A 111,985-nucleotide genomic window follows, 5' to 3' on the forward strand; every position below is an offset into this window, starting at 1 on the left:
TCAGTGCGACAGCCAGAAATTTCGGTGCAAACTTCATTGGCGCTTCTCCCTGGGTCAAAGAAATCGACGCTAACAAATAAATGTGACAGTCCCCGTCTGTCAGCGACCGTCCACGTCCGTTTCGCGCCAGTTGCATCCCCGAGAACGACACCCGCTTATTCCAAAAACGACGGACGACCTTTGATTTCGGTATTAAATCATTGGAAATCAAACTGTTAGGCTTGCCGGTTCGCAACAGCCCCGGAAGGTTGTTGGCACAGTCTTTTCTGGAGTCCTCATGAATCTGCCCCTGATTCTCAACTTGCTGGTGTTCCTCGCCCTGCTCTTCGGCCTGGCGCAAACCCGTCACACCTCGTGGAGCCTGGCGAAAAAAGTCCTGCTCGCACTGGTGCTGGGCGTGGCATTCGGCGTCGCGCTGCACACGATTTACGGTGCCGGCAACCCGGTGTTGAAAGCCTCGATCGGCTGGTTCGATCTGGTCGGCAACGGTTACGTGCAACTGCTGCAAATGATCGTTATCCCGCTTGTGTTCGCCTCGATCCTCAGCGCCGTGGCCCGTCTGCACAACGCTTCGTCGCTGGGCAAGATCAGCTTCCTGACCATCGGCACGCTGCTGTTCACCACCGCGATTGCCGCGCTGATCGGCATCGGCCTGACCAACCTGTTCGGCCTGACCGCCGAAGGCCTGGTTGCCGGCACGCAGGAAATGGCCCGTCTGCAAACCATTCAGACCGACTACGCGGGCAAGGTCGCCGACCTGAATGTGCCGCAACTGCTGCTGTCGTTCATCCCGCAGAACCCGTTCGCCGACCTGGCGCGGGCCAAGCCGACCTCGATCATCAGCGTGGTGATTTTCGCTGCGTTCCTGGGGGTTGCCGCGCTGCAACTGCTCAAGGATGACGTCGAGAAAGGTCAGAAAGTGATCAACGCCATCGACACCCTGCAAGCCTGGGTGATGCGTCTGGTGCGTCTGGTGATGAAGCTGACCCCGTACGGCGTGCTGGCGCTGATGACCAAAGTGGTGGCCGGTTCCAACCTGCAGGACATCATCAAGCTCGGCAGTTTCGTGGTGGTGTCGTACCTCGGCCTGGGCCTGATGTTTGTGGTGCACGGTTTGCTGGTGTCGGCGGCCGGAATAAACCCGCTGCGTTTCTTTCGCAAGATCTGGCCGGTGCTGACATTCGCGTTCACCAGCCGCTCCAGCGCAGCGAGCATCCCGCTGAGCATCGAAGCGCAGACCCGTCGTCTGGGCATTCCGCAATCGGTGGCAGGCTTCGCTGCTTCGTTCGGCGCGACCATCGGCCAGAACGGCTGCGCCGGTCTGTACCCGGCGATGTTGGCGGTGATGGTTGCGCCAACCGTCGGCATCAACCCGCTGGATCCGCTGTGGATCGCGACGCTGGTGGCGATCGTGACCCTGAGTTCGGCTGGTGTGGCGGGCGTGGGTGGCGGTGCGACCTTCGCCGCGCTGATCGTGCTGCCGGCCATGGGCTTGCCGGTTTCGCTGGTGGCGTTGCTGATTTCGGTCGAGCCGCTGATCGACATGGGCCGTACGGCCCTGAACGTGAGCGGTTCGATCACCGCTGGCGCGATTACCAGCCAGGTGATGCAGCAGACCGACAAGGCACTGCTGGATGCCGATGAGCATGCGCAGCTAGCGAGCTAGCCAGCTGCAAGCTGCAAGCTGCAAGAAGAGCATTCCAGCTTTTACTTGCGGCTTGCAGCTCGAAGCTTGTAGCTATCTTCTTTCCCAGACTTCGAAGTTGTAAGCCGGTTTGTCGCCTTCAGCCGGATTCGGCACGTTCGACACCAGTGTCCACTGGTTCAGATCGAACTCCGGAAACCACGCATCGCCTTCCGGGCTCAGTGCCACACGGGTCAGATACAGACGATCCGCCTGCGCCAGCCCCTGCGCATACAACTGCGCCCCGCCAATCAGCATCAACTCGTCGACGCCCTGCTCTTTCGCCCACGCTTCGGCGCGAACCACGGCGGCTTCCAGCGACGGATAGACTTCCGCGCCCTCCAGCACCAGACCGGCCTGACGGCTGACCACGATATTCAGACGGCCCGGCAACGGACGCCCCAGCGAATCCCAGGTCTTGCGGCCCATGATGATCGGCTTGCCGAGCGTCGTGGCCTTGAAGTATTTGAAGTCTCCGGGCAGGTGCCAGGGCATGCTGTTGTCGACGCCGATCACGCGGTTTTCACCGAGGGCTGCGATCAGGCTGAGGGGGAGTGATTTAGTCATGCCGGCGAGGATACCAGAGCCGCCCTTACCCCGATAAGCGCCACAGCGGTTATGCTCACGGCTCAATCAAGCAACGGGATGCCGCGTGACTGAACTGACTTCACTGCAAAACCTCTGGCTCACCGAAACCGTGCGTCTGCGCGAAGAACACGCAGGCCCGCTGGATGATCTGGAAGCCAATCGCCTGGCCCGCGCGGCCGGCGGCGATCTGCCGGGACGCATTCAACGCCGGGCCTTGTGGCTGGCCGAGCGCGACGGCCTGACCTCGGCGCTCAAGCACTGGCTGCAAGGCGCGCGCCTGGCGCTGGTGCTGCTGGCGATCTTCGCCGTATTGAGCGGCGCAGGGCTGGCCTTCGCCGCACTGGGCCAGACGCCGGTCAATGTATTCTGGGCGCTGGGCAGTCTGCTCGGGCTGAATCTGATTCTGCTGTTGAGCTGGGCGCTGGGACTGATCTTCGCCGGCGAACACGGCACCACCCTTGGCCGCTTGTGGCTGTGGCTCAGTGAAAAACTCGCCCGCGATGCCAAGGCGGCGCAACTGGCGCCGGCCCTGCTGTTGATGCTGCAACGCAAGAGGCTCAATCGCTGGGCGCTCGGCACGCTGGTCAACGGCCTGTGGTTGCTGGCGATGTTCAGCGCGCTGGTTTTGCTGCTGACGCTGATGGCGACCCGGCGCTACGGCTTCGTCTGGGAAACCACGATTCTCAGCGCCGACACATTCATCAACATGACCCAGGCCCTCGGCGCATTGCCGGCGCTGCTGGGCTTCAACGTGCCGACCGTGGACATGATCCGCGCCAGCGGCGACACCGCGCTGAACATCGAAAGCGCCCGTCAGGCCTGGGCAACCTGGCTGGTCGGCGTGCTGGTGGTGTACGGCGTGCTGCCGCGTCTGCTGTTGGCGCTGTTTTGCTTCTGGCGCTGGAACAGCGGCAAAGCCGCATTGCGTCTGGACCTGAACCTGCCCGGTTACGCCCAACTGCGCGAGCGCCTGATGCCGACCAGCGAACGCCTCGGCATCACCGACCCAGAACCTGCGCAAATGCACCGCGTCGAAAGCACCGTCGGCGAACACGCCAGCGATGGCGCGTTGCTGGTGGCGATCGAACTCGACGATCAACACTCATGGCCGCCGACGCTGCCGAAAAACGTCAGCAACGCCGGCATCCTCGACAGCCGTGAATCGCGCAACAAACTGCTCGAACAGCTCAGCCGCTTCCCGCCGGCGCGCCTCGCGATTGCCTGCGACCCACGGCGCTCGCCGGATCGCGGCAGCCTGGCGCTGATCGCCGAGCTGGCGCGCAATGCCGCCGCGACCCGCGTCTGGCTATTGCAGGCGCCGCAAGGTCAGGCGCTGGACGCCGAACGCCTCGGTGACTGGCACGTGGCGCTGCAACAGCTGGAGCTGCCGTTCGCCGATTGCGCCCCGTTGAACTGGCTGGAGCACGGACATGACTGATGCCTGGAAAGCGCCGCTGAAACTGGCGGTGGTCGGCCACACCAACGTCGGCAAGACTTCGCTGTTGCGCACCCTGACCCGCGACGTCGGCTTCGGCGAAGTCTCCCATCGACCGAGTACCACGCGGCATGTCGAAGGCGCGCGGTTGTCGGTGGATGGCGAGCCGTTGCTCGACCTCTACGACACGCCCGGTCTGGAAGACGCCATCGCCCTGCTGGATTTTCTGGAACGTCTGGAGCGCCCCGGCGAACGCCTCGACGGCCCGGCACGGCTGGCGCGGTTTCTCGACGGCAGCGAAGCGCGCCAGCGTTTCGAACAGGAAGCCAAAGTCCTGCGGCAACTGCTCGATTCCGATGCCGGCCTGTACGTGATCGACGCCCGCGAACCGGTGCTGGCCAAGTACCGCGATGAACTGGAAGTGTTGGCCAGTTGCGGCAAGCCGCTGCTGCCGGTGCTGAATTTCGTCAGCAGCGCCAACCACCGCGAGCCGGACTGGCGCGAAGCACTGGCGCGTCTCGGCCTGCATGCATTGGTGCGTTTCGACAGCGTCGCCCCGCCCGAGGACGGTGAGCGGCGGCTGTATGAAAGCCTCGCACTGTTGCTGGAAAACGCCCGCCCACAACTTGAACGCCTGATCGCCGATCAACAGGCCCAGCGCCTCGCCCGCGAGCAAAGCGCCGCACGCCTGATTGCCGAATTGCTGATCGACTGCGCCGCCTGCCGGCGCAGTGTGGCGAGCAACGCTGAACAGGAACAACAAGCCATCAGCGAACTGCGCAAAGCCGTGCGTCAACGCGAACAGAAGTGCGTCGAGGCGCTGCTGAAGCTCTACGCCTTCCGCCCGCAGGACGCCGCCGCCAGCGATCTACCGTTGCTCGACGGACGTTGGGGCGATGACCTGTTCAACCCGGAAACCCTCAAGCAACTCGGCGTGCGAGTCGGCGGCGGGATTGCCGCCGGTGCCGCAGCCGGTGCGGGTGTGGATCTGCTGGTGGGCGGCATCACCCTCGGCGCCGCCGCTCTGGCCGGGGCCATTGCCGGCGGCGCGCTGCAAACCGCCCGCAGCTATGGCAACCGCTTGATCGGCAAGATCAAGGGGCAGCGGGAGCTGACGGTCGACGACAACGTGTTGCGCCTGCTGGCATTGCGTCAGCGGCAACTGCTGCAAGCGCTGAATGCCCGAGGCCATGCGGCGCTGGACAGCATTCAGGTGGCTACGCCGCAGGACAAGACCTGGCGCGAAGGCAAGTTGCCGGAAGCACTGAACAAGGCGCGCGCGCATCCGCAATGGTCTTCTCTGAATCCGCATCCGAAGCTGAATCAGGCGGAGCGGCAGGAGCAGATTGAGTCGTTGGTGGAAAAGGTGCTTGAGCTTTAAATCCCAGACCCTCACCCCAACCCTCTCCCTTCGGGAGAGGGCTGGGCGGGCGGCACTCCGATGAGGGCAGCATTCACTAGGCAGACAACAAAGCTTCAGCCTTGCGCTTCAGAACGGACAAATCCATCACCGGCACCGCCATTTCCTTCGCCAGTTCATCCCACTGGCGCATTCGCAGGCTGACGGCGCACAACGGATCCTGCTCGAACGCATCCGCTTCAGCCTCGGTCATCACCCCGCCCTGATATTCCAGGGTGCGGCGGCTGGCTTCGCTCAAGCGGTCGTAATAGCCCGATTCCCTGAGCGTCAGATAGCGCTTGGCCTGGACGTGATATTCCACCAGTCGCGCCAGGCGTTCGCTGAAGCCGGCCTCACGCAAGTAATCCGCGCCGAGGCGTTCGTGGCTGACCACGCCGTAACCGCCCATGTTCTCTGCGCCTTCGGCACACAAGTGGCCGATGTCGTGGAAGAACGCGGCAAGCACCACTTCGTCGTCGAAGCCTTCGGCGATGGCCAGTTGCGCCGCCTGGGACATGTGCTCGATCTGCGACACCGGTTCGCCGATGTAGTCGCTGGCGCCGAAGCGCTCATAGAGGCCGAACACCCGGTCGATGACTTGCTCGTGACTCAACATCAGTGCTCTCCAAAAAGCTGTGCAACATTGCGCTCGGCCATGGCCGGGCCGACGCTCATGCCGACGCCGCTGTGCATCAGCGCCACACTCAGCCCCGGCGCCGGACGCAGGAACGAAAACGGCCCCGGACCCCGGGAACCATAGACACCCTGCCAGCGCTCGACCACTTGCACCTTGCAGCCGAGGGTCTGTTCGGCCAGTTCGAGCATCCAGTTGTCGACCTGCTCGGCGTTGAACGGTGATGGATCGCTGCCGTAATGGTGCGAATCGCCGATGATCAGCTCGCCATAAGGTGTCGGGCTGATCAGCAGGTGAATGCCGTTTGCCTGCAGGTGCGGTTGTTCGCGCAGGATTTGCGCCTGCACTTCCGCTGCTTCCGGCAGGTCAGCGAAGGCGCCGTAATGCACGCAGCTGAGGCCGGTGAGCAAGGCGTGTTGCAAGTTCAGGTCGATCTGCGGCCGGACGCGGAGCATTTGCAGGCGGCAGATTTGCGGGTCGAGGGCGGCAATCGGCTCGGCCAGCAAGGTCTGATAATCGTGGCCGGAGCAGACGATGATCTGCTTGGCGGAGAATGTGCCGGCAGTACTTTGCAGGCGCCCAGGCTCGACGTCGCGAACCAGCGTCGAGAAGTGAAACTCGACGTCGAGCTCGCGGCGCAGGTATTCGATCAGCGCCGGAATCGCTTCCCGGGAATACAGCTGTTGGTCGTCCATACCGTGCAGCGCGGCGCGGTGATGGCTGAACTGGCCGCCGTACAGATCGCGCAGCGCGGCACCGCGCAGCAGTTCGACGCGGTAGTCGTGCTCGACGGCGCGTCCGGCGCAGAAGGCTTCGAGCAAGTGCTCTTCGGCTTCGGTGCGGGCGAACAGGTACGAGCCGTTGCGCTTGAGTTGCAGGCCGGCGAGCTGCGCCCACTGGCCCCAGATTTCGCGGCTGGCCTTGGCCAGTTCGAGCATCGGACCCGGTGGCTGGCCGGTGACCAGGGCCTGGCCGAAGTTGCGTACCGAGGCGCCAAGTGGCGTGGTGGTGCGCTCGAAAACCGTGACCTTGAGACCGCGCCGGGCGGCGGCCCAGGCGTGGGACAGACCCAGGATGCCGGCGCCGACGATCAGCAAGTCTTTGTGTTGTGTCATGCAGCTACCTCAATGATCGTTCCCACGCTCTGCGTGGGAATGAATACCGTGACGCTCTGCGTCACAGAGGACGCGGAGCGTCCTTGGCTGCATTCCCACGCGGAGCGTGGGAACGATCAATGCTCCGTCAGGGAACGATCGGGTAAGAAGATTTACTTGGCAGCGACTTTCTCGGACTTGCCGTCATAACGCTTGCGCCATTCGGTCAGGATCTCGTCGCGGTTCTTCGAGGCCCAGGCGAAGTCGTTCTTGATCAGGCGCTGCTCGTAGTCGGCCGGCAGTTCGGTCTGCGGCTTGGCGATACCCGGCTGGGCGAGGACGGCGAAGTTTTCCTTGTACAGATCCATCGCCGGGGCGCTGGCGGAGAAGTCGGCCAGTTTCTTCGCAGCTTCTTCGTGCGGCGTGCCTTTGATCACGGCGGTGGCTTCGATCTCCCAGCCGAGGCCTTCCTTCGGCAGGATGATGTCCAGCGGCGCGCCCTGACGCTTCAGCTGAACGGCCGGGTATTCGAAGGAAATCCCGATCGGGAATTCGCCCGCTGCCGCCAGTTTGCAAGGCTTGGAACCGGAGTGAACGTACTGGCCGATGTTCTGGTGCAGACCGTCCATGTAGGCCCAGCCCTGCTTCTCGCCGAAGGTTTGCAGCCAGGCGCTGACGTCGAGGAAACCGGTGCCGGACGAGGCCGGGTTCGGCATCACGATCTTGCCCTTGTACTCAGGCTTGGTCAGGTCCTGCCAGCTCACCGGTTTGCTCAGGCCCTGCTTTTCGGCTTCGACGGTGTTGAAGCAAATCGTCGCGGCCCAGACGTCCATGCCGACCCAGGCTGGCGGGTTGGCGGCGTCGCGGTAGTTCGCGCCGATCTTGCCCAGATCCTTCGGCGCATAGCTTTGCAGCATGCCTTGCTGATCGAGGATCGCCAGGCTCGACGCCGCCAGGCCCCAGACCGCGTCAGCCTGCGGGCGATCCTTTTCGGCCAGCAGTTTGGCGGTGATGATCCCGGTGGAGTCGCGCACCCACTTGATCTCGACGTCCGGGTTGGCCTTTTCGAAGGCCTCTTTGTAGGACTTCAACTGCTCGGCTTCGAGGGCGGTGTACACCGTCAACTCGGTTTTTGCCGCGAAGGCATTCAGGCTGAAAGTAGCGAGCACAGCAGCGGCCAGGGCCATAGGCTTGAACATGATCGTTTTCCTGTCGGTGAGTTGAGGCTGAAGGGATAAGTCGTGGATCAGTGACCGGGCGCGGTTTGCCGCCAGGCCTGGGAACGGCGCAGCAAGCCGCGCGAAGCCCACGCCAGCAGCAAGGACACGCCCGCCGAGGTGAACAGAATCAGGGTCGACATCGCCGCCGCGCCGCCGACGTTGCCGGCGTCATCCATGTTCAGCACCGCCACCGCCGCGAGGAGGGTGTCGGGGCTGTAGAGGAAGATCGCGGCGGACACGGTGGTCATGGCCGAGACAAACAGGTAGCGCACGATGTCCAGCAGCGCCGGCAGGCAGATCGGCACGGTGACCCGCAGGTAATGCCGGTACAGCGGCGCCTTGAGCGACAGCGCGGCGGCTTCGAACTCGGCGTCGAGCTGGCGCAGCGCGGTGGTGGCGGTCATCTGCGCGGTGGTCAAATAGTGAGCAATGGTGCAGACAATCAGCAGAGTCATGGTTCCGTACAGCACGTGCAGCGGGTTGCCGGTCAGGTTGAAGAAGAAGACGTAACCCAGACCCAGCACCAGCCCCGGCACCGCCATCGGTACGAAACTGAGCATGCGCAGTGTCAGATTCAGGCCGCGCTGGCTGCGGGTCTTTTCCATCAGGTACGCGCCGGTAAAGATCAGCACGCTGCCGATCAACGCCGTGCCCAGCGCCATCTTCAAACTGTTGCCGTAGGCCAGCCAGCCACCGCCGGCGGTCTCGTTGAACTGGTAGTGGTTGAGCGACAGCGACAGGTTGTACGGCCAGAACTTCACCAGCGACGAGAACACCGCCATGCCGAACACCAGCAGCAACGCAGCGCTGATCAGCAGCACAACGCTGAGATAAAAGGCATCGCGCTTCTTCGACAGCGCCGGTTTGAACACCTGGGCGCGACCGCTCATGGAGTCGCCGTGACGGCGACGCAGCCAGGCATCGACGCCAAAACTGAACAGCGCCGGCAGCAGCAGAACCATGCCGATCAACGCGCCGCGACCGAATTGCTGCTGGCCGACCACCGCTTTGTAGGCTTCCAGCGCCAGCACTTGATAGTCGCCACCGACCACCACCGGCACACCGAAATCGGTGATGGTCAGGGTGAACACCAGACAGAACGCGGCGAACACGGCCTGGCGAGTCGCCGGCCAGGTGATGCTGCGGAAGGCTTTCGCAGGACTGGCGCCCATGCTCGATGCAGCGTCGAACAATCGCGCATCCGCCAGCGACAGGGCTGACAGCAAAATCATCAAGGCGTGTGGGAAGGTGTAGATCACCTCACCCAGAACAATGCCCCAGAAACCGTAGATGTTGTCCGACAGCAGCCCGCGCAACATGCCCTGATTGCCGAACAGATAGACCAGCGCAATCCCCGGCAGCATCGACGGCGCCATCAGCGGCAGCAGGGAAATCCCACGCCAGATGCCTTTGCCGGAAATCAACGTGCGCTGCAAGGCGTAGGCAAACAGGTAGGCCAGCGGTACGACGATCGCCGCGACGCTGAGGGAAACTTTCAGGCTGTTACCGAGCAGCCAGTGGAAATTGTCGCTGGTCACCAGTTCCTTCGCAGCGAGCCAGCCACCGCCCTGCCCGGCTTCGCTGCTGAAGCCGCGCCAGAAGATCGCCAGCAATGGCAACAGCACCGCCACACCGAGCAGCACCAGCAGCAGGAGTTTGCCGCCGAGGACGAAGATCCGGTCGCCGACCTCGGCCCCGGACACCTGCCGCGCTTGCTTTTGCGGCAGCGGCAGTGCGAGGTTGCTGTTCATCAGGCAAACACCTGCAGGCTGCGTGGCGGCAAGGCGACCATGATCTGCTGGGCGCCGAGGCGCGGCATGGCTTCCGGTGCCAGTTCGGCGAGCAAAGCGTGGCCAGGCAATTGATCGAGCTCGAAGCTCATGCGGCAGCGGTTGCCGAGGAAAGTGATCTCGCGGACTTTGGCCGGGAACAGGTTTTCTTCGTGCACCAGCGGATTGACGTTGATCGCCTCCGGGCGGCAGAACAGCCGGCCCGACGGGCTGTGGACGCTGCCGTCGGCCAGGCGCAGGTTCATCCCGCCGACCTTGGCGTGGCTGTCGCTGCTGCGCTGGAACGGCAGCCAGTTGCCCTGGCCGACAAACTCGGCCACGAACGGCGTGGCCGGGCGGTTGTAGATGTCCTGCGGAGTGGCGTACTGCTCGACCTTGCCGTTGTTCATCACGGCGATGCGGTCGGCCATCAGCATGGCCTCGTCCTGATTGTGGGTGACCATCAGGGTGGTGATGCCGAGGTTGCGTTGCAGCTGGCGCAGCTCGGTGCACAGATGCTCGCGGACCCGGGCATCGAGGGCCGACATCGGTTCGTCGAGCAACAGCAGCGACGGCGCCGGTGCCAGAGCCCGGGCCAGTGCCACCCGTTGCTGCTGGCCACCGGACAACTGGCCCGGGTACTTTTTCTCACTGCCGGTGAGGCCGACCAGTTCCAGCATCTGACCGACGCGACGGCGCACTTCATCGCGACCGCTGCCGGCGAGGCCGTAGGCAATGTTCGCTTCGACGGTCAGATTGGGAAACAGCGCGTAGGACTGGAACAGGATGCCGTAGTCGCGGGCCTGCGGCGCGAGGTGGGAAACATCGCGCTCGCCGAGGTACAACTCGCCGCTGTCCTGCTTCTCCAGACCGGCGATGCAACGCAGCAACGTGGTCTTGCCGCAGCCCGACGGGCCGAGCAGGCACACCAGTTCACCGGCCGCGACATAGAGGGAGACGTTATCCAGCGCAGTGAATGCGCCGAAGCGCTTCTGCACGCCGCGCACTTTCATCGGTGCGCCGGGGTTGGTCAGGGCAGTTGCAATTGCAGGGTTCATGGACAGGCCTCATCAAGCAGATGAGACGAATCCTAGAGTTGTAATGCGTCGGTCATATGGCAGTGAGGCAAAAACCGCCGATAGTGGTATTCAGGATTTTTGGTTCACCACAGATCGTTCCCACGCTCTGCGTGGGAATGCCTCAACGGACGCTCCGCGTTCGGCTCTGGAAGGGACGCGGAGCGTCCCGGGCTGCATTCCCACGCAGAGCGTGGGAACGATCACTAAGCCGGGGACATTTCCTGCGCCAGTCCGAGAAACGCTGCCGGCAAGCGGGCGTTCTTGCGTTCCTTGAGGCAGTAGAGGTATTCGGGAATCTGCGGCGCATTTTCGAGGGTCAGCACCCGCAACTGCGGATCGTGCGGCACTTCCTGACGTGCAATGATGCTGATGCCGATGTTGCGCAGCACCGCCTCGCGAATCGATTCGCGGCTGCCGATCTCCAGCAACGGGCCGAAACTGACGCCGGCGCTGGCCAGCAATTCTTCGGTGAGGCGACGGGTAGTTGAGCCGGATTCACGCATCAACAAGGTATGCCCGGCCAGCGCACTCAGCGTCACATGCTCGTGCGCCGCCAGCGGATGATTGCGATGCACCGCCAGCACCAGCGGATCGCTGCCTAGCACTCTACGGATCAGCCGCGCATCGTCGAGCAATTGCGACGAGGCCGCGACATCCACCCGATAATCCTCCAGCGCTTCGAGCACCTGCTGCGAGTTGCCGATTTCCACCGACACTTCTACCTGTGGCAAACGCTCGCGGAAGGTCTTAACCAGATCAAGGATGTAATACGGCGCGGTGGCGGCGATGCGCAGGGTGCCCTGCACCTGGCCGCTGTTACGCAGGAAGAACTCGATATCGGCTTCCTGCTGCAACAAGGCTTTGACCATCGGCAACAGTCGCGCACCTTCGTCGCTGACACTCAAGCGCCGGCCGCCACGGTAGAACAACTCCACCGAATACTGGCTTTCCAGATTGCGGATCTGGGTGGTCACGGTCGGTTGGCTGAGGCCGAGCTTTTTCGCCGCCAGCGTGATGCTGCCCAGACGGGCCACCATGTAAAACGCTTTCAGCTCGGCACTCAGCACAACCGCCCCTCTTCCTCTATTTGCGCAGCAGGCGCAAACCGTTGAACACCACCAGCAGGCTCACGCCCATGTCGGCAAACACCGCCATCCACATGGTGGCGAGCCCGGCGAAGGTTACCCCAAGAAAGATCGCTTTGATCACCAGCGCCAGCGCGATGTTCTGTTTGAGGATAGTGGCGGTATGGCGCGACAGGCTGATGAAGGCCGGAATCTTGCGCAGATCGTCGTCCATCAGGGCGACATCGGCGGTTTCGATCGCGGTGTCGGTGCCGGCCGCCGCCATCGCAAAGCCGATCTCGGCCCGAGCCAGTGCCGGTGCGTCGTTGATGCCGTCGCCGACCATGCCGACTCGACGGCCCTGCGCGTACAGTTCTTCGATGGCTTGCAGTTTGTCGGTCGGCAGCAAGTCGCCCTTGGCCTGATCGATCCCGACCTGCGCCGCAATCGCCTGCGCGGTGTGGACGTTGTCGCCGGTGAGCATCAGGGTTTTCACGCCCAGTTCGTGCAGTTGGCGGATCGCTTCGCGGCTGGTTTCCTTGACCGTGTCGGCCACGGCGAACAATGCCAGCGGGCCGGAACGGTCGAGCAGCAACACCACGGACTTGCCCTGTTTCTCCAGCGCGAACAGTTTTTCTTCCAGTTGCGGCGAGCACAGGCCCAGTTCTTCCACCAGACGGTGGTTGCCCAAGTGGTAGACCTGACCGTTGACCTCGCCCTTTACCCCACGGCCGGCCAGCGCTTCGAAGTTATCCACAACCAGAGCCGCGAAACCTTTATCCACAGCCGCGTTGGCGATGGCCAGCGACACCGGGTGATCGGAACGCCCGGCCAGCGCGGCGGCAATCGCCGGGGCCGTGGCGTCGGCGGTCGGGTCGAGGGAAAGGTAATCGGTCTGTACCGGTTTGCCGTGGGTGAGGGTGCCGGTCTTGTCGAGGGCCAGATAGTCGAGCTTGAAACCGCCCTCCAGGTACACGCCGCCCTTGACCAGAATGCCTTTGCGCGCCGCTGCGGCGAGGCCGCTGACGATGGTTACCGGAGTGGAAATCACCAATGCACACGGGCAAGCGACCACCAGCAACACCAGCGCGCGGTAGATCCAGTCGAACCACGCGGCACCCATGAACAGCGGCGGGATGATCGCCACGGCCAGCGCCAGGACGAAGACCACCGGGGTGTAGATTTTCGAGAATTGATCGACGAAGCGCTGAGTCGGCGCCCGCGCGCCTTGCGCCTGCTCCACGGCGTGGATGATTCGCGCCAGAGTGGAATTGTTCGCCGCTGCGGTCACCGCATATTCCAGCGATCCGGCCTGGTTGATGGTGCCGGCGAACACCTTGTCGCCAACGGTTTTCTCCACCGGCAGGCTTTCACCGGTGATCGGCGCCTGATCGATGGTCGAACTGCCGCTGACGACTTCACCGTCCAGCGCGATGCGCTCGCCGGGTTTCACCCGCACGCGGGCGCCGAGATCGATGCTTTTCACATTCAGTTCGACCCAGTTGCCGTCCGCCTGCAACACAGTGGCCTGCTCCGGCGTCATCTGCATCAGGCCGCTGATGGCGTTGCGTGCGCGATCCAGCGAGCGCGCTTCGATCAGCTCGGCCACGGTGAACAGGAACATCACCATCGCCGCTTCCGGCCACTGGCCGATCAACACGGCGCCGGTCACGGCGATGCTCATCAAGGCGTTGATGTTGAGGTTGCGGTTCTTCAGGGCGATCCAGCCCTTCTTGTAGGTGGTGAGGCCGCCGCTGAGGATGGAAATCAGCGCAATGATCGCCACCACCCAGGTCGGGGCGGCGCTGGTGAAGTGGATCACTTCGGCAGCGAGCGCACCGACGCCGGACAGCGCCAGCGGCCACCAGTGTTTTTTCACCGGCGCCGTCGTTGGCGCTTCGACGCCCGCCTCCAGCGGCTCGGCCTGCATGCCCAGGGATTTGATCGCGTCGATGATCGGCGCGGTGTCCGGCAGATTGTGTGTCACACCGAGCACGCGGTTGATCAGGTTGAATTCCAGTTGCTGGATCCCGGCCAGTTTGCCGAGCTTGTTCTGGATCAGCGTCTGCTCCGTCGGGCAGTCCATCGCCTCGATGCGGAAGCTGCTCAGCCGGGCGTCAGCGCTTTTTGCCTCGCTCAGTTTCACCAGTGACGGCGCGGTGGCTTTCGACGAGCAGCACGAGTCTTCACTCGAATGAACCGGCGCAGGCGCAACGGTTTTCGACCCGCAGCAGGAGTCGCCGGCGTGGGCATGTTTATGCACAGGCTGCAGTTTGTGACTGTGATCGTGCCCGTCGCCGGGCTTGTGGGTGTGCAGGGAATCGCTCATTGGTCGCGTCCATGAAGGTGCCTGTTGCCAAGTAAAGACCCTGTAGCCACTATAGGGTCAAGCACCCTTTTGGAGATTGCCGTCATGAAGATCGGAGAACTGGCGAAACAGACCGATTGCGCCGTGGAAACCATCCGCTACTACGAGCGTGAAAACCTGCTGCCGGAACCGGCCCGCAGTGACGGCAACTACCGCGTCTACACCCAGGCCCACGCCGAGCGCCTGACCTTCATCCGCAACTGCCGCACCCTCGACATGACCCTCGAAGAAATCCGCAGCCTGCTCGCCTTGCGCGACAGCCCGCAGGATCAATGTGAAAGCGTGAATGCGCTGATCGACGAGCACATCCAGCACGTCAAGGCGCGAATCGATGGGTTGTTGGCGTTGCAGACGCAACTGCTCGACCTGCGCCAGCGCTGTGGCGAAGGGCCGGAGGCGGATCAGTGCGGGATTTTGCAGAGGCTGGAAGTCAGTGGCGGGGTTGTGGCAACCGAAGTCGAACATTCCCATGTGGGCAGAAGCCACGGCCACTAACGATTGACGCTCGTTCCCATGCTCCGCGTGGGAATGCCGCCATGGACGCTCCGCGTCCAAAGTGACGCGGAGCGTCACGGGATTCATTCCCACGCAGAGCGTGGGAACGATCCTGCCGACTAGACCGCCATCGGCGCGGTCATCGGCGCATGGTGCTCGTAGCCTTCCAGCGAGAAGTCGCTCGGCTCCACCAGCTCCAGCCACTCCGGCTGATAAACACCGGTCTTGGCAAACTCCGGCACGCGGTCCGAAATCTTCAGCTTCGGCATGGCGAACGGCTCGCGCTTGAGCTGTTCGTTGAGCATGTCCAGGTGGTTTTCGTAGACGTGGGCGTCACCGATGAAATAGGTGAACCAGCGCGGCGTGTAGCCGGTCAGGCGACCGATCAGGCTCAGCAGCGCGGCGCCTTCGGTGAGGTTGAACGGTGTGCCCAGACCCAGGTCGTTGGAGCGGATGTAGAGGGTCAGGGAAATTTCCTTGGTCTCGACATTCGGGTGGAACTGGTACAGCAGATGGCACGGCGGCAGGGCCATTTCATCGAGCTGGGCGCAGTTCCAGCCGTGGAACAGGATGCGGCGGCTGCCCGGGTCCTTGATGATCGTGTCGACGCACTGGCGCACCTGATCGATGGCTTTGTACAAGACCACATAGGCCTGGCCGTCTTCTTCGCCCTGTGCAATCTGCTTGTAGCCGTTGCTCAGGGTTTGTTCGATGGCGGCGGTGTTGCTCAACGGGATCTGCTTGTACGCCGGCCATTTGCGCCATTGCACGCCGTAGATTTCGCCGAGGTCGTCTTCGCCCTGACGGAACGGATTGGCCAGCCACTGGGCGTTTTCGTTGGCGTTCTGATCCCAGACCTTGCAGCCCAGCGCACGGAATTCCGCAGCGTTGTTCACACCACGCAGAAAGCCGCACATCTCGCCGATGGCCGATTTGAAGGCCATCTTGCGGGTGGTGATCGCCGGGAATCCTTCCTGCAGATCGAAGCGCAGCATGGCGCCCGGAAAGCTGATGGTGTTCACGCCGGTACGGTTGGCCTGTTTGGTGCCGTTGTTGATGACGTGCGACACCAGATCGAGATATTGCTTCATGAGTTACCTGTGTCCTTGAGCCCCGGCAAACGTCGCCGGGGTTCGAATATTTAAGCTGTCGGTGCAACCGGCGCCGCCGGGGCGCGGTGGTAGGCCAGCCAGATCAGGAACAGCCCGCCGATGATCATCGGTACGCAGAGTACCTGACCCATGGTCAGCCAGTTCCAGGCCAGGTAGCCCAGTTGCGCGTCCGGCACGCGGACGAATTCGACGATGAAACGGAAGATGCCATAAAACAGCGCGAACATGCCGGAGACCGCCATGGTTGGCCGTGGCTTGCGCGAGAACAGCCAGAGGATCAGGAACAGCGCCACGCCTTCCAGTGCGAACTGATACAGCTGCGACGGGTGACGCGGCAGTTGCGCCGGGTCGCTGAACGGCGGGAACACCATGGCCCACGGCACGTCGGTGGCCTTGCCCCACAGCTCGGCGTTGATGAAGTTGCCGATGCGTCCGGCGCCCAGACCGATCGGCACCATCGGCGCCACGAAGTCCATCAGCTGGAAGAACGACTTGCCGTTACGCTTGCCGAACCACAACGCGGCCAGCATCACGCCGATGAAACCGCCGTGGAACGACATGCCGCCCTTCCACACTTCGAAAATCAGCGTCGGGTTGGCGATGTAGGCGCTCAGGTCGTAGAACAGCACATAGCCCAGACGCCCGCCGACAATCACACCCATCGACAGCCAGAACACCAGGTCGGAGAGTTTTTCCTTGGTCCAGGTCGGGTCGAAACGGTTGAGCCGGCGCGATGCCAGCAGCCACGCGCCGCCGATGCCGACCAGGTACATCAGGCCGTACCAGTGGATTTTCAGCGGACCGATGGCCAAAGCCACCGGATCGATCTGCGGGTAAGGCAGCATTGCGACTCCTCGTTAGCATTCAAATCTTCAAAAATTCCCGGGCGACGCTGTCACCTCAGGATTAAGCCAGGATTGCGACCTGCCAAAACACACGGCTCAGAACAGAAAGCTCAGGCCCACGCAAAACAGCAAAGCCGCGAACAGCCGTTTCAGCAACTTCGGCGACAACTTGTGCGCCAGCCGCGCGCCGAGACGGGCGAACACCATGCTGGTCAGCGCAATGCCAAGCAGCGCCGGCAAATACACAAAACCGAGACTATGGGCCGGCAGCAACGGATCATGCCAGCCCAGAATCATGAAACTTATTGCACTGGCCACAGCAATCGGCAGACCGCAGGCCGACGAGGTCGCCACCGCCTGCTGCATCGGCACGCTGCGCCAGGTCAGGAACGGCACGGTCAGCGAGCCGCCGCCAATCCCGAAAATCGCCGATGCCCAGCCGATCACACTGCCGGCCACGGTCAGACCGAGTTTACCCGGCACCGTTCGGCTGGCCTTGGGTTTGACGTCCAGCGCCAGCTGCGCCGCGATCACCAGGGCGAACACACCGATGATCTTTTGCAGGTTGGGCCCGGAGATCGCTTCGGCGGTCAGCGCTCCGAAACCGGCGCCGAGCAGAATGCCAACGGTCATCCACTTGAAGATCGGCCAGCGCACCGCGCCGCGTCGATGATGCTCGCGCACCGCGTTGACCGACGTGAAGATGATCGTCGCCAGGGACGTGCCGACCGCCAGATGGGTCAGGATCGACGGATCGAAGCCCTGCAAGGTGAAACTGAACACCAGCACCGGGACGATGATGATCCCGCCGCCCACCCCGAACAGCCCGGCCAGTACGCCCGCACAGGCGCCCAGCGCCAGATAGAGCAGAAATTCCATGACTGCCTCCCAAGGCGCGTCCCCAAAACCGGAGCGGCATGGTAACGGATGGATACCCTTCGGCTCCACCGGCGATGGATGCACGGACGATGTCTGCGTAGAGTGGGCAAAAAACACACAAGGACCACCTTATGTGCCTGATTGTTTTCGCCTGGCGACCGGGGCATGCCCAGCCGCTGATCGTCGCGGCCAACCGCGACGAGTTCTACGCCCGGCCCAGCCTGCCGCTGGCCCAGTGGCCCGAGTCGCCGCATGTTCACGCCGGCCGTGATCTTGAGGCCGGGGGAACCTGGCTCGGCTTGGGCGCCAACGGTCGTTTTGCGGCGCTGACCAACATTCGCGATCCGCATCAGCCGCCGGCCCGGCGCTCCCGGGGTGAACTGGTGGCGGGTTTTCTGACCGGAAACCTGTCGATCGATGACTATTTGTCTGACGTTGTCGCCCGTTCGCCGGAATATGCCGGGTTCAATCTGCTGCTGGGCAATGCCAACGAGCTGTGGCACTTCAATGCGCGGTCTTCGGAACCGGTGATGTTGCAGCCCGGCGTCTATGGTCTGTCCAACGCCGGGCTGGATACGCCGTGGCCGAAACTGCTCAAGGCCAAGGCGGCATTGAGTGCCGTGCTGGATGATCCGCAGCCCGAGCGGTTGTTGGCTTTATTGAGCGATGCGCAAACGGCACCGTTTGCCGAGCTGCCGGACACCGGCGTGGGGCTGGCGACCGAGTCGTTGTTGTCGAGTGTGTTTATTGCCAGCCAGAGTTACGGGACGCGGGCGAGTACGGCGTTGATCGTGCAGGCGGACGGGACGCGGCGGATGGTCGAGCGCAGTTTCGGGCCGTATGGCGGGCATTTGGGGGAAGTGGAGATCAAAATTTAAAAGCCACCCTCACCCCAGCCCTCTCCCGGAGGGAGAGGGAGCCGACCGAGGTGTCTTGAGCCTTACATCGACCTGAAAGATCGAGTCGATTATGGATTCAATACAACTCGTTCAGGTCGATGCATATCTGCAGCATCCCGCGATCAGTCCCCTCTCCCTTTGGGAGAGGGTTAGGGTGAGGGGCTTTTCGGGATCGCCACTAATCTAGAGGGGTTTGACCGCCGCCGGATTGACCATCTTCGCCAACCCAAGATTCTTCAACGCCAGTTGCAGCGAGCTGTGGATGACCTGCGGGTTGTCGATGGTCATCAGTTCCGCCAGCAGATCCTTGGCCTTGCTCAGGTTGATCTGGCGCAGCATCCATTTCACCTTCGGCAGGTTGGTGGCGTTCATCGACAGGCTGTCGAAACCCATCGCCATCAACAGCACCGCTGCCGCCGGGTCACCAGCCATCTCGCCGCAGATACTCACCGGCTTGCCTTCGGCATGGGCGTCGCGCACTACGGTTTGCAGGGCTTGCAGCACCGCGGGGTGCAGGTAGTCGTAAAGATCTGCCACCCGTGGGTTGTTGCGGTCCACCGCCAGCAGGTACTGGGTCAGGTCGTTGGAGCCGACCGACAGGAAGTCCACCATCCGCGCCAGTTCCTTGGTCTGGTAAACCGCCGCAGGAATTTCGATCATCACGCCCACCGGCGGCATCGGCACGTCGGTGCCTTCGTCGCGCACTTCGCCCCAGGCCCGGTGAATCAGGTGCAGCGCCTCTTCGAGCTCGTGGATGCCGGAGATCATCGGCAGCAGGATCCGCAGGTTGTTCAGGCCTTCGCTGGCCTTGAGCATCGCACGGGTCTGCACCAGGAATATTTCCGGGTGGTCGAGAGTGACGCGGATCCCGCGCCAGCCGAGGAACGGGTTGTCTTCCTTGATCGGGAAGTACGACAGCGACTTGTCGCCGCCGATGTCCAGGCTGCGCATGGTCACCGGTTGCGGATGGAACGCGGCGAGCTGCTCGCGGTAGATCGCCAGTTGTTCCTTCTCGCTCGGGAAGCGCTGGTTGATCATGAACGGCACTTCGGTGCGGTACAGACCGACACCTTCGGCGCCGCGCTTCTGCGCTCGCGCCACGTCCGCCAGCAGGCCGGTGTTGACCCACAGTGGCATGCGGTGGCCGTCCAGGGTCACACACGGCAGGTCGCGCAGGGTATCGAGCCCCAGCGCCAGTTGCTTCTCTTCCTCCACCACCTCGGTGAACTGCTTGCGCAGCACTTCGCTGGGGTTGGTGTAAACCTCGCCACGTGTGCCGTCGACGATCATTTCGATGCCGTCGACCTTGGCGTACGGCAGATCGACCAGACCCATTACAGTCGGGATACCCATGGCCCGGGCCAGGATCGCGACGTGGGAGTTGCCCGAACCGAGTACCGACACCAGACCGACCAGCGTGCCTTCCGGCACCTCGCCGAGCATCGCCGGCGTCAGTTCTTCGCTGACCAGAATGGTTTTTTCCGGGTAAACCAGGTTCTGCTGACGCTCTTCCTGCAAGTAGGCGAGCAGGCGTCGGCCCAGGTCCTTGACGTCCGACGCCCGCTCACGCAGGTACTCGTCGTCCATCAAATCGAAACGGTTGACGTGATCGGTCACGACCTGACGCAACGCGCCCTGGGCCCACTGGCCGGTCTTGATCACGTTGGTGATTTCGCTGCCCAGCGAGGCATCGTCGAGCATCATCAGGTAGACGTCGAACAGCGCACGCTCTTCCGGGCGCAGCTGGGTCGCCAGTTTGGCCGACAACGCACGCATGTCGGCGCGCACGCCTTCGATGGCGGTCTTGAACAGCGCCAGTTCCGCGTCGATGTCGGTGATGGTCTTGTCCGGCACCACGTCCAGATCCGCCGGTGGCAGCATGACCACCGCGGTACCGACCGCCGCGCCCGGCGAACCCGGTACGCCGACGAACTTGGCTTCCTGGATGCCCTTGCCCTGACGGCCGAGGCCACGGATGGAACCTGTGGCCTCGGCGTGGGCGATTACGCCCGCGAGCTGCGCGCTCATGGTCACGAGGAAGGCTTCTTCACCTTCATCGAACTGGCGGCGTTCTTTCTGCTGGATGACCAACACGCCGACGACGCGGCGGTGGTGAATGATCGGCGCCCCGAGGAACGAGGCGTAGCGCTCCTCGCCGGTTTCGGCAAAGTAGCGGTAGCGCGGGTGATCCGCGGCGTTTTCGAGGTTCAGGGGTTCTTCACGCGTGCCGACCAGGCCGACCAGACCTTCGTTGGGTGCCATGCTGACCTTGCCGATCGAGCGCTTGTTCAAGCCCTCGGTGGCCATCAGCACGAAGCGATTGGTCTCTGGATCAAGCAGGTAGACCGAGCAGACCTGGCTGCCCATGGCCTCTTTGACGCGCAACACAATAATCCCCAACGCCGCCTTGAGATCCTTGGCGGAGTTAACTTCCTGGACGATCTTGCGCAGCGTATTGAGCATGGCTCGGGGTCGAACTCCGTCGTCAGTCGCGCGCTAAAAGGCGCGGGGCAAGCTCTTTGAGAGCGCGGCGATACACTTCGCGCTTGAATGTCACCACCTGGCCCAACGGATACCAATAACTGACCCAGCGCCAGCCATCGAACTCCGGTTTACCGGTCAAATCCATCCGCACCCGCTGCTCGTTGGAGATCAGGCGCAGGAGAAACCATTTCTGTTTCTGGCCGATGCACAGCGGTTGGCTGTGGGTTCGCACCAGACGTTGCGGCAAACGATAGCGCAACCAGCCCCGGGTGCAGGCCAGTATTTCAACATCTTCGCGTTCCAGGCCAACTTCTTCGTTCAGCTCGCGGTACAAGGCGTCTTCCGGCGTCTCCTCGGGATTGATTCCCCCTTGTGGAAACTGCCAGGCATCTTGATTGATACGGCGAGCCCATAGCACCTGGCCGGCGTCATTCGTCAGAATGATCCCGACATTAGGGCGGAAACCATCGGGGTCGATCACGGCAACAACCTCGCAAACGCATGTCGCCGCATTGTTCCACAAAGGTTGTGAAGGCGGCAACGAGGGTTCCGAGCTTATGTGCACTCTTGTGAAAAGACCGTATTCTTGTGGCCTTTTTACTGACTTTTCAGCGGGTAACTGCAATGCGCCTGGCTTTATTCGATTTGGACAACACCCTTCTGGGCGGCGACAGCGATCACGCCTGGGGCGATTATCTGTGCGAACGCGGCTTCCTCGACCCGGTCGCCTACAAAGCGCGCAACGACGAGTTCTATCAGGATTACCTGGCCGGCAAACTGGATAACGCCGCGTACCTGAACTTCTGTCTGGAAATCCTCGGGCGCACCGAGATGGCCGTGCTTGAGCAGTGGCACAACGATTACATGCGCGACTGCATCGAGCCGATCATGCTGCCGAAGGCGCTTGAGTTGCTGAAAAAGCACCGCGATGCCGGCGACAAACTGGTGATCATCACCGCCACCAACCGCTTCGTCACCGCGCCGATCGCCGTGCGCTTGGGCGTCGAAACCCTGATCGCTACCGAGTGCGAGATGCAGGACGGTCGCTACACCGGGCGCAGCACCGATGTGCCGTGCTTCCGCGAAGGCAAGGTGACGCGCCTGAACCGCTGGCTGGAAGAAACCGGGCATTCGCTGGAAGGCAGCTATTTCTACAGCGACTCGATGAATGACCTGCCGCTGCTGGAACAGGTGGCGAATCCGGTGGCGGTCGACCCGGATCCGAACCTGCGGGCCGAAGCCGAGAAACGTGGCTGGCCCGTCATAAGCCTTCGCGACTGATACTGCCATCGCTGGCAAGGCCAGCTCCCACAAAGAATTTGTGAACGCGTCAGATCAATGTGGGAGCGAGCCTGCTCGCGAACGGGGTCGAAGCGGTCCCAAGCCTTAAACCGGCTTCGCCCCCATCAACGCCGCAATGGCCAGAAATCCGACGCCGCTGACAATGGCCAGCGCCAGATTGAATTTCCGGTTGCCGACCCCGCTGGTCCATAGCCGATTAAGCCGAACAAGCAGCCAGACCGCGCTGAATGTGGCCACGGCATAGATCACGCTGGACCCCAGAATCCAAAACTGTCCCAACGGCCAGCCAATCAGGTGCACCAACCACCAGCCGGTGAAAGGCATGCTGAGCACGCCGATCAGCATCAGACACCAGACGAACAACCAGGGTCGCTGCATCGTGCTGGCCGGCCCCTCGCTGCGATTACGCCAGGAAACAGCGGCGAGCCCCAGCCCGCTCGCCAGTATCACCACGGTCGCCGCGACGTGAAGGACTTTCAGGGTGGTCAGGGTTTCCATGAATTTCTCTTTCCTTGGGCCATACCCATCAGCGTAGCCGTTCAGCCAAGAAACAGCTGATAGGCCGGGTTGTCGCTTTCGTCCCAGTACGGGTAGCCGATTTCCTCAAGGGCTGCGGGCACCAGATGACGTTCGTCGTGGGGCACTTGCAGGCCCGCCACTACGCGGCCGTCCGCTGCGCCGTGGTTGCGGTAGTGGAACATCGAAATGTTCCAGCGACCGCCGAGCTTGTTGAGAAAGTTGAACAGCGCGCCCGGACGCTCCGGGAACTCGAAGCGCAGCACCACTTCATCGACCACGTGCGCCGCGCGACCGCCGACCATGTGACGGATGTGCAGCTTGGCCAGTTCGTTGTCGGTCAGGTCGAGCACCGGGAACCCCTGTTCGGTCAGGCTCGCCAGCAGTGCGCTACGCGGGTCGTTGTCCGGGTGGGTCTGCACGCCGACAAAGATGTGCGCTTCGCTGCCATTGTTGTAGCGGTAGTTGAATTCAGTGATCTGGCGCTTGCCGATGGCCTCGCAGAAGGCCTTGAAGCTGCCGGCCTTCTCGGGGATGGTCACGGCGATGATCGCTTCGCGGCCTTCACCCAGCTCGGCGCGCTCGGCGACGTGGCGCAAGCGGTCGAAGTTGACGTTGGCCCCGGAGTCGATGGCCACGAAGGTCTGGCCGCTGACGCCGCGCTGCTCGACGTACTTCTTGATCCCGGCCACGCCCAGCGCGCCGGCCGGTTCGGTGATCGAGCGGGTATCGTCGTAGATGTCCTTGATCGCCGCGCAGATTTCGTCGGTGCTGACGGTGATCACTTCATCGACGTAATCCTTGCAGATGTCGAAGGTGTGCTGGCCGATCTGCGCCACCGCCACGCCGTCGGCGAAGATGCCTACAGTCGGCAGCACCACGCGTTCGCCCGCCGCCATCGCCGCTTGCAGGCAGTTGGAGTCATCGGGCTCGACGCCGATGACCTTGATGTCCGGCCGCAGGTATTTCACGTACGCCGCGATACCGGCGATCAGACCGCCGCCGCCCACCGGAACGAAAATCGCATCCAGCGGCTGCGGATGCTGGCGCAGGATTTCCATCGCCACGGTGCCCTGCCCGGCAATGGTGTGCGGATCGTCGTACGGGTGGATGTAGACGTAGCCTTTTTCATCGACCAGTTTCAGCGAGTAGGCCAGGGCTTCCGGGAAGGAATCGCCGTGCAGCACCACCTTGCCGCCACGGGAGCGCACGCCTTCGACCTTGATCTCCGGGGTGGTCTTGGGCATCACGATGGTCGCTTTCACGCCCAGCACTTTCGCCGCCAGGGCCAGGCCTTGCGCATGGTTGCCCGCCGACGCGGTGACCACGCCGCGAGCGCGCTCTTCGTCGCTCAACTGGGTCAGCTTGTTGTAGGCGCCGCGAATTTTGAACGAGAACACCGGCTGCAAGTCTTCGCGCTTGAGCCAGATGTCGTTGCCCAGCCGCTCGGAGAGCTGGCGGGCGTTCTGCAGCGGGGTTTCTACGGCAACGTCATAAACGCGCGAGGTGAGGATCTTCTTGACGTACTGTTCGAGCATCGGAAAGCATCACTGGCGGTTGGGCGGGACCAGCGAGTCTAACCCGCCTTTTGGGCGCACGACCACACGAATCCAGAGGTTTTAGCCCGGCTTGAGGCTATAATGCCGGCCTTTCCGTTCTTACCTTGCCCGCTTCCGGAGCCCGCATGACCCAGGATCAACTCAAACAGGCCGTTGCCCAGGCCGCCGTCGACTTCATCCTTCCGAAACTCGACGACAAGAGCATCGTCGGCGTCGGCACCGGCTCCACCGCCAACTGCTTCATCGACGCCCTCGCCCAGCACAAGGGCGCGTTCGATGGCGCGGTCGCGAGCTCCGAAGCCACCGCTGCGCGCCTCAAGGGCCACGGGATTCCGGTGTATGAGCTGAACACCGTGAGCAACCTGGAGTTCTACGTCGACGGCGCCGATGAAAGCGACGAGCACCTGAACCTGATCAAGGGCGGCGGCGCAGCCCTGACCCGCGAGAAGATCGTCGCGGCTGTGGCCCAGACATTCATCTGCATCGCCGACGCCAGCAAACTGGTGCCGGTGCTGGGCGCGTTCCCGCTGCCGGTGGAAGTGATTCCGATGGCTCGCAGCCACGTCGCCCGCCAGCTGGTGAAGCTGGGCGGCGACCCGGTCTACCGCGAAGGCGTGCTGACCGACAACGGCAACATCATCCTCGACGTGCACAACCTGCAGATCACCAATCCGGTGGAGCTGGAAGCGCAGATCAACGCGATCGTCGGCGTGGTCACCAACGGTTTGTTCGCGGCGCGTCCGGCGGATCTGCTGTTGCTGGGTACCAGCGAAGGTGTGAAGACCCTCAAAGCTGAATAAACCAGGCTGCCCACATATTTGTGGGCAGATGAAAAACCTGTGGGAGCTAGCTTGCTCGCTCCCACAGTGTTTTGTGGTGTTGGTTAATTCTGCGCAGGCTTCCTGAAGACATAAAACAGATTCGGCTCGCTCACCAGATACAACGTCCCGTCGTCATCCATCGCGATACCTTCCGCCTGCGGCACGGTTTTCTTCAGGCCCTGCCGGCCACCGCTCAATGACATGGTGCTCAACGGGCGCCCGTCCACATCCAGTTCCAGAATCAGCCGTGACTCGTCGGACAGCGCCAGTAAATGGCCGCTGCGCTCGTCGTATTGCAGGCTCGACAGATCGCGCACGAACATCCCGGCATCGCGCTTGGGATTGTTGATCACGTGTACCGCGTAGGATTTTTCCGGATTGAAGTGCGGAAACCCGTGCACTTCATAGATCAGCATCGGATCCCGTTCTTTGGCCACGAACAGGCGCTTGCCCACCGAGTCGTAAGCCAGGCCTTCAAAGCCCTTGTTGCCGCTCATGTGCACACCGAGGGTCATTTGCTCGGCGTCCGCTGCATCGAGGAACGTGGTGCCGTGTTCCAGATGGATCTTGATCAGGCGTTGCTGGCGTTCATCGGTGATCACGTAGGTGTCGGCGCTGATGAACTCCACCGCCTCCGGATCACCGAAGCCGATCAAGGCGACACGGCGCAGGATCGTGCCGTCCAGCGACAGCTCGACCAGTTCGGCATTCTTGTTGGTCACGGTGAACAGGCTCTTGCGCACCGGATCGTAGGTCAGCGCCGAGACATCGTCGTTCAGCCCGTCGATGACCTTCGCTTCAATCTCCACCCGGTATTGATCCAGCCCGATCGCCTCGCTGCTCATCGGCTGCCATAGCGTATGCAGGTTGAACCAGGCACGCTCGAACAGGCGCATGTATTGGCCGATCGCAATCAACGCGATCAGGGCAATCACCGACAGGATGATGAACAGAGGCTTGGGACGGGCAAGTCGACGCATTCGGGCAGGCTCGGAGTCAAAACAGGCGGATGAAATATCACGCCTGTCTGAACTGAAGCTTAATGGCCACTTGCCTCAGGCCACAACTGCACAGATCTGCAATTGCTGTAGGAGTCGTTACTTCTGCTTTTCGAAGCGGTAGAACAGGTTCGGCTCGCTGACCATGTACAGCGTGCCCGCCTCGTCCATGGTCACGCCTTCGGCGCGGGGAATGGTTTTCTTCAAGCCGTTGAAACCACCAAGCAGGGTCATGAAGCTGACCTGCTCGCCCTTCTCGTCCAGCTCCAGCAGCAAATGCGAATCGGCGGACAACACCAGGGTGTGGCCGGTGCGCGGGTCAATTGCCAGGGCCGAGAGGTTGCGCAGGTCCAGTTCGTCGCTGTCGAGTTTCTGCTTGTCGCCCTTGAGCGTCTGGCTGCCGTCGCTTTTCCAGGTGAACAGCGCAGGCGGACGCTCTTCGCCCAGCAGCAGTTGCTGGTTGCGGGCGTCCCAGGTGATGGCTTCAAAAGCCTTGTTCTGGTCTTTCGACGGCCCCAAGTCGTATTTCGGGAAATCGTCGCGCTTGAGTTCGCGGGTCTCGGCATCGACCTTGACGATGGAGAGCAGGTGCTCGCGCTCATCGACAATCGCCATCAAGCCGTTTTCCATCACCGTCAGGCCTTCGGGATTGCTCCAGCCCACCAGCGGCATCTTGCGCAGCACGTCACCCTGCAGGGTCAGCTCGACCAGGAACGGATTCTTGCCCATCACCGAAAACAGGGTTTTGGTCTGCGGGTTATAGGACAGGTCCGAAGCTTCGTCCTTTTCCATCCCCGGCAGCAGCTTGGCGTCGATCACCACGCGGTAGTCCGGAAGCCAGACGCTTTCCTGTTTCTCGGCCGGGCTTTCAAAACGCTCCAGCACCCACAACAGGCCACGGTCATCCCAATGCATGGCAAACGCCAGCCCGTACGCAGCGACGGCTGCCAACACAATCCAGGAATACCAGCGCAGGGCGAAGCGCGAACGGCGGGCGGGTTTGAGCTGAGTTTGAGATGACATCAAAGGACGCGTTCCGAAAATTCAGGCTAAGGGTAATAGCACAAAGAGGCCGGCTCAGACGCCAGAATGACCGGAATTATCCGGACAGAATGTGAAAAAAACGGCAAATGGCCGGAATGCCCTGCGTCTTTGCAGGTCGCATCACAAAACGAAAACGGGAGATTGCAGACTTGAGGGCTGAGCTCAAATCTGCAATCTCCCGCTCGGGAACGCGATGTACGGATCAGCGAACGCTGCTGGTGAAGCGACTGGCGCCCGGCAGCTCCAGCACGATCTCATCACCAACGTTCAGCGGGCCGACGCCCACCGGCGTGCCGGTCAGGATCACGTCACCGGCCTGCAGCGAAAAGCAGCCGGCCATGTGCTGGATCATCGGCACGATCGGATTGAGCATCGCGCTGCTGTTGCCGTCCTGGCGCACTTCGCCGTTGATGGTCAGGCGGATGCCGATGTCGGTCAGGTCGGCGAAAGTGCTGCCGACCACGAACGGCGCAATCACCGCCGCGCCGTCGAACGACTTGGCGATTTCCCACGGCAGGCCCTTGGACTTGAGCTCGGCCTGCTTGTCGCGCAGGGTCAGGTCCAGCGCCGGGGCGAAACCGGAGATCGCGTCCAGCACTTCTTCGCGGCTCGGGTTGGTCGACAGCGGCTTGCCGATCAACACGGCGATTTCCGCCTCGTAATGTACGGAGCCACGCTCGGTCGGAATGCTGAAACCGCCTTCCAGCGGCACCACGCAACTGCCCGGCTTGATGAACAGCAACGGCTCGGTAGGCACCGGGTTGTCCAGTTCCTTGGCGTGTTCGGCGTAGTTACGCCCGATGCACACCACTTTCCCCAGCGGAAAATGAATCCGCGTACCGTCGACATACTGGTGCTGATAGCTCATTACCGACTCCTGCCTTCATTGATTCATCAGGGATTGCCAATCAAACCGCGAAGATCTTGCCCGGGTTCATGATGCCGTTCGGGTCGAACACCGCCTTGACCGCTTTCATGTATTCGATTTCCACCGGCGAGCGGCTGTAGGTCAAGTAATCGCGTTTGGTCATGCCCACACCGTGTTCGGCGGAAATCGAACCGTTGTACTTCTCGACGGTTTCGAACACCCACTTGTTGACGGTGGCGCACTTGGCGAAAAAATCGTCCTTGCTCAGGTTGTCCGGCTTGAGAATGTTCAGGTGCAGGTTGCCGTCGCCGATGTGGCCGAACCAGACGATTTCGAAATCCGGATAGTGTTTGCCGACGATCGCGTCGATTTCCCGCAGGAACGCCGGGACTTTCGAGACAGTGACCGAGATGTCGTTCTTGTACGGTGTCCAGTGGGAGATGGTTTCGGAGATGTACTCGCGCAGCTTCCACAGGTTCTGCAACTGGGTTTCGCTCTGGCTCATGACACCGTCCAGTACCCAACCCTGCTCCACGCAGTGCTCGAAGGTTTCCAGGGCGGTGTTGGCCACTTCTTCGGTGGTCGCCTCGAATTCCAGCAAGGCATAGAACGGGCAGTCGGTGTCGAACGGCGCCGGCACATCGCCACGGCCCATGACCTTGGCCAGGGCCTTGTCGGAGAAAAACTCGAACGCGGTCAGGTCGAGTCGGCCCTGAAAGGCGTGCAGCACCGGCATGATCGAATCGAAATCGGCGGTGCCGAGGACCATCGCGGTCAGGTTTTTCGGCGAGCGATCCAGGCGCATGGTGGCCTCGACCACAAAACCCAGGGTGCCTTCGGCGCCGATGAACAGCTGGCGCAGGTCATAACCGGTGGCGTTCTTGATCAGGTCCTTGTTCAGTTCCAGCACGTCGCCCTTGCCGGTCACCACTTTCATGCCCGCCACCCAGTTGCGGGTCATGCCGTAGCGAATGACCTTGATCCCGCCGGCATTGGTGCCGATGTTGCCGCCAATCTGACTGGAACCTGCCGAAGCGAAGTCCACCGGGTAGTACAAGTCATGTTCTTCGGCGGCGTTCTGCAATTGTTCGGTGACCACGCCCGGCTGACAGACGGCGGTGCGGTCGGTCAGGTTGATGTCGAGAATCTGATTCATGTAGTCGAACGACACAACCACTTCGCCATTGGCGGCCACGGCCGCGGCGGAAAGTCCGGTACGCCCGCCCGACGGCACCAGCGCCACTTTATGTTCGTTGGCCCAGCGGACGACGGCCTGCACCTGCTCGATGGTCTTGGGGAACACGATGGCGCTGGGCGCCGGGGCGAAGTGCTTGGTCCAGTCCTTGCCGTAAGCGTTCAGGGAGTCGGCATCGGTCAGGACCTTGCCAGGCTCGACCAGGGTCTTCAGTTCATCAATCAGGGCAGGATTGGTCATCGACGGAACTCTCGAACAATTCATGGTCATCCTGAGAACGCTTCACGTCGCAGGAATGAGTGTTTAGCGGGGTGGCTATGCTAGCATACCGACCCCGCAGGCCAGTGCCCAAGGCCGGTTCTGCGGTGACGGCTTTCTTGTCGTCCAGGTCAATGTCTGTTGACCATTTCCTGCCATTTTTCTCCGGGATACAGGTTTACGCAGATGAGCAAGACTTCTCTCGATAAGAGCAAGATCAAGTTCCTTCTTCTCGAAGGCGTCCACCAATCGGCTGTCGACGTCCTCAAGGCGGCGGGCTACACCAGCATCGAATACCTGACAGGCTCCCTGCCGGAAGCCCAGCTCAAGGAAAAGATCGCTGACGCTCACTTCATCGGCATTCGTTCGCGCACCCAGCTGACCGAAGAGATCTTCGATCACGCGAAGAAGCTGGTCGCGGTCGGCTGTTTCTGCATCGGCACCAACCAGGTTGACCTGGAAGCGGCCCGCGAGCGCGGCATCGCCGTGTTCAACGCGCCGTACTCCAATACCCGCTCCGTGGCCGAGCTGGTGCTGGCCGAAGCGATCCTGCTGCTGCGCGGCATCCCTGAGAAAAACGCTTCCTGCCACCGTGGCGGCTGGATCAAGTCCGCAGCCAACTCTTTCGAGATCCGTGGCAAGAAACTGGGCATCGTCGGCTACGGCTCCATCGGTACTCAGCTGTCGGTCCTGGCTGAAGGTCTGGGCATGCAGGTGTTCTTCTACGACACCGTGACCAAGCTGCCACTGGGCAACGCGACCCAGGTCGGCAACCTGCACGAGCTGCTGGGCATGTCCGACATCGTCACCCTGCACGTTCCGGAAACCGCTGCGACCCAGTGGATGATCGGCGAGAAGGAAATCCGTGCCATCAAGAAGGGCGGCATCCTGATCAACGCTGCACGCGGCACCGTGGTCGAGCTGGATCACCTGGCTGCTGCGATCAAGGACAAGCACCTGATCGGCGCCGCCATCGACGTGTTCCCGGTCGAGCCGCGCTCCAACGACGAAGAGTTCGAAAGCCCGCTGCGTGGCCTGGATAACGTGATCCTGACCCCGCACATCGGCGGTTCCACCGCTGAAGCGCAGGCCAACATTGGTCTGGAAGTGGCAGAAAAACTGGTCAAGTACAGCGACAACGGTACTTCGGTATCGTCGGTGAACTTCCCGGAAGTGGCCCTGCCGGCTCACCCTGGCAAGCACCGCCTGCTGCACATCCACGAGAACATCCCGGGTGTGATGAGCGAGATCAACAAGGTCTTCGCCGAAAACGGCATCAACATCTCCGGTCAGTTCCTGCAGACCAACGAGAAGGTCGGCTACGTGGTGATCGACGTCGACGCCGAGTACTCGGAGCTGGCGCAAGAGAAGCTGCAACACGTCAACGGCACCATCCGTAGCCGCGTGTTGTTCTGATCCGACGCTGAGCGACAAAAAAGGGAGCCTTCGGGCTCCCTTTTTCATGCACGCGAAAACATCATTCGACGTTGACGGTGATCTTCTTCGACACGATCGGCGGATCGAACGCCATGTGGCCGCTGTCACCCAGCTCCAGCTGCAGGGTGTGCTTGCCCGGCGCGAGCTTGATGTCGGCCTGGGTCTGCGCCTTGCCGAAGTGCATGTGGTTGGCGTCGGTCGGCACGACGGAGCCGGCCGGAACGATTTCCTTGGCATCGATCAGCAGATGGTGATGACCGGTGTTCTTGGTGACATCACCGGCCGGTGCCAGCGCGATGTCCTTTACACCGAACTTGACCGTGAAGGTCTGCGAAACCGTGGCTCCGTCCTCGGGAGAAACGATGAACACTTCGGCGCCCTTCGGTGCCGGTGTGGCCGCACTGGCCAGTACCGAAACACCCATCAGCACACCGGCCAACGCTGCACGTGACATAAAGCTTTTCATTTTCTTCTCCAGTTTTTCCGTAAAATCCGCACGGTCATGACAACTTCATGACCATTCGTTGTCGAAGGCACTCGACAACCATAGCAAAGCGAGCCTGGAAAACAGGCCGATATCGATTTCAAAGGAGTGACCATGCGTTTTCTGCCTGGCCTGATCTGCCTGCTTCCCCTTCTGAGCCCTCTGGCTCACGCCGAACTGATTGATGACGTCTACGACCGTGGCGAGTTGCGCATAGCCCTTGAGGCTAATACACCGCCCTTCAATTTCAAGGACGGCGACACGCTCACGGGGTTCGAGGTCGAGCTTGGGCAACTGCTGGCCAACGAACTGGATGTGCGCGCCGACTTCATCGTCACTGACGAAGCCGATCTGCTCCAGGGCGTTGAAAGCGGCAAGTACGACGTCGCGCTCAACCACATAGCACTGACACCCGAGCTCAAGGATCGTTTCGACGTGAGCGAGCCTTACACGCAGGTCAATGCGCAGTTGCTGGCGAAAAAGGACGAGCAACCTCGGCCGATGGTGCTGGTGCAGACGCTGACCGAGGAGAAACCGAAGGTCGGGCCGCCGGTGGATCTGGCGATTCCGTTTCAGAAGGGCAACCCGGCGTTTCACGCGAGTCTGGAAAATGCCTTGCAGCGGATCAGGGCGGATGGGCGGCTGGAGGCGTTGTCGAAGAAGTGGTTGAGTGTGCAGGCTACGGAAAACTGAAGTGAACGTGACTAGTCGAGCAAGCTGAGGGCCTGTGCGGCTTGCGGCAGTTCGAGTTCGCTGAAGACCTGCACCCCATGGCGCTTCAGCAACGCGGCGGTAACGCCCTCGCCACTCACCTTCACCCCACTGAACGTGCCGTCATAGGTCAACAGATTCCCGCACGAAGGGCTGTTGGCCTTGAGCACCGCCACCCGAATCCCGTGCTTCTGCACAAGCGCCAGCGCCTGCCGCGCACCATCCAGAAACTGCGCACTGACGTCTTCGCCCTCGGTAGTGATCACCGAGGAGAGTCCGTCCAGCACTTCGCTGCCCTGCCCGCCCGGAATCTCTGCCGCTGCCCGCGGCGTCGGCAAACCACCGGCGACTTCCGGGCACAGCGGCACTACCCGGCCTTCGCTGATCCACTGCTCCAGCAGATCGAACGGCCCGCTGGCTCCACCGTCATAACGCACGCGATGGCCAAGCAGGCAGCGGCTCACAAGAATCCTGTGCATCTCAGAACGGCTCGTTGCCACGGCGGCGGAACCAGCCTGTCAGCGACAGCCGCTCGCGATTGGCCGGCAACACTTCATGAGGGACTTCGCCGGAGAGAAACACCACCAGACACCCGCCTGTAGGCTGTACGTCGTGAACACGCTCATTCTCCAGGTACATGCGCAGTTGCCCGCCATCCTCCGGCAGCCAGCCGTCATTGAGGTAGATCACCGCCGAGACCATGCGCCGGTCATCGTCGCGGAAACGGTCGACGTGCTTGCGGTAGAACGCACCCGGCGGGTACAGGGCGAAGTGGCACTCGAAGTCTTCAAGCCCGAGGAACAGGCCCCGGTTGAGCGCTTCGCGCAAGCTGTCCATCAGGTTCAGGTAGCGGTCACTGGCCTCGGCCTGACCGGGGTCGATCCACTGAATATGGTCGCCACGAATCCCCTCGCGGATCTCCGAAAACGGGCCACGTCCGACCCCCGCCGGCGCCAGTTCACCTTCGGCGTCACGTTTGCGGCACTCGGCCGCCAGTGCGCGGGTCAAATCCGCAGGCAGGAAAATGTTCTGCTGCGACCAGCCGCGCTCGGCCAGGTCGTCGACGATACGTAACAGCAGCGGGTGATCAGAGGATATTTGCATGGCGCGCATAGTATGCCTGCGGCAAGAAATCCGACAGAGCCACGCGGCGGCTTGATACGAATTCTCGACAAGTACTGGCACCGCACGGAGAATAGTCGGCTGCCGACAGGAGTCCTTATGCGCCGTTTGCTTTTTTCACTGTTGATGTTCTGCGTTTTGCCCGCCTGGGCGGACGGCCATGACCAGTTGTACAAGGTCGCCGGCTGGCCAGAACAACGCGCGCATTTCAACGACGCCCTGAGTGCCGCGCAGCAGCGTTACCAGAACAGCCTGCCGCCGGCGGTGTTTCAGGCGCTGGTGAATAACAGCAACCAGCGCTTCGCCCCCCAGGCCGTGGATCAACGCGCCGAAGCGCAGCTGCGCAAGAACCTCGCCGATCCGCAACCGGCCCTGTCGTTCTTTCAGTCACCGCTGGGCAAGAAGATCGTCGCCGCCGAACTGCTGGCGACCCGTCGCGATCAATTGGCAAAGAACGCCAAGGGCCTGCCGAAGATGCCGGCCAGCGACAGTCGTTTGCTGATCATCGGCCACCTCGCCCAGGCCCTGCCCGCCCGTGAAGCCGGTGCCGAAGTCAGCCTGGCGATTGCCGGCGTGGCGGCGGACAGCCTGAGCTCGATGATCCCCGGCCTGCTCGGCGGCGGTCAGGCCCAAGGCATGTTGAATGGTCAACGCCAGCGCCTGATGGATCAGATCGGTGCCGACCTGAACAACACGCTGCTGTACGTTTATCGCGATCTGTCGGATGAAGAACTGGAAGAGTTCGCGACCTTTGCCGAATCCACCGAAGGCAAAGCCTACTATCAGGCCGCGCTGGCCGCGATTCGCGCAGGGCTGGCCGTCGGCCAGAGCACCTCGAACCTCAGTCAGTGATCTAGGGGTTGCGGCCCTTGATCCGCTTGCTCAGGAACTCGAAATACTCCTCGCGCATTTCCGCCGTCTCGTTGGCCAGGTGATGCCGCGCCTCGGCCAGCAACAGAATCTGCGGCCGGTCGAACTTCCACTTCATCACTTGCAGGTTGTGCTGCCAGTCCACGGTCATGTCCGCCTGGCCCTGAACGATCAGTGGCCGGCGTGAACTTTTCTTCGCGTATTCGACCCGGTTGATCCAGCGTGACAACGCCCCGACCCAGGCAGTCGGCAAGCGTTTGGGCTGCAACGGATCGGCCTGCAGGAACGGCAGGAAATCCGGATCGTTGGAGTTCTCGCTGAAACGTCGGGCGATGCCCCTGACAAAGGGCCGCAGCAGGTAATAACTGAACTGCGACCAGCCCCAGGCACGCGGACGCACCAACGGCGCCAGCAGAATCAACTGTCCCTGCGCCGGGCTGTTTTCACCATGGTTGAGCACGTGATCGACAATGATCGCCCCGCCGGTGCTTTGCCCGCACAAGTGCCACGGCTGCGGCAGGGCAATCGAGCGCGCCTCGGCGAACAGGCCTTGCAGCGCATCCTGATACTCGGAGAAGTCGCGGATGCTCGCCCGCTCGCCGCTGGACAGACCATGCCCCGGCAGATCGCAGGCAATCACCGCGAAGCCCTGATCCAGCGCCCACTCGATCACATGCCGGTAAAGACCGGTGTGATCATAAAAACCGTGCACCAGAAACAGCGTGGCCCTGGCGGTTTCTGCCGGCCACCAGCAATGACTGACCAGTTGATAGCCATCGATGTCGAACCGGCCCATCCCACGCCAGACATCGCGCTCCGGAAAGTCAGTCTTGTAGAACCGCTGATACGCCTTCGCCTCCTCGGACAACGGCTGCCACTCGGCCAAAGGCTTGAGGCTCGCACGCAGATGATCGGGATCGAAGGCAACAGACATGGGCAATTCCAGAACGGTAAACGGACTTTATCGGCCTGCGATATTCATCTGTCGCGGCAAGCATGGCAAGCTAGCGCGCTCTCAAGGAATCAAAACCATGCGTTCGCCCTACCGCACCGCACTGTTTGCCAGCCTGCTCGCCATCGTGTGTGCCGGCGTGCTGTGGGCCGCGTACGACTGGTTTCAGGGCCGCTACCTGCGGGCGTTCAGCGAACACACCGCTGTGTTTTCCGGCGACCCGTTGCGCCTGCCCGACGACCTCGCCGGCCCCGGCAATATCCGTCTGGTGCACTTTTGGGATCCCGCCTGCCCGTGCAACGTCGGCAATCAACAGCACCTGAGCGAGATGGTCGAACAGTTCGGCCCCAAGGGCGTGGAGTTCTTTGCGGTGCAGAAGGCCGGCAGCCACGGCCAGTTGCCGGCAACCCTCAGCAATCTCAAAACCATCACGGTCCTGCCCGGCTCCGAACAGATTCCCGCCAGCCCGGCCGTGGCGATCTGGGACCGCAGCGGCAGACTGGCGTACTTCGGCCCCTACAGCGAAGGCCTGACGTGCAACTCCAGCAACAGTTTTATCGAACCGATCCTGCAAGCCTTGAGTGATGATCGTCCGGTCAATGCGACTCATACGCTGGCGGTCGGTTGTTACTGCCCGTGGCCGGCCGAGAAGAAGTAAGGCATTCCGGACATTTCAAGGACGGCGATGCGCAGCACACGAGGCGTGTGCTAATTGTTTGCAGCCCGCACGGGCGGCAACCCCGAATGCACAAGGAGTCACCATGAAACGCGTCTTCACCGTTCTTGCCTTGCTCATCGTTGTCCTGCTCGCCGCCGGCGGGTGGTATGTCTACAGCAAGCAACCGACGCGTCAGGGCCAAGTGGAGTTGCGCAACCTGCAAGGCTCGGTGACCGTGCGTTACGACGAGCGCGGTGTGCCGCACATCCGTGCCGAAAACGAGACCGACCTCTACCGCGCCCTCGGCTATGTGCACGCCCAGGATCGCCTGTTTCAGATGGAAGCCATGCGTCGCCTGGCCCGGGGCGAACTGGCCGAAGTGCTCGGGCCGAAACTGCTCGACACCGACAAGCTGTTCCGCAGCCTGCGCATCCGCGAGCGGGCCGCCAGTTACGTGGCCGGCCTCGACAAGCAGTCACCAGCGTGGAAGGCCCTGCAAGCCTATCTGGACGGCATCAATCAATATCAGGACTCGCACGCCGCCCCTGTCGAGTTCGACGTGCTGGGCATCCCCAAGCGGCCGTTCACCGCCGAGGACAGCATCAGCGTCGCCGGCTACATGGCCTACAGCTTTGCCGCCGCGTTTCGCACCGAACCGTTGCTGACCTACGTGCGCGATCAACTGGGCGCCGATTACCTCAACGTCTTCGACCTCGACTGGCAGCCCAAGGGCGTGCTCGCCAAAGGTCACGCCAGCAGCGCACCGGCCCTCGCCGCCGAAGACTGGAAAGACCTGAACACCCTCGCCCGCGTCAGCGAACAGGCATTGATCGACAACGGTCTGCCGCAGTTCGAAGGCAGCAACGCCTGGGTGATCGCCGGCAGCCACAGCAAGAGCACCAAGCCGTTGCTGGCGGGCGATCCGCACATTCGTTTTTCGGTGCCGTCGGTGTGGTACGAGGCGCAGCTGTCGGCGCCGGGTTTTGAACTCTACGGCCATCATCAGGCGCTGGTGCCGTTTGCGTTTCTCGGCCACAACCTGGATTTCGGCTGGAGCCTGACCATGTTTCAGAACGATGATCTGGACCTGATCGCCGAGAAGGTCAATCCGGACAACCCGGATCAGGTCTGGTATCGCGGCCAGTGGACCGACATGGTCAAGACCGAGCAGCAGATCGCCGTGAAAGGCCAGACGCCGGTGACCATAACCCTGCGCCAGTCGCCCCACGGGCCGATCGTCAACGACGCCCTCGGTACAGCCGCAGGGAAAACTCCGATTGCGATGTGGTGGGCGTTCCTCGAAACACCGAACCCGATCCTCGAAGGTTTCTACCAGCTTAACCGCGCCGACACCTTGGCCAAGGCTCGTGCCGCAGCCGCCAAGGTGCAGGCGCCGGGGCTGAACATCGTTTATGCCAACGCCAAGGGCGATATCGCCTGGTGGGCCTCGGCGCTATTGCCCAAGCGGCCGGCCGGGGTGAAGCCTGGCTTCATTCTCGACGGCAACAGCAATCAGGCGGACAAGGACGGCTACTTCCCGTTCAGCGCCAACCCGCAGGAGGAGAACCCGGCGCGGGGCTATATCGTCTCGGCCAACTTCCAGCCCGTGTCGCCGACCGGCATGGAGATTCCCGGTTACTACAACCTCGCCGACCGTGGCCAGCAGCTCAACCGCCAGCTCGCCGACAAGAGCGTGAAGTGGGACAACGAGGCCAACCAGAAACTGCAACTGGGCACCACCACCGGTTATGGCCCGCGTCTGCTGGCGCCGTTGCTGCCGGTACTGCGTGAAGTGGCGGGCAATCCCGCCGAGCAGAAGCTGATCGAACAATTGGCCCAATGGCAAGGCGACTATCCGCTGGATTCGGTCAGTGCGACGGTGTTCAACCAGTTCCTCTACGACCTCGCCTACGCGACAATGCGCGATGAGCTGGGCAATGATTTCTTCGAAACCCTGCTGTCGACCCGAGTGATCGATGCAGCCCTTCCTAGGCTCGCGGCGAATGCTGATTCACCGTGGTGGGACAACCGCAGCACGCCGAACAAGGAGACCCGCGTCGACACCGTGCGCGCCGCGTGGCAAGCGAGCATGGCGCACCTGAAGTCGACCCTCGGCGACGACGCTTCCGGCTGGCAATGGGGCAAGGCGCACACGCTCACCCATGGTCATCCGCTGGGTCAGCAGAAACCGCTGGACCGCATTTTCAACGTCGGTCCGTTCGCCGCACCGGGCTCACATGAAGTGCCGAACAACCTCTCGGCGAAGATCGGCCCCGCGCCGTGGCCGGTGACCTACGGCCCGTCGACCCGTCGGCTGGTGGACTTCGCCGATCCGGCTCACAGCCTGACCATCAACCCGGTCGGCCAGAGCGGCGTGCCGTTCGACAGTCACTATGACGATCAGGCGGAAGCGTATGTGGACGGGATGTATGTGCAGGCGCATTTCAGTGAGGAAGAGGTGACGGCGAATACGCGGAGTACGCTGAAGCTGTTGCCGGCGCGAGCGGCTCAATAGGCGCCGCTCAAACCATTGCCGCAAAATTCAACCGAAACTGCTGCGGCGTCACCCCCAGCCGCCGGTTGAACACGCTGCGCATGTGTTGCGCATCGCGAAACCCGCACTGATACGCCACAGTCTTCAGCGGCGCCGTGGTGCTTTCGAGCATCACCCGTGCCGCATCCACCCGCGCCCGCTCGACGAATTCCGCCGGGGTGACTTTCGCTTCGCGGGCAAACACCCGAGAGAAATTTCGCGCACTCATGTTCGCCGCGTTCGCCAGATCGGCGATGGTCAGGTCGCCCGTGAGATTGGCCAGCACATACAGCTGCACCATCGCCACCGCTGACGTCGGTTCGGCATGAGACGTAAGGAACGGGCTGAACTGCGACTGCCCGCCCGAGCGCTGGGTGAACACCACCAGCCGCTTGGCCACGCTCAGCGCCACCTCGGCCCCGTAATCTCGCGCCAGCAGGTACAGCGACAGATCGATCCCCGCCGTCACCCCCGCCGAGGTGTAGAGCTGGCCATCCTCGACGTACAACCGATCGGCCTCGACCCGGCTCGACGGGCACAACTGCGCCAGCGCTTCGGCGTCGTTCCAGTGGGTGGTGACCGTACGCCCGTCCAGCAATCCTGCACGGGCGAGCATGAACGCGCCGTTGCAGATCGAGCCGAATCGCCGCGCCCTCCCACAGGCCTCACACAGCCAGGCATCAAACGTCTCGCCGAAATCCAGAAACGGCAATTGCGGCCCACCCGCCACCAGCAGCAAGTCATAAGCCTCCTGCGCTTCGCTGAAATACTGGTGAGCACTCAGGGTCAGCCCGTTGGAACACGCCATCGACCCGCGCTCGACACCGATCACGTCGAGCCGGTAATGATCCTCCGGCGCCAGGAAGCGGTTGGCCTCGGCGAACACATCCATCGGCCCGCTGACGTCCAGCGCCTGCACGCCGGGGAACACCACGATGGCGACGGTTCTGTTCATGGCGATGTCGGCTCCCGGGGAATGGCGGATCAGCGCCAACCCTAGCCAATCCTCGCCGCAGAAGCGAGCTGGCACGATTTGCAGGTGGAATGGCAAGGATCGCAGCCATGGATCGATTGTCCGGTTTTGCCCCCGGGAACAGACTTTCCCCATCAGCGCCGCGACGGCGTTTTCGACGAGGAAGCTCAACATGACCACGACCATCGCCGGTATCCGGATCCCCGACAGCGCCCTCGCCCGGGCCACCACCGAGTACATCCGCGACATCGAATCCGACCTGCTTTACCACCACTCGCGCCGGGTATTTCTGTTCGGCGCCTTGAGCGGTGAGCGCCAGCAACTGGCCTACGATCCGGAACTGCTGTACGTCGGCGCGATGTTCCACGACCTGGGTCTGGTCGAAGGTCACCGCAGCGATGACGAGCGCTTCGAAGTCGATGGCGCCAACGCAGCCGCCGCGTTTCTCAAGCCGTACGGGTTGAGCGATGACGACATCGAGCAGGTCTGGTTGTCGATCGCCCTGCACACCACGCCGGGGGTGCCGAAGCATCTGCGCCCGACCGTGGCGCTGGTGACCGCAGGCGTCGAGATGGACGTGCTGGGCATGGACTACGCGGCGTTCACCACGGTGCAGCGCGAGGCGGTGGTGCATGCGCATCCACGGGGCGAAGGTTTCAAGGAGTGCATCATCTGCGCGTTCGCCGATGGCTTGCGTCATCGCCCGCAGACGACGTTCGGCAATGTGAAGACCGATGTGTTGAAGGATCAAGCGCCGGGATTCAAGCCGATGAACTTCGTCGAAGTGATTCGCCAGTCGCCCTGGGTTTCCTGACGGGCATAAAAAAACCTCGCGACCGTTATCGGTCGCGAGGTTTTTTTGTACCGGGAGGCTTACGCCGCTTCCGGCGTCGGCGCCCGGCGCACGTCCGGTTGCTTCCACGAATCCGCAGCGCCTTCTTCGATGGCCTGCTGAATCGCTTTCTTGCGAGCTTCTTCGGCACGGCGGCTGAAGAACCAGACCAGGAAGGTCACCAGCGACACCGCCAGCAGAATCAGACTGGCCACGGCGTTGATCTCAGGCTTCACGCCCAGACGCACCGCCGAGAACACTTCCATCGGCAGGGTCGTCGAACCCGGGCCGGAGACGAAGCTCGCCAATACCAGGTCGTCCAGCGACAGCGCGAACGACATCATGCCGCCCGCTGCCAGCGACGGCGCGATCATCGGGATGGTGATCAGGAAGAACACCTTCCACGGACGCGCGCCGAGGTCCATCGCCGCTTCTTCGATCGACAGGTCCAGCTCGCGCAGACGCGCCGACACCACGACCGCCACATACGCCGCGCAGAACGTGGTGTGAGCGATCCAGATGGTGACGATGCCCCGCTCCTGCGGCCAGCCGATCATCTGCGCCATCGCCACGAACAGCAGCAACAGTGACAGACCGGTAATCACCTCAGGCATGACCAGCGGCGCGGTCACCAGGCCGCCGAACAGCGTGCGGCCCTTGAAACGGGTGATGCGGGTCAGCACGAAGGCTGCCAGCGTACCCAGCGCCACGGCGGCAATCGCGGTGTAGCAGGCGATTTCCAGCGAGCGCACCACCGAGCCCATCAGTTGCGAGTTGTCGAGCAGGCCGACGTACCACTTCACCGACCAGCCGCCCCACACCGTTACCAGTTTCGAGGCGTTGAACGAGTAGATCACCAGAATCAGCATCGGCAGATAGATGAACAACAGGCCGAGCACCAGCATCAGGCTGGAGAAACGGAAGCGCTTCATTCTTTACCCTCCATTTCCTTGGCCTGACTGCGGTTGAACAGGATGATCGGCACGATCAGGATCGCCAGCATCACGACCGCCAGGGCGGACGCCACCGGCCAGTCACGGTTGTTGAAGAACTCTTGCCAGAGCACTTTACCGATCATCAGGGTTTCCGGACCGCCCAGCAGTTCCGGGATCACGAACTCGCCCACCACCGGGATGAACACCAGCATGCAGCCGGCGATAATGCCGTTCTTGGACAGCGGCACGGTGATTTTCCAGAAGCTGTTGAAGGTGCTCGAACCCAGGTCGGAAGCGGCCTCCAGCAGGCTGGTGTCGTGCTTCACCAGGTTGGCGTACAGCGGCAGGATCATGAACGGCAGGTACGAGTAGACGACGCCGATGTACACCGCGAGGTTGGTGTTGAGGATCTGCAGCGGCTCGTCGATCAAGCCCATGCTCATCAGGAACCCGTTGAGCAGGCCGTTGTTGCTGAGGATGCCCATCCACGCATAGACGCGGATCAGGATCGCGGTCCAGGTCGGCATCATGATCAGCAGCACCAGCACCGTTTGCAGCTCTTTACGGGCACTGGCGATGGCGTAGGCCATCGGGTAACCGATCAACAGGCACAGCAGCGTGCTGAAAAACGCCATCTTCAGCGAGCCGAGGTAGGCGGCGATGTACAGTTCGTCGTCGCCGAGCATCGCGTAGTTGCCCAGGTTCAGCAGCAGTTGCAGCTTCTGCTCGGCGTAGGTGTAGATCTCGGTGTACGGCGGGATGGCCACGTCCGCTTCGGCGAAGCTGATCTTCAAAACGATGAAGAACGGCAGCATGAAGAACAGGAACAGCCAGATGAACGGAACCCCGATGACCAACTGGCGGCCACCGGGAATTATTCGATTGAGCCGGCGTTTGAATTTGCGCATGTTCATGAGCGAAGTACCACGCCGCTGTCGTCTTCCCACCACACGTAAACCTGATCGCCCCAGGTCGGACGTGCGCCACGGCGTTCGGCGTTGGCCACGAACGACTGCACCAGCTTGCCGCTCGGCAATTCGACGTAGAACACCGAGTGACCGCCGAGGTAGGCGATGTCATGCACCTTGCCGCTCGACCAGTTGTATTCGCAGGTCGGCTGGTCGGCGGTGACCAGCAGTTTTTCCGGACGGATCGCGTAGGTCACGGACTTGTCCTGCACCGAGGTGCTGATGCCGTGGCCGACGTAGATCTGCCGGTCGAGGTCCTTGCAGGTGATGGTCGCGTGGCCTTCGGCGTCGTCGATCACTTCGCCTTCGAAGATGTTCACGTTGCCGATGAATTCGCAGACCAGACGGCTGGTCGGGGTTTCGTAGATGTCGATCGGGCTGCCGATCTGGGCGATCCAGCCCAGGTGCATGATCGCGATGCGCTCGGCCATGGTCATGGCCTCTTCCTGGTCGTGGGTCACCATCACGCAGGTCACGCCTACGCGCTCGATGATCTCAACCAGCTCGAGCTGCATCTGCGAACGCAGTTTCTTGTCCAGTGCGCCCATCGGCTCGTCGAGCAGCAACAGCTTCGGCCGCTTGGCCAGAGAACGCGCCAGCGCCACACGCTGACGCTGGCCGCCGGACAATTGGTGCGGCTTGCGCTTGGCATACTGGCTCATCTGCACCAGCTTGAGCATCTCGGCCACGCGGGCGTCGATTTCGGCCTTGGGAATCTTGTCCTGTTGCAGGCCGAACGCGATGTTCTGCGCCACGGTCATGTGCGGGAACAGGGCGTAGGACTGGAACATCATGTTGATCGGTCGCTCGTACGGCGGCATGTCGGTGATGTCGACGCCGTCGAGGAAAATGCGCCCCTCCGTGGGCCGTTCGAACCCTGCCAGCATCCGCAGCAGAGTGGATTTGCCCGATCCCGAACCGCCGAGCAGGGCGAAGATCTCGCCCTTCTTGATTTCCAGGGACACATCGTCCACGGCAACCGTCTCGTCGAACTTCTTCGTGACCCGGTCGATTTTGACCAGCACCTGTTTCGGTGTCTGGTCGCCCTCGAGGGCTTTCTTATAGGCGCCGGAGGCAACTGCCATTTACAAAACTCCCAGAAAAAAAGAGTGCAGTTCGCCCACGCAAGACGAACCCAGGATAGTTTGTACGTTGAAGCTATTTACCCGACTTGACCTTGGTCCAGCTGCGGGTCATCAAACGCTGAATGTTCGGCGGCAACTCGATCGACACGTAGGTCTTGTCGAGCACGGCCTGCGGTGGATAAACCGACTCGTCGGTGCGGATGGACTGCTCCATCAGCTTGTCCGAACCCGGGTTGGGGTTGGCGTAACCGACGTAATCACTGACCTGGGCGATCACCTCAGGTTTCAGCAAATAGTTGATGAAGGCGTGGGCCTCTTTGACGTTGGCCGAATCCTTCGGAATCGCCAGCATGTCGAACCACAGCGCGCCGCCCTCTTTCGGGATCGAGTAGGCGATGTTCACGCCCTTCTTGGCTTCTTCGGCGCGATTCTTGGCCTGGAAGATGTCGCCGGAGAAACCGATGGCCACGCAGATGTCGCCGTTGGCCAGATCGCCGATGTATTTCGAGGAGTGGAAGTAGGTTACGTACGGACGCACCGCCAGCAGTTTGGCCGTGGCCTTCTCGTAATCCTTGGGATTGGTGCTGTTGGCGTTCAGGCCCATGTAGTTGAGCACGGTCGGCATCATTTCATCGGCCGAATCGAGGAACGCCACGCCGCAGCTGTGCAGCTTCTTGATGTTCTCCGGCTCGAACAGCACGCTCCAGGAGTCGATCTTGTCGACGCCGAGCACGGCTTTCACTTTATCGACGTTGTAGCCGATGCCGTTGGTGCCCCACAGGTACGGCACCGCGTACAGGTTGCCCGGATCGTTCTGTTCCAGGCGCTTGAGCAGCACCGGATCGAGGTTGGAATAGTTCGGCAGTTGCGCCTTGTCGAGCTTCTGGAACGCGCCCGCCTTGATCTGCTTGCCGAGGAAGTGGTTCGACGGCACGACCACGTCGTAACCGGTACGCCCGGCGAGCAGTTTGCCTTCCAGGGTTTCGTTGGAATCGAACACGTCGTAGACCGGTTTGATCCCGGTTTCTTTCTGGAAATCGGCCAGAGTGGTCTCGCCGATGTAATCCGACCAGTTATAAATATGCACAGTACCGGCGGCTTGGGCACCGACAGCGAACGTCAGGCCGGCAGCGGCCAGCAGGGCATTGCGCAAAGAAGAAAAAATAGGCAAGTGGAGGTCCTCTAATTTAGTTGGGCCCAAGTTGCCCCGTGCTGCATGACAGTCACGGTTGCCCGGCAACAAAACCGGCGCGCAACTTACCTTCGAAAAACCGTTCCAGCAAAACTTTCTGTCATTTAATTGCACCACTGACCGCCCAGATGAAGGCGACGGCCAGCGGTGACTGCTTCAAACCGGCTTATTTACCGGATTTGATCTTGGTCCAGCTGCGAGTGATCAGGCGCAGGGTAGGTGCGTCCAGATCGCTGATCGCATAGAGCTGCTTCTTCACTTCAGCCGAAGGGTAGATGCTCGGATCGCTGGTGATTTCCTTGTCCACCAGGGCGGTGGCCGCCTTGTTGCCGTTCGGGAAACGCACGGCGTTGGTGATTTCGGCCATCACTTTCGGCTCGAGCAGGTAGTTCATGAACTTGTAGGCGGCTTCGACGTTTTCGGCATCCTTGGGAATGGCGACCATGTCGTAGAAAGTACCGGCACCTTCTTTCGGAATGGTGTAGGCCAGTTTGACCTTGTCACCGGCTTCCTTGGCGCGGGTCTTGGATTGTTCCAGGTCACCCGAGTAGCCGACCGCCACGCAGATGTTGCCGTTGGCCAGGTCCGAGATGTACTTCGAGGAGTGGAAGTAAGCCACCGAAGGACGGATCTTGAGGAACAGGTCTTCGGCGGCTTTCAGGTCAGCCTTGTCCTTGCTGTTGGTGGGCTTGCCCAGATAGTGCAGAGCCGCGGGAATCATTTCGGTCGGCGCGTCGAGGAAGCTCACACCGCAGCTTTTCAGCTTCTCGATGTTTTCAGGCTTGAACACGATGTCCCAGGAATCGATCTTGTCGATGCCCAGTGCAGCCTTGACCTTGGCCGGGTTGTAGCCGATGCCGATCGAACCCCACATGTACGGGAACGCGTGCTTGTTGCCCGGGTCGCTGGCGTCGCCAACGGCCTTGAGCAGGTCTTCGTCGAGGTTCTTCCAGTTCGTCAGCTTGGACTTGTCCAGTTCCTGATAAACGCCGGCCTTGATCTGCTTGGCCAGGAAGTTGTTGGAAGGCACCACGATGTCGTAACCGGATTTGCCGGCCAGCAGCTTGGCTTCCAGGGTTTCGTTGCTGTCGAAAACGTCATAGACGACCTTGATGCCCGTCTCTTTTTCGAAATTGGCAACCGTGTCCGGCGCGATGTAGTCGGACCAGTTGTAAACGTGCAACACCTTGTCGTCCGCCTGAACCGCACCCGCCATCACGCCCATCAGGGACATGGCGAGCAGAGTCTTGCCAGCGAGCTTTTTGCCTAATGCCTTCATGCGTTAATGCTCCAAATTTTTCTTTTTTGAACCACTTTGTTCAGCGGCCGAACCCGGACAACTGGAACCGCGGCTAGTCTGGCAAGATCCGAGGCGGTCTTTCAAGAAAAGACCAGCCTTTCTGACAGCTCCGAGCGACAGCGCAACAGCTCCATCGCTCAGAGCCTAGCACTTAGCCCTGCAACGCACTCAGGGTCAGGTCCAGGCACTTGCGTGCCTTTGTAACCAGTTCATCGATCTCCGCCTTGCTGATCACCAGCGGCGGCGCGATGATCATGGTGTCGCCCACGGCACGCATGATCAGCCCGTTGTCGAAGCAGAACTGGCGGCAGATCATGCCCACACCCTTGCCTTCGTAACGCTTGCGAGTGGCCTTGTCCTGCACCAGCTCGATGGCCCCCAGCAGACCGACTCCGCGCACTTCACCCACCAACGGGTGATCGTTCAGTTCGCGCAGACGTTTCTGCAAATACGGTGCCGTTTCTTCATGGGCGCGTTCGATGATTTTCTCTTCGCGCAGAATCCGGATGTTTTCCAGACCCACCGCCGCCGCTACCGGGTGACCGGAGTAGGTGAAGCCGTGGTTGAAGTCGCCGCCCTCGTTGAGCACCGCCACCACTTCGTCGCGCACGATCAGTCCACCCATCGGGATGTAGCCGGACGTCAGGCCTTTGGCGATGGTCATCATGTGTGGCTTGAGGTCGTAAAAATCACTGCCGAACCATTCGCCGGTACGGCCGAAACCGCAGATCACTTCATCGGCCACGAACAGGATGTCGTACTTGGCGAGGATTTCCTTGATGCGCGGCCAGTAGGTGTCTGGCGGAATGATCACGCCGCCGGCGCCCTGGATCGGCTCGGCAATAAAGGCACCGACGTTGTCGACGCCGACTTCCAGAATCTTTTCTTCCAGCTGATTGGCCGCCCAGATCCCGAACTCTTCCGGGGTCATGTCGCCGCCTTCGGCGAACCAGTACGGCTGCGCGATGTGGACGATGCCCGGAATCGGCAGGTCGCCCTGTTCGTGCATGTAGGTCATGCCGCCCAGGCTTGCGCCTGCCACGGTGGAACCGTGGTAGCCGTTCTTGCGGCTGATGATGACTTTCTTGTTCGGCTGGCCCTTGATCGCCCAGTAGTGGCGAACCATGCGCAGCATGGTGTCGTTGCCTTCGGAACCGGAGCCGGTGAAGAACACGTGGTTCATGCCTTCTGGCGCCACGTCGGCGATGGCCTTGGCCAGTTCCAGCGCCGGCGGGTGCGCGGTCTGGAAGAACAGGTTGTAGTAAGGCAGTTCGCGCATCTGTTTGGCGGCAGCATCCGCCAGCTCATCGCGTCCATAACCGATCGCCACACACCACAGACCCGCCATGCCGTCGAGGATCTTGTTGCCCTCGCTGTCCCACAGGTACACGCCCTTGGCGTTGGTGATGATCCGTGGACCCTTTTCTTTCAGCTGCTTGAAGTCGCTGAACGGGGCCAGGTGGTGATCGCTGCTGAGGGCTTGCCACTCACGGGTTTGCGGGTTGTTGCTGGTCATGCCAATTCTCCTTGTTATCGGTGAAGGCGCGGCGGCTGGCCACCGCGCCCGGCGTATCAGACGGCGAAGAGCAGGTACTCACGCTCCCAGGAACTGATCACGCGCTTGAAGTTTTCATGCTCGGCCCGCTTGACCGCGACGTAGCCGGTGATGAAGGTCTTGCCCAGGTATTTCTCGATGGTCGCGCTGTTTTCCATGCGCTCCAGGGCGTCCTCGATGGTCAGCGGCAGGCGCAGGTTGCGGCGCTCGTAGCCACGGCCCACAACCGGTGCGCTCGGGTTGATCCCTTCGACCATGCCGATGTAGCCGCAGAGCAGGCTCGCGGCAATCGCCAGGTACGGGTTGGCGTCGGCGCCCGGCAGGCGGTTTTCCACCCGGCGGTTCTGCGGGCCGGCATCCGGGACGCGCAGGCCCACGGTGCGGTTTTCTTCGCCCCACTCAACGTTCACCGGCGCCGAGGTGTCCGGCAGGAAGCGGCGGAACGAGTTGACGTTCGGTGCGAACAGCGGCAACAGCTCGGGGATGAGTTTCTGCAGGCCACCGATGTGGTGCAGGAACAGCTGGCTCATGGTCCCGTCGTCATTGGAGAACACGTTCTTGCCAGTCTCGATGTCGATGATGCTCTGGTGCAGGTGCATCGCACTGCCCGGCTCGCCGGTCATCGGCTTGGCCATGAAGGTCGCGGCCACGTTGTGCTTGAGGGCGGCCTCGCGCATGGTGCGCTTGAACACCAGAATCTGGTCGGCCAGGGACAGGGCATCGCCGTGACGGAAGTTGATTTCCATCTGCGCCGTGCCGTCCTCGTGGATCAGCGTGTCGAGGTCCAGTTCCTGCAATTCGCACCAGTCGTAGACGTCTTCGAACAGCGGATCGAATTCGTTCGCCGCTTCGATGGAGAACGACTGACGACCGATCTCCGGACGCCCGGAACGGCCGACCGGCGGCTGCAACGGATAGTCAGGGTCGTCGCTGCGCTTGGTCAGGTAGAACTCCATTTCCGGCGCAACGATCGGCTGCCAGCCCTTGTCGGCATAGAGTTTCAGGACTTTCTTGAGGACGTTGCGCGGCGACAGCTCGATCGGGTTGCCTTGCTTGTCGTAGGTGTCGTGGATCACCTGGGCGGTCGGCTCTATGGCCCATGGCACCAGGTACACGGCGTTCTGGTCGGGGCGGCAGATCATGTCGATGTCGGCCGGGTCGAGCAGTTCGTAATAGATGTCGTCTTCGACGTAGTCGCCGGTCACGGTCTGCAACAGAACGCTTTCTGGCAGGCGCATGCCTTTTTCGGCGATGAACTTGTTGGTCGGCGAGATCTTGCCCCGGGTGATACCGGTCAAGTCGCCGATCATGCATTCGACTTCTGTGATCTTGTGGTCTTTCAACCAATCGGTGAGCTGGTCGAGGTTGTTACTCATAAATGCCTCTGGGCTGAGTCTCCTGACAGATGTCAGGCAATGTTTGACGCACCAGGCGTCGCGTTAAAGGGCCTTGCTTGCGCGCAGTGCCGGCTTACGCCCGGCACCGCGCATAGACAATGAAGGAGGAGCTTACCTGCCCTTTACGCTGGCGTTGCATTTCCTGTGCACATCCCGGGCGTGCAGAATCACGGGCACGGCGACGGACGCGGTGCAGGCCGGGAGCAGGAAAGAGATCTATATTGAAAGGAGAACCGCTAAAGAGGATGCCCTCGCACACGTCCAGAATATCGGACGCTGCCGCTCGATCTGCCATGGGCTGGGAGATCGCTGGCACGTTGCAGGCCTTGCTGGCCGCGCTGCGGACGGACGTGTCGCCACTGATGTGATAAGCATGCAGACCGGACTGCAAAGAGCAGTCGGTGACGCCGATTAACGGCAGGCGAGACATGAAGCACCCCGGTATTATTGCTGTTATGGGTTTGATCCGAGCTTAGCCTTGTTCATTTTTTTACACAACACCCCCGTAAAAAATACAACACGGCCTGCTCAAGCCTGCGGGTGGCGCGTCCTTCACGGATAAAAAAATGCCCCAAAGTGCCCCATAAATGCCCTCGTGGCGCTTTTTCAGGGCAGAAAAGGCCTCGCTTGACTTCGGCAGGCCGTTCGGGTTGACTGAAACCAGAAAAGATCAATGATTGATATTTTTAACAACAAAGGTGTTGCATCATGTCGGTACCCCCGCGTGCCGTTCAGCTTAACGAAGCGAACGCGTTCCTTAAGGAACATCCTGAGGTTCTGTACGTTGACCTTCTGATTGCGGATATGAATGGTGTGGTGCGCGGCAAGCGCATCGAACGCACCAGCCTCCACAAGGTTTACGAGAAAGGCATCAACCTGCCGGCCTCTCTATTTGCTCTGGATATCAATGGTTCGACGGTGGAAAGCACCGGCCTGGGCCTGGACATCGGCGACGCCGACCGTATCTGCTATCCAATCCCCGATACCCTGTGCAACGAGCCATGGCAGAAGCGCCCGACCGCGCAACTGTTGATGACCATGCACGAACTCGAAGGTGACCCTTTCTTCGCCGACCCGCGCGAAGTGCTCCGTCAAGTTGTTGCAAAGTTTGACGAGCTGGGCTTGACCATCTGCGCCGCATTCGAACTCGAGTTCTACCTGATCGACCAGGAAAACGTGAACGGCCGCCCTCAGCCGCCACGCTCGCCGATCTCCGGCAAACGCCCGCATTCGACCCAGGTCTACCTGATCGACGACCTCGACGAATACGTCGACTGCCTCCAGGACATTCTGGAAGGCGCCAAAGAGCAAGGCATCCCGGCCGACGCCATCGTCAAGGAAAGTGCCCCGGCGCAGTTCGAAGTGAACCTGCACCACGTCGCCGACCCGATCAAGGCATGCGACTACGCGGTCCTGCTCAAGCGTCTGATCAAGAACATCGCCTACGACCATGAAATGGACACCACTTTCATGGCCAAGCCGTACCCGGGCCAGGCAGGCAACGGTCTGCACGTCCACATTTCGGTTCTCGACAAAGAAGGCAAAAACATTTTTGCCAGCGAGGATCCCGAGCAGAACGCCGCGCTGCGTCACGCGATCGGCGGTGTGCTCGAGACCCTGCCCGCGCAGATGGCTTTCCTCTGCCCGAACGTCAACTCCTACCGCCGTTTCGGCGCACAGTTTTACGTGCCGAACTCGCCGAGCTGGGGTCTGGACAACCGCACCGTGGCCCTGCGCGTACCGACCGGCTCCGCCGACGCAGTCCGCCTGGAACACCGCGTGGCCGGCGCCGACGCCAACCCGTACCTGCTGATGGCTTCGGTGCTGGCGGGCGTGCATCACGGCCTGACCAACAAGATCGAGCCGCCGCCTCCCACCGAAGGCAACAGCTACGAGCAGAACGAGCAGAGCCTGCCGAACAACTTGCGCGATGCCCTGCGCGAGCTGGACGACAGCGAGGTGATGGCCAAGTACATCGATCCGAAATACATCGATATCTTCGTCGCCTGTAAAGAGAGCGAGCTGGAGGAGTTCGAACACTCCATCTCCGACCTCGAGTACAACTGGTACCTGCACACCGTTTAAGCGGATTGCAGGAATAAAAAGCGCTGCCGGCTTCATCAGCCCGCAGCGTTTTTTTATGGCCGCCTGCGGCGGATCGCTGGCAAGCCAGCTCCCACAGGGTTCTGTTGTGTACTCAAATCTTGTGTTCGACACAGATACCTGTGGGAGCTGGCTTGCCAGCGATGGCGGCCGACAAGACAACGCAAGAGCCGGCTCGTACAATGCCCGCTGCCCCGCAGGAGACTTTCATGACGCGTCCCGCCCCCGTCCGCAAACCCCGTGCCCGCAGTCAGGCACGGATCGATTCGATACTCGACGCCGCGCGCACGCTGCTGGCCGCCGAGGGCGTGGCGAGCCTGTCGATCTACAGCGTGGCCGAGCGCGCGCAGATTCCGCCCTCCTCGGTCTACCACTTCTTCGCCAGCGTCCCGGCGCTGCTCGAAGCGCTGACCGCCGATGTGCACGCGGCCTTCCGTGCCTGCCTGCAAGCGCCGATCGATCACGATGCCCTGCGCGACTGGCGTGACCTGTCGCGACTGGTCGAGGAGCGGATGCTGGAGATCTACGGCGAGGATGCCGCCGCCCGCCAGCTGATCCTCGCGCAGCACGGCCTCACCGAAGTCACCCAGGCCGACCGCCAGCACGACCTCGAACTCGGCGACCTGATGCACAAGTTGTTCGATCATCACTTCGAGCTGCCGCGCCTGCCGGACGATGTGGACGTGTTCGCGCTGGCCATGGAGCTGGGCGACCGCGTCTACGCCCGCTCGGTGCAGCAGCATGGACAGATCACACCGCGCATGGCCGAGGAAGGCATGCGGGTGTTCGATGCCTATATCGGGCTGTATCTGCCGCCCTATCTGCCCAAGCGGGTTCTCTAGCGCGGCACGCGACAGGCACAAAAAACCCCGAAGGGCTCACACCCTTCGGGGTTGTTTTTGTCCCACGCCCTTACAACTTGGCGATGGACACCTCGGTGGATTTCACGAAGGCGATCACTTCGCTGCCGACCTCCAGTTCCAGCTCCTTGACCGAACGGGTAGTGATCACCGACGTGACGATGCCGGAAGCGGTCTGCACGTCGATTTCCGACAGCACGTCGCCGAGAACGATCTCCTTGATCGCGCCTTTGAACTGGTTGCGTACGTTGATGGCTTTGATAGTCATGGCATTGATTCCTGTCGTTTGCTTGAGTTATTGAGCCCAACGCAGTTGCGTAGGCAAGGGTGAAACGGGTTCCGGCGCCGGCGGTTCGCCGGGCAGGGACAACACACGGTTGAGCACTTCGGTTTCCAGCGCCGCCAGGCGATGGGAGCCACGCACCCGAGGGCGCGGCAGCTCCACTTGCAGGTCGAGGCCGACTTCGCCGTCCTCGATCAGAATCACCCGGTCGGCAATCGCCACCGCTTCGCTGACGTCGTGGGTCACCAGCAGCACGGTGAAACCATGCTGTTGCCAGAGACGCTCGATCAGTTGCTGCATCTCGATCCGGGTCAGCGCATCCAGCGCGCCCAGCGGCTCGTCGAGCAGCAACAGACGCGGTTGATGGATCAGCGCCCGGGCCAGCGCCACACGCTGCTTCTGCCCGCCGGACAGCGCCGCCGGCCATTCATTGGCGCGATCGGCCAGACCGACCGCATCCAGCGCCTGCAAAGCTTGCGGGCGCCAGTCGCCCTTGAGGCCGAGACCGACGTTGTCGATGATCTTTTTCCACGGCAGCAGCCGTGCTTCCTGGAACATCAACCGGGTGTCATCCCGCGCATCGCTAAGCGGTGCAGCCCCGGCCAGCAAATCGCCGCCGGTGGGTTGATCGAGACCGGCGAGCAGGCGCAGCAAAGTACTTTTGCCGCATCCGCTGCGCCCGACCACCGCGACGAATTGCCCCGCCGGAATCTGCAGATCGATGTCACGCAGCACTTGCCGCGAGCCGAAGGTCTTTTGCAGGTTGCGCACCGCCAGCGGAATCCCGCGCAGCAGGCGTGGAGGTTGTTGAGCGGTCATGCCGCACCTCCTTTCGCCACTTGATACGCCGGATGCCAGCGCAGCCACACACGCTCAAGGCCACGGGCCGCGAGGTCGGCCAGCTTGCCGAGCACCGCGTACAGCAGAATCGCCAGCACCACCACGTCGGTCTGCAGGAACTCGCGGGCGTTCATCGCCAGGTAACCGATGCCGGAGCTGGCAGAGATGGTTTCCGCCACGATCAGGGTCAGCCACATGAAGCCCAGAGCGAAACGCACGCCGACCAGAATCGAAGGCAACGCACCCGGCAGAATCACCTGCCAGAACAGGCTGAAACCGGACAGGCCATAACTACGCGCCATCTCAACCAACGCCGGGTCGACGTTGCGGATGCCGTGATAGGTGTTGAGGTAGATCGGGAACAGCGTGCCCAATGCCACCAGGAAAATCTTCGCCGACTCATCGATGCCGAACCACAGGATCACCAGCGGAATCAGCGCCAGGTGCGGCACGTTGCGGATCATCTGCACCGAGCTGTCGAGCAGGCGTTCGCCCCACTTCGACAGGCCGGTGATGAAGCCCAGCACCAGACCGATGCTGCCACCGATGGTGAAGCCCAGCGCGGCGCGCCAGCCGCTGATCGCCAGGTGCGTCCAGATTTCGCCGCTGCGCACCAGGCTCACGCCGGCTTCGATCACCGCCACCGGCGCCGGCAGAATCCGCGTCGACAACCAACCCGCCGACACCGACAACTGCCACACCGCCAGCAACAACACCGGCAACGCCCAGGGCGCGAGGCTGTGGATAAATTTCTTCATGGCGGCGCCTCAGCTCTGGGACGCGGCTTTGGGAAGAATGTCGTTGGCCACCATCTCGCCGAACGGGCTGACGTAACCGGCGCTTTTCGGCAGTTCCGGACGCTCGACGTCGAGGTGCGGGAACAGCAGTTCAGCCACCCGATACGATTCTTCGAGGTGTGGATAACCGGAGAAGATGAAGGTATCGATGCCCAGATCCGCGTATTCCTTCACCCGTGCAGCTACGGTCGGGCCGTCGCCGACCAACGCCGTCCCGGCACCGCCGCGCACCAGACCGACGCCGGCCCACAGGTTCGGGCTGACTTCGAGGTTGTCGCGGCTGCCACCGTGCAGCGCGGCCATGCGTTGCTGGCCGACCGAATCGAACCGCGCCAGCGAAGCCTGGGCACGTTTGATGGTGTCGTCGTCCAGATGCGAAATCAGGCGATCCGCCGCTTGCCAGGCTTCGGCGTTGGTTTCCCGCACGATCACATGCAGACGAATGCCGAAGCGCACGGTGCGGCCGAGCTTGGCGGCTTTGGCGCGCACCTGTTCGATCTTCTCGGCAACGGCTGCGGGCGGCTCGCCCCAGGTCAGAACCATTTCCACTTGCTCGGCGGCCAGATCCTGCGCCGCTTCCGACGAACCACCGAAATACAGCGGCGGACGCGGTTGCTGGATCGGCGGATAGAGCAATTTGGCGCCCTTGACGCTGATGTGCTCGCCGTCGTAATCCACGGTTTCGCCTTCCAGCACCCGGCGCCAGATCCGGGTGAATTCCACCGAGGCCTGATAGCGCGCTTCGTGATCGAGGAACAGACCGTCGCCGGCCAACTCTTCCGGATCGCCACCGGTCACTAGGTTGAACAGCGCACGACCGCCGGACAGACGATCCAGCGTTGCCGCCTGACGCGCCGCCACCGTCGGGGAAATGATCCCGGGCCGCAGGGCGACAAGGAATTTCAGACGCTGGGTCACCGGGATCAGCGATGCCGCCACCAGCCACGAGTCCTCGCAGGAGCGGCCGGTGGGAATCAGCACGCCGCCAAAACCCAGTCGATCCGCCGCTTGCGCGACCTGTTGCAGATAGCCGTGGTCGACGGCGCGGGCGCCTTCGGCGGTGCCAAGGTAATGGCCGTCGCCGTGGGTAGGCAGGAACCAGAAGATGTTGAGGCTCATGGAGTGGTCTCCTTGGGGATTCGATTTACTGGGCTTGGGTGACCGAGCTTTGGGCCACAGCGGCCGGTGGGGTCCAGATCACGTCCTTGATGCTCAACGGCTTGGGAATCAACTTGAGCTGGTAGAAGGTGTCGGCGATTTTCTGTTGTGCGGCGACCACTTCCGGGGTCAGGAACAGCGCGCCGTAGCCCTGGCGTTTCACCGAGGTCAGGGTGATGTCTGCCGGCAGGCCGAGCAGCGGCGACACCTGTTGGGTCACGTCTTCCGGGTTGGCCTTGGACCATTCGCCTACGGCGCGCACTTCTTCCACGAGGGTCTTGATCACCTCGGGATTTTTCTGTGCGTAGGGTTTGGTCGCCAGGTAGAACTGGTGGTTGTCGACGATGCCTTTGCCGTCACGCAGGGTGTGCGCTTGCAGCTGTTTTTCGGCGGCGGCCTGGTACGGGTCCCAGATGACCCAGGCGTCGACGCTGCCACGTTCGAACGCGGCGCGGGCATCGGCCGGCGGCAGGAATACGGTTTGAATGTCGGTGTACTTGAGGCCGGCGTCTTCCAGCGCACGCACCAGCAGGTAGTGGACGTTGGAGCCTTTGTTCAGGGCGACTTTCTTGCCCTTGAGATCCGCCACCGATTTGATCGGCGAATCTTTCGGCACGAGGATCGCTTCGCTGTTCGGCGCTGGCGGCTCGTAGGCCACGTAGAGCAGATCCGCACCGGCCGCCTGGGCGAAGACCGGCGGGGTTTCGCCGGTGACACCGAAGTCGATCGAGCCGACGTTCAGGCCTTCGAGCAGTTGCGGGCCGCCGGGGAATTCAGTCCATTGCACGTCGACGCCTTGGGCGGCGAGGCGTTTTTCCAGCGTGCCTTTGGCTTTGAGCAGCACCAGTGTGCCGTACTTCTGATAACCGATACGCAGGGTTTCGGCTTGAGCTTGAGTGATGGCGCCGAAGGACACAGCCGCAGCAAACAGAGCGACCAGACCACGACGCAAAAATACAGTGCGCATAGCGCTCTCCTTTTTGCTGTTGGGTTTTGGCTGCACCTGCTTGGCCGTTGGCGGCTGAGTAAGGTGAGTACTTCAAATGCGGGTGAAGCTTCAAATGCTCCAGCGAGCACTCAACAAACGTTCATTCAACAGCCCCGGCTCCAGCGGCTTCGGCCGGCGGGCCATGGCGCTGACAAACTGGTCCAGCGCTTCATGCAACCGCTGCTCCAGCGCCGGCGCCAACTGCGCCTGGGCACTGCCTTCGCCGTAGGCGATCTGGCTGTCCTCGGCAAAAATTCCTTGCAGCATTTCCTGGGCCTTCAACGCCGACAGCACAGGCTTGAGGGCGTAATCGACCACCAGCATGTGGGCGATGCTGCCGCCGGTGGCCATCGGCAAAACGATCTTGTGGTTCAGCGCACGCTCGGGCAGCAGATCCAGCACGGTCTTCAGGGCGCCGGAAAACGACGCCTTGTACACCGGCGTGGCGATCAGCAGGCCATCGGCGTTTTCAATCTGTTGCAGCAGGTCGAGCACCTTCGGGCTGTCGAAGCGGGCGTGGAGCAGGTCTTCGGCCGGGAAGTCCCGCACCTGATAACTCACCACTTCCACCCCTTGCTGCTGCAACCAGCGTTGCGAGCGCTCCAGCAACACCCCGGAGCGGGAACGTTGACTGGGACTGCCACCGAGTGAGACGACCAGCATTCAGACGATTCCTTGCGCGTTACAGGCGATTCGCGGGTTGCGATCTCGCTTCGATGTCAGTGACCTTACCAGTTGATTCATATATCCATAAATCATATTTATTCATTTGGTTATTCTTTATGGAGATATGCATTTCATTTTCTTGCGGCAAAAAAACAGGCCGTCAAAGCGGCCTGAAACCCTGCATCGTGGTTCGTACTGATCGCTCTCCGACACTGATGATCGTTCCCACGTCGAGGCGTCGAACCGTCTGCGTGGGAATGAATCCATGGACGCTCCGCGGCCACTGTGACGCAGAGCGTCACGGGCGGCATTCCCACGCGGAGCGTGGGAACGATCTGCAACGAGATGCGCCCGGTCAGATCACTTGTTCGGCTGTGGTGTGAGGCGCAGGTACGGTTTCACCGCGCGATAGCCCTTCGGAAAGCGCTGCTTGATTTCGTCTTCGTCCTTGAGCGACGGCACGATCACCACCTCTTCACCGTCCTGCCAGTTGGCCGGGGTGGCCACCTTGTAGTTGTCGGTGAGCTGCAGCGAATCGATCACCCGCAAGATCTCGTGGAAGTTGCGCCCGGTGCTCGCCGGGTAGGTGATGGTCAGGCGGATCTTCTTGTTCGGATCGATCACGAACAGCGAACGCACGGTCAGGGTGTCGTTGGCGTTCGGGTGGATCAGATCGTACAGATCGGACACCCTGCGATCGGCATCGGCCAGGATCGGGAAGTTGACGATGGTGTTCTGGGTTTCGTTGATGTCCTCGATCCACTTGTGGTGCGAGTCCACCGGGTCGACCGACAGGGCAATGGCTTTCACGCCGCGCTTGTTGAACTCGTCCTTGAGCTTGGCAGTGAAGCCCAGCTCGGTGGTGCAGACCGGGGTAAAGTCCGCCGGGTGGGAAAACAGCACGCCCCAGCTATCGCCCAGCCATTCGTGGAAACGAATCTTGCCGGCGCTGGAATCCTGTTCGAAATCGGGGGCGATATCGCCAAGTCTGAGGCTCATGGTGCGGCTCCTGATGAGTGGTTGGAGACCTCAACTGTAGCTCGGGATTCGATCTTCTGAAAAAGAATAAATAACTAAATATTTATATCTTTATAGAATATTAAACATCTGTTCACTGGACGTCCCGCAGCATCGCGACGAACATCGCCCTCAAGGTTCGAGAAGGCCTTGAGTTGCTGTAAAGAGGGGAACATCGGGAAAGGCTTACGGGGGTGAGCCGGACCCGAAAACGCAAAAGCCCCTTCCGGCGCGATGCCGGACGGGGCTTTTTTACATCAGTTACCTGAGCGCGCTATTACAGCAGCGGGATCGAGTAGCTGAGGATCAGACGGTTTTCGTCCTGGTCGCGAACACCGGCGATGTTGGTACGCCAGGTAGCGTTTTTCCACATGAAGCCGACGTTTTTCAGCGGGCCTTCCGGCACGACGTAACCGATGGTCAGGTCGCGTTCCCACTCGGTGTCGCCGTTGCCGTTTTCACGACCGGTGGAAGTTACGGTGTCGATGTTATCGCCACGCAGGTAAACCATACCGGCGGTCAGGCCCGGTACGCCAACCTTGGCGAAGTCATACGAGTAGCGAGCTTGCCAGGTACGTTCGCCGGCACGGCCGAACTTCTGGATCTGCATGTCGGTGATGGTGTAGTTCGACGAACCGTCGCCCTGGTTCAGCCAAGGGAAGTCGCTGCTGCCGTTGGAAACCTGGTAGCCGCCACCGAAAGTGTGACCTTCAACGGTGTACAGGAACAGACCGCTGTAGAGGTTGTTGTCGACTTTACCGCGACCGCTGGCAACACCGGAGTAGTTACCGCTGCTGAAGTAAGCAGGCGTGTTGCCGTTGCGGCCGTCGTCAGAGCTGTTGAAGTAACGGAAGTCAGACTTCAATACGCCCGGGCCGATTGCCCAGTTGTGGACCAGACCCAGGAAGTGTTGCTTGTAGAAATCTTCCAGGTTGCCGTAGTAGTACTGGGCAGTCAGGTCTTTGGTGATCTTGTAGTCACCACCGGCGTAAATGAACTTGTTGCTGTTAACGGTACGCGGTGCCGCGCCGTTGATAGACAGCTGCTCATTGTTGCTGGAGTTACGACCCTTCGCGTGCTCGATCTGACCACCGACCAGGGTCAGGTCCTTGATTTCGCCGGAAGTGATCTGGCCACCCTGCCAGGTTTGTGGCAGCAGGCGACCGTCGTTGGTCACGATGACCGGGTTCTTCGGCTGCAGGGTACCCAGCTTCAGTTCAGTCTGGGAAATCTTGGCTTTGGCAGTCAGGCCCAGGCTGGAGAAGTTATCAACCGCTTGACCATTGGATTCGCTTGGGAAAACAGTGCCGCCGTAAGCGGTGCCAGGATTACCGTTAGCAGCAACGTTGCCGTTGGTGCCGCCGCCCGAATCCAGACGTACGCCCAGCAGGCCGATGGCGTCGATACCGAAGCCTACGGTGCCTTGGGTGTAGCCGGAGATGAAACGCAGATCGAAGCCTTGGCCCCACTCTTCGTTGCGGCTTGGTTCGGCAGTGCCGCTACGGTTGTCAGTGTTGATGTAGAAGTTACGCAGCCCCAAGGTGGCCTTGCTGTCTTCGATGAAACCGGCGGCGCCTGCCTGCTGCGCCAAAACCCCTACGGCCACGGCCAGGGCCAAGGTGGACTTGTTCATGTTTCGCTCCTCTCGTTTCTAATTCTTGTGTTCCTGGTCCGGGGTCTGATGCCCCTGGATCCTAAGATGCGCGATTAGCGCCAGACCGTGACTGACAAGTCAATCGTAACCTTGTATGTCTACGACCAAGGTCTAATCGCAGTGATTTGGTCCCTGCAGGGTAAAGACTTCCTGATAAACCCAAAAAGAATTTATTAATTCTTTTTGATACCTTTCAGCTATATGGCCAGCCATTTGCCATCCTTACCGGATACAGCGTATCGGCGACTAAGCTCATTACTAAATGGTATTTGTTAGCCTTTTTTTAGATCGATTAGCTTTGACGCAACCCCGATTCGTCAAACCCTATCGAAAAGGCGACGCCATGATGGCCAAACGCGCACTATCTAGTCAATTTGTTACAGTTTGTGTGTCGGCGCTGATTTCTTTTTCAGCCCATGCCGCCAACCTCACCGTCGGCTACCAGACCGGTATTGACCCGAGCAAAGTCCCCCAGGCCGACGGCGTGTACGAGAAGGCCATCGGCGAGAAAATCGACTGGCGTCGGTTCAACAGCGGCCCGGAAGTTGTGACAGCCATCGCCTCCGGCGATGTGCAGATCGGCAACCTCGGCTCCAGCCCGCTGGCGGCCGCTGCTTCGCGCAATCTGCCGATCGTGGCCTTTATCGTCTCGGCGCAGATCAATGCCGCCGAAGCACTGGTGGTGCGTAACGGCAGCGGTATCAACAAGCCCGAAGACCTGATCGGCAAGACCATCGCCACCCCGTTCGTTTCCACCTCCCACTACAGCCTGCTCGGTGCGCTCAAGCACTGGGGCCTGGACACCTCGAAAGTCAAAGTGGTGAACCTGCAACCCGCAGAAATCGCGGCAGCCTGGAGGCGTGGCGACATCGACGGTGCCTTTGTCTGGTCGCCGGCGCTGGGTGAAATCCGCAAGACCGGCAAGACCCTGACCGATGCCGCGCAGGTCGGCCAGTGGGGCGCGCCGACCTTCGAAGTCTGGGTCGCGCGCAAGGACTTTGCCGAGAAGCATCCTGAAGTCGTGGCCAAGTTCGCCAAGGTGACTCTGGACTCGTTCGCGGATTACGCCGCCCATAAAGACAGCTGGACAGCCGACTCGGTGCCTGTACAAAAAATCGCCAAACTGACCGGTGCCAATGCTGCCGACGTACCGGAATTGCTCGCGGGTTCGGCCTTCCCGGACGCCCAGGCGCAACAGACCACGGCGCTGCTGGACGGCGGCACGGCGAAGGCAATTGGTGAGACGGCAAAATTTTTGAAGGAACAGGGCAAGGTCGAAAGCGTTTTGCCTGACTACTCGCCGTATGTCAGTGCGAAATTTGTAGCGGAGTAAACAAATTGCCCCCACGCATCCCGTGGGGGCAATCGCATATCACAGAGACTTTTCGAAGATCTTCGAATTGCGCTGATAGTTATAGAGAGAAGCCCGCGCCGCCGGCAGGCGTTCAACGCTGCTCGGCTCGAAACCGCGCTCGCGGAACCAGTGGGCAGTGCGGGTGGTGAGGACGAACAAAGTCTTCAGGCCCTGCGCCCGGGCACGGGTCTCGATGCGCTCGAGCAATTCGTCGCCGCGACCGCCATGGCGATACTCGGGATTCACCGCCAGGCACGCCAGCTCGCCGGCATCCGAATCGGCAATCTGATACAGCGCCGCACAGGCGATGATCATCCCTTCACGCTCGACCACGCTGAACTGCTCGATTTCGCGTTCCAGCACTTCGCGCGAGCGACGCACCAGAATGCCCTGCTCTTCCAGCGGGCTGATCAGATCGAGCAAACCGCCGACGTCTTCGATCGCCGCCTCGCGCACCAGTTCGAATTGCTCCTGGGCCACCAGCGTACCGCCACCGTCACGGGTGAACAGTTCGGTCAGAAGCGCGCCGTCCTCGGCATAACTGACGATATGGCTGCGCGCCACGCCGCCACGACAGGCTTCGGCGGCGGCATCCAGCAGTTCGGCCTGATAGTTGCTGCCCAGACGCTGCAAATGCGCCGGTACCTGTTGCGGACGCAGCTCGCGCACCAGTTTGCCGTTTTCGTCGATCAGACCGAGGTCGGCACCGAACAGCAGCAGCTTGTCTGCACCCAGATCGATGGCGGCGCGGGTGGCGACGTCTTCGCAAGCCAGATTGAAGATTTCACCGGTCGGCGAATAACCCAGCGGCGACAGCAACACGATGGAGCGCTCATCGAGCAGGCGGTTGATGCCTTTGCGGTCGACCCGGCGCACTTCGCCGGTGTGGTGATAGTCGACACCTTCCAGCACGCCGATCGGCCGCGCCGTAACAAGGTTGCCGCTGGCCACCCGCAGGCGCGAGCCCTGCATCGGCGACGAAGCCATGTCCATCGACAGCCGCGCTTCGATGGCAATACGCAACTGGCCGACCGCGTCGATCACGCACTCCAGCGTCGCGGCATCAGTGATGCGCATGCCGTGGTGGTAATGCGGGGTCAGGCCGCGTGCAGCAAGGCGGGTTTCGATCTGCGGACGGGAACCATGAACCAGTACCAGCCGCACGCCGAGGCTGTGCAGCAGCACGATGTCATGGACGATGTTGCCGAAATTCGGATGCTCCACGCCGTCGCCCGGGAGCATGACAACGAAGGTGCAATCGCGGTGAGCATTGATATAAGGAGACGCGTGGCGAAGCCAATTGACGTATTCGGGCATGAACCTGGGCCTGTAATAAATAGCAGCCGGAAAAAGGGCAGAACGGAAAACGCACAGCGGGCTGATGGTTATCGTCGGAACAGGCTTGGCGACACGCGCGCTCTCCTCATGAATACGGGTGGGTGTGTGGGCAATTTATACAGCTTTGAGACAGTAATGTTCGATCAACTGCCGCAATAGATGCACGGTAGGCTGCAAACGTGACAATTCGAGGTACTCGCCCGGCTGGTGCGCACAGGCGATGTCGCCGGGGCCAAGTACGATGGTTTCGCAGCCAAGGCGCTGAAGATAAGGCGCTTCGGTGCCGAACGCTACCGCTTCGGCCGTATGGCCGGTGAGTTTTTCGGCAATTCGCACCAGTTCCGCGTCTTCGGCCTGCTCGAACGGCGGCACTTCGGGAAACAGCGGCGCGTAATCGATTTTCACCTGATGGCGTTCGGCGACCGGGTTGAGCCTGCGCAGAATCTCGCTGCGCAAGAGCTTGGGGTCCATTCCCGGCAACGGCCGCAGGTCGAACTCCAGCGAACACTGACCGCAGATGCGGTTGGGGTTGTCGCCACCGTGGATGCAGCCGAAGTTCATGGTCGGCTGCGGCACGCTGAACTGCGGGTTGTTGAATTCGCGCTGCCACAGCAGGCGCAGGCCGCGCAGTTCGCCGATGGCATCGTGCATCGCTTCGAGGGCGCTGTGCCCCAGGCGCGGATCCGACGAATGGCCGCTCTGCCCAAGGATATCGATGCGCTCCATCATGATGCCTTTGTGCATGCGGATTGGTTTGAGCCCGGTCGGCTCGCCGATCACCGCAGCCCGGCCCAGCGGTCGCCCCGCTTCGGCCAGCGCACGGGCACCGGACATCGAGCTTTCTTCATCGCAGGTGGCGAGGATCAGCAGCGGTTGTTTGAACGGCTGATCGAGCAGCGGTTGCACGGCTTCGATGATCAGGGCGAAAAAGCCCTTCATGTCGCAGCTGCCGAGGCCGACCCAGCGGCCGTCGACTTCGGTGAGTTTCAGCGGGTCGGTTTTCCACAGCGCATCGTCGTACGGCACCGTGTCGCTGTGCCCGGCCAGCACCAGCCCGCCGGGGCCGCTGCCAAAACTGGCGAGCAGGTTGAATTTTCCGGAGCTGACCTGCTGGATGTCGCAGCTGAAACCGAGGTCGCCGAGCCAGCCCGCGAGCAGATCGATCACCGCCCGGTTGGACTGATCGAGCCGCGGCTGAGTGCAACTGACCGACGGCGCGGCGATCAGTGCAGCGAACTGGTCTTGCATGGACGGCAAAGGCATCGCTGACTCCAACTCCCGGATTGAGGTTCATCATAGAACCATCCGGCGCCGAGAATAAACCGCCGCAAAGCGTAGGAAGGTTCAGTCCTGTACACTGCACGGCCTTGGCAGCCACACATTCCCCCGGCTGCGCTCCCGATCCTGGATTTTCCGGCCATGCAGAAAGAAACCGAAATCAAACTCCGCGTCAGCCGCGAAACCCTCGCCGCCCTGCGCGAGCACCCTCTCCTGAAAAAACGCAACAAAAGTGGCTGGGAACGCCGTGAGTTGATGAATCAGTACTTCGACACGCCTGAGCGTGACCTGGCCCGGGCCAAGGTTGCCCTGCGCCTGCGCAAGGACGGCGAAGAGGTGATTCAGACCCTCAAGACCCGTGGCCAGAGCGTCGCCGGTCTGTCCGAGCGTAACGAGTACGACTGGAACCTGCCCAAAGCCAAGCTCGACGTGAAGAAACTCGACGGCGAATGCTGGCCCGAGTCCCTCGCCGAGCTGGACAAGAAAACCCTGAAGCCGATCTTCACCACCGATTTCGTCCGCGAACGCGCCGAAATCGCGTGGGGCCGTGGCAAGACCAAAGTGGTCATCGAAGCCGCGCTGGATCTGGGCCACGTGGTAGTCGGCAAACAGAAAGAAGAAATCTGCGAGCTGGAACTGGAATTGCGCGAAGGCGAACCTGCCGCGCTGCTGGAACTGGCCGCCGAACTGGCCGAAACCCTGGCCCTGATGCCGTGCGACATCAGCAAGGCCGAGCGCGGCTATCGTCTGTACGACGCCAACAGCTACTCGCTGAGCCTGCCGGCGCCGGCCATCACTGCTGAAACCCCGCTGGACGACGCCTTCGCCGCCCTGGCCTGGCACTTGCTCGGCAGCAGCCAGCGTCTGGCCGAACAGTATCGCTTCAACGGCCACTGGCGCCTGCTGCAGGACTGGGTCGAGAACCTCGCGGAAATGCGCGCCCTGCTGAGCAGCCTCGGCCAGGCCGCACCGCGTCCTTCGACTCACGACTTGCGCGTTGCGCTGGATGCGCTGCTGGAAGACTGGCGTCCGCTGGTGCAGGTCGGCATCGAAGACGAGGACGTGCGCAAAGCCGCGCCGGAGCAGTTCCTCGAAGAACTGGAAGACCCGCGCTGGGGCCTGTTCTCGCTGAACGCTTCGCGCTGGTTGCTGGCCCGCACCTGGACGGCTGACCGCAACACCCGTGGCAATCGCCAGGGTGCCGCGCAGTTGCAAAGCTGGCTGCCGCGCCTGCTGGGCGAAGAAGCCACTTCGCTGCAATTGCAGCGTTATCAGCAGCAGCCGGAAGATCTGGCCGAGCAACTGCCGCGCATTGAACGCATACAGGTCTGGCTGCACCACGCGCGCAACGTGCTGGACATCCCGGAAATGGATCGGCTGTACGGCGAGCTGAACAAACTGGCGCAACTGGCCAACGAGCCGACCATTACCGACGAACTGCTCGATGCGCGCAAGCATCAGGCGATTGCGGTGTACCAGAATCGCGCCTGGAAAATGCTGCTGCGCATGTAACACCGGCGAAAGATCGTTCCCACGTCGAGGCGTCGAACCGTCTGCGTGGGAATGCAGCCCGGGACGCTCCGCGTCCCAAAGCGGACGCAGAGCGTCCATTGAGGCATTCCCACGCGGAGCGTGGGAACGATCATCCCCCGCGTGATCAGCGCAGTACCGGCAAACTGGTCGTGGACTTGATCTCCGACAGCGCCACAATCGAGTTCACTTCCTGAATCCCCGGCACCAGCGACAGCTTCTCGAAGAAGAACCGCTCATACGCCTCGATGTCCGCCGCGACAATCCGCAACAGAAAATCCACCGCTCCCATCAGCACGTAACACTCCAGAACTTCGGGAAAACCGCGAATCGCCTCGGTGAATTCGGTGAAGTTCGAACGGCCGTGGGCGTTGAGTTTGATCTCGGCAAAGATCTGCGTGTTCAGACCGATCTTCTTGCGATCGAGCAAAGTCACCTGGCCACGAATGATCCCCTCCTCCTTCATCCGCTGAATCCGTCGCCAGCACGGCGATTGCGACAGCCCCACCTGCTCGGCGATCTGTGCGCTGGACAAGGAAGCGTCCTCTTGCAGCAGGGCGAGAATGCGCCGGTCGTAGCTGTCCAACTCGCTGTGCATAAATAATCCTCAAAAGAAGCCAATAGCGAATTGATTCCACCAATCAACCGCCTGATCAGCTCATCTTAGACAAGAAATGCCCGGCATCGGATGTAAAAATTCCTCCACTGATTCCGGAGACCTCCCATGCCACACCTCGAAGCCGTCAACACCCCTGCGCCCCGTGCCGATGTGTGGAACGCCAGCAACGCCCATTGCCTTGCGCAGTATCAGATCCTGGCCGAGGCCGAGCCGGATTTGCTGGTGCGGGTCCTGAACCTGTTCGCCTTGCAGTGCCTCACCCCGGAACAGGTGAATGTCCAGCGGCTGGACGATCTGCTGTCGATCGACATCGTCATGAGCGGCCTGAGCTGGCACCGCGCCCAGGTGATCGCGGAAAAACTTCGTAACCTGATCAGCGTCTGCTCGGTGAACCTGCAAAACCCCGACGTGGCGTGGGATGCACCGGCGCAGGCGGCCGGCTGACAAGAACCGAAACGTCTTCGTCGGGTAGTGGCCCAACGGTCGGCAGGGCCACGACTATCCTTTGCGCAATGTCGTTCAAAAGGAGCCCGCATGTCCGTTCAACTCGCCACTCAGGACCGCTGGCTGGATCTCAATGAGGTACTGCGTGAACTGGTCGCCCAAGGGTTCATCTGCCAGGACTCGGCCGAGCAGGCGCTGAATGCCCGGCGCCGGCATGCCGCCCACGGCCAGAAGCACCCCCTGGAATTCATCGCCAGCCAGCAACTGGACGACCTCAGCCGTCCGGGCAAACACCTCGACCTGGAAAGCCTGACCCTGTGGCTGGCGCAGCAGGCCGGCCAGCCGTACCTGCGGATCGATCCGCTGAAGATCAACGTCGCGGCCATCACGCCGCTGATGTCCTATGCCTTTGCCCAGCGCCACAAGATTCTCGCGGTGTCGGTCGACCGCGACGCGGTGACCGTGGCCAGCGCCCAGCCCTATGTCAGCGGCTGGGAGGCCGATCTGACTCACGTCCTGAAACTGCCGATCAAACGGGTGGTGGCCAACCCGGCGGACATCCAGCGTTTCAGCGTCGAATTCTTCCGCCTCGCCAAATCGGTCAGCGGCGCCAGCAATGCCGATGCGCAGAGCGGCAACCTCGGCAACTTCGAACAACTGCTCAACCTCGGCGCCAGCGATCAGGAACCGGACGCCAACGACGCGCACATCGTCAACATCGTCGACTGGCTGTTCCAGTACGCCTTCCAGCAGCGGGCCAGCGACATCCACATCGAACCCCGGCGCGATCAAGGCACCGTTCGCTTTCGCATCGACGGCGTGCTGCACAACGTCTATCAATTTCCACCCCAGGTGACGATGGCCATTGTCAGCCGCCTGAAAAGCCTTGGCCGGATGAACGTCGCCGAGAAGCGCAAACCCCAGGACGGCCGGGTCAAGACCAAGACCCCGGACGGCGGCGAAGTCGAGTTGCGCCTGTCGACCCTGCCCACCGCGTTCGGCGAAAAAATGGTGATGCGGATCTTCGACCCGGAAGTGCTGCTCAAGGATTTCGATCAGCTGGGGTTTTCCACCGACGACCTGAGGCGCTGGCAGGACATGACCCGTCAGCCCAACGGCATCATCCTGGTCACCGGCCCGACCGGTTCCGGCAAGACCACCACGCTGTACACCACACTGAAAAAACTGGCGACTCCGGAGGTCAACCTCTGCACCATCGAGGACCCGATCGAGATGGTCGAGCCGGCCTTCAACCAGATGCAGGTCCAGCACAACATCGACCTGACGTTCGCCGCCGGTGTGCGCGCGCTGATGCGGCAGGACCCGGACATCATCATGATCGGCGAGATCCGTGACCTGGAGACCGCCGAAATGGCGATCCAGGCGGCGTTGACCGGGCACCTGGTGCTCTCGACCCTGCACACCAACGATGCGCCGAGCGCCATCAGCCGTCTGCTGGAACTCGGCGTGCCGCATTACCTGATCAAGGCCACCGTGCTCGGCGTCATGGCGCAACGATTGGTGCGAACCCTGTGCCCGCACTGCAAGGCGCCGCTGACTCTTGATGAAGAAGACTGGCAAACCCTGACCCGGCCGTGGCAGGCGCCGCTGCCGGGCAATGCGCAACGGGCCATCGGTTGCCTGGAGTGTCGCGACACCGGTTATCACGGGCGCGCCGGGGTCTACGAAATCATGCAACTGACCGACAGCCTCAAGGCCTTGATCAGCCCCGACACCGACCTCACCGCGATCCGTCGGCAGGCGTTCAAGGAAGGCATGCGCAGCCTGCGATTGTCCGGCGCGCAGAAAGTTGCTGCGGGGCTGACAACCCTTGAGGAAGTGCTGCGGGTGACGCCACAGAGCGAGCAGAAATAGCCGCTCACGGAACCGGATCGGGGAAACGGCGATCCAACCGGTTATTCAACACCAGTGGAGTCACCCAACATGCGTCTCAAACTTGCTGTCGCCACCCTTGCCCTGCTGTCTCTGCCCGTCGGTTCGGCAATGGCCGACAGCTTTTGGCGTAACGTCATTTCGTCCGGTGCCACCACCGGCTCGACCTACCTGACCTTCAAGGATCACAAACTGATCGTTGCCGCCCAGGACGATGCCGGCAGCTTCGTCGCCAGCGACGGCGGTATCCGTGGCCCGTACCTGGAAGCCGCGATGCAGAAAGTCCGCGCCGACAACCCGGGCCTGCAGGCAACGGACATGGAACTGGCGAACGCGATTCTGGCGAAGAACGCCGTGGCGTCGGAATAACCTTCCGGACAGACAAAAATGCCGCTCACACGAGCGGCATTTTTTTGCCCGCTGTTCAGCGGTAATCGTCCACTGGCACGCAGGCGCAGAACAGGTTGCGGTCGCCGTAGACGTTATCGACCCGGTTCACCGCCGGCCAATATTTGTGCGCTTTGGTGTGCGCATCCGGCGTGATGCCCTGCTCGATGCTGTACGGCCGCTCCCACACGCCGGTGATATCGGCCAGGGTATGCGGCGCCCGTTTGAGCGGGTTGTCCTCGGCCGGCCAGTTGCCGTTCTGCACCTCGGTGATTTCTGCGCGGATGCTCAACATCGCGCCGATGAAACGATCCAGTTCGGCCTTGGACTCGCTCTCGGTCGGCTCGACCATCAAGGTGCCCGGCACCGGGAACGACATGGTCGGCGCGTGGAAGCCGTAATCCATCAGGCGCTTGGCGACGTCTTCTTCGCTGATGCCGGTCTGCGCTTTCAGCGGCCGCAGATCCAGAATGCATTCGTGGGCGACCCGCTCGTTGCGACCGGTGTACAGAATGGGGAAAGCACCTGACAGATGCTGCGCCAGGTAATTCGCCGCGAGGATCGCCACCTCGCTGGCATCCGCCAGTCGTGGCCCCACCATCGCGATGTACATCCAGCTGATCGGCAGAATGCTCGCACTGCCCCATGGCGCGGCGCTGACCGCTCCGTTCTGCGGTTGCGGCCCGTCGATCGGAATCACTGGATGATTGGCAACGAACGGCGCCAGGTGCGCACGCACGCCAATCGGCCCCATGCCCGGCCCGCCTCCGCCGTGGGGAATGCAGAAGGTCTTGTGCAGGTTCATGTGCGACACGTCGGCGCCGATGTCCGCCGGCCGCGCCAGCCCGACCTGGGCATTGAGGTTGGCGCCGTCCATGTACACCTGGCCGCCGTGCTTGTGGATAACTTCGCAGATTTCGCTGATGCCTTCCTCGTACACGCCGTGGGTCGACGGGTAGGTCGCCATCAGGCACGACAGCTTGGCCCCGGCCTCGGACGCCTTGGCTTTCAAATCCTCCAGATCAACGTTGCCCGCCTCATCGCACTCGACGATCACCACGCGCATCCCGGCCATCTGCGCCGAGGCCGGGTTGGTGCCGTGGGCCGAAGAAGGAATCAGGCAGATATCCCGCCCGCCCTGCTGGCGGCTCTCGTGGTATTTGCGGATCGCCAGCAGCCCCGCGTACTCGCCCTGGGCACCGGAGTTGGGCTGCATGCAGATCGCATCGAACCCGGTGATCGCGCACAGCCAGCGCTCCAGTTCCTCGATCATCAGCGTGTAACCAACGGCCTGCTCCCGGGGCACGAACGGGTGCAGGTTGGCGAATTGCGGCCAGGTGATCGGGATCATTTCGCTGGTGGCGTTGAGTTTCATGGTGCAAGAGCCCAGCGGGATCATCGACTGGTTGAGCGCCAGATCCTTGCTCTCCAGTTGTTTGAGGTAGCGCAGCATCTCGGTTTCGCTGTGGTGGGCGTTGAACACCGGGTGACGCAGGTAAGGCGTGCTGCGCTGCAGCGTGTCGGGAATGCCGGAAGCCAGCGTCTCGGCGTCGAGCTCATCGACGCTCAACCCGTGATCGGCGCCCAGCAGCACATCGAACAGTCTGGCCACGGTGTTTTCATCACAGGCCTCGTCGAGGCTCAGACCGAGTTGGCCACGACCGAGGATGCGCAGGTTGATCTGCGCGGACTGGGCACTTTCGATGATCGCGGTTTGCGCGCCGCCCACGTCCAGCGTGAGGGTGTCGAAGAAATGTTGGTTGAGGCGCTTGATGCCATGGCGTTCGAGCCCGACGGCGAGAATGCAGGTCAGCCGGTGCACCCGCTGGGCGATTCGTTTCAGACCTTCCGGGCCGTGATAGACCGCATAGAAACTGGCGATGTTGGCCAGCAACACCTGGGCGGTGCAGATGTTCGAATTGGCCTTCTCCCGGCGAATGTGCTGTTCGCGGGTTTGCAGGGCCATACGCAGCGCGACGTTGCCGCGGGCATCTTTCGACACGCCGATGATCCGCCCCGGTATCGCCCGTTTGTATTCCTCGCGACTGGCGAAAAACGCCGCGTGCGGGCCGCCGTAACCCATCGGCACGCCGAAGCGCTGGGATGAACCGAACACCACGTCGGCACCCAGTTCGCCCGGCGGGGTCAGCAGCAACAGACTGAGCAGATCGGCCGCCACGCAGGCCAGCGCCTGCTGCGCGTGCAGGTGATCGATCAGTGGCCGCAGGTCGCGGACTTCGCCGTGGGTGTCGGGGTATTGCAGCAGTGCGCCGAACACCTGGTGCTGCTTCAAGTTGTCCACAGCGTCGACGATCAGCTCGAAGCCGAAGCCTTCGGCGCGGGTCTGCACCACGGAAATGGTTTGTGGATGACAGTTTTCGTCGACGAAGAACAAATTGCTTTTCGACTTCGCCACGCGCTTGGCCAGGGCCATGGCTTCCGCCGCAGCGGTGGCTTCATCGAGCAGCGAAGCATTGGCCAGTTCAAGACCGGTGAGGTCGATGGTGAGTTGCTGAAAGTTGAGCAACGCTTCGAGCCGGCCTTGGGCGATTTCCGGTTGGTAAGGCGTGTAGGCGGTGTACCAGCCGGGATTTTCCAGCACGTTGCGCAGGATGACGGTCGGGGTCAGGGTGCCGTGGTAGCCCATGCCGATCAGGCTGGTCCAGACCTGATTCTGCTCGGCATAACCGCGCAGCTTTGCCAGCGCCGCCTGTTCGTCCAGCGCCGGCGGCAGGTCCAGCTCGCGGTTGAGGCGAATGCCCGGCGGCACGGTCTGTTCGATCAGTTCGACCCGGCTGCCGAGGCCGAGGCTGTCGAGCATCGCCTGCTGCTCGGCGGCATCGGGGCCGAGGTGGCGGCGCAGAAAGGCATGGGGATCGCGTAACTGGCTCAAGGATGGCAACTGGGACATGACGGGCTCTCTCTTGGCTGGCGGCTCGGCGTCAATGCAACACGGTCAAACCAGCATAGCAGCCACCCCGACGGCCAAAGTCCCGGGCAGAAAAAAGCCCCGACGGGTCGGGGCTTTGGGGTCTCGCCTGCAGCTTATTCGCCGATGGCAGCCTTGTAGCCGGCAGCATCGAGCAGCTTGTCCAGCTCGGCCTTGTCGCTTGGCTTGAGCTTGAAGATCCACGCGGCGTACGGATCGTTGTTCAGCTCTTCCGGCGCGTTGGCCAGGTCTTCGTTGACGGCAATCACTTCGCCACCGACCGGGGAATAGATGTCGGAAGCAGCCTTTACCGACTCGACGACACCGGCAGCATCACCGGCGGCGAACACCTTGCCCACTTCTGCCAGCTCGACAAACACCACATCACCCAACGCTTCCTGGGCGTGATCGCTGATGCCCACGGTGACGGTGCCGTCGGCTTCCAGACGCGCCCATTCATGACTTTCGGCAAAACGCAGTTCAGCTGGGATGTTGCTCATGCTCGGTGTCCTCAAGAAATTGTCAGCGGTCGTGCCCGCCGGAAAAGGTTTAGATCAAGGTTTTGCCGTGACGGACAAAGGTCGGTTTGACCACTCGTACCGGATACCACTTGCCACGGATTTCCACTTCGGCGCGGTCGGCAGTCGCCATCGGTACACGCGCCAGGGCAATCGACTTGCTAAGCGTAGGAGAGAAACTACCACTGGTGATCTCCCCTTCGCCAACATCAGCGATACGAACCACCTGATGGGCCCGCAAAACCCCGCGTTCCTCAAGCACCAGGCCGACCAGTTTGTGCTGCACGCCGGCGGTTTTTTCCGCTTCCAGCGCGTCGCGACCGATGAAGCGGCGCGTGGCCGGTTCCCAGGCGATACTCCAGGCCATGTTCGAGGCCAGTGGCGAAACGTCCTGGTGAATGTCCTGACCGTAAAGGTTCATGCCGGCTTCGACCCGCAACGTGTCGCGGGCACCGAGGCCGATGGGGGAAATGCCGGCGCCCACCAGATCGTTGAAGAATCCGGGGGCCTGATCGGCTGGCAGGGCGATTTCCAGACCGTCCTCACCGGTGTAACCCGTGCGCGCGATGAACCAGTCGCCGTCGATGTGACCTTCGAAAGGCTTGAGCATCTGGATCAGGTTGGCGCGGGACTGGGTCACCAGTTCGGCAATCTTGTGCCGGGCATGGGGGCCTTGAATGGCGAGCATCGCCAGCTCGGAGCGTTCGTGCATATGCACATCGAAGCTGCCCAGCTGTGCCTGCATCCAGGCCAGGTCCTGATCGCGGGTGGAGGCGTTGACCACCAGACGATAACCGTCTTCGAGGCGGTAGACGATCATGTCGTCGACGATGCCGCCGCGCTCGTTGAGCATGGTGCTGTACAACGCACGGCCTGGGCTGTGCAGGCGTTCGACATCATTGGCCAGCAGATGCTGGAGCCAGGCCTTGGCCTGGGGGCCGGTGACATCGATCACGGTCATGTGGGAAACATCGAACACCCCGCAATCGCGACGCACCTCGTGGTGTTCCTCGACCTGCGAGCCGTAATGCAGGGGCATGTCCCAACCGCCAAAATCGACCATCTTCGCGCCGAGGGCGAGATGCAGGTCATACAGAGGCGTACGCTGTCCCATGGGTTTCTCCTTCCGGGCGTGGCGAAGGTGCGGAGCGCTGCTGCACGGATCGGAAAGCCCTGTAAAAAAGGGCTTTCAGCCGATTTCAGCGACAGGGTCTGTCAGACGGACCGCACCGAATGCCGCGCATTGTAGCCGCATGATTCAGGACTGACGACTAAGTGTTTCGATGCGCCGAACGGCGAATAAGTCCGATGACCGGCAACAAGCCGACCAGCACCAGGGTCAGCGCCGGCAACGACGCCCTCGCCCATTCGCCTTCGCTGGTCATTTCGAAGATCCGCACCGCCAGCGTGTCCCAGCCAAACGGGCGCATCAGCAGGGTTGCGGGCATTTCCTTGAGCACATCGACGAACACCAGCAACGCGGCGCTGAGCGTGCCGGGCAGCAACAGCGGCAGATACACTTTGAAAAACAGTCGCGGCCCGCTGACGCCCAGGCTACGTGCCGCTTCAGGCAAAGAGGGCCGTATACGCGCCAGACTGCTTTCCAGCGGCCCATAGGTCACCGCCACGAACCGCACCAGATACGCCAACAGCAACGCCGCCAGACTGCCCAGCAGCAGCGGTTTGCCCGCACCGCCAAGCCAGCCGGACAGCGGAATCACCAGCTCCCGATCCAGATAACTGAACGCGAGCATGATCGACACCGCCAGCACCGAACCCGGCAAGGCATAACCGAGATTGGCCAGACCGACCGCAGAATTGATCGCCCGGGTAGGCGCCAGACGCCGGGCGAAGGCCAGCAACATCGCCACGCTGACCGTGATCAACGCCGCCATGCCGCCCAGATACAACGTGTGGAGAATCAGCCCGGCGTAGCGCTCATCCAGATCGAATCGCCCGCGCTGCCAGAACCACACCACCAGTTGCAGCACAGGAATGACAAACGCGCAGGCGAACACCAGACTGCACCAGCCGGTCGCCGCCCAGGCCTTGGGCCCGCGCAGGTGATACAGCGCCTTGACCCGTGGCCGTTCATTACTTGCCCGATTCGCGCCACGCGCGCGACGTTCGCCGTACAGCACCAGCATCACCACCAGCAGCAACAGGCTGGCCAGTTGTGCGGCGCTGGGCAGGCTGAAGAAGCCGTACCAGGTCTTGTAGATCGCGGTGGTGAAGGTGTCGAAGTTGAACACCGACACCGCGCCGAAATCCGCCAGGGTTTCCATAAGCGCCAGCGCCACGCCGGCACCGATGGCCGGCCGCGCCATCGGCAGTGCCACGCGCCAGAACGCTTGCCACGGCGACTGCCCGAGCACCCGCGCGGCTTCCATCAGTCCTTTGCCCTGGGCCAGGAACGCGGTGCGCGCCAGCAGGTAGACGTAGGGATAAAACACCAGCACCAGCACCAGAATCACCCCGCCGGTGGAGCGCACTCGCGGCAGGCGCAGGCCGGTGCCGAACCATTCGCGCAGCAGGGTTTGCACGGGGCCCGCGAAGTCCAGCAGGCCGACGAACACGAACGCCAGCACGTAGGCCGGGATTGCGAATGGCAGCATCAGCGCCCAGTCGAGCCAGCGGCGGCCGGGGAATTCGCAGAGGCTGGTGAGCCAGGCGAGGCTTACGCCGATCAGCGTTACACCGATGCCTACGCCGAGGACCAGCGTCAGTGTGTTGCCCAGCAGACGCGGCATCTGGGTTTCCCACAGGTGCGACCAGATCTGGTGGTCGATGGTTTGCCATGAGAGCAGGAGCACGCTGAGGGGGAGCAGCACCAACGCGGCGATGGCGAAGACGATGGGGTACCAGCGGCGTTGGGCGGGGTGGGCCAAGGAAACAGTCTCGTTCAAATGATTGTGCCCACGCTCTGCGTGGGCACACATTCTGTGACGCTCCGCGTCACGCTGTCGATGATGCGACGCAGAGCGTCGAGGGCTGCATTCCCCCGCAGAGCGTGGGAACGATCAAACAGTGCTGTCAGGAAAGACTCAATTCCAACCCGCCCGATCCATCATCCGGATCGCTTCAGCCTGGCGCTTGCCCGCCACTTCAACCGGCAACGTATCAGCCACGAACTGCCCCCACGCCGCCACTTCTTCCGAAGGCTTCACCGCCGGATTCGCCGGAAACTCCTGGTTCACGTCGGCAAAGATCTTCTGCGCTTCAGGCGTGGTCATCCACTCCACCAGTGCCTTGGCGGCTTCCGGATGCGGCGCATGTTTGGTCAGGCCGATGCCCGACAGGTTGACGTGCACACCGCGATCCGCCTGGTTCGGCCAGAACAGTTTTACCGGCAGCTCCGGCTTCTGCTTGTGCAGGCGTCCGTAGTAGTAGGTGTTGACGATGCCGACGTCACACTGACCGGCGTTGATCGCCTCCAGCACCGCAACGTCGTCGGAGAACACGTCAGTGGACAGGTTATTGACCCAGCCCTTGAGGATCTTCTCGGTCTTCTCGGCGCCGTGGACTTCGATCATGGTGGCGGTCAGCGACTGGTTGTAGACCTTCTTCGCCGTGCGCAGGCACAGGCGGCCTTCCCAGTTCTTGTCGGCCAGCGCTTCGTAGGTGGTCAGTTCGCCCGGTTTCACCCGTTCGGTGGAGTAGGCGATGGTCCGCGCGCGCAGGCTCAGGCCGGTCCAGGCGTGGCTGGACGAGCGATATTGCAGGGGAATGTTGGCGTCGATGGTTTTCGAGGTGAACGGCTGAAGAATGCCCATCTGCTCGGCCTGCCAGAGGTTGCCGGCATCGACGGTCAGCAGCAGGTCGGCGGTGGCGTTCTCGCCCTCGGCCTTGATCCGCTGCATCAGCGGCGCTTCCTTGTCGGTGATGAACTTGATCTTCACCCCGGTCTTGGCGGTGTAGGCATCGAACACTGGCTTGATCAGCTCATCGATACGCGAGGAGTAGACCACCACCTCGTCGGCGGCCTGGGCGGCAGTGCTGCCGATCAGGGTCAGGGCCAGTGCGGTCAGAACACGCTTGGATGCCAACATGGGAGCGGTCTCTCGGTCGGGAAAAGTGGCCCAAATGATAAGGACTCACATTTACGAGCTCAATCGAACACTTTCCCAAGGAGTTACCAGATGTTGCACGATACTCGTCAGGCCTTGGCGAGGGCCGGCAAGTCCCCGGTCAGCCCCAACGCTTCACGCACGAACAACGCCTTGGCCTCGGGCATCTGCTCGACGATTTTCAGCCCGGTATTACGCAACCAGCGCAGCGGCAACGGATCGGCCTGGAACAACCGCTCGAAGCCTTCCATCGCGGCCATCAGCGCCAGATTGTGCGGCATGCGCCGGCGCTCGTAGCGGCTCAGGACTTTCACGTCCGCCAGGCGTTCGCCGCGTTCGTTGGCTTGCAACAACACTTCGGCCAGCACCGCGGCATCGAGGAAGCCGAGATTCACGCCCTGCCCCGCCAACGGGTGAATGGTGTGTGCGGCATCGCCGATCAGTGCCAGCCCTTCTGCCACGTAGCGCTTGGCGTGGCGTTGACGCAGCGGCACGCACAGGCGTGAGTCGGCGCTGATGACGTCGCCAAGGCAACCTTCGAAAGCGCGTTCGAGTTCACGGCAGAAATCCGCCTCATCCAGCGCCATCAGCCGTTCGGCTTCGCTTGGCGTGGTCGACCAGACGATCGAGCACCAGTCCTGCTGACCGTCACGCTCCAGCGGCAAAAACGCCAGCGGCCCGTGATCGGTGAAGCGCTGCCACGCGGTCATGCGGTGCGGTTTGCTGCTGCGCACGCTGGTGACGATGGCGTGATGCAGATAATCCCACTCGCGAGTGGCAACGCCGGTCAGACGGCGCACAGCGGAGTTGGCACCGTCCGCCGCGATCACCAGCGGCGCACGCAAGGTGCGGCCATCGGCCAGGGTCAGCAGCCAGTCGTCACCGGAACGGCGCATCTGCTCCAGTCGCGCGTTGGCCAGCAGACCCATATCGCAATCGTGCAGACGGTCGAGCAAGGCATCCTGCACCACGCGGTTTTCGACGATATGGCCGAGCACATCGGCGTGCACGCTGCTGGCCGAGAAATGGATCTGGCCGGTGCCGCTGCCGTCCCAGACGTGCATGTCGGTGTAAGGGCTGCTGCGTCGGTTGACGATGCCGTCCCACACGCCGAGGCGATCGAGGATCCGCTGGCTGGCCGCCGACAATGCGCTCACCCGTGGCTCGAACGGCGCATCGCCATTGAAGGGTTTGACGCTCAACGGACTGCCGTCGAGCAGCAGGACTTCCAGCCCGCTGCCCTGCAACGCCAGCGCCAGGGCGCTGCCGACCATTCCGGCTCCGACAATCAGCACATCCGCGCGCATTTCCATGCTTTAAGCCTGTCTCGCTGGCGGCTTGAGCCGCACGTAAAGGGTTTTACCGACCCGCGCCACCAGATTGCCAGCGCCGTCATGAATGTCGACCTGCAACTGCGGCAGGTATTTCTCGCCACTGGCGGTCTGCCGACGGATCTCGTCGAGCAGGGTGTCGTCGATGTTGAACCTGGCATACACCGGGCCTTTGCCCGGCGATATGAAATCAATGTCGGCGGCCTTGTCCCAGACGATGTACCGCGAGCCGAGGTTCTCCATGAGCATCAACATGAAAAACGGATCGACCATCGAATACAGACTGCCGCCGAACTGGGTGCCGACGTAATTGCGGTTGTACCATCCCAGGCCCATCGAGACCTGAATGTCACGAAAGTCATCGCTGATGTGCTGCACCCGGACACCGGCGCCGAAGTACGGCGGGTAGAACGTCATGATCCAGCGCATCAGCCGCGCCTTGCCAAACCGTTTGATCAGCCACTCACGCATCCGGTCGCGTCCCCAGCCCCATGGCCTGACGGGCGAACCAGCGCTTGGCCGGCGGCAGCAGATCGAGGCCGAGCAGGCCGATGTTGCGCCCCAGCGACACCAGCGGCTGAGTGCTACCGAACAGGCGCGTGACCTGATCGGAGAAACCCACGGTGAGATCCTGATCGAGACGCTGACGCTCGCGATAGGCCTGCAACGTGGCGAAATCCCCCAGCGGTTTGTCGCTGGCCAGCAGCGCGGCGGCCAAGGCATCGGCATCGCGCAGGGACAGGTTGAAACCCTGCCCGGCAATCGGATGCAGGCTGTGGGCGGCGTTGCCGAGAACGGCCAGATGCGAGCGCACCTGCTCTTCGGCTTCCACCAGCGACAGCGGATACAGATGCCGCGCGCCAACTTGTTTCAACGTACCGAGACGGTAGCCGAACACACCTTGCAGCTCGCTGAGGAAATCACGTTCGCTCAGGTCGGCCAGACGTTGCGCGTCCATGCCCAGACGGGTCCAGACCAGCGCGCAGCGGTTTTCCGGCAGCGGCAGCAGCGCCATCGGGCCTTCGTCGGTGAAGCGCTCGAAGGCCATGCCATTGTGCGCTTCGCTCGGGGTGATGTTGGCGATCAGCGCGCTCTGGTTGTACGGGCGCTTGCGCACGTTGATGCCCAGTTGCTCGCGCAGACCGGAACGGCCGCCATCGGCGAGCACCGCCAGATCGCATTCGACCGTGATTTCATCGTTGAGGGTCAGCCGATAGCCGTCGGGCAGCGGCTCCATGCGGGAAACTTCCGCCGGGCAGCGCCAACTGATCACGTCTTTGTCGAGGTGCTGCCACAGGCACTGGCCGAGCCAGGCGTTTTCCACCACATAGCCGAGCGCCGGGACGCCCTCTTCCATCGCCGACAGGCGAGCAGTGGAAAAGCGACCACGGTCGGATACATGAATCTGCTTGATCGGTTCGGCGCGGCGGGAGATTTCCTGCCACACGCCCAACCGCTGATAAATCTGCCGCGAGCCGAAGGACAGCGCCGAGGAGCGCGCGTCGTAGCTTGGTTGCCAGGTGTCACCGGGGGCGAACGGTTCGATCAGCACGATCTTCCAGCCACGGGCCCTGGCGCCGGCCTGCAAGGCCAACGCCAGACTGGCGCCGACCAGACCGCCACCGATGATTGCCAGATTGACCCGACTCATGCCGCGCAGGTCCGTGCTTGCGCCATCAGCGCTTCGATCTCGGCGACGGTTTTCGGCACGCCGCCGGTCAGGATTTCACAACCGCTTTTGGTCACTACCACGTCATCCTCGATGCGCACGCCAATGCCGCGCCATTTCTTCGCTACGTTCTGATTGTCCGGGGCGATGTAGATGCCCGGCTCCACGGTCAGCGCCATGCCGACTTCCAGCACTCGCCATTCACCGCCGACCTTGTATTCGCCGACGTCATGCACATCCATCCCGAGCCAGTGCCCGGCGCGATGCATGTAAAACGCCTTGTAGGCTTCGGAGGCGATCAACTCGTCCACTTCGCCCTGCAACAGCCCCAGCTTCACCAGCCCGGTGGTGATCACCCGAACCGTGGCTTCATGCGCCTGGTTCCAGTGTTTGTTCGGGGCGATTTCGGCGAACGCGGCTTCCTGCGAAGCCAGCACCAGTTCGTAGATCGCTTTCTGTTCAGCGGAAAACTTGCCGTTGACCGGCCAGGTGCGGGTGATGTCACTGGCGTAGCAGTCGATCTCGCAACCAGCGTCGATCAGCACCAGATCGCCGTCCTTGAGCAGCGCGTCATTCTGCTGGTAATGCAGGATGCAGCTGTTGCGCCCAGCGGCGACGATCGAACCGTAGGCGGGCATTTTCGCCCCGCCCTTGCGGAATTCGTAATCCAGTTCGGCTTCGAGGCTGTACTCGTACAGCCCGGCACGGCTGGCCTGCATCGCCCGGATGTGGGCCTGGGCGGAAATCCGCGCGGCCTCGCGCATCACCTTCACTTCTGCCGCCGATTTATACAGGCGCATGTCGTGCAGCAGGTGATCCAGGGCAACGAATTCGTTCGGCGGCTGGGCGCCGAGGTGCGCCTTGGAGCGGATCACGTTGATCCAGTCCATCAGGTGGCGGTCGAATTCCGGGTTGCTGCCCATCGCCGAATACACCCGGTCGCGGCCTTCGATCAGGCCCGGCAGAATGTCGTCGATGTCGGTAATCGGGAAGGCGTCGTCGGCGCCGAAATCGCGGATCGCGCCTTCCTGGCCGGCGCGCAGGCCGTCCCAGAGTTCGCGCTCGGCGTTGCGTTCACGGCAGAACAGCACGTACTCGCCGTGTTCGCGACCGGGCATCAGGACGATGACCGCCTGTGGCTCGGGGAAACCGCTCAGGTACTGGAAATCGCTGTCCTGGCGATAGACATGCTCGACGTCACGGTTGCGGATGGCGACCGCGGCGGCAGGCAGGATCGCGATGCTGTTGGGTTCCATCTGCGCCATCAGCGCCTTGCGGCGCCGGGCGTATTCCGCTTTCGGGATATGGATCATGGGCAGATGGCTTTCCCTGGCACGCGATCAGTGCAGCGACGGCTTGGCCGCTGGCGGCACGTCGGCCTTTTTGGTTTCGGAGAACAGCAGCAGCGGAGCGACACGCAGGTACTCCATGACTTCCATATAGTCGCTTTCGCCGTCTTCGGATTCTTCCAGTGCGTCTTGCACCTGGGAGATCGCTGCCAAATCCTGCAACACTTCGGTGGCTTCGGTGCTCAGCATGCTGCTGTCGCGGCAGTTCAGGCCGAAACCGGTAAGGAAGCCCTGGCACCATTCGCCCAGTGCGGCGGCGCGCTCGGCCAGTGGCGCGTCATCGTTCGGCAGTAGCAGAACCACGGTGACGTCATCGCCGGTGAGTTCGCTCTTGACCATCTCCTGCAGACCGATCAGCGCGTTGCGGACGTTGTCCTGCGGCTCGCTTTCGAGCAGCTCGGCGGCATCGATCAGCCATTCTTCGGCAGTGAAGCCGGCGCCAGCGCAACTGCGGCCCAGCAACAGGCCGTGCAGTTCGGCAGGCGAAACGGAGTGACCGCTGGAGTTCAGCAGGGTGGCAAAGCCTTGGTACGGGGAATTCTGAATGGGCATGGGCAGCTAGGCGCCAGACGGCGCTATGTCTAGAATGAAGGCCTTGTATCCTACATCGACAGACTCGCCAAGACCATTAAAGGCTGTCCGCCAGCCAAACCCATCAGACCGAATCAGTGGACACAATGGAAGACACCGACCTGCAAGCGCTGATGGCCAGACTCGAACTGCTGATTACCCGAGTCGAGCAACTAAAGAGTCAAAATGCACTCTTACTTGCTCAGGAAAAGACCTGGCGCGAGGAACGCGCGCACCTCATTGAAAAAAACGAAATCGCCCGGCGTAAGGTCGAATCGATGATTTCGCGCCTCAAGGCCCTGGAGCAAGACTCATGAGTTCAAGCAATAGCGTTACCGTGCAGATCCTCGACAAAGAATATTCGATCATCTGTCCCCAGGAAGAACGCAGCAATCTGGTCAGTGCCGCGCGTTACCTGGACGGCAAGATGCGCGAAATCCGCAGCAGCGGCAAAGTCATCGGCGCCGACCGCATCGCCGTGATGGCCGCGCTGAACATCACCCACGATCTCTTGCACAAAGAAGAGCGTCCGGACATCCAGGCAAGCGGCTCGACCCGTGAACAGGTGCGTGACTTGCTCGATCGTGTCGATCTGGTGCTGGCCGACGATCCGGACATCAGCAAGGGCTGATTCGCCAGGCCGCTTGAGTTATACTCGCCGCACTCCCTGGGGTGCTTGCCAGTTGACGATGTCCCTGAGCCGATTTGCACTACCCTGGGGGTTGCACGTTGGGCTGGTGTGCATGTCCGCCAGACGGAAAGCCTTAAAGCCTACTGCATCCTCCACCTTGAACTCTCGGGTTCAAGGGCTAAGTCGACAGCGGCTCATCCGGGGAGCCTGATTCGAATCCGATGCCGGTGCATGCCGGCATCGGATTTTTTATGCGTACGTTTTCGCCCCACCCTGCCGAAGCCGAACCATGACCGAACCCGCGTTGCTGCCCCGTCCCCAACTGCGCCGCCTGCTGCGCAAGGCCCGCCGCTCGCTGACGCGAAGCGAACAACGCCAGGCCGCCGAAGGTCTGTACAAGCAACTGGCACAAGACCCGCACTTTCGCCGGGCGAAACACATTTCCCTGTACCTGCCCACCGACGGTGAAATCGACCCGCGCCTGTTGCTGCGCGCGGCCCAGCGTCGGGGCAAGAAAACCTACCTGCCGGTGCTCAGTGCCTGGCCGCGGACCAAAATGGTCTTTCAGCAGATCCGTCCCGGCGAAAAACTCAAACCCAACCGCTTCCGCATCCTTGAGCCGCGCGCCAATATGGCCCGTCAACGCAAGGTCTGGGCGCTGGATCTGGTGCTGTTGCCACTGGTGGGATTCGACGATGTCGGCGGACGCCTGGGCATGGGCGGCGGATTCTACGATCGCAGTCTGGCGTATCTGGCCCGACGCCAGAACTGGCGCAAGCCGACGCTGTTGGGGCTGGCCCATGAATGTCAGAAAGTCGAACGTCTCGCGCAAGCGAGCTGGGATGTACCGTTGCAGGGAACGGTGACAGACAAGGCGTTGTATTTCGCGGGATAGACGCCGCGCGGATCAGCGGCGTCGAGAAGGCAGTTTCAGCGTTTGAAGGCTGTCGACTGTTGTACTTGTTGCGCTACTTCAATCGGTGCATCGGCCTTGTTGGCCCACAGACTTTGCGCATAACCGGTGGTCACGACGCCCAGACCGAACAAAATCACCAAAGTCCACAGCAAATCCGGTTTGCGTTTCATCGATTGCCCCCCTCAAGGCACATCATCACGATGACAGCAGCGGTTTCCATTCGTAGGCCGTGCAGCAGCGTCAAGCTTTAAAGGCCGGCATTTTGCGACAACGTGAACCTCTGCGCAAATGCTGGCGTCAACCGACCGTCGGTTTGTCATAAAATTGCCGGACAACCTGCCCAATGACCGCTTGAGGAGCAAAAACCATGGCCTACTGGCTGATGAAATCCGAGCCCGACGAACTCTCGATCAAGGGCCTGGAAAAGCTCGGCAAAGCGCGCTGGGACGGGGTTCGCAACTATCAGGCACGCAATTTCCTGCGGGCCATGGCAGTTGGGGACCAGTTCTTTTTCTACCATTCCAGCTGCCCGGAGCCGGGGATTGCCGGAATCGGCAAAATAATCGAAGCCGCGTACCCGGATCCCACCGCACTGGAACCGGAAAGCCATTACTTCGATCCGAAAGCCACGCCGGAGAAGAACGCCTGGAGCGCGATTGATGTCGCCCACGTCGAAACTTTCAGCCGGGTCTTGAAGCTGGATTACCTGAAACAGCAGACCGCGCTGGCCGAGATGCCGCTGGTGCAAAAGGGTTCGCGACTGTCGGTGATGCCGGTGACGGCCGAGCAGTGGGCGGCGGTGATCGCGCTCAAACCCTGAGTCATTTGTCGCCTGACAAAATGCCATCGCTGGCAAGCCAGCGATGGGGACCGCCCGGACAACGAATGTCTTATTGAATGATCAGGTTGTTGAACAACAGATCTTCAACCACCGGCTTGCCGGTCTCGTCATTCATCACTTGCTGGGTCTGCTTCAAGGCTTCCTGACGCAGTTTTTCCTTGCCTTCGATGCTGCCCATCGCATCGGTGGTCTGCTGGGTGAACAGCGCCACCAGTTGATTGCGGATCAGCGGCTCGTTGGCCTTGACCAGTTTGGTCGCCTCTTCACCGGTCACCCGCAGTGCCACGTCGGCCTTGTAGACCTTGAGCTTCGGGGTGCCATCGAGCCCGTAGTTGCCCACAAACGGCGGGCTCAGGGTGATGTAGTTGACCTTCGGCGCCTCGCCTTCTTTGGCTTCTTCGGCCAGCGCTGCCACAGGCAGAGACAGGGCCAGCAACAACATGATCCACGCTTTCACAATTCGCTCCTTATCCGGTTTGCGGCCTAGCATAACGACCCGCCGCGCAAGCACAAGCTTATGGCGGACTATCAGGGCCGGGCATGCTCGTTGACCCGTTGACTGCCACACCTACACTTATCGGCCATCACTCCCAAAGGAATAGCCCTGATGAAAGCCGTGCTGTGCAAAGCCTTCGGCCCTGCCGAATCGCTGGTGCTGGAAGACGTCGCCAGTCCTGTCGCCAAAAAGAACGAAATCCTGCTGGACGTGCACGCCGCCGGGGTCAACTTCCCGGACACGCTGATCATCGAGGGCAAATACCAGTTCAAGCCGCCCTTCCCGTTCTCCCCGGGTGGCGAAGCCTCCGGCGTGGTCAGCGCGGTGGGTGAAAAAGTCAGTCACCTGAAGGTCGGCGACCGGGTCATGGCCCTGACCGGCTGGGGCAGCTTCGCCGAGCAGGTCGCGGTTCCGGGCTATAACGTGCTGCCGATCCCGCCGTCGATGGATTTCAACACCGCCGCCGCCTTCAGCATGACCTACGGCACGTCGATGCACGCCCTCAAACAGCGCGGCAACCTGCAACCGGGTGAAACCCTGCTGGTGCTCGGTGCTTCTGGCGGTGTTGGCCTGGCCGCCGTGGAAATCGGCAAAGCCATGGGCGCCCGGGTGATCGCCGCTGCCAGCAGCGCGGAAAAACTCGCCGTGGCCAAGGCTGCCGGTGCCGACGAACTGATCAACTACAGCGAAACCAGCCTCAAGGACGAGATCAAGCGCCTGACCGACGGCCAGGGCGCCGACGTGATCTACGACCCGGTCGGCGGCGACCTGTTCGATCAAGCCATCCGCGCCATCGCCTGGAACGGCCGCCTGCTGGTGGTCGGTTTCGCCAGCGGCCGCATTCCCGAACTGCCGGTCAACCTCGCCCTGCTCAAGGGCGCCGCGGTACTCGGCGTGTTCTGGGGCTCCTTCGCCCAGCGCCAGCCGCAGGACAACGCGGCGAACTTCCAGCAACTGTTCGGCTGGTTTGCCGAGGGCAAGCTGAAGCCGCTGGTGTCACAGGTCTATCCGCTGGGCAATGCCGCGCAGGCGATCAATGATCTCGGGCAGCGCAAGGCTGTCGGGAAAGTCGTAGTGCAAGTGCGCTGAGCTGATCGGGCGATCCGGAATTGATGGCCACTTCCGGATCGCTCTTCAGAGCACTCCAGCCCTACATCAAACTGCGAATATCCTCCGGCAACAGGCTCATGTACGTCCGGACCGGGCTACTACGGCAACTCCTTACAATCGATGGAATCCGCTTGTTCAGTCTGGCGATCATCGCCAGCCGCTGTTCGTCCGGCAGCTGCGCTTTGTGGAACACATTGGAAAGGTAGGCCCTGGTGTAAACGAACACCTTGGTATCGATCCATGATTGCTCCGCAATGTTGCCGAGGTATTCGTTCAAGGTGCGGCACTTCAAGGCTTTCAGTTGCTGGTTGATGTGGATGGGTTGATCCAGATCCAGCCTGAATACCATCGGTGCGAAGACCCGCGTCTGTGCCGGTTTGTCGCCCTCGACGATCCACGGTTTGAAACGCCATTGCTCGACAGCCGCCCTGACCGCTTCGATCAGCTCCGGATGGCTGCTTGGCGCAAAGCTGATCCGGTCGACTGAACCGTCGGCATGGACGGTGAACTCGGCGCCCACTTCACCGACCACGCCAGCCCTGAAAAGCCCTCGCGGATAGACCGGCCTCGGGTTGTTTTCCGGAATCAGCAGCACCTCTGACGCCCACGCACCTCCCGATGCCATCAGCAAAAACAGCAACACACACCACCGCATGAGCCCTCCCCCTTTACCGCTCGAATGCCCGATTGGCACCATCAAAAGGGTAGAGCCCGGCAGCCTGAAACAGAACGCCGCGCCTTCTGCATTGTTCGCAGGACATTTCCCAAACCTGCGCCCTACAAAGCCCTGAAACCCGGCAGGAAGACGCCGAAGTAACCTTTCCCACAACGCCCCGCACTTATATCTGAGCGACATGTTCATAAAGGAACGCGCGACTTCCAACATTTCCGCTGTTTTGCCGATGGGAAGCGGTGCTATTTTCGGTAACGAAACTGTAACATTCGCATCCGCAGTCAAAACAAGAAATCTGGAGCTCTTGAATGTTTGCTTTCTTTCGTCCTGCCGCACATCAGGCTCCATTGCCTGAAGAAAAAATCGACAGCACCTACCGACGCCTGCGTTGGCAGATCTTCGCCGGCATCTTCTTTGGCTACGCGGGTTACTACCTGCTGCGCAAGAACTTCTCGCTGGCCATGCCGTACCTGATCGACGAAGGCTATAGCCGTGGTGATCTGGGTCTGGCGATGTCGGCCATCGCCATTGCCTACGGTCTGTCCAAGTTCCTCATGGGCCTGGTGTCCGACCGCTCCAACCCGCGTTACTTCCTGCCATTCGGCCTGCTGGTATCGGCCGGGGTGATGTTCATTTTCGGTTTCGCGCCTTGGGCAACCTCCAGCGTGACCATGATGTTTATCTTGCTGTTCATCAACGGTTGGGCCCAGGGCATGGGCTGGCCGCCGAGCGGACGCACGATGGTGCACTGGTGGTCGCAGAAGGAACGTGGCGGCGTGGTATCGGTGTGGAACGTGGCGCATAACGTCGGTGGTGGTTTGATCGGCCCGCTGTTCCTGATCGGCATGGGCCTGTTCAACGACTGGCACGCGGCGTTCTACGTCCCGGCTGCCGTGGCCCTGGCGGTAGCGGTGTTCGCCTTCGTGACCATGCGCGATACCCCGCAATCGGTCGGCCTGCCGCCGATCGAGAAGTACAAGAACGACTACCCGGAAGGCTACGACGCCAGCCACGAAGACGAATTCAGTGCCAAGGAAATCTTCGTCAAATACGTGCTGCGCAACAAAATGCTCTGGTACATCGCCATGGCCAACGTCTTCGTTTACCTGTTGCGCTACGGCGTGCTGGACTGGGCGCCGACCTACCTGAAGGAAGCCAAGGGTTTCACCGTGGATAAAACCTCGTGGGCCTATTTCTTCTACGAGTGGGCGGGGATTCCGGGCACGCTGCTGTGCGGCTGGATGTCGGACAAGATCTTCCGTGGCAACCGTGGCCTGACCGGTATGGTGTTCATGGCCCTGGTGACCGTCGCGACCCTGGTGTACTGGCTGAACCCGGCCGGCAACCCGACCGTCGACATGATCGCGCTGTTCTCCATTGGCTTCCTGATCTACGGCCCGGTGATGCTGATCGGCCTGCAGGCGCTGGAACTGGCGCCGAAGAAAGCCGCCGGCACTGCCGCAGGCTTCACCGGTCTGTTCGGGTATCTGGGTGGTTCGGTCGCGGCCAGTGCAGCGATGGGCTACACCGTGGACCACTTCGGCTGGGATGGCGGTTTCGTGCTGCTGGTGGGCGCTTGCCTGCTGTCGATGGCCTTCCTGGCCCCGACCCTGTGGCACAAGCAAGTCGCCAGTCAGAGCCGCGAAGCAGTCGCCTGATCGGTCTTTGACTTACAGCGCTTGAGCCGCGCCTCCAGATTCCGGTCTGGCATGGCGTGGCTGCGCAGGGCGTGGGCGGTCTGCTCGACATAATCGCGAGTGGTGCCGTAACGCCCGCAAGCGCTTTCGAACACCTGGCTCAGCACATGATCCGGCAAGTTGCCGGCATAGCTGGGCAGGTGTCGCTCCAATACGAATCCCAAGGCCTGAACCTGGCTGCCATCTTCGAGTCGGCAGTTGAGCCAGTGTGGCCGATAGGACGGGAACGGCATCTCGCGCTTCCATAACGCATACAGCGCGCTGTCCAGATTGTCTTCCGGCAACCGGTAGGCGAAGCCGCTGCACGAGCCGCCACGATCCAGACCAAAGACCAGTCCCGGCATTTCCGGCGTGCCGCGATGCTCGTGGGACCACAAGTACAAGCCACGGTGATAGCCATGCACGCGCCCACGCACCCGCTCCACGGCTGTGCATTCCGGCCGCCAGATCAGCGAACCGTAGGCGAACAGCCACACCGGCCCGCCCTTGTGGCGCGCCATGGTCGATTGCATGGAAGCGAGAAGTTGTTCGTGCGTCAGCTGCGGCCCAAGATCGAGCCGCGGAGGGTAAGCCAGGTTCAGAAAAGCGTTTTCAATGGCGCTCATGGCGAATAGCGTTCAGCTCCCCGCGGGTGAAGAATTACTTAATAGAACGCACCGCTGTAACAATAAGGCACATATGTTTTAAGGCAATTTGAGTGCCATGGCACAGTTCTTAATTGATTGCCTGATGGATATATAACCTACCGGCATTTATGCAATTACATAAATACCGATCGGCTATATGACGAGTTATAACGAACTCAGGCGCGGGGTGCGTAAGCAAACACATCCGCACGCATCTGATGGGCATCCATCCCTGCTTCCACCAGCGCATCCAGCGTGCCGTAGACCATGGCCGGCGAGCCGCTGGCATAGACGTGCAGCGGTTTCAGATCAGGGAAATCCTCGCACACCGCCTCATGCAACATGCCACAGCGCCCTTCCCAGCCGCACTGGTCACTGACGACCTTGTGCAGGAACAGATTGGGCAACTTCAGCCATTCGTCCCAATGTTCGATTTCGTAGAAATCTTCCGGACGACGCACGCCCCAGTACAAGTGCACCGGATGCTTGAAGCCGCTGGCCCGGCAATGTTCGATCAGGCTGTGGATCTGGCCCATGCCGGTGCCGGCGGCGATCAGCACCAGCGGCCCGTCCGGCAGTTCCGCCAGGTGGGTATCGCCGAATGGCAGTTCGACCCGCACCATCGGGTTGCGCGTGAGCTGATCGATCAGGTTCAGCGCACTGGACTCGCGCGCCAGCACATGGATTTCCAGATCGCGCCCGCCGTGGGGCGCCGAGGCCATGGAGAACGCCGACTTCTCGCCGTTCTCGCGCTCGATCATCAGATACTGGCCAGCGTGGTAGCGCGGCGGCTTGCCGGCTGGTGCCCGCAGGCGCACACGAAAGGTATCGCCACCGACGTCCCGGCATTCGATGACCTGACACGACACGCTGCGCACAGGCAGTTCTCCCAGCGCGAGCACGCCATCCCACAGCACGATGCAGTCTTCCAGCGGCTCCGCTATGCAAGTGTAGAACTCACCGTGGTCGTGCACCTTGCCGGCCTGTTCGACCCGGCCTTCCACCAGCAGCGCCGCACACACATGGCAATTGCCGTTACGGCAGCTTTGCGGGCATTCGTAGCCCAGGCGCCGCGCACCATCGAGAATCCGCTCTCCGGGCCGTATCTCGAGTACCGCTCCGGAGGGCTGCAGGGTTACACGCATCAATCTATTCCTAACTGATTCCAGATGGCATCGATCCGTTGGGTGACGGCGTCATCCTTGACGATGACGCGACCCCACTCGCGAGTGGTTTCGCCCGGCCACTTGTGGGTGGCGTCCAGGCCCATCTTCGAGCCGAGCCCCGACACCGGCGAGGCGAAGTCGAGGTAGTCGATCGGCGTGTTGTCGATCATCACCGTGTCGCGCTTGGGGTCCATGCGCGTGGTGATGGCCCAGATCACGTCGTTCCAGTCCCGCGCGTTGATGTCGTCGTCGGTGACGATAACGAACTTGGTGTACATGAACTGTCGCAAAAACGACCAGACACCCAGCATCACGCGCTTGGCATGCCCCGGATACGACTTCTTCATCGTCACCACGGCCATGCGGTACGAGCAGCCTTCCGGCGGCAGGTAGAAGTCGGTGATCTCCGGGAACTGCTTCTGCAGGATCGGCACGAACACTTCGTTCAGCGCCACGCCGAGAATCGCCGGCTCATCCGGCGGACGGCCGGTATAGGTGCTGTGGTAGATCGGTTTGATCCGGTGAGTGATGCGCTCGACGGTGAACACCGGGAAGCTGTCGACTTCGTTGTAGTAACCGGTGTGGTCGCCGTACGGGCCTTCATCGGCCATCTCGCCGGGATGGATCACGCCTTCAAGGATGATTTCGGCTGTGGCCGGCACTTGCAGGTCGTTGCCACGGCATTTCACCAGCTCCGTGCGACTGTCGCGCAGCAGACCGGCGAAGGCGTATTCGGAGAGGCTGTCCGGCACCGGAGTGACCGCACCGAGAATGGTCGCCGGATCCGCACCAAGGGCCACGGACACCGGGAACGGCTGACCCGGATGCTTCTCGCACCACTCTCGAAAGTCCAGCGCGCCGCCACGGTGGCTGAGCCAGCGCATGATGACCTTGTTGCGACCGATCACTTGCTGGCGGTAGATGCCGAGATTCTGCCGGTCCTTGTTCGGGCCCTTGGTGACGGTCAGGCCCCAGGTGATCAGCGGCGCCACGTCGCCCGGCCAGCAGGTCTGTACCGGCAGCATCGCCAGATCGACGTCGTCGCCTTCGATGACCACTTCCTGGCACGGCGCGTCTTTGACGACTTTCGGCGCCATCGCGATGATCTTGCGGAAGATCGGCAGCTTCGACCACGCGTCCTTCAAGCCCTTCGGCGGCTCCGGTTCCTTGAGAAACGCCAGCAGCTTGCCGATTTCGCGCAGTTCGCTGACCGACTCGGCGCCCATGCCCATGGCCACCCGCTCGGGAGTACCGAACAGGTTGCCGAGCACCGGGATGTCATAACCGGTCGGTTTCTCGAACAGCAGCGCCGGGCCCTTGGCCCGCAGCGTGCGGTCGCACACCTCGGTCATTTCCAGCACCGGCGAGACGGGAATCTGGATGCGTTTCAACTCTCCGCGCTGCTCAAGCTGCTGCACGAAATCCCGAAGATCCTTGAATTTCATTGACGATGGCACCCTCAAAATAGGCGTACATCCTACCTGCTCTGTCGGCCGCTGGCAGCTATCGTGGCTCTGCAAACAGCAATCAGTGTCTCCCGGAAGGTCGGGGCAGCCGAACCGTGGCAAAAAAAATGGCGCCCTCCAGGGGCGCCATTTTTCTGAACCGACCAGCGATGTTACTTGCGTTTCATCGACAGGAAGAATTCGTCGTTGGTCTTGGTCGTTTTCAGCTTGTCGACCAGGAACTCGATGGCGGCAACTTCATCCATCGGGTGCAGCAGTTTGCGCAGGATCCACATACGCTGCAGTTCGTCGTCGGCGGTCAGCAGCTCTTCGCGACGGGTACCGGACTTGTTGATGTTGATGGCCGGGAACACACGCTTCTCGGCGATACGACGGTCCAGTGGCAGCTCCATGTTGCCGGTGCCCTTGAACTCTTCGTAGATCACTTCGTCCATCTTCGAGCCGGTTTCAACCAGCGCGGTGGCGATGATGGTCAGCGAGCCGCCTTCTTCGATGTTGCGCGCAGCGCCGAAGAAACGCTTCGGTTTCTCCAGGGCGTGGGCATCGACACCACCGGTCAGCACCTTGCCGGAGCTCGGGATCACGGTGTTGTAGGCACGGGCCAGACGGGTGATGGAGTCGAGCAGGATCACCACGTCCTTCTTGTGTTCTACCAGGCGCTTGGCCTTCTCGATCACCATTTCAGCCACTTGCACGTGACGGGTCGGCGGCTCGTCGAAGGTCGAGGCAACCACTTCGCCGCGCACGGTGCGCTGCATTTCGGTCACTTCTTCCGGACGTTCGTCGATCAACAGCACGATCAGGTGAACTTCAGGGTTGTTACGGGCGATGTTCGCTGCGATGTTCTGCAGCATGATCGTTTTACCGGCTTTCGGCGGTGCAACGATCAGACCGCGCTGGCCTTTGCCGATCGGGGCGCACAGGTCGATCACACGACCGGTCAGGTCTTCGGTGGAACCGTTGCCGGCTTCCATCTTCATGCGCACGGTCGGGAACAGCGGGGTCAGGTTCTCGAAGAGAATCTTGTTCTTCGCGTTCTCAGGACGATCAAAGTTGATCGTGTCGACCTTGAGCAGGGCGAAATAACGCTCGCCTTCCTTCGGCGGGCGGATCTTGCCAACGATGGTGTCACCGGTGCGCAAGTTGAAACGGCGGATCTGGCTCGGCGAGACGTAGATGTCGTCAGGGCCGGCGAGGTAGGAAGCGTCAGCGGAGCGCAGGAAGCCGAAGCCGTCCTGGAGAATCTCCAGCACGCCATCACCGGAGATTTCCTCACCGCTTTTAGCGTGCTTTTTCAGCAGGGAGAAAATCACGTCCTGCTTGCGCGAACGGGCCATATTTTCTATGCCCATCTGTTCGGCCAATTCGAGCAGTTCGGTAATCGGCTTTTGCTTGAGTTCAGTCAGATTCATATAGGAATGACGTAATCATTTATGGAGGGGGGAAATTAAGCTTTTGGCTTAATGAGGCCGCGCCGCGGAGAAGGCGACAGGATCGCGTACTTATTCGAAAAGGAGTGCGTCGGCGACGGCTAGCAGGGGGCAGTGGAGAAACCAGTGCGGGGCCGAATGTATCACCTGAGTTTCGGAGCGTCTAGCCCTGAATACGCAAAAAGCCCCGCAATTTGCGGGGCTTTTTGAGGACAATCTTTACAGCGACGCTTAGATGTTGGCGTCGAGGAAAGCAGCCAGTTGCGACTTCGACAGAGCGCCGACCTTGGTCGCTTCAACGTTGCCGTTCTTGAACAGCATCAGGGTCGGAATACCACGTACGCCGTGCTTGGCAGGGGTTTCCTGGTTTTCGTCGATGTTCAGTTTGGCAACGGTCAGCTTGCCTTTGTAAGTCTCTGCAATCTCGTCCAGAACCGGAGCGATCATTTTGCAAGGGCCGCACCATTCAGCCCAGTAGTCGACCAGGACAGCGCCTTCGGCCTTGAGTACGTCGGCTTCGAAGCTAGCGTCGCTAACGTGTTTGATCAGATCGCTGCTCATGGAATTCTCCAGGTTGTAAGCAAAAAAACGTGGCCCATCATAGCCGCCCTTCCCTTGTTCAGGAAGCCGCAGATGATTGAGTCTTGCTATGGCACTCGATGAGTTTGGGTATAGCTCAAGTCACGCGCTGGCGGGGGCAATGAAGGAAATTCCGGTGCGCAGCGCCGCATTGCGCACGTGCTCCTGCATGGCTTTCTGCGCGGCAGCGGAAGCCCGACGGGCCAGTGCGCGGAGGATCTTGCGGTGTTCCTGCCAGGTTTCCATGGCCCGTTCGGCGCGGATGAACGGTAGTTTCTGGCTCTCCAGAAAGATGTCGGCGCTGGCGGTGAGGATGCTCAGCATCGCCTGATTGCCGCTGGCCAGCAGGATCCGCCGGTGGAATTCGAAATCCAGTTTCGCCGCGGCCTCGAAGTCGCCGGCGCGCAGTTGTTCGCGCATGGCGGCGACATTGTCTTCCAGTTCGTCCAGATCAAAGGTGCTCAGCGTCACCGCCGCCAGCCCGGCCGCAAACCCTTCCAGCGCATAGCGCAACTGAAAGATTTCCAGCGGCGAAGCCTGGGCGGCAAACGGCCAGGCCGGTGCGCCCTCACCGCGCGGCAATTCCACCGGCGCCTGCACGAACACGCCCTTGCCCGGCTGAATGCTGACCACACCCAGCGCGCTTAAGGACGACAACGCCTCACGCAACGACGCGCGGCTGACACCCAGCTGAACCGCCAGATCCCGTTGCGAAGGCAGCGCATCGCCGGGGCCGAAGCCCTGCTCGGTAATCAGTTTGCGGATCGCTTGCAGCGCCACTTCGGGTACGGCGCGGGAGATCGAGTTCATGGTTTTCCAGACGGACCAGGCCAAGGTGCGGCCAGTTGTAATGCTATTCGAGGCATCAGGCAAGTCGTGCCCCAGCGGGGTTCGACGGTGCGCGTCGATGCGCTATCGCAGTGCGAAACCCGACCTGACTGTTCAGACCAGTAAGACCGAACAAACCCGCTAAACCCGTGGCTTTGCGGGGCCGAACCTCTGTCTTGGCACGGCCCATGCTCTGTCCGATCGCAGAATTCACTTCCCGCCGATCCGGAGATTGTCCATGACGAAGCGTTACAGCGCCCTCCTCGCCGCCCTGTTTGCCGGCCTGATGCTCAGCCAGGCCCCCGCCCATGCCGACGGTCTGGATGACGTGGTCAAACGCGGCACCTTGAAAGTCGCCGTGCCTCAGGACTTCCCGCCGTTCGGCTCGGTCGGCCCGGACATGAAGCCGCGCGGCCTCGATATCGATACGGCGAAACTGCTGGCCGAGCAGCTCAAGGTCAAACTCGAACTGACCCCGGTCAACAGCACCAACCGCATTCCGTTCCTCACCACCGGCAAGGTCGATCTGGTGATTTCCAGCCTCGGCAAGAATCCCGAGCGCGAGAAGGTCATCGATTTCTCCCGCGCCTACGCGCCGTTCTACCTCGCCGTGTTCGGCCCGCCGGACGCAGCCGTCAGCACCCTCGACGACCTTAAGGGCAAGACCATCAGCGTCACCCGGGGCGCCATCGAAGACATCGAGCTGACCAAGGTCGCCCCTGAAGGCGTGACCATCAAACGCTTCGAAGACAACAACTCGACTATCGCCGCCTACCTCGCAGGCCAGGTCGACCTGATCGCCAGCGGCAACGTGGTAATGGTCGCAATCAGCGAAAAGAACCCGAAACGCGTCCCCGCGCTGAAAGTGAAGCTCAAGGATTCGCCGGTCTACGTCGGCGTGAACAAGAACGAGCCAGCATTGCTGGGCAAGGTCAACGAAATCCTGGCCACCGCCAAGTCTGACGGCGCACTGGAAAAGAACGCGCAGACCTGGCTCAAAGAGCCGCTGCCGGCCGACCTCTGACCGGCGACGCGGGAGACTTTCATGGCCTATCAGTTCGATTTCTTGCCGGTGGTGGAAAACACCGACCTGCTGTTGCGTGGGGCGTTGTTTACCCTTGAGCTGACGGCCATCGGCGCGCTGCTCGGGGTTGGCGTGGGCATCGTCGGAGCGCTGGTGCGGGCGTGGAACATCCGCCCGTTCTCGACGATCTTCGGCGTTTATGTGGAGTTGATCCGCAACACGCCATTTCTGGTGCAACTGTTCTTCATCTTCTTCGGCCTGCCGTCCCTCGGCGTACAGATTTCCGAGTGGCAGGCGGCAGTGCTGGCGATGGTGATCAACCTCGGTGCGTATTCGACCGAGATCATCCGCGCCGGCATCCAGGCGATTCCGCGTGGGCAGCTGGAAGCTGCGGCGGCATTGGCGATGAGCCGTTTCGAAGCGTTCCGCCACGTGGTGCTGCTGCCGGCACTGGGCAAAGTGTGGCCGGCTCTGAGCAGCCAGATCATCATCGTCATGCTCGGTTCGGCGGTGTGTTCGCAGATTGCCACCGAGGAGTTGAGCTTCGCCGCCAACTTCATTCAGTCGCGCAACTTCCGCGCCTTTGAAACCTACGCCCTGACCACCCTCATTTATCTGTGCATGGCGCTGCTGATCCGTCAGCTGTTGAACTGGCTCGGTCGGCGCTACCTGTCGAAAAGCAGTGCAAGGAGCAGCCAATGAGCGACTTCACGTTCTGGGACATCCTGCGCAACCTGTTGACCGGCCTGCAATGGACGCTGGCGCTGTCGCTGGTGGCATTCATCGGCGGCGGGATCGTCGGATTGCTGATCCTGATCATGCGCATCTCGAAGAACCCGCTGCCCAGCAGCATCGCCCGCACCTGGATCGAACTGTTTCAGGGCACGCCGCTGTTGATGCAGTTGTTTCTGGTGTTCTTCGGCGTGGCGCTGGCCGGGGTGGAGATTTCGCCGTGGATGGCGGCGGCGATTGCCCTGACGCTATTCACCAGCGCCTATCTGGCGGAGATCTGGCGCGGCTGCGTCGAGGCGATTCCCAATGGTCAGTGGGAAGCTTCGTCGAGCCTGGCGCTGAATCCGCTGGAGCAACTGCGCTACGTGATCCTGCCGCAAGCGCTGCGCATCGCCGTAGCGCCGACCGTGGGTTTCTCGGTGCAAGTCGTCAAGGGCACCGCGGTGACCTCGATCATCGGCTTCACCGAACTGACCAAGACCGGCGGCATGCTCGCCAACGCCACCTTCGAACCGTTCATGGTCTACGGCCTCGTTGCCCTGGGCTACTTCCTGCTCTGTTACCCCCTGTCCCTCAGTGCGCGCTATCTGGAAAGGAGACTGCATGCCTCTGCTTAGAATTTCCGCCCTGCATAAATACTACGGCGATCACCACGTGCTCAAAGGCATCGACCTGAGCGTCGAGGAAGGCCAGGTGGTGGCGATCATCGGCCGCAGCGGCTCGGGCAAGTCCACCCTGCTGCGCACCCTCAACGGTCTGGAGTCGATCAAAGACGGCGTGATCGAAGTCGATGGCGAATACCTCGACGCCGCCCGCGCCGATCTGCGCAGCCTGCGGCAGAAAGTCGGGATGGTGTTTCAGCAGTTCAACCTTTTCCCGCACCTGACGGTCGGCGAAAACGTGATGCTCGCGCCACAGGTGGTGCAGAAAGTGCCCAAGGCCAAGGCGCAGGAACTGGCGCGGCAGATGCTGGAGCGCGTCGGTCTGGGCGAGAAATTCGATGCGTTCCCGGAACGCCTCTCGGGCGGCCAGCAGCAACGGGTGGCGATTGCCCGGGCGCTGGCGATGTCGCCCAAGGTGCTGCTGTGCGACGAGATCACCTCGGCGCTGGACCCGGAGCTGGTCAACGAAGTGCTCAGCGTGGTCCGCCAGCTCGCGAAAGAAGGCATGACATTGATCATGGTCACCCACGAAATGCGCTTCGCCCGGGAGGTGGGGGACAAACTGGTGTTCATGCACCAAGGCAAGGTTCACGAGGTGGGGGATCCGAAAGTGCTGTTTGCCGATCCGCAGACTCCGGAGCTGGCGAATTTTATTGGCAGCGTCGAAGCGACAGCCTGAAGGATTTTCAGAGACTTTTCTGGCCTCATCGCGGGCGAGCCCGCTCCCACAGGGTTCTCTAGCGGGATACGGTTTTGTGTTCGACACAAAACCTGTGGGAGCGGGCTTGCCCGCGAATGGCCGCGCCGCGGTCTTGAGACTTTATGCGCTGAATCAAGGGTTTGAACCATGCGCGTTGGCGGCAGCGTTTGATCGTGGCACGATGTCGGGGTTATCGACCGAGACCCCCACACCATGCCGCAATCCCAAGCCAAGAATCTGTCCCTGATCGCCGCGATCGACCTGGGCTCCAACAGCTTCCATATGGTCGTGGCCAAGGCCCAGAACGGCGAAATCCGTATTCTCGAACGGCTCGGTGAAAAGGTTCAGCTGGCCGCCGGCATCGACGATGAGCGTCAGCTCAACGAAGAATCCATGCAGCGCGGCCTCGACTGTCTCAAGCGCTTTGCTCAACTGATCAACGGCATGCCACTGGGCGCCGTGAGGATCGTCGGCACCAACGCCCTGCGCGAGGCGCGCAACCGTGGCGAATTCATCCGCCGCGCCGAAGAAATCCTCGGCCATCCGGTGGAAGTCATCTCCGGCCGTGAAGAGGCCCGCCTGATCTACCTTGGCGTGTCCCACACCCTCGCCGACACCCCGGGCAAACGCCTGGTCGCCGACATCGGCGGCGGCAGTACCGAATTCATCATCGGCCAGCGTTTCGAACCGCTGCTGCGCGAAAGCCTGCAGATGGGCTGCGTGAGCTTCACCCAGCGCTATTTCAAGGACGGCAAGATCACCCCGGCTCGCTACGCCCAGGCGTACACGGCGGCGCGGCTGGAAATCATGAGCATCGAACACGCCCTGCACCGCCTGACCTGGGATGAGGCCATCGGCTCCTCGGGCACCATCCGCGCCATCGGCCTGGCGCTGAAGGCCGGCGGTCATGGCACCGGCGAAGTGAATGCCGAAGGTCTGGCGTGGCTCAAGCGCCGCCTGTTCAAGCTCGGCGATGTCGACAAGATCGATTTTGAAGGCATCAAACCTGACCGTCGCGCGATCTTCCCGGCGGGTCTGGCGATTCTCGAAGCGATCTTCGACGCCCTCGAACTGCAACTCATGGATCACTGCGAAGGCGCGCTGCGTGAAGGCGTGCTGTATGACCTGCTGGGTCGCCATCACCACGAAGACGTGCGCGAACGCACCCTGACCTCGCTGATGGAGCGCTACCACGTCGACCTCGAACAGGCTGCACGGGTCGAGCGCAAAGCCTTGCACGCGTTTGATCAAGTGGCCGTGGACTGGGAGCTGGACGACGGCATCTGGCGCGAACTGCTGGGCTGGGCGGCGAAAGTGCACGAAGTCGGGCTCGACATCGCTCACTATCACTACCATAAACACGGCGCTTACCTGATCGAGCACTCGGACCTCGCCGGGTTCTCCCGCGAAGATCAGCAAATGCTCGCCCTGCTGGTGCGTGGCCACCGCCGCAACATCCCCAAGGACAAGTTTGCCGAGTTCGGCGACGACGGCGACAAGCTGATCCGCCTGTGCGTGCTGCTGCGTTTCGCCATCCTGTTCCACCACATCCGTGGTACCCAGGCGATGCCGCAAGTGGCGTTGCATGCCAACGGCAACAACCTCGACGTGGAATTCCCGGAGAACTGGCTGGATGAGAATCAGCTGACTCAGGCGGATTTCGGGCTTGAGGCGGAGTGGCTGACGCGGGTGGGGGTTGTTCTGACCGTGCATTGAGTAACGGGCAGGCACAAAAAAGGCGATCCGGATGGATCGCCTTTTTTATGGCGTTGAAACCTGCGGTCAGCTGCTCACCGGCAGAATCGGGCTGCCCAACCGCTCCAGCAGCGTCGCCTGCGCACTGCGCGGGTTCTGGTTGCCGGTCGGCGTATTGCGGATGTAGCGGCCGTCCGATTGCAGGCTCCAGCTGTGGGTGTTGTCGGTCAGGTACAGCTCCAGCTCTTTCTTGACCCGGGTCAGCAGCTTCTTGCCTTCCACCGGGAAGCAGGTCTCGACGCGCTTGTCGAGGTTGCGCTCCATCCAGTCGGCGCTGGACAGGAACATCTGCTCCTCGCCGCCGTTCAGGAAGTAGAAAACCCGGGTGTGTTCAAGGAAGCGGCCGATGATCGAGCGCACGTGGATGTTGTGCGATACCCCGGCGATGCCCGGACGCAGGCAGCACATGCCGCGCACCACCAGATCGATGCGGACGCCGGACTGGCTGGCCTTGTACAGCGCGCGGATGATCTTCGGATCGGTCAGCGAGTTGAACTTGGCGATGATGTGCGCCGGTTTGCCGTCGAGCGCGAATTGCGTCTCGCGCAGGATCATGTCGAGCATGCCCTTCTTCAGGGTGAACGGCGCATGCAGCAGCTTCTTCATGCGCAACGTTTTACCCATGCCGATCAACTGGCTGAACAGTTTGCCGACGTCTTCGCACAAGGCGTCGTCGGAGGTCAGCAGGCTGTAGTCGGTGTACAGACGGGCGTTGCCGGCGTGGTAGTTACCGGTGCCGAGGTGCGCGTAACGCACGATCTCGCCGGCCTCGCGGCGCAGGATCAACATCATCTTGGCGTGGGTCTTGAAGCCGACCACGCCGTAGATCACCACCGCACCGGCCGCTTGCAGACGGCTGGCCAGCTGCAGGTTGGATTCTTCGTCGAAGCGCGCACGCAGCTCGATGACCGCCGTCACTTCCTTGCCGTTACGCGCGGCGTCCACCAGCGCATCGACGATTTCCGAGTTGGCGCCGGAACGGTACAGGGTCTGGCGCACGGCCAGAACGTGTGGGTCTTTCGCGGCCTGGCGCAGCAGGTCGACCACCGGGGTAAACGACTCGAACGGGTGCAGCAGCAGGATGTCCTGCTTGCTGATCACGCTGAAAATGTTTTCGCTGTTTTGCAGCAGTTTCGGAATCTGCGGCGTGAACGGCGTGTATTGCAACTCCGGATGGCTGTCCAGACCGGTGATGCTGAACAGACGCGTCAGGTTCACCGGGCCGTTGACCTGATACAGCTCGGTCTCGCTCAGGTTGAACTGCTTGAGCAGGTAGTCCGACAGGTGTTTCGGACAGGTGTCGGCGACTTCCAGGCGCACGGCGTCACCGTAACGACGGGAGAACAACTCGCCACGCAGGGCGCGGGCCAGGTCTTCGACGTCTTCGGAGTCGAGCGCAAGGTCGGCGTTCCGGGTCAGACGAAACTGGTAGCAGCCCTTCACCTTCATGCCCTGGAACAGGTCATCGGCGTGGGCGTGGATCATCGACGAAAGGAACACATAGTTGTCGCCAGGGCCGCCGACTTCTTCCGGCACCTTGATGATCCGCGGCAGCAGACGCGGCGCCGGGATGATCGCCAGACCGGAGTCGCGGCCGAAGGCGTCGATACCTTCGAGCTCGACGATGAAGTTCAGGCTCTTGTTCACCAGCAACGGGAACGGGTGCGTCGGATCGAGGCCGATCGGAGTGATGATCGGCGCGATCTCGTCGCGGAAATAGCGGCGCACCCAGGTCTTGAGCTTGGTCGTCCAGTTGCGACGACGGATGAAGCGCACCTGATGCTTTTCCAGCTCCGGCAGCAGGATGTCGTTGAGGATTGCGTACTGACGGTCTACGTGACCGTGCACCAGCTCGCTGATGCGGGCCAGGGCCTGATGCGGTTGCAGGCCGTCGGCGCCGGCCTGTTCACGGGCGAAGGTGATTTGTTTCTTGAGGCCGGCGACGCGGATTTCGAAGAATTCGTCGAGGTTGCTGGAGAAGATCAGCAGGAACTTCAGCCGCTCCAGCAACGGGTAGGACTCGTCCAGCGCCTGTTCCAGCACGCGGATGTTGAACTGCAGTTGCGACAACTCACGGTGGATGTACAGGCTGCTGTCATCCAGGCCGGGAATCGCGATCGCCGGAACCGCCGTGGCAGGCTCGGTTGCCGGCGCGGGTGGCGCAGGCTCCAGTTCCGGCGGGGTTTCGGTAATCTGCTCGACCACGGGTTGAGCTTCTTTTACGGCAACTTCAGTGAGTCCTTCGGTATTCATCGAATGTTCCTGGGAGGGCTATTTCTGCTCTCGTAACAATTGAGCGGCGCGGACAGCAAAGTAAGTCAGGATGCCATCAGCGCCGGCACGTTTAAAGGCGGTCAGGGATTCGAGGATCACGCCTTCGCTCAACCAGCCATTCTGGATCGCCGCCATGTGCATGGCGTATTCGCCGCTAACCTGATAGACGAAGGTCGGCACTTTGAAGGCATCTTTTACCCGGAACAAAATGTCCAGATACGGCATGCCGGGTTTGACCATGACCATGTCCGCGCCCTCAGACAAGTCCGCGCCCACTTCGTGCAGCGCTTCGTCGCTGTTGGCCGGATCCATCTGATAGGAGGCCTTGTTCGCCTTGCCCAGGTTCGCGGCCGAACCCACGGCATCGCGGAACGGGCCGTAATAGGCGCTGGCGTACTTGGCCGAGTAGGCCATGATCCGCACGTTGACGTGCCCGGCCAGCTCCAAAGCTTCGCGGATCGCCTGAATGCGGCCGTCCATCATGTCCGACGGGGCAACCACCTGGGCGCCGGCAGCGGCGTGAGACAAGGCTTGCTTGACCAGTGCATCGACGGTGATGTCGTTCTGCACGTAGCCTTCTTCATCGAGAATGCCGTCCTGACCGTGAGTGGTGAACGGGTCGAGGGCGACGTCGGTGATCACGCCCAGCTCGGGGAATCGGTCACGCAGGGCACGGGTGGCGCGCTGGGCGATGCCTTCGGGATTCCAGGCTTCGGCGGCATCGAGGGATTTGAGTTCAGGTGGCGTGACCGGGAACAGCGCCAGCGCCGGAATTCCCAGTTCGACCCATTTGGCGGCTTCTTCAAGCAGCAGGTCGATGGTCAGGCGCTCGACACCCGGCATCGAGGCCACGGCTTCGCGGCGGTTTTCACCGTCGAGCACGAACACCGGCAGGATCAGGTCATCGACCGTCAACACATTCTCACGCACCAGCCGCCGGGAAAAATCATCACGGCGATTACGACGCAGGCGGGTGGCAGGGAACAGACGGTTGGCTGGGGTAAAGCTCACGGCAGACTCCTGAGCCCGCGCAAACGGGCGAGCGTGACAGTTATAGACGGCCATTATGACGAACAGATGACAGTTGTGTGAGACCTGTGACGTGTAGCCGCATTCCATTCTCAGCGTAGGAAATGTTCACGTCGAGACACATTTCGACACTTTCCTGAATGTGTCCGAAGGGTTAGGCTGCGCGTTCATTTCGCCAGCACCCAGACAATGCTCCAACAATTTCTGCATGACTTCGGCTACTTTGCCCTGTTTCTCGGGACGTTTTTCGAAGGCGAAACCATCCTGGTGCTCGCGGGCTTCCTCGCGTTCCGTGAATACATGGACATCAAACTGGTGGTGGTCGTGGCGTTCTTCGGCAGCTATGCCGGCGATCAGCTGTGGTACTTCCTGGGCCGCAAACACGGGCGCAAATTGCTGGCGCGCAAACCGCGCTGGCAGATGATGGGCGACCGCGCGCTGGAACACATCCGCAAGCACCCGGACATCTGGGTTCTGAGCTTTCGCTTCGTGTACGGCCTGCGCACGGTGATGCCGGTGGCGATCGGCCTGTCGGGCTATCCGCCGGGACGTTATCTGCTGCTCAACGGTATCGGCGCTGCGATCTGGGCCACCGCCCTGGCCGCTGCCGCCTACCACTTCGGCGCCGTGCTCGAAGGCATGCTCGGCAGCATCAAGAAGTATGAGTTGTGGGTACTGGGCGCGCTGCTGGTGCTTGGCCTGGGCCTGTGGCTGCGCCGCCGGTTCAAGAATGCCCGGCTGGCGAAAAAGGTCTACGAAGAAGAACAGGCCGAGCAATTGGCCAAGGCCGAACGGCACAAAGCCGAAATGGCCAAGACCGCCGACCCTAAGACGCCAGCCGAGTAAGTCGCTGGCGGCAGCAATACAGCCCGATGCCGCTGAGCAGGCTGTAACTGAGCAGGCCGACCCACATTCCCGGGCTGGCCGGCCAGAGTCCGACCAGCGGCGCCAGCCACACCAGCGGCAGATTCGATGCCAGCCGCAGCACTTCCAGCCTCCCCGCCCACGGGCGATTCTCAAGGGCCACGCCCAACACGAACAAACCGAAGGCCACCGCGCCCCAGCCGAGCAGCAATGCTCCGGTGGGCAGGCTGTGTTCCAGATTCATCAGATAACTGCCCAGCGCGACATAGACGCCGAACTGCAACCCCACGTACCACTGCTGACGGCAGTCCAGCGGCACCTCGAACTTGCGGAACTGACTCAGGTCCGGCTTGCTCATCGGGTACTTCGCCGCGACGTCCGCCGGACGCCAGCCGGTGCGCATGAACCAGATCCGGATCTTGTCCCACGTACGCTCGGCCCGGCGCGCGTCGCCCCACAGCTGCGCGTAGAACTGCAGGTTGGCCCATAACGGATTCCAGCTCGCCAGCGGCGTGGTCACGCCGAAAATCACCGGTTCGTTGTCATCCTCTTCCTGAAACGAGCCGAACAGACGGTCCCAAATAATGAACACCCCGCCGTAGTTGCGATCCATGTAGAGAGCGTTCTGTGCATGGTGGGCCCGATGATTGGATGGCGTGACGAAGCACCACTCGAACCAGCCGAGCTTGGGAATGTGCCGGGTGTGGACCCAGAACTGATACAGCAGATTCAGCGCCGCAACGCTGACAAACACCAGCAGCGGCACCCCGAGCACGGCCATCGGCAGGTAGAAGATCCAGCTCAGCAGGAACCCGGTGCTGGTCTGGCGCAAGGCCGTGGAAAGGTTGTAGTCCTCGCTCTGGTGATGCACCGAATGCGCGGCCCAGAGGATGTTGCGTTCATGGCCCATGCGATGCAGCCAGTAATAGCAGAAGTCATAGAAGACAAAGGCAAACACCCAGACCCAGACGCTGTCCGCAGGCAACCTGACCAGCGCCAGATGCTCCAGGGCAAACGCATAGGTCACCAGGCCCACGCCCTTGGTCAACAGGCCGGTGGTGGTCGACAACACCCCGGTGCTGATGCTGCTCACCGCATCGGCCAGGCGATAGTTGCTCACCCCGCGCCAGCGGTCGGCGATGAGCTCCACCGCAATCAACACGAAGAAAAACGGTACCGCATACAGGATGAAGTTCATGACGCGCCCTGGTCGGAATCTGTAGCACAGATCCTAGGTGTAGCCGCGGCTTGATCCTATGGCAACGAACGACAAATTAGAGGACATTTAGCGCCATGAATCTGGAGAGAAACCCATGAGCAAAAAAGTTGCAGTGATCCTGTCCGGTTGCGGCGTGTACGACGGCGCCGAGATCTACGAAAGCGTCATTACCCTGTTACGCCTTGACCAGCGCGGCGCACAGGTGCAGTGCTTCGCCCCGAACATCGCGCAATTGCATGTGATCAACCACCTGACCGGTGAAGAAATGCCCGAATCGCGCAACGTGCTGGTGGAATCGGCACGCATCGCCCGGGGTAACGTCAAGGATCTGCGTGAGGCCGATGTCGAGGACTTCGATGCGCTGATCGTGCCAGGCGGTTTCGGTGCGGCGAAGAATCTGTCGAACTTCGCCATCGAAGGCGCCGGCTGCACCGTACAGCCGGAAGTGCTGGCGCTGGCCGAAGCCTTTGCCGAAGCGGGCAAGCCTGTTGGCCTGATCTGCATCTCGCCGGCACTGGCCGCGAAGATCTACGGCCCGGGCGTGACCTGCACCATCGGCAACGATGCCGACACGGCCGCCGCCATGAACAAGATGGGCGCCACCCATGAAGACTGCGCGGTGACCGATATCGTCGAAGACAAGGCGCGCAAACTGGTGACCACCCCGGCGTACATGCTGGCGCAGTCGATCAGCGAGGCGGCTTCGGGGATCAACAAGCTGGTGGATCGGGTGCTTGAGCTGACCCACGAAAACGACGCCTGACCGGCGATAGCGATCGTTCCCAGGCTCCGCGTGGGAATGCAGCCTTGGACGCTCCGCGTCTGCCTTGCATCGGTGGTGAGGCTGGGACGCGGAGCGTCCCGAGAGGCATTCCCAGGCAGAGCTTGGGAACGATCAATCAACTCAGGATTGGCGCGCCAGCCGTGTCAGGATCCGGTCCAGCGCATTGGCGAACGCCTGCTTCTCACGGTCACCGAACGGTGCCGGGCCGCCGCTGACCTGCCCCTGCTCTCGCAGATCGGTGAACAGGTTGCGTGTCGCCAGCCGCTCACCCATGTTCTGCGCGTCGAACTCCTTGCCGCGCGGGTCCAGCGCCGCCACGCCCTTCTTCACCAGCCGGTCGGCCAGCGGGATGTCACTGCAGATCACCAGTTCACCCGGCACCGCGTGTTCCACCAGATAATCATCCGCCGCATCCGGGCCGCTCGGCACCACGATCAGCTTGACGATCGCCAGCGCCGGTTTGCTCTGCGGCTGCCCCGCCACCAGCACCACTTCGAAGCGACGCTTGAGGGCGAACTTGACCACCAGCTCCTTGGCCATCTTCGGGCAGGCGTCGGCATCGATCCATACGCGCATCATTTCAAGCCGCCATGCGGCGCTTTTCAGCCACCCAACTGCGACCGTACAGCACGATAATCGCTGCAATCGCCACGGCCTGCGCCGTCAGCGAATAGGCATCGGCATGAATGCCCAGCCAGTCGAAATCGAAGAACGCCACCGGCCGGGTGCCGAAGATCCCGGCTTCCTGCAACGCCTTCACGCCGTGGCCGGCGAATACCACCGACAACGCACAAAGCAGCGCTGCGTTGATGCTGAAGAACAGCGTCAGCGGCAGTTTCGCCGAGCCGCGCAGAATCACCCACGCCAGACCGAACAGCAGCACCAGCGCCGTCGCGCCGCCGGCGAGTACCGCGTTATGCCCGGCAGGGCCGGCCTGCAGCCAAAGGGTTTCGTAGAACAGGATCACTTCGAACAGTTCGCGGTACACCGAGAAGAACGCCAGGATCGCGAAACCGAAACGCCCGCCTCCGCCAACCAGGCTCTGCTTGATGTAATCCTGCCAGGCCGCCGCGTGCCGACGGTCGTGCATCCACACCCCGAGCCACAACACCATGACGCTGGCGAACAGCGCCGTGGCGCCTTCGAGCAGTTCACGCTGGGAACCGCTGACGTCGATCACATACGCCGCCAGTGCCCAGGTGCCGAGGCCGGCCAGCAGCGCCAGACCCCAACCGACGTTGACGCTGCGCACCGCCGATTGCTGGCCGGTGTTGCGCAGGAACGCGAGGATCGCTGCCAGCACCAGAATCGCTTCCAGACCTTCGCGCAGCAGAATCAGCAGACCGGAGATGTAGCTCAGCGACCAGCTCAGACCATCGCTGCCCAACAGGCCGGCGGATTCCTTGAGTTTGGCCTTGGCCGCGTCCAGACGCTGCTCGGCCTGCTCCACCGGCAAGCCGTCCTGCAGCGATTGCCGATAAGCCATCAGGGATTTTTCGGTGTCCTTGCGCACGTTGGCGTCGACGTTGTCCAGCGAGCTTTCGACCAGTTCGAAGCCTTCCAGATACGCCGCCACCGACAGGTCATAGGCCTGATCGTGCTCACCGGCGCGGTACGCCGCCAGGCTCTTGTCCAGCGTCGCGGCGGTGTAGTCGAGCAACTGCGCCGGGCCGCGCTTGACCTGCGGCGGCTGCGCCCGTTGTACACGGAAGATCGCGGCGGCTTCAGCGCCTTCGGCAGCCTGCACTTCGGCCGGGGTCTGGCGGGCCAGGTCGGCGATATTGTAGGTCTTGTCGGATTTGGCCGTGGCCGGATCGGCGCTGAACTGTGCGATGTAGGTCGCCAGGTCCCAACGCTGACGGTCATCCAGTTGATCGGCGAACGCCGGCATGTCAGTGCCTTCGACGCCCTGGCCGAGGGTGCTGTAGATCGCGTACAGGCTCAGGTGATCCATCCGCGCAGCGTCGCGCAGATTGGCCGGCGCCGGCGTCATGCCGAGACCCGCCGGGCCGTCGCCGGCACCCGCGTCGCCGTGGCACACCGAGCAGTTTTGCGCGTAGAGCGGCGCACCACGGGTCGGATCGGGCGTGATGATCGGGGCCTGGCTGACCTCATAAGCCACCGCCAGTTTCGCCCCCAGTTGCCGGGCCTGACGGGCGACGTCTGCGCCGTCCTGTTTCGCGGTGATCGCGGCGTGCAAGGCACTGACGCCTTGTTCCAGCGCCGCTTTCTCCGGTTTGGCCGGCAGGCCGGCGATCAGCCCTTGCAGAACCTGGGTGAACTCCAGCTGCTCGCGGTATTCGCCGTCGTCGATGACCTTGCCTGCCGCTACCGTTGGCGGGTAATCGGCGCTGATGTAATCCAGCAGGTGCAGCGCTTGCGGCGCGCCTTCCACGGTGTCGGCCAGCAGATTGAAGCTGCTCAGGGCGCACAACGGGAACACCAGCCAGGCCAGAAATCGGGACGCGGCAGTCATGAATGAGTCTCAAGTGGAAATGCGAAGTTACATATTGTTCACGTCGAGCGCGTTTCCCTCAAGCTTTCTTGGCGGCCCGACGGCTTTTAGCGCAAGGGTGCACTCGCCTTGCGGTAGTGTTCGGCCATGAATTCGACGAACACCTGCACCTTCAGCGCCACATGCCGGGCGTGAGGATAGAGCGCGTAGTAATGCCGCTGACCGAGGCTGTAGTTGGGCAGGATCTGCACCAGCCGGCCACGCAACAGATCGTCCTGCACCGTGGCCCGGGTGAACGCGGCAATCCCCACACCGGCCAGCGCCGCCGCATGCAGCGAGCTGATCGAGTCCGCCTTGAACCGCCCCTGAGCCCGCACCGCTGTCGTCAGCCCGCGCGCATCGGTCAGCGACCAGTCGCCACCGCCGGCGAACGCGAGCAATTGATGTTCGGCCAGCTCACTGACCTGGCGCACCAGACCGTGTCGCGCGACGTAGGTCGGCGAGGCCACCAGCACCAGCTCGGATACCGTCAGCAGACGCGCCACCAAGGATGAATCCGCCAGCGGCCCGCAGATGCGCAGCGCGACATCGAAGCCTTCGGCGATCAGGTCGACAAAACGGTCATCGCAGGACAGATCGACCTCAACCTCCGGATATCGCTGCTGAAACGCCGGCAACCAGCACGCCAGCTCCAGCGTGCCGATCACCACCGGCGCGCTGATGCGCAAAAGCCCACTGGGTGTCTCACGGGCCTGCCCGACCGCCAGTGCGGCCTGATCGACGCGATCGAGAATGTCCACGCACGCGGCGTAATACTGCTGCCCGGCCGTGGTCAGGCTGAAGCGCCGGGTGTTGCGGTTGATCAGGCGCGTGCCGAGCTCCGCCTCCAGTTGCTGGAGCTGGCGGGAGATCGTCGAATGCGTGGTGTCGAGCCGCTCGGCGGCGGCAGTGAAGCCGCGACACTCGACGATGCAACGGAACGCGCGCATGGCCAACAGCTGATTCATCGAAGCCCTCAGTCGAGTGGCAGGCGAACGATCTGCTGCGTGGTCATGACGTCACCGAAAGTGTCTTCGATTTCGGCCAGCGCCGCGCGGTGCAGGCTGTCCTTGTCGACGGTGTCGCCGTTGACGCGGGTGATCGCCCGGGTCGCCGAAGCATCGGATGCTACCACGACCTGATAGCCCAACGGCGCAGCGTCCCGGGCACCGCCGGCAACGCAGGCGTGGGTCATCAGCCCGGCGAAAATCACGGTCTTGATGCCGGCCTGCTTGAGCTGCCGATCGAGATCGGTGCTGGCGAACACGCTGACCGTTGTCTTTTGCAGCACGTGATCCTGCGCCCTCGGCTGCATCAGCGGATGAAACTTCACGGTCTCGCCGCCCTGTGCGAACACTGGCGAACCGGCGGGCGCGACGTGCTGGACCTGGAACACTGGAATCTTCGCCTGATCGGCAAAGCGGATCAGCTCACGGGCCTTGTTCATGGCTGCGATGCCGTCGGGAATCGGCAGGCGTCCGCTGAAGTACTCGTTCTGGAAATCGATCACCACCAGCGCGGTGGTCTTCGGGTCGAGGCGTTCGATCGGCGCCGCGCCGGATATTGCACGAAGGGTTGGATGAGCATCCGGTGCAGTACTGGCCATCGCACTGCTGACCGCAGCGAGACCAAGACTGGCGAACAGGATTCTGAAAACTGAGCTGCAGCGATACGTTTGCGAGAGAGTCATGACGCGGTTCCTGTAGAGAGGCGTATAAGTCGGGCCAAGTCTAGAAATCCGCAAACGGCCTGACCACGGCAGTATTGGCACATGATCTGTGCAACTTTTGCACAGACCATGTCAAAAAATCTGCCCGGCAATTAGCCATCATCTCCCACTATAATGCGCCACTTCAGCCGCCCTTCTGTTCAAGGAAGAACCCCTCGCCATGCGCCATTGCCTGCTGTTTTCCTTGTTGTTCAGCATCGTCTTGCAGTTGAGCGGTTGCGGGGCCTACCGCAATTACGACCTGGAACTGCAACAGACCACCGATCAGTTGAAAGCGGGCGACACCAACGGTGCGCTGGCCCTGATCGAGGCGCATAACCCGGATGAAGAAAAAGACCTGCTGTATTACTTCGAGAAAGGCGCGGTACTCAGCGCTGCCGGGGAGTTGCCGCAAAGTCAGGTCGCCTGGCGCAGCGCCGAACAGATGGTGATCCAGCGTCAGGACACCATAGAAACCGCCGGCGACAAGTTGCTGTCCGCCCTGGGCAATCAATGGGGCAGCATCATCAACGACAAGATTCGTCGCTACGATGGTTACGACTATGAAAAGGTCATGCTGACCACGCAAATGGCCTTGAATCAGTTGGCCGTGAATGACTTCGACGGTGCCCGTGCGGACATCAAGAAAACCCACGAACGCGAAACAATGATCGCCCGGCAACGGGAGCTGGAATACGAGCGCATTGAAAACGCCGCCAAGGCCCAAGGCGCGCGTGTGCATTACAAGGATCTGCAAGGTTACCCGGTGGTCATGCTGGACTCGCCGGCGGTCATCGCTCTGAAGAACGGCTATCAAAGTGCGTTCAGCCACTATCTGGCCGGCTTCACTTATGAAGCCCTGGGTGAAAAGGATCTGGCCGCACCCGGTTACCGTCAGGCCATAGAACTGCGTCCTGACATGCCGTTCTTCCAACAGGCATTGCATGACCTCGACAGCCCCGGGCTCAAGGCGGGCGAAAGCGATGTGCTGATCATCGTGCAAAGCGGGCTGGCGCCGGCTCGCAGTTCGGTGCGAGTGCCGTATCCGGTGAAGCTTGAGGACGGTCAGGTGATCGTGGCCAATGTGTCGTTTCCGGTGATGGTGCCCGACACGTCCACCCCACCCTTCGATCAGATCAGCCTCGACGGTCGTCCAAAGAAGCTGATCACGGTCAACAACATTACCGACATGTCCTTGCGCACTCTGCGTGACGACATGCCCGGGATCATCCAGCGCACCACGTATCGCGCGTTCCTGGCGGCAGACGTCCAGGGCACCGACAATCGGCGCAACCCGGCCAAGGCGTCCTATGTGACCCATTACGATGGATTCGAGCACGCAGACACCCGCACCTGGCGCACCCTGCCCAACCTCACCCAGGTACTGCGCCTACGGCTGAAGAAAGGCGAGCACATGATCAATCTGCCTACCGCACCCGGTGTCGCACCGCTTAAAATCCGCATCGATCAGGATCGTCAGATCATCGGCCTGCGCGCCCTGGGCGACAGAATCTATGCCAACGGCAGCGCTTTCCAGGCCTCCACATCGCCGGAAAGCCGCGTGGTATCCGGCCTGAAATAAGTAATGGCACCTTACCAACCGGTGCAATTAAAAAGCTATTACATAGCCAGCACCGCCCGCTTATAATGCCGCGCCCGCGCTATCGCGTTGCGGCATTAAAGCTCCTCTTGTTATGAGGAATTGGCAGGAGGCCAGCGCCACTGTCGATCGGTCCCAGCAGCCCGACCCGCACCCGAGGCTGTCGCTACTCATGGAAGAAGTACCCCATGGCATTCCGCGCTCCCACTCTGATCGCGCTCAGCGCTGTCACCCTGCTGTCCGGCTGTTCGGCGTTTCGCAACTACGATTCCGAACTGGCCCAGACCAACCAGCAACTGGCCACCGGCAACGTCGACGCCGCCCTGACCCTGCTGGAAAAGAACAACACCGGCCCGGACAAGGACCTGCTCTATTACTTCGAGAAGGGTGAGCTGCTGCGCGCCAAGGGCGATTTGTCCGGCAGCCAGAATGCCTGGACCAGCGCCGACCAGGTGGTGGGCAAGTGGGAAGATTCGGTCAAGCTCGACACCGACAAATACCTGGCCCAGTTCGGCAGCTTCCTGGTCAACGACAAGGTGCGCCGCTACGAAGGCTACGACTACGAAAAAGTCATGCTGACCACGCAGATGGCCCTGAACCTGCTGGCGGTCAACGATTTCGACGGCGCCCGTACCGCGATCAAGAAGACGCACGAACGTGAAGCGGTGATCGCCGACCTGCGCGACAAGGAATACCTCAAGAGCGAAGAGGAGGCCGAGAAAGAAGGCATCAAGACCGAATACAAGGACTTGCAGGGCTACCCGGTCGCCAGCCTCGACGCGCCGGAAGTGGTCGGCCTGAAAAACAGCTACCAGAGTGCGTTCAGCCATTACCTGGCCGGTTTCGTTTATGAAGCCCTGGGCGAGAAAGACCTCGCTGCGCCGGGCTATCGCAAGGCTGCCGAACTGCGCCCGAACACGCCGCTGCTGGAGCAGGCGCTGGTCAACCTCGACAAGCCGGTCAAGAGCGACGACAGCGACATCCTGATCGTGGTGCAAAGCGGTCTGGCGCCGGCCCGCGATTCGATCCGCGTGCCGCTGCCGCTGCCAATCTCCAACAACGTAGTGATCACTCCGCTGTCGTTCCCGATCATCAAACCTGACACCTCCACCGCGCCATTCGCGCAGATCGGTGTCGATGGCCAACAGGTCGACCTGACCGCGCTGAACAGCACCACCGCCATGTCCCGCCGCGCCCTGCGCGATGACATGCCGGGGATCATCCTGCGCACCACCGTGCGCGCAATCACCAAAGGTGTGGCCCAGAAGAAGATCAACGATACCAACCCGCTGGCCGGTCTGGCGGTCGGTATTTCTTCAGCTGTGCTCGAAGGTGCCGATACCCGTACGTGGCGCACCCTGCCGGACACCACTCAAGTGGTACGTCTGCGCTTGAAGAACGGTGAGCACCAAGTCACTCTGCCGAGCGCCGTCGGTGGCTCTCAGGTCAAGGTGACCGTCGATCAGCGTTATCAGGTGATCACCCTGCGCGCCGTCGGCAATCAGGTGTTCGCCGCAGGCCTCGCCGCCCACGTGACCCCGAGCGCTGGCGCCACCGCCGTGGCCAGCCTCAAACAACCTTAAGAACGGAGTCTTTGCATGCGCTTCAAACTCATCGCCGTCGCCGCCCTCGCCCTGTTGGCGAGCGGTTGCGCCACCCCGCCACCACCGGAGCCGGGCAGTGCCGCGAGCAAGGTCGTGGCCATGGGCCCGCAGAAACACATCGTGGTCGGCGCGATGCGCGTGGCCCGCGAAAACGGCTTCATGACCGTCAACGTGCAGTTGAGCAACACCCTCAACAGCAACAAGACGTTCTACTACCGCTTCGCCTGGCTCGGGCCGGAAGGTTTCCCGATCGCCGAAGAAGAAGTCTGGAAGAGCCAGATGATGTACGGCGCCCAGACCAGCTTCATCCAGGGCATCGCCCCGACCCCGAAAGCCGTGGATTTCCGTCTGGAACTCAAGACGCCTTAAGCCCGACACCCTATTCCCGATTCAGAGAGCATTCCCATGTTTGCACGCTTTTCCTTCATCGCCGTCCTCGCCCTGCTGGCCTCCGGTTGCGCCAACACTTCGCCGACCCTGGGCAGCAAGAACATCAGCTACGGCGACACCAAGGCCGTTGAAACCGTGACCAACGAGTTCGGTTCGACCGACCTGCAGATGATCGCCGAGTCGATGACCCGTTCCCTGGCCCAGTCCGGCATTCTGCAGGGTCGCCCTGTGGTCCAGGTCTACGACGTGAAGAACAAGACCAGCGAATACATCGACACCCGCGAAATCACCACCAGCATCAAGACCCAGCTGATGAAGTCCGGTACCGCCCGTTTCGCCAGCGACAACACCGCGATGCAGAGCCAGGTCGACCAGCTCAAACTGCAAAACCAGAGCGGCCTGTACAAGAAGAGCACCGTGGCCAAGACTGGC

107 protein-coding genes and 1 other RNA gene (2 of these 108 running past the window's edge) are annotated in these 111,985 nt (G+C 61.7%); 38 read left to right on the forward strand and 70 right to left on the reverse strand.

The annotated features are described in order from the left end of the window. Positions 1-37 carry the 5' end (the start) of a phosphorylcholine phosphatase gene (locus tag CAF74_RS13855; RefSeq protein WP_085605918.1) on the reverse strand. Its footprint begins 1,025 nt before the window's first position, so 37 of the gene's 1,062 nt are visible here — the first part of the coding sequence; its start codon is at positions 35-37; its stop codon lies off the left edge, out of view. Positions 38-277: 240 nt separating this feature from the next. Here CAF74_RS13855 and CAF74_RS13860 point away from each other — a divergent pair, with 240 nt between their 5' ends. Beyond that, positions 278-1,666 (forward strand): L-cystine transporter, encoded by a 1,389-nt coding sequence (locus tag CAF74_RS13860; RefSeq protein ID WP_085746711.1) that lies wholly within the window; start codon positions 278-280, stop codon positions 1,664-1,666. A 72-nt stretch (positions 1,667-1,738) separates the two neighbouring features. On the opposite strand, the gene CAF74_RS13865 is transcribed toward CAF74_RS13860, so the two are convergent. Further along, complete coding sequence (locus tag CAF74_RS13865) at positions 1,739-2,251, reverse strand: dihydrofolate reductase (protein WP_039767902.1); 513 nt, start codon at positions 2,249-2,251, stop codon at positions 1,739-1,741. A gap of 85 nt (positions 2,252-2,336) precedes the next feature. Between CAF74_RS13865 and CAF74_RS13870 the strand changes: the two genes are divergently transcribed. Both CAF74_RS13870 and CAF74_RS13875 read left to right on the forward strand, forming a co-directional pair. Then, on the forward strand, positions 2,337-3,710 hold the full coding sequence (locus tag CAF74_RS13870) for a DUF2868 domain-containing protein (protein WP_085746712.1): 1,374 nt from the start codon (positions 2,337-2,339) through the stop codon (positions 3,708-3,710). After that, a complete protein-coding gene (locus tag CAF74_RS13875; RefSeq protein ID WP_085746713.1) occupies positions 3,703-5,088 on the forward strand; it encodes a GTPase/DUF3482 domain-containing protein in 1,386 nt (461 codons plus the stop codon). Before CAF74_RS13870 ends, CAF74_RS13875 begins: the two co-directional genes overlap by 8 nt. A gap of 76 nt (positions 5,089-5,164) precedes the next feature. On the opposite strand, the gene CAF74_RS13880 is transcribed toward CAF74_RS13875, so the two are convergent. The 7 genes from CAF74_RS13880 to CAF74_RS13910 all read right to left on the reverse strand — a co-directional run bounded on the left by CAF74_RS13880 (position 5,165) and on the right by CAF74_RS13910 (position 14,295). Further along, positions 5,165-5,722 carry a phosphonate degradation HD-domain oxygenase gene (locus CAF74_RS13880; RefSeq protein ID WP_085746714.1) on the reverse strand — a complete coding sequence of 186 codons (558 nt, stop codon included), beginning with the start codon at positions 5,720-5,722 and terminating at the stop codon, positions 5,165-5,167. Continuing rightward, positions 5,722-6,855, reverse strand: a complete 1,134-nt coding sequence (locus CAF74_RS13885) for a TIGR03364 family FAD-dependent oxidoreductase (RefSeq protein ID WP_085746715.1) — start codon at positions 6,853-6,855, stop codon at positions 5,722-5,724. The genes CAF74_RS13880 and CAF74_RS13885 overlap by 1 nt, the downstream gene beginning before the upstream one ends. 152 nt (positions 6,856-7,007) lie before the next feature. Beyond that, positions 7,008-8,033, reverse strand: a complete 1,026-nt coding sequence (locus tag CAF74_RS13890; RefSeq protein WP_085746716.1) for a putative 2-aminoethylphosphonate ABC transporter substrate-binding protein — start codon at positions 8,031-8,033, stop codon at positions 7,008-7,010. Between the two features lie 47 nt (positions 8,034-8,080). Then, positions 8,081-9,805 (reverse strand): putative 2-aminoethylphosphonate ABC transporter permease subunit, encoded by a 1,725-nt coding sequence (locus CAF74_RS13895; RefSeq protein ID WP_085746717.1) that lies wholly within the window; start codon positions 9,803-9,805, stop codon positions 8,081-8,083. Beyond that, positions 9,805-10,881: a putative 2-aminoethylphosphonate ABC transporter ATP-binding protein gene (locus CAF74_RS13900; RefSeq protein WP_085746718.1), complete on the reverse strand. Its 1,077-nt coding sequence runs from the start codon at positions 10,879-10,881 to the stop codon at positions 9,805-9,807. Before CAF74_RS13900 ends, CAF74_RS13895 begins: the two co-directional genes overlap by 1 nt. Before the next feature lie 224 nt (positions 10,882-11,105). Further along, entirely contained in the window at positions 11,106-11,969 is an 864-nt protein-coding gene (locus CAF74_RS13905; protein ID WP_085646996.1) for a LysR family transcriptional regulator, read from the reverse strand. 16 nt (positions 11,970-11,985) lie between these two features. Further along, positions 11,986-14,295, reverse strand: a complete 2,310-nt coding sequence (locus tag CAF74_RS13910) for a heavy metal translocating P-type ATPase (protein ID WP_085746719.1) — start codon at positions 14,293-14,295, stop codon at positions 11,986-11,988. An 84-nt stretch (positions 14,296-14,379) separates the two neighbouring features. On the opposite strand from CAF74_RS13910, the gene cadR reads away from it, so the two are divergent. Further along, positions 14,380-14,829, forward strand: coding sequence for a Cd(II)/Pb(II)-responsive transcriptional regulator (gene cadR / locus CAF74_RS13915; RefSeq protein ID WP_064600182.1), 450 nt, complete (start codon positions 14,380-14,382; stop codon positions 14,827-14,829). A 119-nt stretch (positions 14,830-14,948) separates the two neighbouring features. On the opposite strand, the gene CAF74_RS13920 is transcribed toward cadR, so the two are convergent. From CAF74_RS13920 to CAF74_RS13930, 3 genes are all read right to left on the reverse strand, one after another. Then, a complete protein-coding gene (locus CAF74_RS13920; RefSeq protein WP_011336420.1) occupies positions 14,949-15,920 on the reverse strand; it encodes a thymidylate synthase in 972 nt (323 codons plus the stop codon). Between the two features lie 50 nt (positions 15,921-15,970). After that, a complete protein-coding gene (gene lgt / locus CAF74_RS13925; protein WP_007953463.1) occupies positions 15,971-16,786 on the reverse strand; it encodes a prolipoprotein diacylglyceryl transferase in 816 nt (271 codons plus the stop codon). A gap of 96 nt (positions 16,787-16,882) precedes the next feature. Further along, positions 16,883-17,665, reverse strand: coding sequence for a sulfite exporter TauE/SafE family protein (locus tag CAF74_RS13930; RefSeq protein WP_085746720.1), 783 nt, complete (start codon positions 17,663-17,665; stop codon positions 16,883-16,885). A gap of 131 nt (positions 17,666-17,796) precedes the next feature. Between CAF74_RS13930 and CAF74_RS13935 the strand changes: the two genes are divergently transcribed. Next, the gene (locus CAF74_RS13935) at positions 17,797-18,543 is read left to right on the forward strand and encodes an NRDE family protein (RefSeq protein WP_085746721.1); all 747 of its coding nucleotides are present in this window, start codon (positions 17,797-17,799) and stop codon (positions 18,541-18,543) included. 204 nt (positions 18,544-18,747) lie between these two features. Here CAF74_RS13935 and ptsP read toward each other — a convergent pair whose 3' ends face one another. Next, on the reverse strand, positions 18,748-21,027 hold the full coding sequence (gene ptsP / locus CAF74_RS13940; RefSeq protein WP_064600191.1) for a phosphoenolpyruvate--protein phosphotransferase: 2,280 nt from the start codon (positions 21,025-21,027) through the stop codon (positions 18,748-18,750). A 22-nt stretch (positions 21,028-21,049) separates the two neighbouring features. After that, positions 21,050-21,529: an RNA pyrophosphohydrolase gene (locus CAF74_RS13945; protein WP_003229203.1), complete on the reverse strand. Its 480-nt coding sequence runs from the start codon at positions 21,527-21,529 to the stop codon at positions 21,050-21,052. 143 nt (positions 21,530-21,672) lie between these two features. Between CAF74_RS13945 and CAF74_RS13950 the strand changes: the two genes are divergently transcribed. Next, positions 21,673-22,329: an HAD family phosphatase gene (locus tag CAF74_RS13950; protein ID WP_085605945.1), complete on the forward strand. Its 657-nt coding sequence runs from the start codon at positions 21,673-21,675 to the stop codon at positions 22,327-22,329. Between the two features lie 105 nt (positions 22,330-22,434). On the opposite strand, the gene CAF74_RS13955 is transcribed toward CAF74_RS13950, so the two are convergent. Further along, the gene (locus tag CAF74_RS13955) at positions 22,435-22,848 is read right to left on the reverse strand and encodes a DUF2269 family protein (protein WP_011336425.1); all 414 of its coding nucleotides are present in this window, start codon (positions 22,846-22,848) and stop codon (positions 22,435-22,437) included. Positions 22,849-22,889: 41 nt separating this feature from the next. Then, complete coding sequence (ilvA, locus tag CAF74_RS13960; RefSeq protein WP_011336426.1) at positions 22,890-24,404, reverse strand: threonine ammonia-lyase, biosynthetic; 1,515 nt, start codon at positions 24,402-24,404, stop codon at positions 22,890-22,892. A gap of 146 nt (positions 24,405-24,550) precedes the next feature. Between ilvA and rpiA the strand changes: the two genes are divergently transcribed. Next, positions 24,551-25,225: a ribose-5-phosphate isomerase RpiA gene (gene rpiA / locus CAF74_RS13965; RefSeq protein WP_007953476.1), complete on the forward strand. Its 675-nt coding sequence runs from the start codon at positions 24,551-24,553 to the stop codon at positions 25,223-25,225. 83 nt (positions 25,226-25,308) lie between these two features. On the opposite strand, the gene CAF74_RS13970 is transcribed toward rpiA, so the two are convergent. From CAF74_RS13970 to CAF74_RS13985, 4 genes are all read right to left on the reverse strand, one after another. Next, the gene (locus tag CAF74_RS13970; RefSeq protein WP_085746722.1) at positions 25,309-26,226 is read right to left on the reverse strand and encodes an SdiA-regulated domain-containing protein; all 918 of its coding nucleotides are present in this window, start codon (positions 26,224-26,226) and stop codon (positions 25,309-25,311) included. Between the two features lie 117 nt (positions 26,227-26,343). After that, entirely contained in the window at positions 26,344-27,267 is a 924-nt protein-coding gene (locus CAF74_RS13975) for an SdiA-regulated domain-containing protein (protein WP_085746723.1), read from the reverse strand. 223 nt (positions 27,268-27,490) lie between these two features. Continuing rightward, entirely contained in the window at positions 27,491-28,156 is a 666-nt protein-coding gene (locus CAF74_RS13980; RefSeq protein ID WP_085746724.1) for a fumarylacetoacetate hydrolase family protein, read from the reverse strand. Between the two features lie 40 nt (positions 28,157-28,196). After that, entirely contained in the window at positions 28,197-29,591 is a 1,395-nt protein-coding gene (locus CAF74_RS13985; protein WP_085746725.1) for an FAD-binding oxidoreductase, read from the reverse strand. Between the two features lie 204 nt (positions 29,592-29,795). Between CAF74_RS13985 and serA the strand changes: the two genes are divergently transcribed. Continuing rightward, on the forward strand, positions 29,796-31,025 hold the full coding sequence (serA, locus tag CAF74_RS13990) for a phosphoglycerate dehydrogenase (protein WP_007953487.1): 1,230 nt from the start codon (positions 29,796-29,798) through the stop codon (positions 31,023-31,025). Between the two features lie 61 nt (positions 31,026-31,086). On the opposite strand, the gene CAF74_RS13995 is transcribed toward serA, so the two are convergent. Then, the gene (locus CAF74_RS13995; protein ID WP_085647002.1) at positions 31,087-31,512 is read right to left on the reverse strand and encodes a DUF4399 domain-containing protein; all 426 of its coding nucleotides are present in this window, start codon (positions 31,510-31,512) and stop codon (positions 31,087-31,089) included. 132 nt (positions 31,513-31,644) lie between these two features. On the opposite strand from CAF74_RS13995, the gene CAF74_RS14000 reads away from it, so the two are divergent. Next, positions 31,645-32,223: a transporter substrate-binding domain-containing protein gene (locus tag CAF74_RS14000; RefSeq protein WP_085647003.1), complete on the forward strand. Its 579-nt coding sequence runs from the start codon at positions 31,645-31,647 to the stop codon at positions 32,221-32,223. Positions 32,224-32,234: 11 nt separating this feature from the next. Here CAF74_RS14000 and CAF74_RS14005 read toward each other — a convergent pair whose 3' ends face one another. Then, a complete protein-coding gene (locus tag CAF74_RS14005; protein ID WP_085746726.1) occupies positions 32,235-32,720 on the reverse strand; it encodes a DUF523 domain-containing protein in 486 nt (161 codons plus the stop codon). Position 32,721: 1 nt separating this feature from the next. Then, complete coding sequence (locus tag CAF74_RS14010; RefSeq protein WP_085746727.1) at positions 32,722-33,354, reverse strand: 2OG-Fe(II) oxygenase; 633 nt, start codon at positions 33,352-33,354, stop codon at positions 32,722-32,724. A gap of 108 nt (positions 33,355-33,462) precedes the next feature. Here CAF74_RS14010 and CAF74_RS14015 point away from each other — a divergent pair, with 108 nt between their 5' ends. After that, a complete protein-coding gene (locus CAF74_RS14015) occupies positions 33,463-34,215 on the forward strand; it encodes a DUF2059 domain-containing protein (RefSeq protein ID WP_011336435.1) in 753 nt (250 codons plus the stop codon). 1 nt (position 34,216) lies between these two features. Here the strand turns inward: CAF74_RS14015 and CAF74_RS14020 are convergent, their stop codons facing one another. After that, positions 34,217-35,167: an alpha/beta hydrolase gene (locus CAF74_RS14020; RefSeq protein WP_085746728.1), complete on the reverse strand. Its 951-nt coding sequence runs from the start codon at positions 35,165-35,167 to the stop codon at positions 34,217-34,219. Between the two features lie 97 nt (positions 35,168-35,264). On the opposite strand from CAF74_RS14020, the gene CAF74_RS14025 reads away from it, so the two are divergent. Next, positions 35,265-35,843 carry a DUF6436 domain-containing protein gene (locus CAF74_RS14025; protein ID WP_085746729.1) on the forward strand — a complete coding sequence of 193 codons (579 nt, stop codon included), beginning with the start codon at positions 35,265-35,267 and terminating at the stop codon, positions 35,841-35,843. A gap of 103 nt (positions 35,844-35,946) precedes the next feature. Continuing rightward, the gene (locus CAF74_RS14030) at positions 35,947-38,358 is read left to right on the forward strand and encodes a penicillin acylase family protein (protein WP_085746730.1); all 2,412 of its coding nucleotides are present in this window, start codon (positions 35,947-35,949) and stop codon (positions 38,356-38,358) included. Between the two features lie 7 nt (positions 38,359-38,365). Here the strand turns inward: CAF74_RS14030 and CAF74_RS14035 are convergent, their stop codons facing one another. Continuing rightward, a complete protein-coding gene (locus CAF74_RS14035; protein WP_085746827.1) occupies positions 38,366-39,331 on the reverse strand; it encodes a GlxA family transcriptional regulator in 966 nt (321 codons plus the stop codon). Between the two features lie 190 nt (positions 39,332-39,521). On the opposite strand from CAF74_RS14035, the gene CAF74_RS14040 reads away from it, so the two are divergent. Beyond that, positions 39,522-40,163, forward strand: coding sequence for an HD domain-containing protein (locus CAF74_RS14040; RefSeq protein WP_039765393.1), 642 nt, complete (start codon positions 39,522-39,524; stop codon positions 40,161-40,163). Between the two features lie 59 nt (positions 40,164-40,222). Here CAF74_RS14040 and CAF74_RS14045 read toward each other — a convergent pair whose 3' ends face one another. From CAF74_RS14045 to CAF74_RS28995, 8 genes are all read right to left on the reverse strand, one after another. Further along, positions 40,223-41,113, reverse strand: a complete 891-nt coding sequence (locus CAF74_RS14045; RefSeq protein ID WP_007953503.1) for an ABC transporter permease subunit — start codon at positions 41,111-41,113, stop codon at positions 40,223-40,225. Further along, positions 41,110-41,991 (reverse strand): ABC transporter permease subunit, encoded by an 882-nt coding sequence (locus tag CAF74_RS14050; RefSeq protein ID WP_170844921.1) that lies wholly within the window; start codon positions 41,989-41,991, stop codon positions 41,110-41,112. Before CAF74_RS14050 ends, CAF74_RS14045 begins: the two co-directional genes overlap by 4 nt. A 35-nt stretch (positions 41,992-42,026) precedes the next feature. Beyond that, on the reverse strand, positions 42,027-43,169 hold the full coding sequence (locus tag CAF74_RS14055; RefSeq protein ID WP_007953506.1) for an ABC transporter ATP-binding protein: 1,143 nt from the start codon (positions 43,167-43,169) through the stop codon (positions 42,027-42,029). 73 nt (positions 43,170-43,242) lie between these two features. Further along, entirely contained in the window at positions 43,243-44,340 is a 1,098-nt protein-coding gene (locus CAF74_RS14060) for a polyamine ABC transporter substrate-binding protein (protein ID WP_041475453.1), read from the reverse strand. Between the two features lie 187 nt (positions 44,341-44,527). Further along, the gene (locus CAF74_RS14065; RefSeq protein WP_085746731.1) at positions 44,528-45,640 is read right to left on the reverse strand and encodes a polyamine ABC transporter substrate-binding protein; all 1,113 of its coding nucleotides are present in this window, start codon (positions 45,638-45,640) and stop codon (positions 44,528-44,530) included. Positions 45,641-45,812: 172 nt separating this feature from the next. Beyond that, complete coding sequence (locus CAF74_RS14070; protein ID WP_039765388.1) at positions 45,813-47,177, reverse strand: aspartate aminotransferase family protein; 1,365 nt, start codon at positions 47,175-47,177, stop codon at positions 45,813-45,815. Positions 47,178-47,233: 56 nt separating this feature from the next. Continuing rightward, positions 47,234-48,592: a glutamine synthetase family protein gene (locus CAF74_RS14075; protein WP_011336448.1), complete on the reverse strand. Its 1,359-nt coding sequence runs from the start codon at positions 48,590-48,592 to the stop codon at positions 47,234-47,236. 94 nt (positions 48,593-48,686) lie between these two features. Then, on the reverse strand, positions 48,687-49,043 hold the full coding sequence (locus CAF74_RS28995) for a gamma-glutamyl-gamma-aminobutyrate hydrolase family protein (RefSeq protein WP_139832904.1): 357 nt from the start codon (positions 49,041-49,043) through the stop codon (positions 48,687-48,689). Positions 49,044-49,321: 278 nt separating this feature from the next. Here CAF74_RS28995 and CAF74_RS14080 point away from each other — a divergent pair, with 278 nt between their 5' ends. Further along, the gene (locus CAF74_RS14080) at positions 49,322-50,698 is read left to right on the forward strand and encodes a glutamine synthetase family protein (protein ID WP_039765386.1); all 1,377 of its coding nucleotides are present in this window, start codon (positions 49,322-49,324) and stop codon (positions 50,696-50,698) included. A gap of 227 nt (positions 50,699-50,925) precedes the next feature. Further along, a complete protein-coding gene (locus CAF74_RS14085; protein WP_085746732.1) occupies positions 50,926-51,558 on the forward strand; it encodes a TetR/AcrR family transcriptional regulator in 633 nt (210 codons plus the stop codon). A 70-nt stretch (positions 51,559-51,628) separates the two neighbouring features. On the opposite strand, the gene CAF74_RS14090 is transcribed toward CAF74_RS14085, so the two are convergent. The 8 genes from CAF74_RS14090 to CAF74_RS14125 form a co-directional block, all read right to left on the reverse strand. Beyond that, positions 51,629-51,844, reverse strand: a complete 216-nt coding sequence (locus CAF74_RS14090; protein ID WP_007953520.1) for a molybdopterin-binding protein — start codon at positions 51,842-51,844, stop codon at positions 51,629-51,631. 27 nt (positions 51,845-51,871) lie between these two features. After that, entirely contained in the window at positions 51,872-52,678 is an 807-nt protein-coding gene (gene ssuB, locus CAF74_RS14095; protein WP_085746733.1) for an aliphatic sulfonates ABC transporter ATP-binding protein, read from the reverse strand. Further along, positions 52,675-53,457 carry an aliphatic sulfonate ABC transporter permease SsuC gene (gene ssuC / locus CAF74_RS14100; protein ID WP_011336451.1) on the reverse strand — a complete coding sequence of 261 codons (783 nt, stop codon included), beginning with the start codon at positions 53,455-53,457 and terminating at the stop codon, positions 52,675-52,677. The genes ssuB and ssuC overlap by 4 nt, the downstream gene beginning before the upstream one ends. 9 nt (positions 53,458-53,466) lie before the next feature. Continuing rightward, the gene (gene ssuD / locus CAF74_RS14105) at positions 53,467-54,615 is read right to left on the reverse strand and encodes an FMNH2-dependent alkanesulfonate monooxygenase (protein ID WP_011336452.1); all 1,149 of its coding nucleotides are present in this window, start codon (positions 54,613-54,615) and stop codon (positions 53,467-53,469) included. A 25-nt stretch (positions 54,616-54,640) separates the two neighbouring features. Continuing rightward, positions 54,641-55,621, reverse strand: coding sequence for a sulfonate ABC transporter substrate-binding protein (locus tag CAF74_RS14110; protein WP_007953529.1), 981 nt, complete (start codon positions 55,619-55,621; stop codon positions 54,641-54,643). A 90-nt stretch (positions 55,622-55,711) separates the two neighbouring features. Then, positions 55,712-56,305 carry an NADPH-dependent FMN reductase gene (gene ssuE / locus CAF74_RS14115; RefSeq protein ID WP_011336454.1) on the reverse strand — a complete coding sequence of 198 codons (594 nt, stop codon included), beginning with the start codon at positions 56,303-56,305 and terminating at the stop codon, positions 55,712-55,714. A 363-nt stretch (positions 56,306-56,668) separates the two neighbouring features. Continuing rightward, the gene (locus tag CAF74_RS14120; protein ID WP_085746734.1) at positions 56,669-57,307 is read right to left on the reverse strand and encodes a peroxiredoxin; all 639 of its coding nucleotides are present in this window, start codon (positions 57,305-57,307) and stop codon (positions 56,669-56,671) included. Between the two features lie 295 nt (positions 57,308-57,602). Next, on the reverse strand, positions 57,603-58,958 hold the full coding sequence (locus CAF74_RS14125) for an OprD family porin (protein ID WP_085746735.1): 1,356 nt from the start codon (positions 58,956-58,958) through the stop codon (positions 57,603-57,605). 364 nt (positions 58,959-59,322) lie between these two features. Between CAF74_RS14125 and tauA the strand changes: the two genes are divergently transcribed. Continuing rightward, positions 59,323-60,312 (forward strand): taurine ABC transporter substrate-binding protein, encoded by a 990-nt coding sequence (gene tauA / locus CAF74_RS14130; RefSeq protein ID WP_085746736.1) that lies wholly within the window; start codon positions 59,323-59,325, stop codon positions 60,310-60,312. A 39-nt stretch (positions 60,313-60,351) separates the two neighbouring features. Here the strand turns inward: tauA and argA are convergent, their stop codons facing one another. After that, positions 60,352-61,650, reverse strand: coding sequence for an amino-acid N-acetyltransferase (gene argA, locus CAF74_RS14135; RefSeq protein WP_007951778.1), 1,299 nt, complete (start codon positions 61,648-61,650; stop codon positions 60,352-60,354). Between the two features lie 135 nt (positions 61,651-61,785). Beyond that, positions 61,786-62,934, reverse strand: a complete 1,149-nt coding sequence (argE, locus tag CAF74_RS14140; protein WP_085746737.1) for an acetylornithine deacetylase — start codon at positions 62,932-62,934, stop codon at positions 61,786-61,788. Between the two features lie 156 nt (positions 62,935-63,090). On the opposite strand from argE, the gene CAF74_RS14145 reads away from it, so the two are divergent. Then, positions 63,091-64,461: an inorganic triphosphatase gene (locus tag CAF74_RS14145; protein WP_085746738.1), complete on the forward strand. Its 1,371-nt coding sequence runs from the start codon at positions 63,091-63,093 to the stop codon at positions 64,459-64,461. Between the two features lie 145 nt (positions 64,462-64,606). Here CAF74_RS14145 and CAF74_RS14150 read toward each other — a convergent pair whose 3' ends face one another. Further along, positions 64,607-65,077 (reverse strand): Lrp/AsnC family transcriptional regulator, encoded by a 471-nt coding sequence (locus CAF74_RS14150; protein ID WP_007951785.1) that lies wholly within the window; start codon positions 65,075-65,077, stop codon positions 64,607-64,609. 126 nt (positions 65,078-65,203) lie between these two features. Here CAF74_RS14150 and CAF74_RS14155 point away from each other — a divergent pair, with 126 nt between their 5' ends. The 3 genes from CAF74_RS14155 (at position 65,204) to CAF74_RS14165 (ending at position 67,804) form a co-directional block, all read left to right on the forward strand. Continuing rightward, positions 65,204-65,542 (forward strand): hypothetical protein, encoded by a 339-nt coding sequence (locus CAF74_RS14155; RefSeq protein WP_085746739.1) that lies wholly within the window; start codon positions 65,204-65,206, stop codon positions 65,540-65,542. A 90-nt stretch (positions 65,543-65,632) separates the two neighbouring features. After that, complete coding sequence (locus tag CAF74_RS14160; protein WP_085746740.1) at positions 65,633-67,417, forward strand: GspE/PulE family protein; 1,785 nt, start codon at positions 65,633-65,635, stop codon at positions 67,415-67,417. Between the two features lie 69 nt (positions 67,418-67,486). Then, complete coding sequence (locus tag CAF74_RS14165) at positions 67,487-67,804, forward strand: DUF2388 domain-containing protein (protein WP_007951791.1); 318 nt, start codon at positions 67,487-67,489, stop codon at positions 67,802-67,804. Positions 67,805-67,859: 55 nt separating this feature from the next. Here CAF74_RS14165 and gcvP read toward each other — a convergent pair whose 3' ends face one another. From gcvP to CAF74_RS14215, 10 genes are all read right to left on the reverse strand, one after another. Then, on the reverse strand, positions 67,860-70,733 hold the full coding sequence (gcvP, locus tag CAF74_RS14170; protein ID WP_085746741.1) for an aminomethyl-transferring glycine dehydrogenase: 2,874 nt from the start codon (positions 70,731-70,733) through the stop codon (positions 67,860-67,862). Between the two features lie 134 nt (positions 70,734-70,867). Next, complete coding sequence (gene gcvH / locus CAF74_RS14175) at positions 70,868-71,251, reverse strand: glycine cleavage system protein GcvH (RefSeq protein ID WP_085746742.1); 384 nt, start codon at positions 71,249-71,251, stop codon at positions 70,868-70,870. A gap of 49 nt (positions 71,252-71,300) precedes the next feature. Continuing rightward, on the reverse strand, positions 71,301-72,383 hold the full coding sequence (gcvT, locus tag CAF74_RS14180) for a glycine cleavage system aminomethyltransferase GcvT (RefSeq protein ID WP_085746743.1): 1,083 nt from the start codon (positions 72,381-72,383) through the stop codon (positions 71,301-71,303). 157 nt (positions 72,384-72,540) lie between these two features. Further along, positions 72,541-74,157 carry an iron ABC transporter permease gene (locus CAF74_RS14185; RefSeq protein WP_085746744.1) on the reverse strand — a complete coding sequence of 539 codons (1,617 nt, stop codon included), beginning with the start codon at positions 74,155-74,157 and terminating at the stop codon, positions 72,541-72,543. A 156-nt stretch (positions 74,158-74,313) separates the two neighbouring features. Further along, the gene (locus tag CAF74_RS14190; protein WP_085746745.1) at positions 74,314-75,318 is read right to left on the reverse strand and encodes an extracellular solute-binding protein; all 1,005 of its coding nucleotides are present in this window, start codon (positions 75,316-75,318) and stop codon (positions 74,314-74,316) included. Positions 75,319-75,425: 107 nt separating this feature from the next. Next, entirely contained in the window at positions 75,426-76,643 is a 1,218-nt protein-coding gene (locus CAF74_RS14195; protein ID WP_166673439.1) for a 2-octaprenyl-3-methyl-6-methoxy-1,4-benzoquinol hydroxylase, read from the reverse strand. 9 nt (positions 76,644-76,652) lie between these two features. Beyond that, entirely contained in the window at positions 76,653-77,138 is a 486-nt protein-coding gene (locus tag CAF74_RS14200; protein ID WP_085746747.1) for a DUF4442 domain-containing protein, read from the reverse strand. Beyond that, a complete protein-coding gene (gene ubiH, locus CAF74_RS14205; protein ID WP_085746748.1) occupies positions 77,131-78,318 on the reverse strand; it encodes a 2-octaprenyl-6-methoxyphenyl hydroxylase in 1,188 nt (395 codons plus the stop codon). The genes CAF74_RS14200 and ubiH overlap by 8 nt, the downstream gene beginning before the upstream one ends. Then, positions 78,315-79,649: a Xaa-Pro aminopeptidase gene (pepP, locus tag CAF74_RS14210; protein WP_039765352.1), complete on the reverse strand. Its 1,335-nt coding sequence runs from the start codon at positions 79,647-79,649 to the stop codon at positions 78,315-78,317. Before pepP ends, ubiH begins: the two co-directional genes overlap by 4 nt. 27 nt (positions 79,650-79,676) lie before the next feature. Further along, entirely contained in the window at positions 79,677-80,237 is a 561-nt protein-coding gene (locus tag CAF74_RS14215) for a YecA family protein (RefSeq protein WP_085746749.1), read from the reverse strand. Between the two features lie 125 nt (positions 80,238-80,362). Here CAF74_RS14215 and CAF74_RS14220 point away from each other — a divergent pair, with 125 nt between their 5' ends. The 4 genes from CAF74_RS14220 to CAF74_RS14235 all read left to right on the forward strand — a co-directional run bounded on the left by CAF74_RS14220 (position 80,363) and on the right by CAF74_RS14235 (position 81,781). After that, a complete protein-coding gene (locus tag CAF74_RS14220) occupies positions 80,363-80,572 on the forward strand; it encodes a TIGR02449 family protein (protein WP_007940359.1) in 210 nt (69 codons plus the stop codon). Further along, on the forward strand, positions 80,569-80,886 hold the full coding sequence (locus tag CAF74_RS14225; RefSeq protein ID WP_007967943.1) for a cell division protein ZapA: 318 nt from the start codon (positions 80,569-80,571) through the stop codon (positions 80,884-80,886). Before CAF74_RS14220 ends, CAF74_RS14225 begins: the two co-directional genes overlap by 4 nt. A 30-nt stretch (positions 80,887-80,916) precedes the next feature. After that, positions 80,917-81,095: non-coding RNA, 6S RNA (gene ssrS / locus CAF74_RS14230), on the forward strand. Positions 81,096-81,175: 80 nt separating this feature from the next. Beyond that, positions 81,176-81,781, forward strand: coding sequence for a 5-formyltetrahydrofolate cyclo-ligase (locus CAF74_RS14235; RefSeq protein ID WP_085746750.1), 606 nt, complete (start codon positions 81,176-81,178; stop codon positions 81,779-81,781). A gap of 35 nt (positions 81,782-81,816) precedes the next feature. Here the strand turns inward: CAF74_RS14235 and CAF74_RS29260 are convergent, their stop codons facing one another. Continuing rightward, positions 81,817-81,972 carry a hypothetical protein gene (locus CAF74_RS29260; RefSeq protein ID WP_007911192.1) on the reverse strand — a complete coding sequence of 52 codons (156 nt, stop codon included), beginning with the start codon at positions 81,970-81,972 and terminating at the stop codon, positions 81,817-81,819. 197 nt (positions 81,973-82,169) lie between these two features. Here CAF74_RS29260 and CAF74_RS14240 point away from each other — a divergent pair, with 197 nt between their 5' ends. Further along, positions 82,170-82,622 (forward strand): EVE domain-containing protein, encoded by a 453-nt coding sequence (locus CAF74_RS14240; RefSeq protein WP_085746751.1) that lies wholly within the window; start codon positions 82,170-82,172, stop codon positions 82,620-82,622. Between the two features lie 70 nt (positions 82,623-82,692). Here CAF74_RS14240 and CAF74_RS14245 read toward each other — a convergent pair whose 3' ends face one another. Continuing rightward, positions 82,693-83,100 carry a flagellar basal body-associated protein FliL gene (locus tag CAF74_RS14245; RefSeq protein ID WP_007951814.1) on the reverse strand — a complete coding sequence of 136 codons (408 nt, stop codon included), beginning with the start codon at positions 83,098-83,100 and terminating at the stop codon, positions 82,693-82,695. Between the two features lie 150 nt (positions 83,101-83,250). On the opposite strand from CAF74_RS14245, the gene CAF74_RS14250 reads away from it, so the two are divergent. Further along, on the forward strand, positions 83,251-84,228 hold the full coding sequence (locus CAF74_RS14250; RefSeq protein WP_085746752.1) for an NADPH:quinone oxidoreductase family protein: 978 nt from the start codon (positions 83,251-83,253) through the stop codon (positions 84,226-84,228). Between the two features lie 61 nt (positions 84,229-84,289). Here CAF74_RS14250 and CAF74_RS29655 read toward each other — a convergent pair whose 3' ends face one another. Beyond that, the gene (locus CAF74_RS29655; RefSeq protein WP_309474329.1) at positions 84,290-85,258 is read right to left on the reverse strand and encodes an energy transducer TonB; all 969 of its coding nucleotides are present in this window, start codon (positions 85,256-85,258) and stop codon (positions 84,290-84,292) included. Here CAF74_RS29655 and glpT point away from each other — a divergent pair. Continuing rightward, positions 85,231-86,580, forward strand: coding sequence for a glycerol-3-phosphate transporter (gene glpT, locus CAF74_RS14260; protein ID WP_007951819.1), 1,350 nt, complete (start codon positions 85,231-85,233; stop codon positions 86,578-86,580). The genes CAF74_RS29655 and glpT overlap by 28 nt on opposite strands. Here the strand turns inward: glpT and CAF74_RS14265 are convergent. From CAF74_RS14265 to CAF74_RS14290, 6 genes are all read right to left on the reverse strand, one after another. Further along, positions 86,556-87,224, reverse strand: coding sequence for a gamma-glutamylcyclotransferase (locus CAF74_RS14265; protein WP_085746754.1), 669 nt, complete (start codon positions 87,222-87,224; stop codon positions 86,556-86,558). The two genes, glpT and CAF74_RS14265, sit on opposite strands and share 25 nt — an antisense overlap. 197 nt (positions 87,225-87,421) lie before the next feature. Continuing rightward, positions 87,422-88,390 carry a CDP-6-deoxy-delta-3,4-glucoseen reductase gene (locus CAF74_RS14270; RefSeq protein WP_085746755.1) on the reverse strand — a complete coding sequence of 323 codons (969 nt, stop codon included), beginning with the start codon at positions 88,388-88,390 and terminating at the stop codon, positions 87,422-87,424. Next, positions 88,390-89,856 (reverse strand): 4-hydroxy-3-polyprenylbenzoate decarboxylase, encoded by a 1,467-nt coding sequence (gene ubiD, locus CAF74_RS14275; RefSeq protein WP_007951823.1) that lies wholly within the window; start codon positions 89,854-89,856, stop codon positions 88,390-88,392. Before ubiD ends, CAF74_RS14270 begins: the two co-directional genes overlap by 1 nt. Before the next feature lie 173 nt (positions 89,857-90,029). After that, on the reverse strand, positions 90,030-91,289 hold the full coding sequence (gene rho, locus CAF74_RS14280) for a transcription termination factor Rho (protein WP_011336486.1): 1,260 nt from the start codon (positions 91,287-91,289) through the stop codon (positions 90,030-90,032). Positions 91,290-91,538: 249 nt separating this feature from the next. Next, positions 91,539-91,868, reverse strand: a complete 330-nt coding sequence (gene trxA, locus CAF74_RS14285) for a thioredoxin TrxA (RefSeq protein WP_003206727.1) — start codon at positions 91,866-91,868, stop codon at positions 91,539-91,541. Between the two features lie 120 nt (positions 91,869-91,988). Further along, positions 91,989-92,696, reverse strand: coding sequence for a FadR/GntR family transcriptional regulator (locus CAF74_RS14290; RefSeq protein WP_007951828.1), 708 nt, complete (start codon positions 92,694-92,696; stop codon positions 91,989-91,991). A 256-nt stretch (positions 92,697-92,952) separates the two neighbouring features. Here CAF74_RS14290 and CAF74_RS14295 point away from each other — a divergent pair, with 256 nt between their 5' ends. The 5 genes from CAF74_RS14295 (at position 92,953) to ppx (ending at position 97,548) form a co-directional block, all read left to right on the forward strand. Next, positions 92,953-93,738: a transporter substrate-binding domain-containing protein gene (locus CAF74_RS14295; protein ID WP_085746756.1), complete on the forward strand. Its 786-nt coding sequence runs from the start codon at positions 92,953-92,955 to the stop codon at positions 93,736-93,738. A 21-nt stretch (positions 93,739-93,759) separates the two neighbouring features. Continuing rightward, complete coding sequence (locus CAF74_RS14300) at positions 93,760-94,440, forward strand: amino acid ABC transporter permease (protein ID WP_085606035.1); 681 nt, start codon at positions 93,760-93,762, stop codon at positions 94,438-94,440. Continuing rightward, the gene (locus tag CAF74_RS14305) at positions 94,437-95,087 is read left to right on the forward strand and encodes an amino acid ABC transporter permease (protein ID WP_007951832.1); all 651 of its coding nucleotides are present in this window, start codon (positions 94,437-94,439) and stop codon (positions 95,085-95,087) included. The genes CAF74_RS14300 and CAF74_RS14305 overlap by 4 nt, the downstream gene beginning before the upstream one ends. Then, a complete protein-coding gene (locus CAF74_RS14310; protein ID WP_085746757.1) occupies positions 95,074-95,811 on the forward strand; it encodes an amino acid ABC transporter ATP-binding protein in 738 nt (245 codons plus the stop codon). Before CAF74_RS14305 ends, CAF74_RS14310 begins: the two co-directional genes overlap by 14 nt. Positions 95,812-96,045: 234 nt before the next feature. Beyond that, positions 96,046-97,548 carry an exopolyphosphatase gene (gene ppx, locus CAF74_RS14315; RefSeq protein WP_085746758.1) on the forward strand — a complete coding sequence of 501 codons (1,503 nt, stop codon included), beginning with the start codon at positions 96,046-96,048 and terminating at the stop codon, positions 97,546-97,548. 66 nt (positions 97,549-97,614) lie between these two features. Here ppx and ppk1 read toward each other — a convergent pair whose 3' ends face one another. Together ppk1 and hemB are read right to left on the reverse strand one after the other, a co-directional pair. Further along, on the reverse strand, positions 97,615-99,840 hold the full coding sequence (gene ppk1 / locus CAF74_RS14320; RefSeq protein ID WP_085746759.1) for a polyphosphate kinase 1: 2,226 nt from the start codon (positions 99,838-99,840) through the stop codon (positions 97,615-97,617). An 18-nt stretch (positions 99,841-99,858) separates the two neighbouring features. Further along, entirely contained in the window at positions 99,859-100,872 is a 1,014-nt protein-coding gene (hemB, locus tag CAF74_RS14325) for a porphobilinogen synthase (protein ID WP_007951836.1), read from the reverse strand. 207 nt (positions 100,873-101,079) lie between these two features. Between hemB and CAF74_RS14330 the strand changes: the two genes are divergently transcribed. After that, positions 101,080-101,736 (forward strand): DedA family protein, encoded by a 657-nt coding sequence (locus CAF74_RS14330; protein ID WP_085746760.1) that lies wholly within the window; start codon positions 101,080-101,082, stop codon positions 101,734-101,736. Here the strand turns inward: CAF74_RS14330 and CAF74_RS14335 are convergent. Continuing rightward, entirely contained in the window at positions 101,717-102,952 is a 1,236-nt protein-coding gene (locus CAF74_RS14335) for a sterol desaturase family protein (protein WP_085746761.1), read from the reverse strand. The genes CAF74_RS14330 and CAF74_RS14335 overlap by 20 nt on opposite strands. A 115-nt stretch (positions 102,953-103,067) precedes the next feature. On the opposite strand from CAF74_RS14335, the gene elbB reads away from it, so the two are divergent. Next, complete coding sequence (elbB, locus tag CAF74_RS14340; protein ID WP_085746762.1) at positions 103,068-103,736, forward strand: isoprenoid biosynthesis glyoxalase ElbB; 669 nt, start codon at positions 103,068-103,070, stop codon at positions 103,734-103,736. A 141-nt stretch (positions 103,737-103,877) separates the two neighbouring features. On the opposite strand, the gene CAF74_RS14345 is transcribed toward elbB, so the two are convergent. The 4 genes from CAF74_RS14345 to CAF74_RS14360 all read right to left on the reverse strand — a co-directional run bounded on the left by CAF74_RS14345 (position 103,878) and on the right by CAF74_RS14360 (position 107,941). After that, on the reverse strand, positions 103,878-104,333 hold the full coding sequence (locus CAF74_RS14345) for a YaiI/YqxD family protein (protein WP_085746828.1): 456 nt from the start codon (positions 104,331-104,333) through the stop codon (positions 103,878-103,880). A 4-nt stretch (positions 104,334-104,337) separates the two neighbouring features. Continuing rightward, on the reverse strand, positions 104,338-106,233 hold the full coding sequence (locus CAF74_RS14350; protein WP_085746763.1) for an FTR1 family protein: 1,896 nt from the start codon (positions 106,231-106,233) through the stop codon (positions 104,338-104,340). 86 nt (positions 106,234-106,319) lie between these two features. After that, the gene (locus tag CAF74_RS14355) at positions 106,320-107,219 is read right to left on the reverse strand and encodes a LysR family transcriptional regulator (RefSeq protein ID WP_085746764.1); all 900 of its coding nucleotides are present in this window, start codon (positions 107,217-107,219) and stop codon (positions 106,320-106,322) included. A gap of 8 nt (positions 107,220-107,227) precedes the next feature. Then, complete coding sequence (locus tag CAF74_RS14360; protein ID WP_236188245.1) at positions 107,228-107,941, reverse strand: cysteine hydrolase family protein; 714 nt, start codon at positions 107,939-107,941, stop codon at positions 107,228-107,230. A 199-nt stretch (positions 107,942-108,140) separates the two neighbouring features. Here CAF74_RS14360 and CAF74_RS14365 point away from each other — a divergent pair, with 199 nt between their 5' ends. From CAF74_RS14365 to lpoB, 4 genes are all read left to right on the forward strand, one after another. Further along, entirely contained in the window at positions 108,141-109,541 is a 1,401-nt protein-coding gene (locus CAF74_RS14365; protein ID WP_085746765.1) for a COG3014 family protein, read from the forward strand. A gap of 206 nt (positions 109,542-109,747) precedes the next feature. Next, the gene (locus CAF74_RS14370) at positions 109,748-111,142 is read left to right on the forward strand and encodes a COG3014 family protein (protein ID WP_085746766.1); all 1,395 of its coding nucleotides are present in this window, start codon (positions 109,748-109,750) and stop codon (positions 111,140-111,142) included. A 15-nt stretch (positions 111,143-111,157) separates the two neighbouring features. Further along, positions 111,158-111,532 (forward strand): YcfL family protein, encoded by a 375-nt coding sequence (locus CAF74_RS14375; RefSeq protein ID WP_011336502.1) that lies wholly within the window; start codon positions 111,158-111,160, stop codon positions 111,530-111,532. Positions 111,533-111,568: 36 nt separating this feature from the next. Further along, positions 111,569-111,985, forward strand: the 5' portion of a protein-coding gene (gene lpoB, locus CAF74_RS14380) for a penicillin-binding protein activator LpoB (protein ID WP_007951848.1). 171 nt of this gene lie beyond the right edge of the window; 417 of the gene's 588 nt are visible here — the first part of the coding sequence; its start codon is at positions 111,569-111,571; the stop codon falls past the right edge of the window.

The sequence above is a fragment of the Pseudomonas sp. R45(2017) genome (assembly GCF_002112305.1).
In the GTDB taxonomy this organism is placed as follows: domain Bacteria; phylum Pseudomonadota; class Gammaproteobacteria; order Pseudomonadales; family Pseudomonadaceae; genus Aquipseudomonas; species Aquipseudomonas paraglycinae.

What these genes read in the sequence shown, in the direction of transcription:
- CAF74_RS13860 (WP_085746711.1), top strand. Translation starts at nt 278, where the DNA reads ATGAATCTGCCCCTGATTCTCAACTTGCTGGTGTTCCTCGCCCTGCTC.
- CAF74_RS13865 (WP_039767902.1), bottom strand. Translation starts at nt 2,251, where the DNA reads ATGACTAAATCACTCCCCCTCAGCCTGATCGCAGCCCTCGGTGAAAAC.
- CAF74_RS13875 (WP_085746713.1), top strand. Translation starts at nt 3,703, where the DNA reads ATGACTGATGCCTGGAAAGCGCCGCTGAAACTGGCGGTGGTCGGCCAC.
- CAF74_RS13880 (WP_085746714.1), bottom strand. Translation starts at nt 5,722, where the DNA reads ATGTTGAGTCACGAGCAAGTCATCGACCGGGTGTTCGGCCTCTATGAG.
- CAF74_RS13885 (WP_085746715.1), bottom strand. Translation starts at nt 6,855, where the DNA reads ATGACACAACACAAAGACTTGCTGATCGTCGGCGCCGGCATCCTGGGT.
- CAF74_RS13890 (WP_085746716.1), bottom strand. Translation starts at nt 8,033, where the DNA reads ATGTTCAAGCCTATGGCCCTGGCCGCTGCTGTGCTCGCTACTTTCAGC.
- CAF74_RS13895 (WP_085746717.1), bottom strand. Translation starts at nt 9,805, where the DNA reads ATGAACAGCAACCTCGCACTGCCGCTGCCGCAAAAGCAAGCGCGGCAG.
- CAF74_RS13900 (WP_085746718.1), bottom strand. Translation starts at nt 10,881, where the DNA reads ATGAACCCTGCAATTGCAACTGCCCTGACCAACCCCGGCGCACCGATG.
- CAF74_RS13910 (WP_085746719.1), bottom strand. Translation starts at nt 14,295, where the DNA reads ATGAGCGATTCCCTGCACACCCACAAGCCCGGCGACGGGCACGATCAC.
- cadR (WP_064600182.1), top strand. Translation starts at nt 14,380, where the DNA reads ATGAAGATCGGAGAACTGGCGAAACAGACCGATTGCGCCGTGGAAACC.
- CAF74_RS13920 (WP_011336420.1), bottom strand. Translation starts at nt 15,920, where the DNA reads ATGAAGCAATATCTCGATCTGGTGTCGCACGTCATCAACAACGGCACC.
- lgt (WP_007953463.1), bottom strand. Translation starts at nt 16,786, where the DNA reads ATGCTGCCTTACCCGCAGATCGATCCGGTGGCTTTGGCCATCGGTCCG.
- CAF74_RS13930 (WP_085746720.1), bottom strand. Translation starts at nt 17,665, where the DNA reads ATGGAATTTCTGCTCTATCTGGCGCTGGGCGCCTGTGCGGGCGTACTG.
- CAF74_RS13935 (WP_085746721.1), top strand. Translation starts at nt 17,797, where the DNA reads ATGTGCCTGATTGTTTTCGCCTGGCGACCGGGGCATGCCCAGCCGCTG.
- ptsP (WP_064600191.1), bottom strand. Translation starts at nt 21,027, where the DNA reads ATGCTCAATACGCTGCGCAAGATCGTCCAGGAAGTTAACTCCGCCAAG.
- CAF74_RS13950 (WP_085605945.1), top strand. Translation starts at nt 21,673, where the DNA reads ATGCGCCTGGCTTTATTCGATTTGGACAACACCCTTCTGGGCGGCGAC.
- CAF74_RS13955 (WP_011336425.1), bottom strand. Translation starts at nt 22,848, where the DNA reads ATGGAAACCCTGACCACCCTGAAAGTCCTTCACGTCGCGGCGACCGTG.
- ilvA (WP_011336426.1), bottom strand. Translation starts at nt 24,404, where the DNA reads ATGCTCGAACAGTACGTCAAGAAGATCCTCACCTCGCGCGTTTATGAC.
- rpiA (WP_007953476.1), top strand. Translation starts at nt 24,551, where the DNA reads ATGACCCAGGATCAACTCAAACAGGCCGTTGCCCAGGCCGCCGTCGAC.
- CAF74_RS13970 (WP_085746722.1), bottom strand. Translation starts at nt 26,226, where the DNA reads ATGCGTCGACTTGCCCGTCCCAAGCCTCTGTTCATCATCCTGTCGGTG.
- CAF74_RS13975 (WP_085746723.1), bottom strand. Translation starts at nt 27,267, where the DNA reads ATGTCATCTCAAACTCAGCTCAAACCCGCCCGCCGTTCGCGCTTCGCC.
- CAF74_RS13980 (WP_085746724.1), bottom strand. Translation starts at nt 28,156, where the DNA reads ATGAGCTATCAGCACCAGTATGTCGACGGTACGCGGATTCATTTTCCG.
- CAF74_RS13985 (WP_085746725.1), bottom strand. Translation starts at nt 29,591, where the DNA reads ATGACCAATCCTGCCCTGATTGATGAACTGAAGACCCTGGTCGAGCCT.
- serA (WP_007953487.1), top strand. Translation starts at nt 29,796, where the DNA reads ATGAGCAAGACTTCTCTCGATAAGAGCAAGATCAAGTTCCTTCTTCTC.
- CAF74_RS13995 (WP_085647002.1), bottom strand. Translation starts at nt 31,512, where the DNA reads ATGAAAAGCTTTATGTCACGTGCAGCGTTGGCCGGTGTGCTGATGGGT.
- CAF74_RS14000 (WP_085647003.1), top strand. Translation starts at nt 31,645, where the DNA reads ATGCGTTTTCTGCCTGGCCTGATCTGCCTGCTTCCCCTTCTGAGCCCT.
- CAF74_RS14005 (WP_085746726.1), bottom strand. Translation starts at nt 32,720, where the DNA reads ATGCACAGGATTCTTGTGAGCCGCTGCCTGCTTGGCCATCGCGTGCGT.
- CAF74_RS14010 (WP_085746727.1), bottom strand. Translation starts at nt 33,354, where the DNA reads ATGCGCGCCATGCAAATATCCTCTGATCACCCGCTGCTGTTACGTATC.
- CAF74_RS14015 (WP_011336435.1), top strand. Translation starts at nt 33,463, where the DNA reads ATGCGCCGTTTGCTTTTTTCACTGTTGATGTTCTGCGTTTTGCCCGCC.
- CAF74_RS14020 (WP_085746728.1), bottom strand. Translation starts at nt 35,167, where the DNA reads ATGTCTGTTGCCTTCGATCCCGATCATCTGCGTGCGAGCCTCAAGCCT.
- CAF74_RS14025 (WP_085746729.1), top strand. Translation starts at nt 35,265, where the DNA reads ATGCGTTCGCCCTACCGCACCGCACTGTTTGCCAGCCTGCTCGCCATC.
- CAF74_RS14030 (WP_085746730.1), top strand. Translation starts at nt 35,947, where the DNA reads ATGAAACGCGTCTTCACCGTTCTTGCCTTGCTCATCGTTGTCCTGCTC.
- CAF74_RS14035 (WP_085746827.1), bottom strand. Translation starts at nt 39,331, where the DNA reads ATGAACAGAACCGTCGCCATCGTGGTGTTCCCCGGCGTGCAGGCGCTG.
- CAF74_RS14040 (WP_039765393.1), top strand. Translation starts at nt 39,522, where the DNA reads ATGACCACGACCATCGCCGGTATCCGGATCCCCGACAGCGCCCTCGCC.
- CAF74_RS14045 (WP_007953503.1), bottom strand. Translation starts at nt 41,113, where the DNA reads ATGAAGCGCTTCCGTTTCTCCAGCCTGATGCTGGTGCTCGGCCTGTTG.
- CAF74_RS14055 (WP_007953506.1), bottom strand. Translation starts at nt 43,169, where the DNA reads ATGGCAGTTGCCTCCGGCGCCTATAAGAAAGCCCTCGAGGGCGACCAG.
- CAF74_RS14065 (WP_085746731.1), bottom strand. Translation starts at nt 45,640, where the DNA reads ATGAAGGCATTAGGCAAAAAGCTCGCTGGCAAGACTCTGCTCGCCATG.
- CAF74_RS14070 (WP_039765388.1), bottom strand. Translation starts at nt 47,177, where the DNA reads ATGACCAGCAACAACCCGCAAACCCGTGAGTGGCAAGCCCTCAGCAGC.
- CAF74_RS14075 (WP_011336448.1), bottom strand. Translation starts at nt 48,592, where the DNA reads ATGAGTAACAACCTCGACCAGCTCACCGATTGGTTGAAAGACCACAAG.
- CAF74_RS28995 (WP_139832904.1), bottom strand. Translation starts at nt 49,043, where the DNA reads ATGTCTCGCCTGCCGTTAATCGGCGTCACCGACTGCTCTTTGCAGTCC.
- CAF74_RS14080 (WP_039765386.1), top strand. Translation starts at nt 49,322, where the DNA reads ATGTCGGTACCCCCGCGTGCCGTTCAGCTTAACGAAGCGAACGCGTTC.
- CAF74_RS14085 (WP_085746732.1), top strand. Translation starts at nt 50,926, where the DNA reads ATGACGCGTCCCGCCCCCGTCCGCAAACCCCGTGCCCGCAGTCAGGCA.
- CAF74_RS14090 (WP_007953520.1), bottom strand. Translation starts at nt 51,844, where the DNA reads ATGACTATCAAAGCCATCAACGTACGCAACCAGTTCAAAGGCGCGATC.
- ssuB (WP_085746733.1), bottom strand. Translation starts at nt 52,678, where the DNA reads ATGACCGCTCAACAACCTCCACGCCTGCTGCGCGGGATTCCGCTGGCG.
- ssuC (WP_011336451.1), bottom strand. Translation starts at nt 53,457, where the DNA reads ATGAAGAAATTTATCCACAGCCTCGCGCCCTGGGCGTTGCCGGTGTTG.
- ssuD (WP_011336452.1), bottom strand. Translation starts at nt 54,615, where the DNA reads ATGAGCCTCAACATCTTCTGGTTCCTGCCTACCCACGGCGACGGCCAT.
- CAF74_RS14110 (WP_007953529.1), bottom strand. Translation starts at nt 55,621, where the DNA reads ATGCGCACTGTATTTTTGCGTCGTGGTCTGGTCGCTCTGTTTGCTGCG.
- ssuE (WP_011336454.1), bottom strand. Translation starts at nt 56,305, where the DNA reads ATGCTGGTCGTCTCACTCGGTGGCAGTCCCAGTCAACGTTCCCGCTCC.
- CAF74_RS14120 (WP_085746734.1), bottom strand. Translation starts at nt 57,307, where the DNA reads ATGAGCCTCAGACTTGGCGATATCGCCCCCGATTTCGAACAGGATTCC.
- CAF74_RS14125 (WP_085746735.1), bottom strand. Translation starts at nt 58,958, where the DNA reads ATGAACAAGTCCACCTTGGCCCTGGCCGTGGCCGTAGGGGTTTTGGCG.
- tauA (WP_085746736.1), top strand. Translation starts at nt 59,323, where the DNA reads ATGATGGCCAAACGCGCACTATCTAGTCAATTTGTTACAGTTTGTGTG.
- argA (WP_007951778.1), bottom strand. Translation starts at nt 61,650, where the DNA reads ATGCCCGAATACGTCAATTGGCTTCGCCACGCGTCTCCTTATATCAAT.
- argE (WP_085746737.1), bottom strand. Translation starts at nt 62,934, where the DNA reads ATGCCTTTGCCGTCCATGCAAGACCAGTTCGCTGCACTGATCGCCGCG.
- CAF74_RS14145 (WP_085746738.1), top strand. Translation starts at nt 63,091, where the DNA reads ATGCAGAAAGAAACCGAAATCAAACTCCGCGTCAGCCGCGAAACCCTC.
- CAF74_RS14150 (WP_007951785.1), bottom strand. Translation starts at nt 65,077, where the DNA reads ATGCACAGCGAGTTGGACAGCTACGACCGGCGCATTCTCGCCCTGCTG.
- CAF74_RS14155 (WP_085746739.1), top strand. Translation starts at nt 65,204, where the DNA reads ATGCCACACCTCGAAGCCGTCAACACCCCTGCGCCCCGTGCCGATGTG.
- CAF74_RS14160 (WP_085746740.1), top strand. Translation starts at nt 65,633, where the DNA reads ATGTCCGTTCAACTCGCCACTCAGGACCGCTGGCTGGATCTCAATGAG.
- CAF74_RS14165 (WP_007951791.1), top strand. Translation starts at nt 67,487, where the DNA reads ATGCGTCTCAAACTTGCTGTCGCCACCCTTGCCCTGCTGTCTCTGCCC.
- gcvP (WP_085746741.1), bottom strand. Translation starts at nt 70,733, where the DNA reads ATGTCCCAGTTGCCATCCTTGAGCCAGTTACGCGATCCCCATGCCTTT.
- gcvH (WP_085746742.1), bottom strand. Translation starts at nt 71,251, where the DNA reads ATGAGCAACATCCCAGCTGAACTGCGTTTTGCCGAAAGTCATGAATGG.
- gcvT (WP_085746743.1), bottom strand. Translation starts at nt 72,383, where the DNA reads ATGGGACAGCGTACGCCTCTGTATGACCTGCATCTCGCCCTCGGCGCG.
- CAF74_RS14190 (WP_085746745.1), bottom strand. Translation starts at nt 75,318, where the DNA reads ATGTTGGCATCCAAGCGTGTTCTGACCGCACTGGCCCTGACCCTGATC.
- CAF74_RS14195 (WP_166673439.1), bottom strand. Translation starts at nt 76,643, where the DNA reads ATGCGCGCGGATGTGCTGATTGTCGGAGCCGGAATGGTCGGCAGCGCC.
- CAF74_RS14200 (WP_085746747.1), bottom strand. Translation starts at nt 77,138, where the DNA reads ATGCGTGAGTGGCTGATCAAACGGTTTGGCAAGGCGCGGCTGATGCGC.
- ubiH (WP_085746748.1), bottom strand. Translation starts at nt 78,318, where the DNA reads ATGAGTCGGGTCAATCTGGCAATCATCGGTGGCGGTCTGGTCGGCGCC.
- pepP (WP_039765352.1), bottom strand. Translation starts at nt 79,649, where the DNA reads ATGATCCATATCCCGAAAGCGGAATACGCCCGGCGCCGCAAGGCGCTG.
- CAF74_RS14215 (WP_085746749.1), bottom strand. Translation starts at nt 80,237, where the DNA reads ATGCCCATTCAGAATTCCCCGTACCAAGGCTTTGCCACCCTGCTGAAC.
- CAF74_RS14220 (WP_007940359.1), top strand. Translation starts at nt 80,363, where the DNA reads ATGGAAGACACCGACCTGCAAGCGCTGATGGCCAGACTCGAACTGCTG.
- CAF74_RS14225 (WP_007967943.1), top strand. Translation starts at nt 80,569, where the DNA reads ATGAGTTCAAGCAATAGCGTTACCGTGCAGATCCTCGACAAAGAATAT.
- CAF74_RS14235 (WP_085746750.1), top strand. Translation starts at nt 81,176, where the DNA reads ATGACCGAACCCGCGTTGCTGCCCCGTCCCCAACTGCGCCGCCTGCTG.
- CAF74_RS29260 (WP_007911192.1), bottom strand. Translation starts at nt 81,972, where the DNA reads ATGAAACGCAAACCGGATTTGCTGTGGACTTTGGTGATTTTGTTCGGT.
- CAF74_RS14240 (WP_085746751.1), top strand. Translation starts at nt 82,170, where the DNA reads ATGGCCTACTGGCTGATGAAATCCGAGCCCGACGAACTCTCGATCAAG.
- CAF74_RS14250 (WP_085746752.1), top strand. Translation starts at nt 83,251, where the DNA reads ATGAAAGCCGTGCTGTGCAAAGCCTTCGGCCCTGCCGAATCGCTGGTG.
- glpT (WP_007951819.1), top strand. Translation starts at nt 85,231, where the DNA reads ATGTTTGCTTTCTTTCGTCCTGCCGCACATCAGGCTCCATTGCCTGAA.
- CAF74_RS14265 (WP_085746754.1), bottom strand. Translation starts at nt 87,224, where the DNA reads ATGAGCGCCATTGAAAACGCTTTTCTGAACCTGGCTTACCCTCCGCGG.
- CAF74_RS14270 (WP_085746755.1), bottom strand. Translation starts at nt 88,390, where the DNA reads ATGCGTGTAACCCTGCAGCCCTCCGGAGCGGTACTCGAGATACGGCCC.
- ubiD (WP_007951823.1), bottom strand. Translation starts at nt 89,856, where the DNA reads ATGAAATTCAAGGATCTTCGGGATTTCGTGCAGCAGCTTGAGCAGCGC.
- rho (WP_011336486.1), bottom strand. Translation starts at nt 91,289, where the DNA reads ATGAATCTGACTGAACTCAAGCAAAAGCCGATTACCGAACTGCTCGAA.
- trxA (WP_003206727.1), bottom strand. Translation starts at nt 91,868, where the DNA reads ATGAGCAGCGATCTGATCAAACACGTTAGCGACGCTAGCTTCGAAGCC.
- CAF74_RS14290 (WP_007951828.1), bottom strand. Translation starts at nt 92,696, where the DNA reads ATGAACTCGATCTCCCGCGCCGTACCCGAAGTGGCGCTGCAAGCGATC.
- CAF74_RS14295 (WP_085746756.1), top strand. Translation starts at nt 92,953, where the DNA reads ATGACGAAGCGTTACAGCGCCCTCCTCGCCGCCCTGTTTGCCGGCCTG.
- CAF74_RS14300 (WP_085606035.1), top strand. Translation starts at nt 93,760, where the DNA reads ATGGCCTATCAGTTCGATTTCTTGCCGGTGGTGGAAAACACCGACCTG.
- CAF74_RS14305 (WP_007951832.1), top strand. Translation starts at nt 94,437, where the DNA reads ATGAGCGACTTCACGTTCTGGGACATCCTGCGCAACCTGTTGACCGGC.
- CAF74_RS14310 (WP_085746757.1), top strand. Translation starts at nt 95,074, where the DNA reads ATGCCTCTGCTTAGAATTTCCGCCCTGCATAAATACTACGGCGATCAC.
- ppx (WP_085746758.1), top strand. Translation starts at nt 96,046, where the DNA reads ATGCCGCAATCCCAAGCCAAGAATCTGTCCCTGATCGCCGCGATCGAC.
- ppk1 (WP_085746759.1), bottom strand. Translation starts at nt 99,840, where the DNA reads ATGAATACCGAAGGACTCACTGAAGTTGCCGTAAAAGAAGCTCAACCC.
- CAF74_RS14330 (WP_085746760.1), top strand. Translation starts at nt 101,080, where the DNA reads ATGCTCCAACAATTTCTGCATGACTTCGGCTACTTTGCCCTGTTTCTC.
- CAF74_RS14335 (WP_085746761.1), bottom strand. Translation starts at nt 102,952, where the DNA reads ATGAACTTCATCCTGTATGCGGTACCGTTTTTCTTCGTGTTGATTGCG.
- elbB (WP_085746762.1), top strand. Translation starts at nt 103,068, where the DNA reads ATGAGCAAAAAAGTTGCAGTGATCCTGTCCGGTTGCGGCGTGTACGAC.
- CAF74_RS14345 (WP_085746828.1), bottom strand. Translation starts at nt 104,333, where the DNA reads ATGCGCGTATGGATCGATGCCGACGCCTGCCCGAAGATGGCCAAGGAG.
- CAF74_RS14350 (WP_085746763.1), bottom strand. Translation starts at nt 106,233, where the DNA reads ATGACTGCCGCGTCCCGATTTCTGGCCTGGCTGGTGTTCCCGTTGTGC.
- CAF74_RS14355 (WP_085746764.1), bottom strand. Translation starts at nt 107,219, where the DNA reads ATGAATCAGCTGTTGGCCATGCGCGCGTTCCGTTGCATCGTCGAGTGT.
- CAF74_RS14360 (WP_236188245.1), bottom strand. Translation starts at nt 107,941, where the DNA reads ATGACTCTCTCGCAAACGTATCGCTGCAGCTCAGTTTTCAGAATCCTG.
- CAF74_RS14365 (WP_085746765.1), top strand. Translation starts at nt 108,141, where the DNA reads ATGCGCCATTGCCTGCTGTTTTCCTTGTTGTTCAGCATCGTCTTGCAG.
- CAF74_RS14370 (WP_085746766.1), top strand. Translation starts at nt 109,748, where the DNA reads ATGGCATTCCGCGCTCCCACTCTGATCGCGCTCAGCGCTGTCACCCTG.
- CAF74_RS14375 (WP_011336502.1), top strand. Translation starts at nt 111,158, where the DNA reads ATGCGCTTCAAACTCATCGCCGTCGCCGCCCTCGCCCTGTTGGCGAGC.